Here is a 111840-nt window from a genome sequence, read left to right on the forward strand (position 1 = left end):
ACTTCGGGGAGCCGGCTAGCGGGCTTTGATCCGGAGGTGTCCGAACGGGGAAACCCAATATGGAAAACCCATATTACTCGGCGAAAGCCGGGAGCGTACCTGGGGAAGTGAAACATCTCAGTACCCAGAGGAAGATAAATAGAATAGATTCCGTGAGTAGCGGCGAGCGAAAGCGGAACAGCCTAAACCGGAAGTTTACTTCCGGGGTTCGGGGCCCGATGTGGTAGTTGAACAGTTAGGTGAAGCGAATGGAAAATCGCTCCAAAGAGGGTGAGAGGCCCGTAACCGAAAACTCGACAACGCCTAGGGATTCCCAGAGTAATACGATCCACGTGGCATTTCGTATGAATATGTGCCGACCACGGCATAAGGCTAAATACTCGCTAGTGACCGACAGTGAACAAGTACCGCGAGGGAAAGGTGAAAAGAACCGCCGTGAGCGGAGTGAAATAGTACCTGAAACCACATACCTACAAGGTGTCAGAGCCGGCTTGTCCGGTGATGGCGTGCCTTTTGCAAAATGAGTCTGCGAGTCAGTCTGTGTGGCAAGCCTAAGTCCTTCTGGGACGGAGGCGGAGCGAAAGCGAGTCCGAACAGGGCGATAAGTCGCACGGGCTGAACCCGAAGCGGAGGCGATCTACCCATGGCCAGGTTGAAGCGTTGGTAATACGACGTGGAGGACCGAACTGGTGAACCTTGAGACGTTCTCGGATGAGCTGTGGGTAGGAGTGAAAGGCTAATCAAGCCCCGTAATAGCTGGTTCTCCCCGAAATGTATTTAGGTGCAGCGTCATGCGCTGATCGAGGGGGGTAGAGCACTGAATGAGCTAGGGGGCACACCCGCCTACCAAACTCAATCAAACTCCGAATACCCTCGAATGTAGCATGGCAGTAAGACAGTGGGGGATAAGCTTCATTGTCGAAAGGGAAACAGCCCAGCCCTGCAGCTAAGGTGCCAAAATACCGCTCAGTGGAAAGGAAGTGAGATTTCATTGACAGTGAGGATGTTGGCTTAGAAGCAGCCACCATTTAAACAGTGCGTAATAGCTGACTCATCGAGAGATCTCGCGCCGAAAATGATTGGCGATAAGCGGTATACCGAAGCTCTGGATTGTACCGGCTACGGCCGGTGCAGTGGTAGGGGAGCGTTCTGAACACGTCGAAGCACGAAGGTGACTGACTGTGGAGCGTTCAGAAGTGAGGATGCAGACATAAGTAACGTTAAGGGCGGTGAAATCCCGCCCCGCCGTAAACCCAAGGTTTCCTGGGCAACGATATTCGTCCCAGGGTTAGTCGGGAGCTAAGTCAAGGCCGTATGGCGTCGGCGATGCACATTGGGTTAATATTCCCAAACCGGCTATGGTTAAACCACACGTGCGTGGAAATTGAGAAAGCATGCCGGCTGAAAGTGGCAGAAGGAGGCGGGGCAACCCAAATCCGGTCTTTTGATCCGACCACCGAGAAAAGCGTTGTGGCCCTTTCCATGGCCGCCCGTACCGCAAACCGACACAGGTGGGTGGGTAGAATATACCAAGGCGAAAGAGTGAAACCTCGTTAAGGAACTCTGCAATCTAGTCCCGTAACTTCGGAAGAAGGGATGCCCTCCTCGGAGGGTCGCAGTGAAAGGGGACAACCGACTGTTTATCAAAAACACAGCATTGTGCCAAGACGAAAGTCCAAGTATACGATGTGACACGTGACCAATGCGGAAAGATTAAGGCAAGGGGTTAGCCGCAAGGCGAAGCTCTGAACCTAAGTCCCCGTGAATGTCGGCCGTAACTATAACGGTCCTAAGGTAGCGAAATTCCTTGTCGGGTAAGTTCCGACCTGCACGAATCGTGTAACGAGTTGTCCGCTGTCTCAACGAGGGGCTCAGTGAAATTGTATTAGCAGTGAAGATGCTGCTTACCCGCAGAAGGACGGAAAGACCCTATGCACCTTAACTGTAAGCTGTCACTGGTCGTTTGGTTTCCATGCTTAGCGTAAGTGGAAGACTTTGAAGCGGTACTTTCGGGTATCGCAGAGTCGTCAATGAAACACCACCCTTGGGTATTGAACGATCTAACCGCAGTCCGTGAATCCGGATGTGGGACCATGTCAGCCGGTCAGTTTTACTGGGGCGGTATCCTCCCAAAGAGTAACGGAGGAGCGCGAAGGTTGGCTCAGCGTGGTTGGCAATCACGTGTTGAGTGCATTGGCATAAGCCAGCCTAACTGTGAGACCTACAAGTCGAACAGATGCGAAAGCAGGCCAAAGTGATCCGGTGGTTTAATGTGGAATTGCCATCGCTTAACGGACAAAAGGTACGCTAGGGATAACAGGCTGATTTCATCCAAGAGTTCATATCGACGATGAAGTTTGGCACCTCGATGTCGGCTCGTCGCATCCTGGGGCTGGAGAAGGTCCCAAGGGTCCGGCTGTTCGCCGGTTAAAGCGGCACGCGAGCTGGGTTCAGAACGTCGCGAGACAGTTCGGTCCTCTATCCTCTGTGGGCGCAGGAAAGTTGAGGGGTTCAATTCCTAGTACGAGAGGACCGGAATTGACGCACCTCTGGTGTTCCAGTTGTTCTGTCAAGAGCATCGCTGGGCAGCTATGTGCGGAAGGGATAAGCGCTGAAAGCATCTAAGCGCCAAGCCCATCCCAAGATAAGCTTTCCCTGAAGGATCGTGGAAGACTACCACGTTGATAGGCCACGGGTGCAAGCGCAGTAATGCGTTCAGCTTAGTGGTACTAATCATCCGTTTGTCTTACATTGTTCCATCTCAAACTGAAGCCTGGTTCTAAGGCTCAATTTGAATTCTATTCTTCCTATATGCAGTTGTCAGGGAACGTTTCCTGAAAGTGTCGTCAGACCTCGGTTCACACATCTAATACATGCTCGTGAGCCGCAGTCTGGTGACCATGGCACAGTGGTACCACCCGTTCCCATTCCGAACACGGAAGTGAAACGCTGTTGCGCCGATGATAGTATGGCGAAAGGCTATGCGAAAGTAGGACGTTGCCAGATTAAACATCACCCCGCATCTCGCAAGAGATGCGGGGTTTTTTGTGCTCACGGAAAACAGCACGGTCCTCAAAGTCACCCCAGAATTTTGGCTCAAAGGCTCATCAGAGCGCCATTCAGACGCGAGAAAGTCGCTGTTCGCTTAGTTCCGTTCCAGAGACAGCACAAAAATCAAGCGTCCGCCTTTCCACGCTGGTCCACCAATGAAAAGCGGACTTCCTGCGCGCAGAACCGCGTCACTCTTGACCAGCACTTGCTGCTCACGCCAGACTTGGAGATGAAGATTGACCCCGCCTTTATCAGCGGGGCCTTTGGAGTCGATCTTCAAGAACAAATCACGAGAAGGAACCACCCAGGATTCATACTCGCGAAAAATATCCTGTTGATGCTGGCCCAGTATCTCGAAATGCTTGAATGGAAAGACCTTGCCGAGCCGCTCATTGAGTTTGGGCAGATGTGCGGGGGCCTGCTCTCGTGCGCCTGTGAGCTGCGCAGCATCATTGGTGGCAAAAATCAAAGCGCCCCACACACGGCCATCGGTCGCAGCTTTGACTGCTAGATTTGGTTTGGGCGCGGTTGCTTCCTGCGCATCGGTTACCGCGCATAGGAATAGCAGGGAGAGAACTGGCAATAACGGCTTCATCCGCGTGGCGCTTGAGTCCATATCAGCGGATTCCCAGTGGCATCACGTGCAAGCAGGAGCACACGCGCACCCGATGCATCGTAGAATGTGGTCGAGGCCAGTTCCGGATCGATTTCCGTGCGATGAACACTGATACCCGAGACTTTGCGCTCGGCAGGAATGGCATCAAGTCCATCAAGCATCAGAACCGTGGCGTCTGCCGCATCGTCATGAAACGTGTGGGCGTGAACACTGACGTTGGGGGTGTAGGAACTCAGGATAAAACTCTCAGAATGACTGTCACCGGCAGGCTGAAGCAACAGGAAGCTCAAAACAGCCAGCGCTGCCGCACCTGTGGCGAACAACCATGGTTGACGCAGCCAGTTGAACAAAACAGCCAGGCCCACTTTGCCATTCGGTTCGGCTCTCGTGTTTCCCATCTCCAGTTGTGCAATGCGAACCTGAATCTGTGAATTGAAAAAATCCTCGTGGGGAACTTTTAATTCGGCAGGCAGGTGGGCACGGATGCCCGCGCTCAATTCGCGCAGTCCTTTTGCCTCCTTGGCGAGTACAGGATCTTGTTTGAGCCGCTCCTCAAATGAGGTGCGTTCTGCTTCGCTCATCTCGCCATCCAGCCAGCGGATGAGGTCATGGTCTTCAGAGGGTGGTTTCATAAACGTCTTGGAGTTGTTCCTGAAGTTTCTTGCGTGCGTAAAACAGGCGCGACATCACAGTGCCCAGCGAACAAGGAACCGTTGCGGCGATCTCCTCGTAGGCAAGTCCTTCGACTTCGCGCAGCACAATAACCTGTCGGTGCTCCGGTGAAAGCCTGGAGATTGCCGCCTGGATGCGCTGGCCGAGCTCTGCATTTCGTAAAGCTGCATCTGGAGCGGTGTCTCCCTTGGGGGTTGTCTCAGCCCCGGCTGCAGCACGGTGTTCCGTGCGTTCGTCATCGAATTCGCCATCACCCTGGATTTTCTTCTTTCTCAGCCAGTCGTAACTGACGTTGTGGGCAATGCGGTACAGCCAAGTGTAGAAACCGGCATCCAGTTTGAAATTGGGAAGTGCGCGCCATGCCTTAATAAAGGCCTCCTGTGCGAGGTCCCATGCTTCGGTTTCATTCTGGATGAGATGGTAGGTCATGGCATAGATCCTCCCACGATAGCGGGTGACGAGAACGTCAAAGGCTCGTGTGTCGCCCGCTTGGCTGCGTTTGACCAAGTCGATGTCAGGGACTTCGCCAAGGTCAGTCGCGGCTGAGGCAGGCATGGATGTTAGTGGCGGAGGATGGACGGCCTTAGACCGGGGAAAATTCAAATCGAAGGCCGTTTGGATGCAAAAACGTGCCGGACGTTGAATCAGGGGATTTTCAAGCTCTGCCCAGGACGTATCAGATCGCCACTGAGACTGTTGGCGGCTTTGATTTTCGCCACCGTGCTGCCTTTTTTCCGTGCGATGGCAGAGAGAGTGTCACCTTTTGCGACAGTGTATCTGGACCCGGAGGATTTCTTGGCGGCTGATTTCGATGGGGTCGACTTCTTCTTGGCGGAACTACTGGAGGCCGTGGTCTTTTTGGGCGTGGCGGAAGCATTGGAGGGGGTCGACTTCTTCGATCCGCTGAAAGCATAGGGGTCTGCAGGAGGTTCCGGCTGCACCGGAGCGAGAGGAGCTGGCGGCGTCTGATATTTAGGGGCCGCAGCTGACGCGTAGCCACTTTGGCCTGGGTAGGGGTTGTAGTGTCCGTCGTTGCCGTAGTTGGAAGCATAGGGATCACTGCTTCCACCTTGTTTCGTGTTTTCACAGGAAGCCAAGGCGAGAGAAAGAGTCGTCAGCGCGAATAAACGAAATGCAGTCATGATGATGGGGATGTTCAGGCCTGCGAACCTCCATGGAAAGAGACCAATGCATTAATGAGATCGGGCGCTCCCTTTTCAATGCCAATTTTGTCCGCGTTGCCCTCACTTTGCGATCCAGGTAGCCGGGCGAAATAGATCGCTTGCCATCTTCGTTCACGCCTGCCCGGCAAATCTCCCGACACAGACCTTGCCAATTCGCCTGCTCTTCCCTAGCTTTACGGCCCACCACATGAAAATCGGATTCAATCTTCTGCTCTATACCGGCCACGTCACCGAGGCGAACTACCCAGTCATCGAAAAACTCAAGGCCACCGGCTACGATGGCGTGGAAGTCCCGATTTTTGACGTCAGCACCCCGGCGCACTTCAAAGGCATCGGCCAAGTGCTCAAGGACAATGGCTTGGAATGTACCGCCGTCACCGTGCTGCCAGATGAAACGCACAACGCCATCAGCCCCGTCGCCGCGAACCGCCAGGGAGCCATCGATCACCTCAAGCGCGTCATTGAATGCGCTCACAATGCCGGTGTGCAGACCCTTTGCGGCCCGTATTATCAGGTGCTCGGTCAGTTCACGGGTGCGTTCCCTTCGGAAGCCGAACTCGCAGGAGCCGCTGAAGTCCATCGCGCCATCGCCCCTGTTGCCGAGGCCGCAGGCGTGAAATGCGCCATCGAAGCGCTCAACCGCTTCGAGTCCCACCTGCTCAACACCATGGAGCAGGCCGCCGCTTATGTGAAGCGCGTCGATCACCCGAACTTCGGCACGATGTACGACACCTTCCACGCGAACATCGAAGAAAAGAACCCGCTCAAGGCCATCGATACCGTCTTCGCCACCGGCAAGCTCAACCACGTGCATATCTCCGAGAACGATCGCGGCACGCCCGGTCGCGGCCACATCAACATCGTCGAGCAGATCAAGCATCTCAAAAAGATCGGCTATGACGGCTGGATGACCATCGAGGCATTCGGCAGCGCCCTGCCGGATCTCGCCGCCGCCACCCGCGTCTGGCGCGATTTCTTCCCCAGCACCGAGCAAGTTTACACCGAAGGCTACGCGCTCATCAAAAACGCGCTGGCTTGATTTTAGAGATCATCGAACAACCCATCCATTCCATCCATGAACACACCGACCACCCCCCCCGCAGCGGCCACGTCACGCCGCCAGTTTATCGGCACCACAGCCGCCGCCAGCGCCCTCACTGTCGCCCAATCCGCCTGGGCCGCAGGCAGCGATGAAATCAAAGTCGGCCTCATCGGCTGCGGCGGTCGTGGCACCGGTGCCGCCAGCCAGGCCCTCAGCACCAGTCAGCAGGGTGTCACGCTCCACGCCGTCGCCGATGCCTTCAAAGAAAAGGCCGACGGCGCCCTCAGCAACCTGCGGAACAAAAACCCCGAGAAGGTGAAAGTCGACGACTCCCGCATCTTCGCCGGTCCTGACGCCTACCAGAAAGTCATCGAAAGCTGCGACCTCGTCATCCTCACCACGCCTCCCGGCTTCCGCCCGTATCATTTCGAGGCCGCTGTGAACGCTGGCAAAAACATCTTCATGGAAAAACCCGTCGCCGTCGATGCCCCCGGCGTGCGTAAAGTTCTCGAAATGGCCAAAGTCGCCGACGAGAAGAACCTCAAAGTCGTCGTCGGCCTCCAGCGCCGTTACCAGAATTGCTACAAGGAAGCCCTCACTCAGGTCAAGGAACAGGGCATCATCGGCGATATCACTGGTGGCCAGGTTTACTGGAACGGCGGCGGCATCTGGTTCCGCGACAAGCGCCCCGACCAGTCCGAGCTCATGTACCAAATCAACAACTGGTACTTCTTCACCTGGCTCTGCGGCGACCACATCAACGAGCAGCACATCCACAACATCGACGTCGCCAACTGGTTCATCGGCGGCCATCCCGTCAGCGCCCAGGGCATGGGCGGCCGCATGCAGCGTGTGGAGAAGAAATTCGGTCAAATCTACGACCACCACTACGTCGAGTACACCTATGAAAACGGTGTCCGCATCAACAGCCAGTGCCGCCACCAGTCCGGCGTCTCCAACGCTGTGCGTGAGGAATTCACCGGCACCAAAGGCAAGATCTACCTCGACAACAGCGGGCGCTGCTACGCCAACAACCACAAGGGCGAAACCATCTGGAAATACCGTCCGGGTGGCAAGGACATCGGCGAAGCCAAGGGCAAGGCCGCCAAGCGCCTCGATCCCGATCCATACCAGACCGAGCATGACACTCTCCAGGCCGCGATTCGCGAGAACAAACCGCTCAACAATGCTTACTACGGCGCCGAAAGCACCATGACCGCCGTCATGGGCCGCATGGCCACCTACTCCGGCAAGGAATTGAAGTGGGACGAAGTCCTGAACTCCAAAGTTCAGCACATGCCCAACATCATCACCCTGGAGTCCGAGCCACCCGTCAAGACCGATGCTGACGGCTGGTATCCCATCGCCATCCCCGGCAAGGACATCCCCGGCGCTCCCGTCGTCTAATTAATTCGACAGCCAAACTCATCAGCCCCGGCCGCAGCCATGCGCCGGGGCTTTTTTGTATGGTTGTCCCGGCTTTAGCCGGTTCCGGAAAATCAGACCAGCCGCAACTCCAAACCTCCGCCTTCCGTGTGTTCTGTGTATTCCCTGGTCCAAATCTCTTGCCAATCCCGCGTTCCATTCGCTACAACCGCACCGTCATGAACTCCAACCGCCGCACCTTCCTCACCAGCTTCGCCGTTTCCGCCGCCACCACGACCCTCCTTGCCCGCGATTGGTCCGGCAAAACACCCGAACGCTATCCTGACCCCGACGTCATCGCGCTTGATCCCGCTTTTGAAAAACTGATCCAGGGCAACGCGCCCATTCGCCGTCTCCACACCGGTATGCTCTGGGCCGAAGGTCCCGCCTGGAACGGCAGCGGCAACTACCTTGTCTTCAGCGACATCCCCAATAACGCCCAGATGCGTTACCTCCCCGAAGACGGCCATGTCTCCGTCATGCGCAACAACGCCAACAACAGCAACGGCAACACCTTTGACCTCCAGGGCCGCCAGATCAGCTTCGAGCACGGCACGCGCCGTGTCGTACGCTACGAACTCGACGGCAAGATCACCGTCCTTGCCGAAAAATTTGATGGCAAGCCTCTCAATGCCCCCAACGACGGCGCGGTGCATCCCGACGGCTCCATCTGGTTCACCGATCCCGGCTACGGCAGCATGATGGACTACGAGGGCAACAAAGGTGAGCTTCTTCTCAAAGAAGCCGTCTATCGCATCGACCCCGGCGGCGAGATCACCAAAGTCACCGAGGATTTGACCAAACCCAACGGCCTCTGTTTCTCCCCCGACTACAAGAAGCTCTACATCGTCGATACCGGCGCGCCCAAAAACATCCGCGTCTATGACGTGGACGGGGCCAGCCTGAAAAACGGCAAGGTTTTCGCCACCAACAAAGGCCAGCTCGCGGACCCCAAGGGCAAAGGCAATTCCGACGGCGTCCGCTGCGACATCGAAGGCAACCTCTGGGCCAGCGCCGGCTGGATCGGCGACGGCTACGACGGCGTCCACGTCTTCAACCCCGAAGGCAAGCTCATCGGTTTCATCAAACTCCCCGAAACCGCCAGCAACGTCTGCTTCGGCGGCCAAAAGCGGAACCGCCTCTTCATCACCGCTTCGCAGAGCCTCTACTCGGTGTATGTGAACACGCGTGGTGCGCATCATTGCTGACGCAAAGCTGCCGCGTAGCGGAAAACTTACGTTTTCCGCTGCTCGTCGGCAGGCTCACGCCAGCCGCCACGATCATGCCCTCCACTTGCCCGCATCGCCAGCTCCGCGTATGAAGCGGCATGGATGAATCCTACACCCAGCGCTTCGGCGGCATCGGACGGCTCTATGGAGCCGCAGTGTTGCCACGTCTCGCAGCAGCACACGTCGCCATCATCGGCGTTGGCGGTGTCGGCTCCTGGGTCGTCGAAGCACTCGCCCGCAGCGGCATTGGCGAGCTGACGTTGATCGACATGGACGATGTCTGCATCACGAACACGAATCGACAGCTTCCTGCCCTCGCGCATACTGTCGGACAGTCCAAAGTGGACGTGCTGGCCACCCGTGTGGCCGAAATCAATCCCGCCTGCCGTGTGAATCGCGTCATCGAGTTCCTCACCGAGTCGAACGTGGACCGCCTGCTCGCGCCGGATTTCGATTTCGTCGTCGATGCCGTCGATCGCACCTCCATCAAGGCCCTGATCATCGCCAAATGCCACGCACGCGGCTTGCGCGTGATCACCTCCGGCTCCGCCGGTGGTCGGCGTGATCCCGCCGTTATCAAAATTGCCGATCTCGGCCACGCCGGGGCCGATCCGTTGCTCCGAGGCGTGCGCCAGAGCCTCCGCCGCGACCACGGCTTCGCCAAAAGCGAGCAGCATCGTCCCGTGACGATGAACGTTCCATGCGTCTTCTCCACCGAGAAGCCGGTTTACCCCTGGGCCGACGGTTCCTGCTCCCTTGAACCCGAACAAGGCGCCGAAACCGGCCTCCGCCTCGACTGCGCCGCAGGCTTCGGGGCGGCAACATTCGTCACTGGCACGTTTGGCTTCATGCTCGCGGCGGAAGTGGTGCGGCGTCTGACGAAGGTGAATTGAATCACTTCTCCACCGGCTTGCCCGCGGCTTCCCAGCCAGCGAAGCCTTCATCCAAGTGGATCAGGTGTTCGAAGCCGAGTTTTTCGAAGGTTTTCAAGGCGCGGGTGCTGCGACCACCGGACTGGCAGTGGACGAGGGTGGGCTGGGTTTTGTCGAGTTTGGCGAGCTGGGTCTCGAAGTCGTTGGCCATGATGTCGATGTTTTTGGCGCCTTTGATGTGGCCGTCTTTGAACTCGTCGGCGGTGCGTACGTCGATGATGGCGACTTTGCCTTCGGCGATGATCTTGGCGGCTTCGTCGGCTTTGACGTGCTTGGCTTTATCTTCAGCGAAGACGAACGCGGGAATGAACAGGAGGAGGGTGGTGAGGAGGGTTTTCATGTTTGTGTGAAGGGTTATGAGTTACGGGTGATGGGGTTCATGTGGCGCAATGGACTTCGACGGGCATGCGGCTGAGACGTTGGTAGAGGCGGCGGCGGGCGAGGATGGGCCACCAGCGGTAGAGATAGATGTCGAGCGGCTTCCACATGGCGACCCAGCCGATGATGGTGAGGCCTTCACGGGCGACGGTCTGCCAATTTCCTTCCGGCGGGGTGAGCAATGTGGCGGCGAATTCACAGAGGGCGAGGAAGGCCAGTCCTACGAGGAACGCGGCACGGCCTTCGCGCATGAGACGCTTGAACTCACGCAGAGCCATGTTCGCACGGTAGTCAAAGTAGTGTGCGACGGAGTCGGCGACGAGCTTCTGCGAGTCGGCGGCATCGGCGGGATGTTTCGCCAGATGCACGAGGAGCTTCAAGTCATGCTGCTTGGGATGCTCCTGCGCCCAACTGACGATGAACTCCTCGGCATCGTGATCCAGATCGCGCTCATGGAACGGCGAGGGGTCCATGGAGTTGAACAACTGGTTCAATTCCGTGAGCTTGACCTCGATGAGTCCGGTCATGAGCGCGATTGAATGAGAGGCTTACGCCTTCTTTGCAGCGGCATACTGCTTCGCCACTTCGGCCCAGTTCACCACATTCCACCAAGCGGCGATGTAGTCAGGACGTTTGTTTTGATATTTGAGATAGTAGGCGTGCTCCCAGACATCAAGGCCGAGGATCGGGGTGCCTAGATTTTCGTCTTCGAGGATGCCTTTCATGAGCGGGTTGTCCTGGTTTGGCGTGGAGGTGACTTTGAGCGTGCCGTCCTTGGTGACGATGAGCCAAGCCCAGCCGGAGCCGAAGCGCTTCGTGCCGGCCTCGCTGAAGAGTTTTTTGAAGTCGTCGATGCTGGTGAAGGTGCTCTGGATCGCCTCGCCGAGCTTGCCTTCGGGGCCTTTGGGGCCGCTGCCGGCGGGGGCCATCCATTTCCAGAACCAGGTGTGGTTCACATGGCCGCCACCGTTGTTGCGGATGAGCATGCGCTGGGCCTCGGGGACGGCTTTGAGGTCGGAAATCAGGGCGACAGGGTCGGTTTTGTCCACGCTGGCGGCCTTGAGGGCGTCGCCGAGATTTTTGATATAGGCGGCGTGGTGCTTGCTGAAGTGGATATTCATCGTCATCGCGTCGATGTGCGGCTCCAAGGCCTCAGGCGCGTAGGGCAGGGGAGATTGAGTGAGATCCAGCGCGTGGCTGCTGGCTGGGACGATGAGAGATCCCGCCAGGGCGGCGGTGCTGGTGGTGAGGAAAACGCGGCGGTTCATGATGAGAGTGAGGTTGAGATAGGGCCTGAGGATACGAAGGAGGCCGGGCCGATGTCACGGTTAAAGTGATGCGTGCAAAGCTTTGCCGTCGTGGTAGCATCCGCCCGTCATGGCCGCAGTCACCCATCCCCCCGAGTGGACCACTCCGCAGTCCTCCTTTCGTTCGCGCGACGATTGGAGCCTGAAATGGTGGGTGATGTTCGCGCTGATCCTCTCCGTGGTGTTTCACATGCTGCTGGTGGTCGGTTTCGACTTCCTGGGCGTGTCGGGTTTGCAGCCCGTGCAGCCACGTCAGGTGCCGGAGCGCATCCGCATCAGCGAGCAGTTGCTGAAGGATCAGCAGGCCATTCAGCAAATTCCCGAAACCATCGCGCCGGGCAATGTGCCGGACATGAAGGCCTTTGAGCCGAAACTGGACGATTTCGACAAGCTGCAGGAGTTGCCGGCAAACCAGGAGATCGACCTCACGCCGAATGTGAAGGAGATCACGAACTTCATCCGCGCCAACGATCCTGGCGATGGTGCTCCCGGTTCACCGAAGGCCACGGACATGGCGAAGCTGCTTGCGCCGCAAGCCATGGCCGCGCCCGACATCGCTGCCGAGATGGCCAGCGTGCGCCGCGAAGTGCTGTCGAAGCCGGTTTCCGAAAAACAAATGCTGCTTGATGCCGGAGCGCTCGATCCTGGCCAGGGCGGCAAGATGGACAGCGGATTGCTCGATGCCGTGAAAAGCCAGGGCACGGCGACCGCCGCAGGCGCACGTGTGAAGGGATTCAGCAATCTCGATGATCTCCTCGGTGGTGGCGGCAAGATGGGCGGCAGCACCGCGCCGATTCTGATGCCCACCGACCTGCTCTTTGAGTACGGCAGCGATCAACTCGCCGAAGCTGCCCGCCTCAGCCTCATGAAGCTCGGTTTCCTCATTCAAAAGAACCCGGACTCGCTGTTTATCATCGAAGGCCATACCGACAGCTTCGGTGGCGAGGATTTCAATTTCGAACTCAGCATCCGCCGCGCGAACGCCGTGGTGGCGTGGCTGCGTGAATCGCTCGGCCTTGGCAGTGATCGCATTCAGGCGATGGGCATGGGCAAATCGAAGCCCATCGTCAGTGTCGCCGGCACCGTGGAGCAGCAGGGCCTGAACCGCCGCGTGGAGATCAAGGTGCGGCCGAAAAAATAACCACCTCACGTCAACCTCGCAGCACGCATGCCGGTCAAATCCGTGTTTCTGCATCTCACTAGGCTTTGGCTGAGCGGTGGCCGCTGGGTGGTGATGTTCGCGTGTTTGGTTTTCTTTGCCTGGTGCTACATGCGGGCGTTTCAACGGCAAGGCGAGGCTGGTGCAAGCATCCACGAGCAAGAACGGATGTATCTGAATGCCGCCATCGAAACGCGGCGTGATCTGACACCGGATTTTTCCAAAGGTGTCTCCAAGCCGCTGAACGACTGGCTGCCGCATCACACGGATGGTGTCGTGCGCCCGCTGTGGCCGTGGCTTGCCGCGTGGAGCGTTGCTGCCGATCATGTTCCAGCCTCCTCCTTGAGCGTTGAGGATCAGCGCGTGCTGCGCTCTGGCAAACGCTGGCTCTTTGGTCTGAGCCTTGGATTTCTGCTGATGCTTGGCCTGGCTGCGGCGCGGGTATTTTCGGTGCCTGCGGCCCTGTTGACAATCCTGACGATCGGTTTTGGTGTGCTGCTGCCTTCGGCGGCGATGTTTTCCCCCGACGTGCTTTTTCAGCTCCTGTTTCTGCTCACCTGGGTGTGCTGCATCGCCGCGTTGAAGCGCAATTCGCTCTGGCTCTACGGTGTGATCGGTTTTTTCTCCGCTCTGGCCAATCTCGCGTTGCCTTCGGCGACGTCGCTGGTCCTCGTCTTCATTTTCGTGAGCACCCTGCGCTGGCTGTGGGGCATGATCCTGGCGTATTGGTCGCAGGAAGGCGGCACGACGCTCTGGGTGTGGCGCAATCATTGGCTGGGCATGATCTTGCTCGTCGTCTGTCACCTGATCACCGTGGGACCGATGCTGGCGCACTCAAAGGAGAAGCTGGGAGATGCCGCGCCGTTTTTCTGGCGCTGGTTTGACGATGAAAACGCCATGCGCCAGTGGACGGCCGCGCATCAAACCCGCGAGGCTTTGCAAGCGGTGCCTGTGGGCGAGGTGCCAAGTTATGCAAACTACCTTGAATCCCACGCGCCGGATGCGGTCAGCGCACGGTTGAGCCAAGGAAGCATGAAAATGATCGAATCCGTGCTGCAATGGCCATGGAGCTTCGATTCACTGCCCCAGGAGCGCGGTGTTTTTGTCGCCGTTCTGGCGGCTGTCTTGATCTTGCTCATCCTCATCGTCTGGTTCGTGGCGCCGCGTGCTTCACATGCCGGTCAGGCGCTGCATCCCGAGACTGCGCCGCTGGTTTTTTTCACCGTGCTGGCTTTCGTGGTCTGCATGCTCGACTTCGGCTGGGACATGTCGGTTTTGACGTGGGGGAACCGCCATCTCGCCCTGTATCCACCGCTTGTGCTCAGCCTGCTGTGGGCCAGCGAGTCCCTCGTGCATCGCGCCCGGCGGCGGAAGATGCGCCTGCCAGTTTTTGTGGTCTATGAGATGATTTTGTGGGCGCTCTCCGTTCTGGTCGTCTTGCGCGCGTGATCGTGTTCTTGCAGCCCGCCCCTTTCACGGCATGAATGCGCGCCCTGCTTCATGGCCGCCCCCAAACATCGTTTCATCCTCTGCTTCGACTTCGATGGCACCCTCGTGCATCCAGAGAGCGATCCCGTGTTTCATCCGGGCCTCGGGCAGATGATTCAACTGCTGCGCGGCCAGGGTGCCGCGTGGGTCATCAACACCGGTCGCAGCCTCAGCCAGACCATCGAAGGTCTCGCGCAGCACGGCATTTACTCCGAGCCGGATTTCATCATCGCGCAGGAGTGTGACATCTACAAACCGGGCTTCTTCAGTCAGTGGAAGGACTTTGGCTCATGGAACCGCCTGGCCCGCCGGGCGCAGGAACGATTCGCCAAAGATCACCAGCCCTCGCTACAGGCCATCAAACAGATGGTCGAGACACAGACGCAAGCTTCCTTCATCACCGGTGGTGAAGGCGAGATGGGAATCGTCGCCACGAGTGATGCCGAACTCGATGGCGTCTGCGCCTACATCGACTCGCACGCACGCCAGTTCCCGGACATCGGTTACCATCGCAACGGCATCTACCTGCGCTTTTCCCACAGCGGCTACAGCAAAGGCACCGCGCTGAGCGAGCTGGCGCGTCTGCTCGGCCTCGATTCGTCCGCCTGCTTCGCTGCCGGGGATAACTACAACGACCTCAGCATGCTTGATCCCCGCCACGCCCGCATGATCGCCTGCCCCGGCAATGCGGTTGATCCGGTGAAGCACATCGTGCATTCCCGCGGCGGTTTCATCGCCACCCGCGTTGCCAGCGAGGGCATGATGGAGGCGCTGACGCATTATTTTGGCGGTTCCCCAGCCCCAGCGGCCTGATTTCGCGGTCGAAGGTAGCAGTTTTCTCTTGCCGAACGGGGTGAGGTGTGGAAATCTCCGCGCCCCTCGTCCCAGACGGCGGGAAAACTCTCACTTTTCAGGTTATGGCATACGCAATCATCAAAACAGGCGGCAAGCAGTACAAAGTCTCCGTGGGCGACAAGCTCGACGTGGAGAAGCTCGAATCCGCCGAAGGCGAAACCGCCACCTTCGATCAGGTGCTCGCCGCCGGTGAAGGCAGCACCATCACCGTGGGCGCTCCCACTGTCGCTGGAGCCAGCGTTTCCGCCAAGGTGCTCAAGCAGCACAAGGCCGACAAGGTCACCACCTTCAAGTTCCGCAAGCGCAAGGGCTTCCACAAGACCCGTGGTCACCGTCAGCCGCTGACCCTCGTGCAGATCACTGCCATCAACGCCTAATCCCCTCACCACTCTCCTCTTATGGCCCATAAAAAAGGACAAGGTTCCGTCAAGAACGGTCGCGACAGCCAGAGCAAGCGTCTTGGCGTCAAAAAATTCGGCGGTGAATCCGTCGTCGCAGGCAACATCATCCTCCGCCAGCGCGGAACGAAGTGGATTCCCGGCCTCAATGTCGGTCTCGGCAGAGATCACACCATCTTTGCTCTCGTGGACGGCAATGTCCGCTTCGACAAAGACGGTCGTCGCGTGAACATCCAGCCTGCCGCCCTTCAGGCGTAACTTTCAGGCACAATAACTTTTCGAAGGGCGCGGACAAACTCCGCGCCCTTTTTCATGCCCGAAGTGGCTATTTCCTACTTTACACATCGAGAATAAGGTGAATAATCCGCGCTCCGCATGAATCCCGACCAAATCCAAGCTCTCAACGACGATCTCAAAGGCAAGTCGCCCCAGGAAATCATCCAAGCTGCGCTCGCTCATGCCGACGGCCAGTCCATCGTCACCACAAATTTTCGTCCGTATGAGGCAGTGATCCTGCATCTCGCCACGGAGCAGGAGGCGGGCATCCCCATCCTGTGGGTCGATCACGGCACCAATCTCCCTGAAACTTACCGTTTCGCCGAAAAGAGCCACGCACGCCTCGGCCTCAACTTGAAGCCTTATCTGCCGCTCATGACCGCCGCGCACTGGTTGGCCCTCAACGGTGGCCAGGTGCCGATGCCGGACGAAGTCGAGCGTGTGGAGTCCTTCAGCCGCATCATGAAGCTGGAGCCGTTCGAGCGCGGCATGCGCGAACTGGCCCCGAAAGTCTGGATCACCGCCCTGCGCAAAGAGCAGAACCCCCAGCGTGCGGCCACGCTTCAGCCCTTCATGTGGGACGCGAAATTCAACTGCCTTAAGGTGAACCCCATCCTCGACTGGACGCCCGTCGAGATGGACGCCTACCTGCTCGAACATGATCTGCCCAACGAGCGCACCTACTACGATCCCGCCAAGGGTGATGAAAAACACGAATGCGGCCTGCACGCCAAGCTCGTCACTGACAAAGTGTAAGCGCCCATGGATCTGCCGCCCGACTTCCTGCTCTACATCGCCGCCGGCTTCGTCGCTCAATTGATCGATGGAGCGCTCGGCATGGCCTATGGCGTCAGCGCCTCGTCGCTGCTCATGGCCCTCGGTGTACCGCCTGCGGCCACGAGTGCCACCGTGCATGCGGCGGAGTGCTTCACCACCGGCGCGTCTGCGATTTCGCATCACGCGTTTGGGAATGTGGACCGCTTTCTGTTTCGTCGGCTGCTCATTCCCGCCGTCATCGGTGCCATCATCGGCGCGTACTTGCTCTCCTCAATCGGCGACGTGCTCAAACCCTGGGTTTCCGGCTATCTCATCCTCATGGGTGCCGTGATCATCGCCAAAGCCTTCGTCCGCGTGCCGCCGCGCAATGTGACCACGCATCTGGCCCCACTCGGCTTCTTCGGCGCTCTCGTCGATGCCATGGGCGGCGGCGGCTGGGGCCCGATTGTCGCGTCCAACCTCATCGTGCGTGGCAACAACGTCCGCATCACAGTCGGCAGCGTGAACGCCGTCGAGTTCTTCGTCACGCTGGCCGCCAGCATCACCTTTTTCCTCACCATCGGCCTCACGCATTGGAGCATCATCCTCGGTCTTGCCATCGGCGGCATGATCGCCGCGCCGTTTGGAGCCTGGGCTGCCAAACACATCCCGCACAAGCCCTTCATGATTCTCGTCGGCGTCCTCGTCGTCGTCCTCAGCACGCGCAATCTCCTCAAATTCATGTCCTGGATCTAGTCTGCTCAAGACGCCTCCGCTCTTGCCATTCCTTGAGCATCCGTACCCGGCGTCTTGACACCCCCCTTCCCCTGTTTCCTCTCCAGTCTTCCCTACGGCTCTCGTTTTCTTTTCCCTGACGTCATGTCCGCCATCACCCACCTTCAATTCCTCGAATCCGAGGCCATCTACATCCTGCGCGAAACCGCCGCGCAGTTCCAAAAGCCCGCGCTTCTCTTCTCCGGCGGCAAAGATTCCATCGTCATGGCCTGGCTGGCTCGCAAAGCCTTCTATCCATCGAAACTCCCCTTCCCGCTGCTCCACGTCGATACCGGCCACAACTTCCCCGAGGCCATGGAGTACCGCGATTGGTTCGTGCAGGAAATCGGCGCGACCTTGACCATCGGCCTCGTGCAGAAGTCCATCGACGATGGTCGCGTGCAGGAAGAAAAGGGTCACAACGCCAGCCGCAACAAACTACAGACCGTCACCTTGCTCGACACCATCGAGGAGCACCAATACGACGCCTGCCTCGGCGGTGGTCGTCGTGATGAAGAAAAAGCACGCGCCAAAGAGCGCTTCTTCAGCCACCGCGATGAATTCGGCCAATGGGACCCGAAAAACCAGCGCCCCGAGCTCTGGAACATCTTCAACGGCCGCAAACACTTCGGTGAGCACTTCCGCGTCTTCCCGCTCAGCAACTGGACCGAGATGGACATCTGGCAATACATCCGCCAGGAAAACATCCCGCTGCCGAGCCTCTACTTCAGCCATCAGCGCAAAATCATCGAGCGCCACGGCCAGTTTCTCGACGCCAGCACCGGCATCATCCCGCTGCTCGATGAAGAGAAACCCAAGGTCAAAGAAATGACCATCCGTTTCCGCACCGTCGGCGACGCCACCTGCACCGGCGCCGTCGAATCCACCGCCAGCACCATCGACGAAATCGTCGCCGAAGTCGCCGCCGCTCGCCAGACCGAACGCGGCACCCGCGCCGACGACAAGCGCAGCGAAACCGCCATGGAGGACCGCAAGAAGGAAGGATACTTCTGATCTTAGCGAGAACCGCAGCCCACCCACTTCACTCTCACTTTCCTCAGATCATGGACGTTCTCGTCAACCCCACCGAATCCTCTCTTCTCCGCTTCACGACAGCCGGTTCTGTCGATGATGGCAAAAGCACGCTCATCGGCCGCTTGCTGTATGACTCGAAGTCGATCTTTGAAGACCAGCTTCTTGCCGTCGAAGAATCCTCCAAGCGTCGTGGCGACGCGCATGTGAATCTTGCGCTGCTGACCGATGGCCTGCGCGCTGAACGCGAGCAAGGCATCACGATTGATGTGGCCTACCGCTACTTCGCCACGCCAAAGCGCAAGTTTATCATCGCCGACACACCGGGGCACATTCAGTACACGCGTAATATGGTCACCGGCGCTTCCACGGCCGATTTGGCGATCATTCTCATCGACGCACGTCTCGGCGTGATCGAGCAGACGATGCGTCACACGTATCTCGCGTCGCTGCTGCGCATCGGGCACATCGTGTTGGCCGTGAACAAGATGGATCTCGTGGATTTCGACCAGACGGTCTATGACAAGATCGTCGGCGACTTCCAAGCCTTCGCCAAAGGCCTGGACAATCTCCCCCAAGTCACGCCGATCCCCATGAGCGCCCTGAATGGCGACAACGTGGTCGATAAATCCGAAAGCACGCCGTGGTACACCGGCCCCTCGCTCCTGCAGCATCTCGAAACCGTGCAGGTGCATGCCGAAACCGCCGCCGATGAAGCGCGCTTCGCCGTGCAGTGGGTGATTCGCCCGATCTCTGACCGCAAGGACGCCAAGCTCGGCAATCTGCACGACTATCGCGGCTTCGCTGGCCGCATGGCCAGCGGCACCTTCCGCATGGGCGATGACGTGCTTGTTTATCCTTCGGCGATGAAGTCGAAGATCACCGGCATTCACACCTATGAAGGCCCGCAGCAGGAAACCACCCCGCAGCTCAGCTACAGCATCACCGTCGCCGATGAGATCGACACCAGCCGCGGCGGCATGATCGTCAAGGCGAACGAACCCGCGCAAACCAGCCAGGAGTTCGACGCCATGATCTGCTGGTTCTCCGACAAGAAGATCCTCAAGCCGCGTGGTCGTTTCCATCTGCGCCACACCACGAATGATGTGCGCGCCATCGTCACCGACGTGCTCTACAAGGTGAACATCAGCACGCTCGAAAAAACCGTCGAGAGCAAGGAATTCCATCTCAATGACATCGGTTGCATCCGCATCCGTTGTGCCACGCCGATCTTCTTCGACCCCTATTCCAAGAACCGCACCACCGGCAGCTTCGTGCTCGTCGATGAGCAGACCAACAACACCGTCGCCGCCGGCATGATCCAGCGCAGTGTGGGCGGGGACGACTTCGAAGATCCGGGTTCGGCGATCTAAAGCGCGAGAACCTGCGCAGGGCCGCGTAATGGTTCGCGGCCATGATTTACGACGGCATCCTTCTCGGCTCCGGGCACAACGCGCTGGTGCTCGCCTGCTATGCGGCACGCGCCGGCCTGAAGGTGGCCGTGGTGGAGAAGAATGACGTGGCGGGCGGCGGGCTGGCCACGGTGGAGCATCCGCCGGGCTCCGGCTTTAAGCACAACACGCATTCGTTCTTCCATCGCGCGCTGACCTCGATGCCGTGGTATCGCGATCTGGAATTGGAGCGCTATGGCGTGCGCTACATCGAGCCGGAGCTCAATGTGGCGATGATTCTGCCGGAAGATCGCGTGCTGGAGTGGTGGACGGATTTTGAAAAAACTTTCGCCTCGTTCGCGGCGATCTCACCACGCGATGCGGACCGTCTGCGCGAGTGGACGGAGCGCTTCCGGCCCATCGTGGAGCAGATCCTCATCCCCGAAGCGCAGAACGCGCCGCTGCCGCCGGAACAACGCCTCGCGAAATTGCGGCAAAGCGAACTCGGGCGCACGCTGCTGGAGGTGCAGGCGCTGTCACCCATCGAATTTGTGATGCGCGAGTTCGAGCATCCGGCGGTGCGGGCCGGTTTGCTGTTCTTCAATGGCCTGCGGGAAGTCGATTTGCGACAGCAGGGCTTCGGGCACTCGATTCCCGCGCTGCTGGCCAGTCCGCGCAAAGCGCAGATGTGCCTCGGCGGTTCGCGTCGTCTCGCGGAGGCGCTGTGCGCGGATTTGCGCGAGCATGGCGGTGAGGTTTTCACGAACTGGCAGCCGCGCTCGATTCTGACTCGGAATGGCCGTGCGTGTGGCGTCGAATCAATGACCGGTGACCGCATCGAGGCCTCGCAGTTCGTCGCCAGCGGCTTGAATCCGCAGCAGACCTTCCTCGATTTGATCCCGGCCGATGTCACGTCCGCGCATCTGCGTGAACGAGCCGCTGGCTTCGAGTACAACCTGCTCGCGCCGCTGTTCGCGCTGAATTTGAATCTGCGCGAGCCGCCACGTTATGCGGCGGCGGGGAAACATCCCGAATTGAACCACGCGTTCATGATGATCCTCGGTCTGGATGACGTCGCGCAGTTTCACGACATCGTCGCCGCACACGAACGCGGTGAAATCCCGCGCACGGTGATGTGGGGCGCGTGTCCGACGCAGTTTGATCCCTCGCAGTCTCCTGCGGACCGCCATACGGCCTTCATGTGGGAAAAACTGCCGTATGCGCTGCATGGCGATGCACGGAACTGGGACACACAAAAAGAACTGCATGGCCGCGAGATGCTGTCGCTGTGGCAAACGTATGCGCCGAACCTGCGTGAAGCCGTGCTGGACTCCTTCACCCGCAGCGCCCTCGATACCGAGCGCCTGCTGCCGAACATGCGGCGTGGCGATCTGCTGGTGGGATCGTTCGCGAACGATCAGATCGGCTACCATCGCCCCTTCCCTGGTGCAGGAACTTACCGCACCGAAATCCCCGGCCTCTACCTCTGTGGCGGCTCCACCCACCCCGGCGGCAATGTCACCGGCCTCTGCGGCTTCAATGCGGCGAAGGTGGTGCTGGCGGACGGCGGGCTTTCACGCGGGTAGGGCTTCTCACCGTTGGTCGATGATCTTTTCCTCCTTCGTGTGGTTGATGCAGCGTTGAGCGTCATCTCGGCAAACCAGCGACGCCGGCGCGCACCTGATAGAGGTTTTTGCCGGCGGTGATGTAAAGCGTCTTCATGTCCGCTCCGCCGAAGGCGGTATTGGTGATGGTGTCCTCGACGATGGGGATGAACTGGATGCGCCTTCCCTGCGGCGAGATGACATGCACACCGCATTTCGTGTCCAGCGTCTCGGAAGTGCCGCGCCGTTGGTTGAGGCCGGCGGCGGCCCAGAGATTTCCCTCCGCGTCGATGCTCATGCCATCGGCGCTGCGGCCGGGCGAGAAATCGAAATGCACGCGCATGTTCGTGACGCTGCCATCGGCTTGCAGGTCGTAAGCGCGGATAAGGCGCGCGCCGCCTTGCGCTTGATTGGCCTCCACGAGGTAGAGCGTGCGGTCATCGGGCGAGATCTGGATGCCGTTCGGGTTCTGCACGTCCGGTGCGGCGAGGATGCGGGCGATTTTTCCCGGCGCGTCGATGCGATACACCGCCGCGCCGCCGAGTTCGGTGAAATAGAGACGGCCCTTCGAGTCGATCGTCACGTCGTTCGGTCCGGTGAGCGGCTTGCCTTCGAAACTGTCCGCCAGCACTTCGATCTGGCCGGTTTTCATGTCGGTGCGCGTCACGCGCGGGATGCCGCTGACCTTGACGCCGGGGCGTTGGAAGGTCGCGCCCTCGCAGGCGATGAGGCGGCCCTCGGGATCAAAGAGCAGGCCGTTGGCCACGTTGCTGTTCTCGCGGAAGACGCTCAGCTGGCCATCCGTGCCGAGCTTCATGATACGCTGGTTCACGACCTCGGTGAAGTACACGCTGCCATCCGGTGCCACGGTGGGCCCTTCGGTGAAGGTGAGCGTCGCCGCGAGCTGCGGCTCCTGGGCGGCGGTGATGGAGGCGAGGGCGAGATAGACGAAGGCGCGGATCATGCGTGGAAAGAGCGCGGGAGGAGCGGGATTCTTGCACCGCAGACGCATCGCTCCACGACCGCCGCTGCGTGCGGCTTCTTGTTTTTGTTTTTTGCACCCTGGTTTCGTTTCTCGTCGTTGCTTAACGGACGGCGGATGGCAGCGGAAACTTTATCAAATGATCACATCGGAGACAACGGGCGTGAGGGAAGGCGGCGGGAACATCCTCGACGCTGAAATGGCACGGATGGAGATCATCGCTCCGGCCTTCGTGCGGGAGGCGATTTCCCGCCTCGGCCGCACCGAGGACCTCCGTTTCTCACCGGACAACCGGAAGCTGGCCGTCGCCGGGTTTGTGGCCAACACCTGCATGATCTTCGACATCGAGGTGGACCGCTCCGCCGCGAGGCCGGTGGTGCGGCTCAACGACTTCATCGAGATCCGGTCGGACAGCTTCAAGGGACCGCATGGCCTCGATTTCATCGGCGGGAACCTGCTGCTCGTGGCGAACCGCTGCGGCGGTATCTCACTCTTTGCCATGCCGGAGCGCCCTGCAGAAAGCCGGGTCGTTCACGTCAGGCCCATCCGTGAAGTGCGCCGGATCAGCCTGCTGAGACGCCTGAACTCACCGGGCTCGCTCTGCGTGCTCAGCGCCTCGGACGACCAGGTCGAAATCCTCGTGTGCAACAACTACAGCCACCGGATCACACGTCACGTCATCCCCATTCACGCCGGGCTCTGCCGGCCGCAGAATGACATCTTCCTGAACCAGGGTTTTCAGATCCCGGATGGCATCGCGATCAACCCTGACAAATCGTGGCTGGCTATCAGCAATCACAGCACGCACAGCGTCCTGATGTTCGACCTGAAGGCCGGGCTGGAGCCCTCCTCCGTGGCGGTTGGTCACCTCACCGGCATGGCCTATCCCCATGGCATCCGCTTTTCTGAAGACGGACGCCGGTTCTTCGTCGCCGACGCCGGGGCTCCTTCCGTTCATGTGTATGAGGCAGATGGTGCCGGCTGGCGTGGGGAACGGGGTACGATCCGGTCGTTGGCCGTGCTCAGCGAGGAGACCTATTTGAAAGGCCGCGTGAGTCCTCAGGAAGGCGGCCCGAAAGGGATCGATCTCAACGCGGCGGGAGATGTCCTGGCGGTCACCTGCCATGAGCAGCCGCTCGCCTTCTTCCATCTGCCGGAACTCGTGGGGTGAAAATCCCAGGGTGGAGATCCTCGCAACCTACAGCTCCGTGATGACCTTGCCCGTCTTCGTGCGGCAGGGCACGCGGAGGTGTTCGAGCCAGATGGGGATGAAGTCGTTGAGGAGGAGCTTCCGAGCCTCGGTGAGGTCGTCGAAGACGGCGTGCGCCCACGGGTGCCCACGCTCCTGATAGTAGTACTCCCAGTCCTTGCCTTCGGCGATGAAGTAAGAGCCGTCGCGCAAGCCCGTCTCGGTGCGGATGGGTGGCAGATCCTCGGGCTGGAGGTCTTGGGCGGCGAGGCTGGCCTCGATGTCGGGCCGCGTGAGGGTGAAGAGGCGGTTCACGGCCTCCTGGCAGCGTTCGGTGTTGCCGGGCTCGTTCGTATCGCGCCATTCCGGCGGCAGGCCCAGGTGCTTCAGCGACCAGGTGGCCACGTCCTCACGCGATTGCAGCACCTGCATCTGCTCGGCGATGGAAAGGGAGTCTGGATGCTTCATGGGCGGATTGTTCCTGGAAATGGCGTCGAGGCAAGGGAGTGGTGAAATAATTGGAGTGGTGGAATGATGGAGTGGAGCGCGGGCTTTAGCCCGCAGCAGGTTGAATGCGGATCCTGGGAGCGAAGATCATGAGACGTGTCGCCAAACGGTGATCGTCGGTGTGGCGGGGGCGGGGTGCTGACAATGATGCGCTCGATGGAGCGGTGTGCTGCGGACTAAGGTCCGCGCTCCTCGGAGACGAAGTGATCTCGTTTACTTCACCACCAGCGCGGCGCTGACCTCGCCGTTTTCGCCGGCGGTGAAGGTGCGGCGCTGGTCGTTGATCTCGTGGACGATGATGAGGGCTTTGTTCCAGCCGGGCGTCGGATCGGCGCCGAGCCAGTGCGGGTTGGCTTGGAAGAGGGCACCGGGCTCGTCGAGGAGGGCTTTCACGCGGTCGGTGACATCGGTGAAGGCGGTGCCGGAGCCATAGACGGCGGAGATGAGCTTCACGGGCACACGCTCCGGCGCGGGCGCGGGTTTGCCGTTGGGCAGGAGCTTGATGAAGCTGGCGTTGCCGATGCCGAGGGAGAGCGACGGGGTGTTCCAGAGGTTTTCAAATTTGGCGAGGTCACACACGCCGGTCATCTCGATGAGATCGCCTTCGCGCAGCGTGGCGAGCTTGGGCAGCATGTTCTTGTCCTGCCACTGGCTGGCGAAGACACGGATGGAGTAGCCTTCGTCCGAGGAGAGATGGGACCACACGACAAAGTTGCCCCAGAAGTCCACGCCATGCACCCTGAAGCGCATGCGGGCGGGGCGCTTGGCATCGACGAGCTTCTTTTTGAAGAGGCCGTTGGCCACTTCCTTCTGCGCTTCAGACCAGTTTCGTGCGTTTTCCGGCTCCAGATCCTTCGGAATGACGGCGAGGAAGTCGCGATAGGTGCGCAGCGGTTTCGGCTCCTTGGATTTGGCCGGTACGGGATCGGCCGCGTGCAGGAAACAGACCGGGGCGAGGGCGAGAAGGAGGAGAACAGGTGTCAGTTTCATGCGAGCGAGGGAGTGTCGTGATCAGGATCACGGATTGCAACCGGTGATCCTTGGGGCTTGATGCGACCGGTGTTTGTAAAGGGTACGTCAAGTGATGGCTCGGAGGAGGTCTCCCACGGAATGCACGGAAAGGTGGGGAACATGGCGGCGTGTGTAGTGAAAAGTGAGAGATTGCGTCTAAGGCAGCAGTTCCGTATAATCTGACCATGTCACAGGCCATTCATCTTGATCTGGAACTGCCCGGTGATCTCGCGCGGTTCAAACTGCCGGCGGGAGTGAACGAGCGGCTGTCGGCGTTGCTGGACAAGCAGGACGCCGGGGAGGAACTCACGGTCCAGGAGCGGCGCGAGGCGGAGGGTTTGGTCGATCTGGCAGACACGCTGACGTATCTCGGTCTCAAAGCCAAAGCTGCGGCATGAGCCTCCCGGATGCCTTGCGCTGGCAGGTGATCGAGAGGGCGGGAAACCGCTGCGAGTATTGTGGCTTGTCGCAGGAGGGGCAGGAGGCGGTGTTTCATGTGGATCACATCCACCCGGTGAAACTGGCCGGGCAGACGGAGTTGGAAAATCTGGCGCTGGCCTGTGTGTCCTGCTCGTTGCGCAAAGGTGCGCGTGTGAGCGCGGAAGATCCGGTCGGCGGAGACTTCGTGCCGTTGTTTCATCCGCGCCGGGATCGGTGGAATCTGCACTTTCGCTGGCAGCAGGCGGAGGTGGTGGGCATCACAGCCACCGGAAGGGCCACGGTGACCTCCTTGGCGATGAACCGGCCCATTGCGGTGAGCATCCGGCGGGAGGAAGCGTTGCGCGGGCGGCATCCGGCTCCTGGCCAGCTCTGAGTGAGAGCGGGCCACTCAAGCATCACTGTGGTGCCTGCTTGCCAGCAGAGAACCGCAACGCGGTTCCGTCATGGAGCCCAAGGGTGCCGTGGAGACCGTCCCGTCGCTCGACTCCTTTGTCGATGTGAGCGAAGCGGCTCATCCGGCGGGCGGGGGCTGCTGGGAAACAACCGTAGCCAAGGTAGGCGCTGAAAAGGCCGCTTTTCGGCCCTCCCGAGGCCGGTTCCATGCCGAACGACTCCGCAATCGAGACGAGGGACTCTCCCGACAAGCGGGACGGCTCCGCGATCAGGGCGAGGAGGTTAGGGTTCTGGCCAAGGAGCGGGGCCATCTTGGCCCCGGGGTTGAGGCATGAGGGATCAGGATGATCCCTCTCCTAGTCCAACGCAGCCCATGGGTGCCGAGCCTTGGCGAGCGCTCCCTTGGGAATCGCGTGCCACACCGCCCCCATCACGTTCCCGGACCGCAACGCGGTCCCGTCACGGGCGATTCGATGTCGCAGGGATGTTCGGGTGACGGAACCTCGTAGGTTCCTGATCCGGCGGGGATCGGGGGTGGCGCGATTCCCAGGAGAGCGCTCGCTGGCGCTCGGCACTCCTGGGCTGCATGACGAAAGCCCGTTAGGCTTTGGGCTATAGAGGGACAGACATTATTGATCTCCGCTAACAGTGTAAGTGTCAGGCGTGGGTTGAGGTTTTGTCCAGTTCCTCGTCAATTTCTGCGATCCATTTCCGCGTGGCGGAAACCTGTGAAGACAAGTTTTGCTTTGTTCGTTCTACCCAATCAAGGAATAAAACCAAATCGCGTCTGGCGGAGATCAAGTCGGGCTTTCCTCGGAGGTTGATCAATCCTAGCGCGTAAAAAAGCTGGCCTTTGTCAGGCTCTGTCTCCATGACGAGGTATATGAACTCTTCGCATTGAAGAGGTACATTCTCATTGCCAGTTTTAGTGGCAAATGCCTTCTGGTAGCTCCTGTAGGCACTCTCCAGATCACCAGAATAAGCTTCCAGAAACGCACGGCTCCAGAGCCATGTTCCGTCATCTACGTTCTCGCATTTCTTGAGACTTTCTGCCGCAGCTTGAACGTCTCTCCGAAGTAAGAAGTGACACATCGCACGTGTCAGATGGAGTCCATAATAACTTGGCTCCCACAGGTCTAGTTGCGCCAAGACCTTCTCGGACTCCATCAGGAGTTCAGGAGAACGACTCATGTGGTATTTTGTGCTCAGGTAAGACAGTTTTGTTTTGTACACTTCCGCGATTCGCGAAGGCACTCTGGCTCGGATTTTGGCGATTTGGGGCAAATGAGATGGTGCGGTTTTGTCCAATCGTTGATGAAGAGTAAGAAATAACGATTCGGCATGATCTAGATCGCCAGAGAGATAGGATGCTATGGCGATTACATATTGTGCAACCACATCAATCCATTGAGCCGTGAACTGGAAGGTGAATAGGTCTTTCTCCTTCTCGAGAAGCACACGCCGAGGGAACAAGTCGCGAAATTCTGCTGATAGCGCAGCGCCAGCCTCTCCTGGGATTGGGGCGTGACAAACACTTCCTTCCAACTCCAACACGTGTTTAGGTCCGTCAATGTTACGCTCTTTGGCATCTCCCCAAATCAGGAAATGGCATCTTGTTTGGTTATGAATACTAACTATATGCTTGGCTGGATCTACTAGCAGATCTTCCACTGGGGACGCCCCTAAATCGAGAAACGCAACACTTCCGGTCCTCCAAGTGCCTACTAGCTCTCGGAGCCTTTTGATAAAATCTGCCTTTAGTTTTTTTGCCTGATCCTGATTCTCCGTCCTGATAGCGACACCAAAACCAATCGTGCCCTTAGGGACGCATGGTAACCGCGTCGTTCGCCACCAGATGACAGTCAGAATCAATGGCGTGATCACCAAGGCAACCCAGTGCCAAAAAGAAAGCCTTTCGATCTGTATATTAAGGAACAGAAACACAAGCAAGCCAATCGCAAGCACGATGGATACAATGAGGCCATGGGGGCGCGCCCAGTTGGTTCGGCAGTAATTGAGTGTTTTTATCAAGTCCATTAAAGTTGAAACTGCATGTATTGAAGCCGGCGCAAAGCCTGCCGTTCCGTATCAGAAAAGCGGCGGGCTTTTCGGCCCGCCGCTGAAGAGAGGATTATGCTGAGCTTGTCGAATTATCACTGGCACGCCTCACACGTCCCGCCATTCCGCATGGCCTCAAGGGAGCAGGCGAGGGCTTCGTCGGCGGTGAATTGCTTGGCGGCTGCGGTGGCGACGGCCACGGCGGCGTGGTGGGTGCCGACGATGCCGCGCTTTTCTTTCTCGACTTCGCTGGTGGCTTTTTCGATGTTGGAGGCGCTGCGGGTGCGGAGGTAATAGGTGGTCTTGAGACCTTTCCGCCAGGCGGCGCGGTACATGTGGGACAGGGTCTGCATGGCGCCCTCGCCGCAGAAGAGGTTCACGGATTGCGACTGATCGATCCACTTCTGACGGCGGGCGGCGGCGTCGAGCAGCCAGGCCCAGTCGATGCCGAAGGCGGTGGCGTATTTGCGCTTCAGATCGACGGGGATTTCCTCGATGCTTTCGAGTTCGCCGTCGGTGTACTTGATCTTGTTCTGAATCTCGGAGTTCCAGAGGCCGCGCTTCTTGAGGTCCTTCACGAGGTAAGGATTGAGCACCATGAAGTCGCCGGAGAGGTTGCTCTTGGTGTAGAAGTTGGTGAAGAGGGGCTCGATGCAGGGGCTGGAGCCCATGATGTTCGAGATGGTGGCGGTGGGGGCGATGGCGAGGACGTTGCTGTTGCGCATGCCGCTCTTGGCGATCTTTGCACGCAGGCCGGACCAGTCCATCTTGCCGCCGCGTGGGACTTCGATGTCGAGGCCGCGCTCCTGGGCGAGGAGATCGACGGTGTCCTGCGGGAGGAGGCCGCGATCCCATTTGCTGCCTTTGTAGCTGGAGTAGGTGCCTTTTTCGGCGGCGAGGTCGCTGCTGGCCTCATAGGCATAGTAGGCGACGGCTTCCATGAACTCGTCGTTGAACTCGACGGCTTCCTTCGAAGCGAAGGGCAGGCCTTTGCGATAGAGCGCGTAGCCGAGGCCCATGACGCCGAGACCGATGGGGCGATGACGGCTGTTGGCGGTCTTGGCGGCTTCGGTGGGGTAGTAGTTGATGTCGATGACGTTGTCGAGCATGCGCACGGCGACGCGGATGGACTCGCGGAGCTTGGAGTGGTCGATGCCGCCGTTGTCGTCGAGGTGGTTGTCGATGAGGACGGAGCCGAGATTGCAGACGGCGGTTTCCTCAAAGCTGGTGTTCAGCGTGATCTCGGTGCAGAGATTCGAGCTGTGGATGACGCCGCAGTGGTCCTGCGGGCTGCGGACGTTGCAGGGATCTTTGAAGGTCATCCACGGATGGCCGGTTTCGAAGATGGCCTTGAGCATTTTCTTCCACAGATCGAGCGCTTCCATGGGGCGGCCGAAGATCTCGCCTTTGGCGGCCCGCTCTTCGTACTCGACGTAGCGTTTTTCAAAGGCGCTGCCGTAGAGGTCGTGGAGGTCGGGGGTTTCGTTGGAGCGGAAGAGGGTCCAGTTGCCACGGGCCTCCATGCGCTTCATGAAGAGGTCGGGAATCCAGCAGGCGGTGTTGAGGTCGTGGGTGCGGCGGCGCTCGTCGCCGGTGTTCACGCGGAGCTGGAGGAAGTCCTCGATGTCGTTGTGCCAGATTTCGAGATACGCGCAGCCGGAGCCACGGCGTTTGCCACCCTGATTGACGGCGATGAGCTGGTCGTTGTGCAGCTTGAGGAAAGGAATGACGCCCTGGCTTTCGCCATTGGTGCCTTTGATGTAGCCGCCGGTGCCGCGCACGGCCGTCCAGGAGCCACCGAGACCACCGGCCCACTTGGAGAGGTAGGCGTTGTCGGCGATGCCGCGCTGCATGATGGATTCGATGCTGTCGTCCACCTTGTAGAGATAGCAGGAGGAGAGCTGGCTGTGCATGGTGCCGCTGTTGAAGAGCGTGGGCGTGCTGGAGCAGAAGCGGCGGCCTTTGTAGAGCTTGTACAGCGCGATGATCTTGTCCTCGGGGTTTTCTTTCTCCGCGACGCAGAGGCCCATGGCGACGCGCATCCAGAAGAGCTGCGGAGCTTCGAGGCGCTTCGAGGGCTTGATCTTCTTATCGACGATCAAGTAGCGGTCATAGAGCGTCTGGATGCCGAGGAAGTCGAAATCCATGTCAGCGGCGGGATCCAGCGCGCTGGCGAGCTTGTCGAGGTCGAACTTGAGGAGCTGCGGATGGATGCGCTCGATCTCGATGCCGCGTGCGAGGTTCTTGCGGAACGCACGGCGGTGGAAGTTCGGGAGCTGCTCGATGCCGTGATCGACGATGCTCCAGCCGAGCACTTCTTCATAGATGTAGGTGAGCAGCATGCGGCCGGCGAACTTCGCGAAGTCAGCGTCCTTCTCCATCAAGGTGCGCGCATTGAGGATGATGGTGGTCTTGAGCGCATCGACGGTGATTTCGCTGAAGATGGAGCGACGCAGCTCCATTTCGATCTCGCCACGGTTGATGCAGAGGTCGAGGCCGAGGCTGGCGAAGTCGATGCGGCGCTTCAGATCCTGGCCGTCCCAGAGGAAGGTCTCGGTGGGGGAAACGCGGACGAGGATGAGGGACTGCTGCTGATCGGACTCCTGCTCGTTGATGATGGCGGCGGCCTGCTCGTCGGTGACGCGCATGTTGGAGCGCAGCGCACGGTACTGGATGTAGGAACGGGCGACTTTGAAGAAGCCCTGCTTCATGAGCTCTTCCTCGACGAGATTCTGCACGTCCTCGATGTGCATGAACTGCTTGCCGTCATTGACGACCGAACGACTCACGGCCTCGGCGACCTGCACCGCGCCAGCGGAGTCCATCTCCATGGAGAGGAAGGCCTTGCGCACGGCGATCTCGATCTTGTTGTGGTTCCAAGGGACGAGCTGGCCGTTGCGGCGGATGACTTTGGTGGTGACCATGAGGGGCTGGAGTGAACCCGCGTCGTTCGCGTCCGAATTGGCGAGAGTTTCGACACGCTTGCGGCGCTCGGCGAGGCTGCGGGCGACGTCGTGGGCGTTGTGACGTACCAGAGCCTGCTCAATGACCTGGTAAATCTCTTTGGTGCTCAGCATCGGAGCCTCGCTGCCGTTGGCGGTGGTGCGCTGGGCGACTTCCTCCGCCACCGCGCGGGAAATGACCTGGACGAGCAGGCGGTTGGAGTCGGTGAAGATTTCGCTCTGGCGCTGGCGTGCGAGCAGCAAATCCGTGATCGCATTGCCGACCGTGTCGGCGATCTCACCCACGTCGAAATCACGCTCGCTGCTGCCGATGCGCACCTTTGGTGCCGCCGTCATCGGAATGCCAGCCACGCCTGCCGTCAGCGCGCTCCATTCAAAGTGGGGTTTTTGGTCCTTGGGTGTGTGTGCGACGCGCTTGAGCGCCTTGTCTTCGTGGAGCAGGTCAGTGATCATGGCGGGAGGTCCAGGTTTGAGTTTAACGCGAGCGATTGATTAACGGAAATGAGCTAATTTGGAGGATAAAAAATTCCCGCCGGATCACTCCGGCGAAAATCAATGGGAGAGGAAAACAGTTACAGGTCGTCGTCGGAGCAGGTGGCGAGGTTGGAGGACTTCTGATAGTCGGTGACCTTGCCTTCGAAGAAGTTCTGCTCCTTCTTGATGTCCATCAACTCCGCCAGCCAGGGCAGCGGATTGGTGATGCCTGGGTTCAGCACCGGCAGGCCGCAGCCGTCCAGACGACGGTCGGCGATGTAGTCAGTGTAACGCTCAAATTCCTCGGGGCTCAGGCCGACGGCGTTCGTCGGCAGGCAGTCACGGATGAACTCCTTCTCCAGTGCCACGGCCTCGCGCATGATGTTCACCAGTTCATCGCGGAACTCGGCGGTCCAGATTTCTGGATTCTCCTCGACGAGATCCATGAAGAGATTGCGCAGCAGCTCGATGTGATTGCTCTCGTCGCGCAGCGTGTAGCGGAACATCTGGCCGATGCCGGGGAACTTGTTCTGCCGGTAGAGGCTGAGGATCATGCCGAACAGGCCGTAAAACTGCGTGCCTTCCATGCATTGGCCGAACATGAAGATGTTCTTCGCCAGCAACTGCTTGTTCACCACCTGCGTCAGATCCAGGTCGCGGCGCAGCACATGGGAAATGCGGGTGACGAATTCGTTCTTCTTCACGATCGTCGGGATCTGCTCGAACATCGCCTCGCACTCATGCGGGTTGATGCCCAGGGAGGAAATCATGTACAGCAGCGAATCGGCGTGGATGTTCTCCTCATGCGCATGGCGGCCCAGCACGAGTTTCAATTCCGGCGCAGTGACCAGTTCGCGGATCACATGCTGGATGTTGTCGCCTACGATGCCCTCGGCGGCGCTGAAGTAGCCGATGCCCATCATGATGATCCAGCGCTCGTTCTGCGTGATCTCGTTGGAGCGCCACTGTTCCACGTCCTTCTGCATCTGGATGTCCTCCGGCTCCCAGTGGTTGGCCTTCATGATCCGGTAGAGGTCATAGGCCCACTGATATTTCAGCGGGAGCAGGTTAAAGGTCATGCTCTTGCGGCCATTGATGACCTTTTTGGCGGCGAAGGCCGCCTCAGCTTTGTCTTGATCGAGAATGAACTCGCGGTTGCCGATCTTGAATGTCTTTTCCATGACGATTTCGTTGCAGAGTGACGGTGATTTGGTCGAGTTACGGGGAAACGGGAGGGAAACCCAAATGCACTATAAATACTATATATTGCGGGTACCGAGGTGGATCATGCACAAGATATTGTGGGATGGCGAGATTTTTTTCCCATCCATTGTGCTGAAAAGCGTTTCTCATCGCAATTTCAAGGGTTCCACGCTGATAAAATTTTTCAGGCGTCAAAATCCCGGTCTTGATCGGCGAAAATGAGAAATTTTTCATGACAGTCGGAGAGCACTGAAAACCAATGCGAAACCAAAAAAACTCAATCAAGCCCTGCGACAACCGCCCCTCGTTCGTAACCTTGTCACGCAACCTGCTCTGACCCCCGTCCTATGAATTTTCAGCAAATTGTCTCCTGCGGGCTTGCAGCCTCCCTGCTCGCCTCCTGTGCGGTCATGGTGCCCCAGGGAACCCCGCCCGGCGTCACCGTCGATCTCGTGCCCCGTGGCCGCTACTCCCGCGCCTACCACCGGTCGATGACGCCGCGCTACATCACCATCCACGCCACGGAAAACCGCTCGCGTGGCGGGAATGCCTACGCGCATGCCCAGATGCTCAAAACCGGCGCCCTCAAAGGCCGTCACAATGCCATCGGCTACGTCGCCTGGCATTTCACCGTGGACGACCACTCCATTTACCAGAGCCTGCCCACCAACGAGCGCGGCGAGCACGCCGATTATGACGGCCAGGGCAACCGCAGCTCCATCGGCATCGAAATGTGCGAAAATCGCGGCAACGACCGCGCCCGCACCATCGACAAGACCGCCCGCCTCACCGCCTGGCTCCTCAACAAGCACGGCATCCCCACCTCCCATGTCGTCCCGCACATGCACTGGCGCATGATCCGCCACGACGACCACCGCGATCTCGGCCATAAGCTCTGCCCGCACTTCCTCCTCGACCGTGGCAGGCTGGGGCCGAAATGGCAGGCATTCATCGCCAAAGTGGAGTCCTATCGCCGGGCGATGTAAAACTCGTCCTACTTCTTCATCAGATACGCAAAGAAGTCCTTCAAATCCGCGTCGCTCATGCCGGTTAGCAGGCCTTCGGGCATCAGCGAAATCGGAGAGGCTTCGAGTTTCTCGATGTCGGCTTGCTTCACGGGAGTTTTGTTGCTGGCCATGTCTTTGATGACGATGCCGTTGGCGTCCTGGGCGTCGATGAGGCCGGTGAGGAACTGGCCGCTTTTGGTTTTCACGATGTAGGCGCCGAAGCCTTCGCGGATTTCCATGCTGGGATTGAATAGGTTGTCGAGCCAGAAGTCGGCGTTGGCGCGGTCGTAGCCGGTGAGGTCGGGGCTGAGGGTGCCGCCTTCGCCAAAGAGGCTGTGGCAGACGGCGCAGCGGGCGGTGAATTGCAGTTTGCCTTTGTCGGCATCACCGAGGCCGGTTTTGAGCACGGCCTTGATTCGCTCTGCCTCTTTTTTCTTCGCTTCAGTCGGACCGGTGGCGAGCAGGCCGCGCCAGTGTTTGTCGATGGCAGCGTCGATGTCCGCGTCTTTGTGCAGGCTGAGCTGGCGGACGATGTCGATGGTGAAGTGCTTCACGGGCACCTTCCAGTCGTTGACGAAGCTCACGAGCACCTGTGCCCATTCTTTGCGCCCGGCCATGACGCGGAGCGCATCTTCACGCAGCGCTTTGTCACCGGCGATCTGGCCTTCCCAACCGAGCAGCAGCGCTTCGGGGATGCGTTTGTCGTCAAATTTCGCCGCAGCCTGCAAAATGCCGCGTTTGAGGCTGGGTGGATTCGTGGCCTTTAAAATGGCGACCATCGGCATCACAGCCTCTTGTTTGCCGAGTTCGGCCAAGGTCTTCGCGATGGCGATGCGCGCGGTGTTGGAGGCGTTTTTGTCCGCAAGCAACGCCAGCGCTTTCTTGAGCGCGTCCGCGTTTCCGCTGCGCAAAGCAAGCGTGAGATCGCCGCCGCTTTGCTTCGCCATGTAGTCGTTGAGGGCCTTGGTAAGTGAATCCGGCAGTTTGGGCATCTCCGCGCCTTCAAAGGCTGAGGCGATGCCTGCGATGAACTTGCCGCGCAGCGCTTCGTCGTTCGTGAGGGCGAGCAAGTCGGCGCAGGAGTTCAGGTTTTCCTCGCCACCGGCCAGCGCGTAGCGTTTCGCGAGCTTTGCGGCGAGGTGGTCGCGGAAGATAATGGATTTGGCGAAACCAGTTTCTTTGTACAGCTTCGCTGACAACGTTGAACTTCTGAGGAAGGAAAAGACCACATCCCGCTCTTTTTCAGCCTTCGATTCCAGAGCCCACCATGCGAGAAGCATTAAATGCTCATCCTTCATTGCCTCGGTATGGTCTGCGATCCAGAGAAGTGGCAGGCCGTCCTCCGCAGGCAGTTTTTTCGCCGTGGCTAGGATCTGTGCATGCACTTCAGGATGCGTCTCGCTCTGAACCAGCTTAAAAAGCAGGTTTCGCATTTGCCAGATGCCTGCATCCCCAATCATTTTCACCGCCCAGCGACGCACATAGGGATCTTGGTGGTCTAGACCTCTCGCAATGTACACCAAGCCTGTAGTCCAGGGAAACTTGGATGTGTTCTGTTGGATCAAATCCAAAGTCCACAAGGCTTCGAGCACTTTGGGATCCGAGTTACTCGAAGTCAGGGCCGAAAGTTTCGGTTCCAGCTCCTTCATCCCGCGCCAGCCCATCTCCAGCACTGCCTGCTTCCGAAACCACTCATTCGGATGGCTCAGATACCCGAGCAGCTCTTCCCCGCTCGCTTTGCTCAAATCGAAGGGCTTCAGCTTTGGCGCACCACTCGCTGGCCTCACACGATAGATGCGGCCGCTGGTTTTGTGCCAGTCATCGACGGGGCTGACGTGGCTGAGTCTCGTGTCATACCAATCAGCCATGTAGAAGCCGCCATCGGGACCGACGCCGGCCCAGACGGGACGGAACCAGCGGTCGGTGGTGGTGATGAGCTGCTCTTCGTCCTTGGTGCGGAAGGTGGAGCCGTCGGCGATGCGCTCGCTGACATAGACGAGGTTTTGAAGGGCGTTGGGCGCGATGATTCTGCCCTCGTAGGCGCTGCCGAGCAGGCCGCCTTCATAGACGGTGAAGGCTTGGGGAAAGCGTTTGTTGTCGCCCTCGTGCTTCATGTGCTCGAACCAGCCGAAGGCATACGGATTGGTGAGCGGGCCATGTTTGCCCCAGCCTTTGATGCCGTAGCTGCCCTGCTCGTAGTGCATGCCGCGTGTGGCTCCGTTGGTGCCGGAGAAAACGCGCCCCTTGCTGTCGATGTCGAGGCTGAAGGTGTTGCCGCCGCCTTCGGCGTAGATTTCAAAAGTCTTCTTTTTCGGATGGTAGCGCCAGATGCACTGGCCTTCCCACTTCACGTTCTTGGTGTTGGCGCTGCTGACGTTGCCGGTGGTGGTGCTGCCGTTCGCGCCGTAGAGCCAGCCATCCATGCCCCATTGCAGGTTCGTAGCGACGCTGTGGGTGTCTTCGAGACCGAAGCCGCTGAGCTCGACTTCGGGATCGCCATCCGGCTTGGCATCGAAGTCAGCATCGGGGTAGCTGAGGAGGTAAGGCGGATTCAGCACCCAGATGCGGCCCATGCCGTGCAACGCGGCGCTGGCGATGTTCAGGCCGGTGATGACATCGGTGTGCTTGTCAAAAAAGCCGTCGCCATCGGTGTCTTCGAAGACGGTGATCTTATCCGCACCTTTTTCGCCACGCGGCGGCGGGAGCGGCACTTTGTCGAACTTCGCGCGGAGGTGCTGGTCGTAGCTGACGATTTTCAATCCTGCGGGGAACTGATACTGACGATACTGCGTGACCCACATGCGGCCCTTGGAGTCCCAGCTCGCGTAAAGCGGCTGCTCGACGACGGGCTCGTGCGCCATGAGATCGATGGCGACATCGCTGCGGTGTTTGAAGTTCTTCACCGCGTCCTGCGGCGCGGTGGGTGGGGTGTCGTCGCGCATCACGCCGCGACCAGGGCGTGTCTCCATGATTTTCTTCACGGCTTCGTTGCCGGCGACCGTATCGGCCTTGGGATTGGGGTCGGCGGCAAAGGCTGAGGAGCCAAGCACAAGGAAAAGGAGGCGCGATTTCATGGCGGAGACTAACAAGCGAAGCCGCGGCGGTTTCTTGCCGACTTGTCACTGGTTCCGGTATTTTCGTGCGTGCGTCCTCGCGGCCGACAAAAAGATTCGACTTTGGGAATGCTTTCCGCTTTAAGCTGCCGGGACACCACCCCGTAACACCATGGCTGACTCCTACACCGAAGTAACATCACAAAACTGGTTCAGCCGCATCGGCGAATCGATCAAGGGCATCATCTTCGGGATCATCGTGATTCCCCTGACCATCATCCTGCTCTGGTGGAATGAAGGCCGCGCTGTCACCACCGCGAACAGCCTCAAGGAAGGAGCCGCCGCCGTGGTGGACGTCTCAGCGGACAAGGTGGACCCTGCCAACAACAAAAAGCTCATCCATGTGACCGGCGAGGCCAAAGCCGCCGAACCGGTGAGCGATCCTGAATTTGGCATCAGCGTCCCGGCGTTGCGGCTGGTGCGCAGTGAGGAGATTTACCAGTGGGTGGAGGAGACCAAGACCGAGAAGAAGGAGAAAGTCGGCGGCGGTGAAGAAACCAAGACGACCTACACCTACGAGAAGAAGTGGACGGACAAGCCGGTGAACTCCTCCGAGTTCAAAAAGCCCCAAGGTCACACCAACGAGGGCGACTTGATCGCGGGCAACGCGAACATCAGCGCCGAGAACGTCACTCTGGGCGCTTTCAAGGTGCCGGAAAGTTTTGTGAACCAGATGGGCAGCCCGGCCAAGCACTCGGTTGCCGAGGCGGATCTGGCGAAACTGACGGCAGACCTCAAAGATGCGGCCCATGTCAGCAGCGGAGCCTTTTACTTCGGCGAAAAACCCGACGCTCCGCAGGTGGGCGATGTTCGCGTGTCGTTTGAAGTCGTGAAGCCCGGCACCTTCAGCATCCTGGCCGCTCAACTCGGCGACACGTTTGAGCCTTATCAAACCAAGGCCGGGGACGCGATCAGCTTCATCGAAGATGGCACGGTCAGCGCGGAGACGATGTTCAAGAACGCGGCCAGCGCGAACACCATCATCACCTGGCTGGCGCGGCTCGGTGGCTTCCTGTTCATGGCCTTTGGCTTCATGGCCATCATGCGTCCGCTCAGCGTGCTTGGCAGCGTGGTGCCCTTCATCGGCAACATCATCGGCATGGGCACGGGTTTGATCTCCTTTGTGCTCGCAGGCACGATCTCGCTGGTCGTGATTGCCATCGCCTGGATTGTAGTGCGTCCGTTGCTGGGCATTGTGATCCTGGCACTAGCCATCGGCGGCTTCATCTACGCGCGCAAGCTGGCGGCAGCCAGCAAGCCGGTCGTCGCCGCCTGAGCCAGGCGTCATGCCTGAATGCTAACTAAAGCTTACGGAAGTTGCTCCCCTCGTCGGGTGTGCCACAGTGCATGACTGATGCGACCCACCAGCAGTTCCCAACCCGCCACACCCCTCGTGACACGTTCCGTGCCGCCTTCGGCGGTGGAATTGTCCGCGATGATGCCCTTCGGCCGCTACTCTGTGCAGGCGCAGGTCGGCATCGGCGGCATGGGCACGGTGTATCGCGGCACCCAGCTCAGCCTGGGCCGTCCGGTGGCCATCAAGGTGCTGCGTGTCAGCGATGGCTACGATTTCGCCTTTGAGGACCGCTTTCGCCGTGAGGCGCGGGCCATGGCCACGCTGAACCATCCCAACATCGTTGCCATCTACGACTATGGCCACCTCGGCACCGAGTTCCTGTTCTTCGTCATGGAATTCGTCGATGGCACGGATCTCGGAGAGATCATGACCCAGGGCCGCATGACGCCTCAGCTCGCGCTGCAACTGCTGCCGCAGATTTGTGCCGGACTCGAATACGCGCACGCCAAGGGCATCGTCCATCGTGACATCAAGCCCGCGAACGTCATGCTCACCCGCCAGGGCGAGGTGAAGATCGCCGACTTTGGCCTCGCCAAGGATGTGATGCGCTCCCCGTCCATGGCCACGGAAACGCACATGGTCATGGGCACGCCGGAATATGCCGCGCCGGAGCAGTTCACTGCGCACCGCGAGGTGGATCATCGTGCCGACATCTATGCGCTGGGAGTGCTGATGTATCAGATGCTCACCGGAGCGCTGCCACGCGGCTCCTGGCAGCCGCCCTCCTCCTTGCGGTCCGGTGTGGATCCCCGCCTGGACGGGGTCGTTGTTCGCGCCCTGATGACGGATCGTCAGCATCGCTATCAATCCGTGGGCGACATGCATCGCGCGATCGAGGCGGCACTGGTGCCATCCACCGCGCAGAGCCCGACACCCAGCAGACCGCTGCCTGCCGCGGCGAAACCCAGAGCCGGGCGCATTCTCCTTCTCGAAGACGACCTCATGGTGCGTGACCTCTTGCGCCGCGCTTTGGAAAAAGCCGCGTTCGAAGTCGTCGAGACGGGTGATGGCAAGGACACGCTGCGCCTTTACCAAGAGGCGATGAGTCAGGGCCGTCCCTACGATCTCGCCATCCTCGACCTCACCATTCCTGACGGCATGTGCGGCCGCGAAACCATGCTGAACCTGCGCCGCCTCGACCCGCAGATCCTCGCCATCGTCTCCTCCGGTTATCGCGATGATCCCGTGATGAAGGACTGCGCCGCCTACGGTTTCGCCGCCGCGTTACCGAAGCCGTATCAGGTCGAAGGCCTGTTGCAGATCGTGAATGGCGCGCTCGCCGTGGGCCGCAGACGCGCCGCGTGATTCACATCACCCGCACCGCCGCCTGCGTGTCCATCGCCTGCCACACGGCATGCACCACGCGCATGTAGTTCATGCCTTCGTTGAAGTCAGGCTTGGGACGTGGCGCGGATGGATCTCGCACAGCGGCGATGAAATCGCGCTCCACCGTCCAGCTTCGTTGCATCTCGGTCGGAATCGGCACCGACTCCAGTTTGCCGCCGCGTTTACCGAGTAGGAGTTCATCCGTGTTGAAATCATAGCTCAGCGTGCCTTCGGAGCCGAAGAGCCACAGCTTGTCCGTCGGTGCATGCGCGGCCACGCCGCTGAAAAGCATCGTCGCTTCGAGGCCGCTGCGAAATTTCGCCATCACGTTCACGAAATCGGGAATATCGACCTCCACGCCCGCACGTTCGGGAATCACCACATTCCCACGCGCCTCGACTTCGACGATGTGGCCGAGCCAACGCTGCAACACCTCGGTGTAGATGCCCAGCGTGAGGATTTGGATGCCGCTCAACTCCGACTGCTGCCGCCAGTGCGCGGGCTTCGAGGCATCCAGCCACGCATCGTTGAAACTGTGCAGTAGAGCCTGATGCGGCGTGCCGATGGCGCCTTCCGCGAGCAGTTGCTTCACCAATTCGCCGGCCTTCATGCCTTGCGGAGGCGGACAGATCGCCGTGATGAGTTCAGGATAACGAATCGACGCCTCCCACATCTGATTCGCCTCCGGTAGCGAGGCAGCCATGCGTGCCTGCGTGAAGACATGCTTCCCGTGCTGAAGCGCGTAGCAGGTCATCTCCGCGTGCATGTAGGGATGCGTGCCGATCCAGACGACATCGACCTTGGGTGACGATGCCAGCTCCTCCCAGCGCTCCACCGCCTGCGCTTCCGGCGCAAACTCGCGGCAAAAGGCCTCGGCGCTTGCCAGCGAGCGGTTCGTGACCTGAACGATCTGCACGTTCGGAATCGCCCGCAGACCGGGCATGTGGCGTGATTTGACGATGCCGCCAGCGCCGATGATGCCGATGCGGATGGGTTGCTCTGTGGAGGTCATAGACGTATGAATCGTGACACGTTTGCGCCAACATCCAAGCCCTGCATGCAAATCCTGCACATCTTCATCTCTCCCGAGCACATCTACGTCGGTCATCACGGCCTGCCGCCCGGCACCGCGCCGATGATTGAGGTGCCGGAGGTCGAATGCGTGACCGGCAAGGGCCTGCGGGGCGACCGCTACTGCGGCTGGAAGGAAGATTACAAGGGCCAGGTCACCTTCTTCGAGCACGAGCAGTATGAGCGCCTCTGTGAGCAGTTCAGCATCATGGGCGTGCCGCCTTCGGCTTTCCGTCGCAACATCATCACCAAGGGCATCGACCTCAACACGCTCATCGATGTCGAATTCGAAGTGCAGGGCGTGCGCTTCCTCGGCACGCAGGAGGCCGCGCCCTGCCAGTGGATGAACCAGGCTTTCGCGGAAGGTGCGGAATCAGCCCTCAAAGGCCACGGCGGCCTGCGCGCAAAAATTTTGAGCAACGGCATCCTCCGCAAGTCATGAGCTCGTCCTTCGCAGCCGTCCTGCTCGCCGGTGGTCGTTCCACCCGGATGAAGCAGGACAAGGCCTTGCTTCACTGGCATGGGCAGGAGCTGTGGCAGGCGCAGTTGCACAAACTGCAATCCATCGGAGCCGCACGCGTGCTGCTCTCCTGCCGCCGCGAGCAACCCTTGTTCGTGAGCGACGACGTTGAGATCATCCATGATCCCGCCGATGTCGATGACGGTCCGCTGGGCGCGATCACACGTTGTTTGGAGCGCGTGCAGACGCCGCTGCTTGTCCTCGCCGTCGATATGCCATGGATGACCGTCGCGTTTCTGCGTGAACAGCTCGGCAAGCACGAAAATCCCGATCAAGGCTGGTTTTTTCGCGGTCCGCATGGCGATGAAGCCCTCGCCGGCATGTACGTTCCCGCCATGCTGCCACACATGCGCCAGGCGCTGAGTGAAAAGAATCTCAAGCTCCAGCACGTGATCGAAGCCTGTGTGCATTCCGGATCAGCCGTCACCAACCAGATGAGCGACGATCAGGCCGCCTTCTTCCATAACGTAAACACACCGGCGGATTTGAAATGAGTGAGGAGCGCTTTTGCGTCACGGCTCCTTGAGCCGAGCGGCAAGATAATCACCGCAGGGCAGCTCTTTGCCGTCTTTGAAACGGATCACGTATGACTTGCCGGAAGTTCCCGAAACGGACGCCACGTGTGTGATGAAATCGGCGGCGGTCTTGACCTTATTGCCCTCTTTTTTCCATTTGGCGCGGAGGAACTTGGCCGCAGATGAAGCGTCATAGTTGCTTCCGTTGCGAATGAAGGTGGCTCCTTCGAGTCCCTCAATGTGAGAGATGAGCGCTTCGATTTTGGTCTTTTCGGCTGTTTCGGCAGTTTGAGCCGGCAGCGTGAGAGCGGCGGCGAAAAACAGGAGCATGAGGCAGACGGCGTGGAAAATCTTTGGGTTCATGGCTGAAAACAAACTGGTCGTTGTTCAAACGTACCAACGCGTGAGGGCAGCATCGGGAAGCAGCGAACGTGGCGTGGCTGGCAACAGCGACCTATCAGCGCAACTCGTGACCGAGAATCGCCAAAGTGGCGATGGCGGCGGTTTCGGCGCGAAGGACGAGCGGCCCGAGCGTGACCGGCACAAAACCGGCGGCGAAGGCCTGCGCTTCTTCTTCGGCTGTGAAATCGCCTTCAGGGCCAATGAGAACCGCGACGCTGGCGGGTTTGGTCACAGGCAACACTTGTTTAAGCGTGCGGCCATGCTCGCTGAGCGCGGGGATGAGTTTGAAGTCGGCTTGAAGCTTCAAACTGGCCGCGAAGGCGATGGGAGTCTTCAATTCGGGCAGAAATGGCGAGTGGCACTGCTTGGCGCTCTCAATCATGTGCCTGCGCCACTTGATGAGCTTCTTCTCCGTCTGTACCGCATCGAGATGGACGACGGTGCGCTCGGTGATCACGGGCTGGATGCTGGCGGCACCAAGTTCGACGGCTTTTTCGAGCAGCCACTCGAAGGGTTCGGCTTTGATGAGGGTGGGTAGGAGATGAATCGCGGTCTGAAACGGTTCCATGCGCGTTTCGTCGGTAATTTTGGCCTGCACTTCCGCTTTCGAGACATGAGTGATCTCGCAAACGGCCACGCGGCCTGCGCCGTCGAAAATCTCGATCGTGTCGCCGGGCTGCTTGCGCATCACGCGGCTGCAATGCTGCGCTTCATCGCCGGCGAGCGTGAGATGCGGGCCGTTCCAGGCTTCGGCGGACAGATGGAAGCGTGGCAGCGACATGTCAGCGTTTCATCAGCGACTCGATCTCATCCGCCTCAATGGGAATGTGGGCCATGAGGTCGATGTTTGTGTGTTCGCCGATGACAATGTTGTTTTCGAGGCGGACTCCGAGTTTTTCTTCGCGGATGTAGATGCCGGGTTCGACGGTGAAGACCATGCCGGGCTGAACAGGCTTCCACATGTGGCCGACATCGTGTACGTCGATGCCGAGCGGATGCGAGGTGCCGTGAGGAAAATATTTTTTATACGCAGGCTTGTCGGGATCTTGCTTGGCGATGTCCTCGGGCGTGATGAGTCCGAGGCCAAGGAGTTCTTCCTGCATGAGGAGGCCGACTTGCTCCTGATATTCGCGGATGATGACGCCGGGGCGCAGCATCTGGCAGCACTGTTTGAAGACGCGCAGCACGGCGTCGTAAACCTGGCGCTGGCGTGGCGTGAATTTGCCGTTCACGGGGATCGTGCGCGTGAGGTCGGCGTTGTAGTTGCCGTAGTTGGCGGCCACGTCGAGCAGCAGCAGCTCGCCATCCTGACACTGGCAGTGATTGGTGATGTAGTGCAGCACGCAGGCGTTTGCACCGCTGGCGATGATCGGCGTGTAGGCGAAGCCACGAGCGCGCTGGCGGATGAACTCGTGGGAAAGCTCGGCCTCGATCTCGAATTCATGCACGCCGGGCTTCACAAACTTCAGCAGGCGGTCGAAGCCATCGCTGGTGATGTGGATCGCCTCGCTGAGTGCAGTGATTTCGTGCGGGCTCTTGATGACGCGCAGCTCGTGCATGAGCTGCGCGAGGCGGCGGTAGTCGTGCAGCGGGTATTCGTGTTTGCAGCGGTGCGTGAAGCGTGTCTCGCGGGTCTCCGTGGGAATCGTGGCGCGGGAGTGCTCGTTCGAGTTGAGGAAGACGTGATCGGCCTGGCACATGACGGAGCGGAACTGTGTCTCGAAGTCGGTGAGCCAATGCACGCGCTGGATGCCGCTGCGCTCGGTGGCCTGGGGTTTGGAGAGCTTCTCGCCTTCCCACACCGCAATGGTTTCGTTGGTCTCGCGCACGAAAAGCATCTCGCGCTGCTTCGGGTCGGCGGCATCTGGGAAGAGGATGAGGATCGTTTCCTCCTGATCCACACCGCTCAGGTAAAACAGATCGCTGTTCTGCACGAATCCCATCGTGCCGTCCGCATTCGTCGGCAGCACGTCATTGGCATGGACGATCACGACAGACTGCGGCGGCAGCTTGGCATAAAGACGCTGGCGGTTTTCCGTGAACAGTTCGGCGGGCAGAGGTTGGTAACGCAACATGCCGGACAGGGAGCAAGGGCGGCAGCGCTGGCAATCCTTCTCTTACTCCGCCCGCACCGCCTTGGGCGGATGGCGGTCGGCTTGCATCCACTGCTGGGCCTCGGTCCAGAACGCTTCGACGGGGAGGGCAAAGGTCGTCACGCGATCGACGCGTGCGATGTTGATGCCGACGACTTTGCCTTCGAGCGTGGCGACGGGGCCGCCCATGTCGGTGGGCAGGAGCGGGATGTCGTGCTGGAGGACTTCGGGGAAGTTGTCGGTGCGCAGGGAGATGCCGCCATTGGCAAAATCTTCGCCTTCCCAGTTTTGCAGCACCTTGGTGCGGCTGGCGAGGCGAACGCGGCAGGTTTCCTCCTTGTTTTTGCGCAGGTAACGGATCTCGACGATTTCACCGGGCTGGCGCTTGTTCACGATGTCATGCACCTCACGGTACTGGGCGACGTTTTTGCTGGCGATGGCGAGGAGCACGTCGTTTTCCTGCAAACCGGCGATTTCGGCGGGGCTTTCGCTGGCGATGCCGATGATGCGGACCCCCTTGGCTCCCTCCGGCGATTTTTCATCCATGCGGATGCCGAGCGCGGCCCCGGTGCCGGGAATGCGACGGATCTTGGCGCTGACGATGCCGATGCGCGGCTCCTTGCCCGCATCAGCGACGCTGCAAAGCCAATGGCCCATGGCGAGAGGTCGCGCGGCACCGAAGGAAACTGCTCGCAGGCCGGTGATGCCCACTGCTTGCGCCATGACGAGATCGAGACTTGTCTCGCGGTGTACCTCGCGCAGTTCGGTGGTGCGGCCGTCGCCGAACTTGATGCGTGCTTTGCCGAGATCGGGCACTTCGCTGGCCTTGAACAAGACATAACCGTCTTCGCCGACGATGGTGGCGGCGCAGATCGCACGGCCGAGAGTGCTCTCAATGCGCGCAGCGCAGGCGGTGGTGAGCGGTTTGAGTTTTTCGACGGCGGAGAGGGTTTGTTTGCCGTTGGTGCGCTGTTCGGGTGGCAGCGTGGGACGCGGAGATTCGGCGTGAGCGATTGTCACGAACAGAAACAACCCTGCGGACAAGAGTGTCCGCGCTCCCTTCAAAGAAGTCACTGCCCCTCCTCCTGTGGTTTCTGCGCCAGTTGGACGGAGAGCTCGCGCTCCTTGCCCTCGTTGCGGAGTTTGATTTTGAGCGTGTCTCCGGCGGCCCGGGCGCGCACGGTGGCGGTGAACTGCTGCTGATCCGTCATCGCGTCACCATTGACACTGAGGATGACATCGCCGGCACGCACGCCGGCCTTCTGCGCGGGTGATCCCTCGATCACATCGGCCACCGCAAGCTCCACATCGTCGCTCATCACGGTGGCGACGCCGAGATAGCCGCCAGCGCCGATGCCCCACGTTTTGATGATCTCCGATTTCTGCATCGCATCCCACGAACGGAGGAAGGGAGCCATCGAGACGTGCACGTTTTGATCGCGGTTCTCCCAAATCTGGCTGTGGATGCCGATGACCTCGCCGGTGAAATTGAAGAGCGGGCCGCCGGAATCGCCGCCCATCAGCACGCAGTCGGTGTGCAGGCTGTTGGCGGTCTGCTTGACGATCTTGCCCACGCGGAGCACGGGGCCGCGTGCTTTGTCGAATCCGCCCGGATGGCCGAGCGCGAAACACCATTCACCCGGCTGCGCCTTGGCGACTTCGCGGTTGAGACTCACGAAGGGCCACGGCTTCTCGCGCTTCTTGAGCTGCGCCAGCGCTGCATCTGTCGTCTTGTCCATGCCAAGCGATTTGGCCGTGGTCATGGTGCCGTCTTCCAAAATGACCCGCATGTCCTTGCCTGGAGCGCCGGGGACGTGCGCGGCGGTCAGCAGCAGGCCGTCGGCGGAAATGATCACCCCGCTGGCCGTGCCGCCGCCGGTCTGGATGGCCACCAGCGCCAGGCGCACCTGCGGCAGGAGCTTCTGCACGTCGCTTTGCACTTGCAGGAGCGCGGCGATGTCGGTCATCGGCGTGGCGCTCTTGTCCGAGCCACCGGCTGCGAGGGCGTGCGCGGCGATGATTTGCATCACCACGAGGATCGTGGCGGCTCTGCGCGGAAATGGGGTGCAGAGTGAGAGCATGCGCGTGGTGTAAACTACGTTCTTCCGCTCCTGTGGTCAATCCGGGATGCGAAGGGGGAATCTGCGGTTGAATACGGTCCGGGGCTGCGCTTCTCTCGCCCTTCACTCCCCCAAACACACTCTTTCCATGAACTACGACCTCATTGTCATCGGCGGCGGGCCTGCGGGCTACGTCGGAGCCATCCGCGCAGCGCAACTCGGCAAAAAAGTGGCCTGCGTCGAAAATGACCGCGCCGGGGGCACCTGCCTGAACTGGGGCTGCATTCCCACCAAGGCCCTGCTCAAAAACGCCGAGCTTTACCACACGATCACCCACCGCGCCGAGGAGTTCGGCCTCAAAATCGGCAGCATCGAGTATGACTGGTCCAAAGTGATCGGCCGCAGCCGCAACGTGTCCGACAAGCTGAACAAGGGCATCGAGTTCCTCTTCAAAAAGAACAAGATCGACTACCTCAAAGGCACCGCCAGCATCCCCGCCGCTGGCAAGGTCGAAGTCACCGCCGCCGACGGCAAAAAGGAGACGCATGACGCGGCGAACATCCTCATCACCACCGGCGCGAAAAGCCGCCCCATGCCCGGTTTCCCCTTCAATGGCAAGACCGTCATCGGCAGCAAGGAGGCCATGACCCTCGAAAAGCAGCCGAAGAGCATCATCGTCATCGGCGCGGGCGCCATCGGCATCGAGTTCGCCTATTTCTTCAACGCCTACGGCACCAAGGTCACCGTCGTTGAAATGCTGCCTGACGTGCTGCCCGTCGAGGACACCGAGGTCAGCAAACTGCTAGAGAAGAGCCTCACCAAATCCGGCATCCGCATTCTCACCAACACGAAGGTCACCGGCACCTCCGAGGACGGCAAAGGCGTCAAGATCAACGTCGAAGGCGCGGCCAATGAAACCCTGGAGGCCGAGGTTTGCCTCGTCGCCATCGGCGTCGCCCCCGTGCTGCCCGGCGGCATCGAAATCAAACTGACTGACCGCGGCTGGCTGCATACCGACGACCGTTATCAAACTTCCGTGAAGGGCATCTACGGCGCTGGCGACATCATCGGACCGCCCTGGCTCGCCCACGTTGCCAGCTACGAGGCCGTTCAGTGCGTCGAAGGTCTCTTCACCAAGCACAAGCCCAAGAAAGTCACCGTCTTCCCCGGCTGCACCTACTGCCATCCGCAGGTCGCCAGCATCGGCCTCACCGAGCGTGCCGCGAAGGAAAAGGGCCTCAAGTTCAAGATCGGCAAGTTCCCGTATGTCGCCAGCGGCAAGGCCCTCGCCGCCGCCGAGCCCGAAGGCTTCGTCAAGATCCTCTACGGCGAACCGCACGGCGAAATCCTCGGCGCGCACATCATCGGCAGCGAAAGCACCGAGATGATCGCCGAGATCGGCCTCGCCATGAATCTGGAAGCCACCTGGGACGAAATCGAAGCCACCATCCACGCCCATCCGACGCTTAGCGAGATGGTCAAGGAGGCGACGGAAGTCGCCAAGGGGCATCCGATTCATGTGTGATTGCAGGATAAGCCTTCTCCAACTCACCCTAACCTTCTGGCGTGCCCTCAAAAGGCACGCCAGTTTTTTTGCAGACAACGTTTGCACCGGTTTGGGGATCAAGGCATCCATGGCCATGCCAATCGATGACGCTTCCGGTTTCGGCGAACTCCTCGAGCACTTCATCCGTGGCTGGCGTTATCTCTTCAGTCGCAGCTATAGAATCAAAAAGAACCAGCAGTGGCGGGAAGACAGGCTCACCGCCTTTTTCGAGATCCCCTTCGCCCTATGTGTCGTGGTCATCTCCGCCGGCCTGCTCGGTTGGGCGGCATGGGCACTTTGGTCATCGTTGCGTCATTAAGCATTGCTTCTTATCCTGTCATCTCATGATCTCTGCCTACAACCATTCCCAGATCATTCGCGGCGTGCTTTGCGTGTTTGGTGGCCTTGTCTGCTATGTGCTGGCGTGGCTGTTTTTTCGTTATGCTTCTTCATGGGTGCTCGACAGCTTTCGTTTTTCGACAAGCTGGGCGGTTTGGATCGCCGTTGCAGCCCTGATCGGCATCACAATCAGCGGATACATCACATGGCAGCGTGGGCAGGGCTTTCAAAGCTATGTGGAAACCTCCTTGTTTCACGATCTGGCGGGCAGCGCGGACACTGCGGGTGCTAATGTCGTGGATTACTATGCCCGGCAGGTGACCGGCCCGGCTTATGTGCTGAGCCAGGTCTTCTTGGGTGGGCCGCTGCTGCTTCTGCGTGGCATACGCCATTTCCAGCAATTGATTCCAAACGAGGCCGTTCTGGAGCAGAAATTGCATCACACGCTTGGAATCCTGCGCAAAGCGAACAAATGGCAGTCCATCACCGAGTATCCCGAAGAGCGGCGGGAAATCCTCATGCTAGCGCAGATGAAGCAGATCGATTTCAGCGCCCACAAGGGTACGCCACGCTTCAAAGCCCTGCCGCCTGATGGAGTTTAACTTCGATCTTCGACGCCTGCTGCTCCTGGCCGTGTTGCTGGGTGGTTTTGCCTGCCTAGGCGGTTTCACAGCTCCCAAAGTCGGCCCGGACAGCCCTCATCAATCATCTCGCGTGCAGAAGGCGTGGAGTTACTGCGTCGTCCTCTTTCTATTCGGAGCCGCCTCAGCGACCATTGTCGAGCACACCGTCGGCCACATGGATCCCACGAACCTCCGCCCTGCCTACATCGTCCTTGGTGTGTTGCTCATGACTGCCTCCATCGTCTGGCTCAGATCGCTCAAGCAAACGGTCGAGTCCCCGCCCAAGGCCAACGGCCTTGCGTCAGGCAACCCGTTGGACTTCGGATTCGCCGCAAGGCCCTGAAGCAAAGGCTTTTCCAAAAGCGAAAACCGTTCTTAAATCCGCCCATGCCGCCGACCAGCCTCGAAGAGCTCGAAGAACGTCTCAGCCGACCCACGCCTGCCGTGATCGACCTGATGCGCGCCATGCCGGGCGACATCATCGTTTTGGGCGCGGCGGGCAAGATGGGGCCGTCGCTCGCGCGCATGGCAAAACGTGCCAGCGATGAGGCGGACACGCAGCGGCGCATCATCGCGGTGTCGCGCTTCAGCACGCCGGGTGCGGCGGAGGAGTTTCAGCAGCACGGCATCGAAACCATCGCCGTTGATCTGCTGGCGGCGAACGCCGTGGCCTACCTGCCGCATGCGCCAAACGTGGTCTTCATGGCGGGCATGAAATTCGGCTCCACCGGCCAGGAACCGATGACCTGGGGCATGAACGCGTGGCTGCCCGGCCTCGTGTGCGAGCGCTACCATCGCAGCCGCATCGCCGCGTTCTCCACCGGCAATGTCTATGGCCTCGTGCCGGTGGAACGCGGCGGCAGCAAGGAGGAGGACGCTTTGAATCCCGCCGGCGAATACGCCATGAGCTGCCTGGGCCGCGAGCGCATCTTCCAGCACTTCAGCCAGACACGCGGCACGCCCGTCTCCCTCATCCGCCTGAACTACGCCTGCGACCTGCGCTACGGCGTGCTGGTGGATGTCGCGCAGAAAGTTTGGAACGGCCAGCCGGTGGATGTGCGCATGGGCTACTTCAACACCATCTGGCAGGGCGATGCGAACGCACTCTCGCTCCTCAGCCTCGGCAAAGCCCAAAGCCCCGCCTGGACCGTGAATCTCACCGGCACCGCCACGCTCAGTGTGCGCGAGGTCGCGAAGCGCTTCGGCGAACTCTTCGGCAAACCGATTCAGATCGAAGGCAAGGAGGCTCCCGATGCGCTCCTCAGCAATCCCTACCGCTGTTTCGTCGAGCTCGGCATTCCGTTCATCCGCGATGAGGAGTTGATGGAATGGGTCGCAAGCTGGGTCTCACACGGCGGCGAATCCCTCGGCAAACCGACGCACTTTGAGTCGCGGGATGGGAAATTTTGAAGGCCTGCTCTATCCTTCCTCTGTGCTGCATAATATCTATCGTGTACTCGACAGATGTGTTTCCTCTTCAATAGTTATGCCATATGCAAGATGGGACATCAGCACTGCTGTTTTTCTATGGTCTCTTTTGGGCTGAAATCCTCGCGACTTCTGCTCGGTACCAAGGCTTCCCGACCGTAACCCTCTGGGCTCGATGGAGCTATCGTGACGAACGAACTCGGCGTTTAAAACGCATTTTCGCCTCCGTTGTCCTACTGAACGTCTTTCCCATTGTCTGGCTATTTGTGCTCTATCAATGTGTTGTGCCTAAAGGGGCGGGCTTTGTCCCGGTCAGCATGGCTGCATTAGCGTCGCTATCAATATTTGGCATCACACGACTTTATCACGGGGTTGTCGCCAGCAGCGAAACGATGAACAAGTACTACACTTCGGAAGAACTCACGAAATGGAAAATTCATGGCGTTGATGATCCTCATCCCAGATGGGCGCATCTAGTGCCAAGCATGTTTTACTTGGTTTGCTATCCAAGTGCGGCAATTGCCGTGGGTTGGATCGCCTCACTTTGTTGTAACGCTCACTCGGGCGCTCCTGGTCTGAGCCAGTAGTGCATGCTCATGTGAGCGGCGATGCTGTTTTCGACCTGCTGGTTGATGAGTCGCTTCTCGTCGTTATGCGGGAACTTGCTATCTCAACGTTGTCGCTGACGAGTCTCAAAGCCCAACGGGCTTGTGTAACTCAGCCCAGGGTTCGCAGAACCCTGGGTTAACGATTCACCATCCAACGTTTCTCAAGGACCAACCCCAACGGGGTTGCGTCCATCGCCGCCGCTCCCTGACCCCTCTTCAATCCCACGCATACGCCTCGTCCCATGCCTGCCCGTGGCGGCGCAACAACTCGCGGTATTCGTCCTGAAATGTGATCTTCTGATGGTGCTCCTCCTGTCGTTCGATGTAACGCGTGACGGCCCCCGCTTTCGATTCGGACACGGAGAAACACCCATACCCCGCCTGCCAGTGGAACTGGCGGAACATGCCGCCGCGTTCGTGAATCCAGCCGGTGGAGACGCGTTTGATCTCCTTCACGAACTCCGCGATGGCGAGGGTGCGTGAAAGCGTGGTCAGCAGATGCACATGATCGGCGACACCGCCGATCTGGATCGGCAGACAATCGAGCGCCTTCGCACAACCGCCCAGATACGCATGCACCTCGGAGCGAAACGCGGGGTCGTGGAAGGTGGGCTCACGGCCTTTGGTGGAGAACACGGTGTGGATCAAAACGCGGACGAGGGATTGTGGCATGGCGCGAGTTTTGGATGATTCGGGGATGGACGCAACCCCGTTGGGGTTGCTCGGAATGGAGGAGGTGGGCGATGCGGTGACCCAGGGTTGTGCCAACCCTGGGCTGAGTTACGGAAGGCCGTTGGCCTTCAAGGCTTCGATGACGTGAATATGTTGTTCGCAAGCGATGTGGCCTCACGCGGCGGACTGAGGACAGTCCGCCCTACCCATCAATCATCTCAGTCACTCCACCGCACCCGGCCTCAGCCAGTACAACACGCTCATTCTCACAGCGATGCCGTTTTCGACCTGCTGGTTGATGAGGCACTTCTCGTAGTTCATGCCGGTGTCGGTGATCTCGACGCCGCGGTTCACGGGACCGGGATGCATGAGGTGGAGGCCGCGCTCGCGCAAGATTTCGACGCGCTCGTTGGTGAGGCCGTAGTTTTTGTGATACTCGGCGGCGGTGGGAAAGAAGGGCTCGTCGAGGCGCTCGCTCTGCACGCGGAGGAGGTAGATGACATCGGGCTTCCAGTCGAAGGCGTCGCGCCAGTTGCCGAACTGCGGGATTTCCTGCGGCACCTCGCGCGGCATCATCGAGCCGGGGGCGAGGTAGGCCACGTTCATGCCGAGACGGCGGAACATCAGGCTGGTGCTGCGGGCGACGCGGGAGTGCTGGATGTCGCCGACGATCAACGCGCGGCAGCCACGCAGGTCTTTGTGAATCTCTCTCAGCGTGAAGGCATCCAGCAGCGCCTGGGTGGGATGCGCATGCCAGCCGTCGCCGGCGTTGATGACGCTGGCGCGGGTGTTTCGGGCGATGAGGTTCGGCGTGCCGGACTGCTTGTGCCGCACGACGATGTAATCGACGCGCATGGCCTCCAGGGTCTCGACAGTGTCGAGAACGGATTCGCCTTTGACGACGCTGCTCGATTCGATGTCGAAGTGCGTCACGTCAGCGCTGAGACGGCTGGCGGCGACTTCAAAGCTGGAGCGTGTGCGCGTCGATGGCTCGTAAAACAGCGTGAGCATCGTCCGGCCCTTGAGCGTGGGCACTTTCTTCACGCTGCGTTTGAAGAGGTCTTTGAACGGCACGGCGTTGTCGAGCACGAACGCGATTTCCTCATCCGTGAGCGAGGCGATGTCGAGGAGGTCTTTGCGCGGGGTCATCTCGGTGAGGCTTGGGTTTGCACGGTGCAGGAGTCCTGGCCGTCCACTTCTTCAAAACGCACCGCCACACGCTCGCCAGCGGCCAGGGTGACCTTGAGCGCGGAAAAATCCGGCTGCACGGGAAATTCGCGACCGCAGCGGTCCACCAGCACGGCAAGCTGCACGCGTTGCGGGCGGCCAAAATTGAGCAGTTCCTCCAGCGCGGCGCGCACGCTGCGGCCGGTGAAGATCACTTCGTCACACAGCACGACATTGAGGCCGTCGAGGTCGAAGGCGATGTCGGAGCCTTCGAGCTTGGGCACCATCTGGAAGGTGTTCAGGTCATCGCGATACTGCGTGAGGTCGATGGTGCCGACGAAGACCTTCGTGCAGCCGAGTTTTTCGATCTCGGCGGCGATGCGCGTCGCCAGCGGCACGCCGCGGGTGAAAATGCCGACGAGGGCGAGGCTTTCCGCGCCTTGGTTCGCGTCGCAGATGTTTTTTGCCAAAGCGGCCACTCCTTCAGCCATCTGGGCCTTGGTGAGGAGGGTGCGTACAAATTCTGGCATGGCGATGGGGTGCGCGGAAAGTCCGGCGATTCGTGGTCTTGTCAAATCAGCCGATGGCGGCGCCAGCGGAGAAGTTTCGCGTCCGTTTCCGCCTCCAGGGTTGCAAAGCAGGCACGGCTTTGGTTTGATGAGCGCATGAAACGAATTCCCCGTGCCGTCCTGCTGCTGACCCTTCCGGCACTGCTGGCCAGTTGTGACAACTTTCGTGAGAACAAGCTGCTGATGACCATGCACGTCCAGACGGACGCGATCGAGCATCCCAGCGAGATCATGAAGCTGCCGATCGGTGGTCAGGAAATGACCTTCAGGAAGGTGCCCGAGTTCAGCCAGCGCAGCATCTCGGGCTTTGAGCCCTTCCCGGCCGAGGACGGCCAGAGCTTCGGCGTGTTGCTCCAACTCGACACGAAGGGTAGGAACTCGCTCGAACTCGCCTCCCGCATGAGCCACGGCATGGTGATGCTGACGATGGTCAATGCACTGCCCATCGACTTGGTCGAGCTCGACCAGCCGATCACCGACGGCCGATTCACCGTCTGGCGCGGGCTGTCCAAGGAGACGATCGACAGGATGGACAAGTTTTACCCGCGCATCAAATACATGAAGTCCTCCTCGCGCTGGATGGACATGCTGCCCTCCACACACCGCGAGAAGCTGAACTCACGCCGCGTCGCCAAAGAAGCTGAAGCGGCCGAAAAAGCCGCTCTGCGTGATAAAGAGCGCGGCATCATCCGCAACGCGCCCAAGACGAAGGACATCCCGCTCGAAGGCTATAAACAGCCCGGCACCTGATGAAGCGCCCCGCCTTGTCATTGATTGCGTTCTTTGTGCTCGGCTGCATGGCGCAGGGGCAGAGCCTGCTGCTGCCCACGGACAATCGTGCGCTGTTTGACGAGCCGGCGCAGTTTTTCCAGTTCGTGGATCGTGACTTTGAGGGCGCGAAGAGCACACCGTGGGAGGGCGGGCAGTTTGGATTCGTGCGCGATCCGCGGCGTCTCGGCAGCCGCATCGCCTACGCGCGGTTTCACGAGGGTCTCGACATCAAACCGCTCCAGCGAGACGCGCAGGGCAATCCGCAGGATGAGGTGCGTGCGATTGCCGACGGCATCGTGGCTTACTCGGCAGCGACGGCCAGTCTGAGCAATTACGGCCGCTACATCGTGGTGAGGCATGATTGGGGCGAGGGCTCGCTTTACTCGCTCTACGCGCATCTGCGTGAGTCACGTGTCACGGCAGGTCAGAAAGTGAAGGCAGGCACGACTCTTGGGATTCTCGGTTACACCGGCAGTGGGATCGATCAGCGCCGTGCCCATGTGCATGTGGAGCTGAACCTCTTTCTCTCCAGCCGCTTCGAGGCCTGGCATGCGGCGAACTTTGCCACGCCAAATCACCACGGCGTGTTCAACGGCCTGAATCTCATCGGTCTCGATTTGCAGGCGCTTTACCTCGCACAGCAGAAGAATCCGGCCATCACCGCCGCCGGAGCTGTGCGTGCGACGGAAAGCGGCTACCGTGTGGCGATCCCAGGCGATGCGACGATGGAGATCGTGAAACACTATCCCTGGCTGCTCGATGGGCCGCGTCCTGCGGGCAAATCTGCGAGCTGGGAGGTCACTTTCAGCCGCTGGGGGCTGCCGCTGGCCGTCAAAGCCTCGAACATGACCGTGTCACAGCCGGTGGTGACGTGGGTGAAGGACGCTGGCATTCCACACTACACCCACACCCGTGGCTGCGTGACCGGCAGCGGTGAAACAGGCAAGCTCACGACGGAAGGACTGCGTTTTGTGAAGCTGGTGTGCGGCTGGTTTTAGGATGGACAAATCACAGCAGGCCGCCGCAGAATCAGCGGCATGGACGAGACCTTCAATCCTTACGCCGCTCCGCAGTCGAATGTGATCCCCGCACCCGCTTCAGGCGATGCGCTGCCATCAGCCAGCCGGTGGCATCGCTTTCTAGCCTCGATGCTGGACGCGCTCATCATCATGGCGGTGGTCATGCCCATAGAATGGATGGCGGGCGCATTTGACCGGGCGCAGCCAAGTTACGCCTTCAGAGGAGAAGATGTGTTTTGGAGCGCCATTGGTTTTGGAATCATGGTGCTGATCAACTGGAATCAACTGCTGAACGGCCAGACCATTGGCAAAAGCGTGCTCAAGATCAAGGTTGTGCGTAGAGATGGCAGCCCCTGTGATCGGAAACGCCTCATCCTTTGGCGCATGCTGCCGATTCAAGTCGTCGTGCTGATTCCTGTCATCGGCATGATCGCCGCGCTGGCCGACTGCTTCAGCATCTTCCGCTCCAGCCGCTACACGCTGCATGATGATGTGGCTGACACGAAAGTCGTCGATCTGCGCCCGCAGCTTGCGGGTGGTTGACGAACTTTACGGCTTCACTTCCGGCTCCGGCACGTAGAAGCGGCCCATGTGTGCCAGGATCTTGGCACGGAGTTCGTCACCATCGACCTCGCCGTTGTGGCGGAAGATAACTTCACCGCCGGGGGCGACGACCAGCGTGTGCGGAATCGGGCCTGGCCATTCGGGATCAAGCGCCTGGATCAGCGCATCGCTGCTGGCCTCGTTGAAGATGTAGGCGTTGCCCTTGCGGCCCTCGGCTTTGAGCGAGGGTTTCAATTTGTCAGGTACGATGGCGTTGTGCTTTTCGAGAAAGGCTTTCACCGCAGGCAGCTCCTTTGGGTCATCCATGCTGATGCTGATGAACTCAAACTCACGGAGGCCAAATTTGCGCGAGGTGGCAACGAGTTCGGGGAATTCCTTCACGCACGGCCCGCACCAAGTGGCCCAGACATTGAAGAGCCGAACTTTCTTCGTGTCATTCTTCCGCAGAGCGGCCACGCCCTTCGCGTCAATCAATTCGACCTCCACCTCGCCCTTCTCCCATTTTTCATTGTCGGCAGCGAGCTGACCGCGCTTGTCGATCCACTTGGTGGAGCAGCCATGCGGCTTCGTTTCGGCCACAGGCACCGGTTTGCCTGCCAGCAAAGCTTCAATGGCATTGCGTGCATCGGGCGAAGTCACGGTGGCATCATCGTCATAGCGTGAGTCATCGAGACGGCCCTGGTAGCGGAGTTTGCGCTCCTTGTCGAAGATCATGACATGCGGCGTGGCAAGGCAGCCGTAGGCGAGGGCGATCTTCTGCGTTTCGCCGTCGTAGAGGTAGGGGAAGTTGAAGCCCTGCTCCTTGGCATGGCGCTTCATCTCGGGGAAACTGTCGTTGTACTTCGAGTAGCCGAGTTCATCCGGTCGCAGGGCGGCGGGATCATTCGGATTGATCGCCACGAGTCGCAGTCCTTTGCCCTTGTAGTCTTTTACCAGCTTTTTGATGCGGCCCTCCACCGCCTGAGAGGTCGGGCAGTGGTTGCTGAGGAAGGCGATCATGAGCAGATCGGCGTCCGCGTAATCCTTGAGCGTGTGTTTCTCCTCATCGATGCCGATCAGCTCAAAATCTGGCGCCGCATCGCCGACTTTGAGCTCGTGGAAGCCCTCGGGCATGCCCTGCTTTTTTGCTTTCGGCGTTTCAGCATTCGTGAGGGCCGGAAGCAGGGCCACCAGCAGGGAAACAGCGAGCTTGTTCATGGTCGTGATCATTCGGGTTTGGCGGCCTGGCAGTTCCAGCACAGCTCAAACGAGGCCGGATTGGATTCTTTGCACGCGTGGCAGGGCCATTCCTCAGACGAGGAGGGCTGGGGAGAGTGGTATGAACGGAGCAGGGCGCTTGCCTGGTCATAATCGGCATCGTTCAGCAGACACAGCGTCGGCTGAAGCGGCATGATGAAGATGTTGGCGAGTTGCGCGGTCGTTTCATTGCGAATGAAGCAGGGGATCTCAGCCTCATCGAGGATCGACTTGTAATAGCCAAGCCGGGTGGAATCCAAACTGGTCAACAGGTCGCGCATACACGTAGGTGTTTAGACCTCAAATTCATCCGCCGGATCAAACGGCGGCATGGGCACATTGATGATCTTCAGCTTGCCCACCGCGCGATGCACGCACCCGGGGCGGATCATGACCGTGGTCATCGGTTTGAGCGGAATGATCTGCCCGTCCGCCTCCAGATGACCTTCGCCTTCGAGGACAATGTAGATCTCCGTCATCTTCTGGTGGTAGTGCGCCTTGGAGTCCGCGTGGATGTCCGTCAGATGCACGGTGGCGAGAGTGTTCCAGTCTTCCTTAAAGGCACGCCGCGCCTGACCACAAGGACAGGGCGTTGGCGGAATCTCATCAAGCTGGGCGACGGCGAAGCGGGGAGTGTTCATGGAAATGACGAATGCAGAGTGTCGAATGACAAATTAAAGCGCCGCCAGTGCCGCGGCGGCGACTTCGGCGGTTTGTTCGAGGTCGTCGCGGCTGTGGGCCATGCTGATGAAGCCGGTCTCGAACTGGCTGGGGGCAAAGTACACGCCGTGGTCGAGGCAGTGGTGGAAGAATTTGCGGAAGGCGGCGAGATCGGACGTTTTGGCGTCTTGGAGGTTGTGGACTTCCTTCTCGGTGAAGAAGAGGCAGAACATGCTGCCTTTGCGATACCAGCGATAGTTGAGGCCCTTTTTCTTGAGGACATCGAGCACGGCGGTTTCCATGATCTGACCGAGGTTTTCGAGCAGGGCGTAGCCGTTTTTCTTCTCCAGCTCGCGAAGTTGAGCCAAACCGGCGGCGAGGGCGACGGGATTGCCGCTGAGTGTGCCGGCCTGATATACCGGGCCGAGCGGTGCGAGCTGGTCCATGATGTCGGCACGACCTCCGAAGGCGCCGACGGGCAATCCGCCGCCGATGACCTTGCCGAGGCAGGTCAGATCGGGTGTGATCTTCTCCAGTTCCTGCACGCCGCCTTTGGCGAGACGGAAGCCGGTCATGACTTCGTCGAAAATGAGCAGCGCGCCGTGCTTGGTGGTGATGTCGCGGAGTTTTTGCAGGAAGCCGGGCTTGGGCAGGATGAGACCCGCGTTCGCCGGATACGGTTCGACGATGATGCAGGCAATTTCGTGGCCTTGTTTCTCGAACAGCTCTTCCAAGGCCGCTTCATCGTTGAAGGGCAGCACGCTCGTCAATTCGGCGAAGGCTTTCGGCACACCGGCGCTGTCGGGATTGCCGTGCGTGAGCGCTCCGCTGCCGGCGGCGACGAGGAGGCTGTCGGAATGGCCGTGGTAGCAGCCGTCAAACTTCACGAGGCGATCGCGGCCGGTGAATCCACGTGCGAGGCGAATGGCGGACATCGTGGCTTCCGTGCCGCTGCTGACCATGCGGACTTTTTGAATGCTGGGCACCCATTCGCAGATGGTGCGGGCCATTTCGACTTCGTAGAGGTTCGGGATGCCAAAGCTGACGCCATCCTTGGCAGCGTTATGGATGGCCTCAATCACCGGAATCGGCGCATGACCGAGAATGGCGGGGCCCCAGGTGCCGACGTAGTCGATCATGCAACGGTCATCGACATCGTAGATGCGGCAGCCTTTGGCACGCTTCACAAAGAAGGGATCGCCGCCGACGTTGCGAAAGGCGCGCACGGGCGAGTTCACCCCGCCGGGGATGTACTGCTTGGCGAGCTCGAAGAGCTTGGTGGAAAGGGGTCCGTTGGGCATGGGTGGGGTGGCAAGGGATACGCGGGAGGTTTGAGGCGTCGAACAAAAGGTTGCCGGGGACCGTCTGAGTCGGCTATTCTCATTTCAAAATCAGCCCCATGCCTATGAAAGCGCTCTGTTGGATGCTCCTCACGCTATTGACCGCTCAAGCGGCCCAGGCGCAGTCAGTGACCTCGTCTTCCCGAAACAAATCGTCCTTGCAGAATCTGGAGCCGGGAACGTTTTCCGTGGAAGGCATGACACCGAAGCCGGTGATCCTTAAAGTGCAGATTGAGGCGCCGATGTATCCCACCAGCAAGTTCCAGGGTGCGCTTGGTTCCTTTGCGCCCGGCACGCTGGTTACCCTCATCGCGATGTCGGACACAGCCTACCGTGTGCGTGGCCGGGCCCGTCATGGCGATGTCGCCGGCTGGATTCGCCAGGCCGATGTGCTGTCAGCCGACCCAAATCTGGCCGCAAATCTCAAGAAGCTCTACGAGCGCACCAAGAAGGTCGAGGAACTCATTCAGAATCGTCAGGTCGCTCTTGGCATGACCAGCCAGGAGGTGCAGGCATCGCTGGGCAAGCCCTCCCGCACGAGCGCTAAAATCAACGCCGCAGGCAAAGAGGAGAAGCTTGAGTTCAGCATCTACGAAAGAGTGCCGCAGACCACCACCAGTCGTGATGGCTTTGGCCAGCTCGTGCAGACCGTGATTTATGTGAAAGTCGAGGTCGGCACGCTCGGCGTCAGTTTCAAAGACGGCGTCGTCGCCGAAATCGAGGAGACCAAGGGCAATCCGCTCGGTGGTGGTGGCGTGCAGATTGTGCCTACTCCACCCGTCTTCTGATCAGCGCATCGCCTCTTTCACCCGCTCCGGCGTCCACCCAGCCGCACGCAGGCTGCGCAACGAGCGCGCATCATCACGTTTCGCCAGACGTTTGCCGGTTTCATCCGTGATCAGCCGATGATGATGCCATTCCGGCACCGGCAGGTCGAGCAACTCCTGCAACAGCCGGTGCAAATGCGTCGCTTCGAGCAAATCTTCGCCACGCGTCACCAGCGTGATGCCTTGCAGCGCGTCATCGACCACCACCGCGAGATGATAACTCGCAGGCGTGTCCTTCCGCGCCAGCACGACATCGCCAAACACATCGGGTCGCGTGGTGAAGCTGCCACGATCGCGATCTTTCCAGGTGAGTTGTTTGGAAACGAGCGTCACTGCTTTGGCAACATCCAGACGAAGCGCATAGGCCTCACCAGCCGCGATGCGTTCTGCACGCTCGTTCGCACTCCGATTCCGGCATGTGCCCGGATACAGCGGACCATCGGGGCCTTGGGGTGCATTTCCAGCGCGTGCGATCTCCTCCTGAATCTCCCGCCGCGTGCAAAAACATGGATACAAGACGCCCCGTGCTTCCAGCTTTGCCAAAGCGGTCCGGTAATCGTCAAAGTGGTCGCTTTGACGTCGCACTGGCCTTTCCCACGTCAAACCCAGCCATGCGAGATCCTCAAAGATCGCCTCCTCATACTCCGGCCGTGCCCGCGTGCCATCGATGTCCTCCAGCCGGATCAAGAACCGTCCGCCTACGGCCGCATCATGCGCAAACAATGCCGCATACGCATGCCCCAGATGCAGCCATCCGGTGGGGCTGGGGGCGAATCGGGTGACTTCGAGCATGCGCGGCGGGTTCAGGCGGCACGTACTTTCGCCACGACATCGCCATTGTCGAATTTCCCGCGCATGATCTGGTTGTACACATGGAGGTCCGGGCGGATCATGCCGTGAGTGAGTCCGCATTTGACCTTGGTGACCGCCAAGGCGGGAGACTCGCGCCAGCCGCCGCGTGCCAGGTTGGACGCCGGCGCCTGCAAATACAGCGTGTGATCGAAGGTCTCCTTCGCATGCACCTCGCCATCGTGAATGTGCAGTGTGGGGAAGAACACCGTGCCGGTCAGCGCGGATGGAAACGAAAACGCCATCGGATGCACCTGCGCGTTGCCCGGCTTCAACTTGAACACGGCAAAGCCAAAGTCCGCATAACCCGGAAGCTTTGCCCACACGCCCTCTGGCAGCCTGAAGCGAGCATCCAACCGGCTGAAGTCGGCGATGGTCGGCACGAAGCTCGCATCATAGGCGCCGACGGACACGACTTTGAGCGAATACCCGGTTGCGGCTGGTGCAGCACCAAACGGGTCCGCTTCTCTGCTTTTCGGCATCGGAAACAGCTCCCACAGATCCTCGAAGACGTTTTCATACTTCGAGAAGTCGAAAAACTTCACCGCATCCTCGCCTGTGCCCTCCTTGACCGGAATCGGCAGCACCATCGCCAGATCCTGATCCGCCTTCACCGACATCTGGTAGATGATCACCTGATTCCCATGCTCGCCCAGCCGCGCGAAGATACGCGTGTTTTTGACCTCCTCGACTTTTCCAGTGAAGCAGCACATGATGCCGCATGCTACCGAACCGTCACACCTCCTGTCCAGCATGAATCTCGCCGACCTCGTCTCCCATCTCGACACCGAATTGCGCATCGCGGAGATCGCAGATTACTCGAACGCGCTCAACGGCCTCCAGCTCGAAAATCATCACGGCAAGGCCACGAAGATTGTCGCCGCCGTCGATGCGACGCTGCCGGTGATGCGCAAGGCAGTCGCTGCGGGAGCGGATTTGCTGATCGTGCATCACGGCATGTTCTGGACGGGGCTTCAAACGTGTACCGGACCGGTGTTTCAGAAGATGAAAGTAGCGCTGGATGCCGGGCTGGCGGTTTACAGCTGCCATCTGCCGCTGGATTTCCATCCCACGCTCGGCAACGACGCCGTGCTTGCGCGGTCGCTTGGTTTGGAGCCTTGCGGCACCTTCATGAAGACCAAGGGCACCGAAAATGGTGCTAAGATCGAGACGGAGATCAGTCGTGATGAACTGGTGAAGCGTCTGGAGACCGCGACGGGCTCGAGAGTGCATGTTTGCGCTGCTGGACCGGCTGTTTGCCGCAAAATTGGCATCATGACCGGTGGCGCGGGTTCGGAGGTGGCCACGGTGGCGAAGGCGGGCATCGACACTTTCATCACCGGCGAAGGGCCGCATTGGAGCTACACGCTCGCCGAAGAGCTGGGCATCAACGTCCTGTATGGTGGCCACTATGCCACGGAGACCTTCGGCGTGAAGGCGCTGGCGGCGCACATCGAGGCGAAATTCGGCATCCCGTGGGAGTTTGTGGATCACCCGACGGGTTTGTGAGCCATGAGCTGGTTGAAGCGTGATTTCTTCGAGCGCGACGTTCTCGACGTGGCGCATGATCTGGTCGGCGTCGAACTCGTCTGGAACGGTTGCTCCGGCATCATCATCGAAACCGAAGCCTACGCAGTCAACGACGATCCGGCCTGCCACACGGCCTCACGTCCAAGCGCCCGTGAGTTTGTGCGCTCCAAGCCTCCCGGCACGGCCTATGTTTATTTCAACTACGGCATGTACTGGCTCTTCAACCTGCTCGTCAAAGGTGGTGGGCGCGACGGCCTGATCCTCATCCGTGCTCTGGAACCCAAACGGGGCATCGAGGCAATGCAGCAGCGCCGCAAGCGCGACAAACTACACGAACTCTGCTCCGGCCCCGGCAAACTGTCGGTCGCTCTTGGAATCGAAGGCGCTCATCACGGCACCGTGATGGTCGGACGCGGCAGACCGCCGGGCTGTGGTCTCAGGATGCCGCAGGATTCCACGCATGAAGTGGTTACCGACATCCGCGTCGGCATCAGCCAGGCGGTGGACTTCCCCTGGCGCTTCCTGTCACACCACAGCCCTCATCTCAGCGTGAAACACGGCAAGGTGAAGCTGTCGGCGCTCACGCCACGCCGCCGCCCAAAATGAGGCGCACCAAGGCCACGATGCCGACGGCGATGTTGATGGTGAGGCCGATCTTTCTCTCCGGGAAGACGCCGAAGATGATGCCAATCACGCAGAACACGAGTACCAGCCAGTTCAGTGCTCCCAGCAGCGGAATGAGGCTGGGGACCATGCACAGCGCGGCGAACAAGCCGATCAGGACCGAGAGGATTTGGCAGATGGTTTTCATAGTGGCGGCAAAGATCGTCGGTTGGCCTTGAACACAACTGGAATTCTGGGGTGAAATTGGAAGCCCGCCTTGCATTCCCCTCGCTGGAGGCTAATCTCGCCGCCGCTCGTGATTCCAGGAGAGGTGGCTGAGTGGTTGAAGGCACCTGACTCGAAATCAGACGTTGTCGAAAGGCAACCGAGGGTTCGAATCCCTCCCTCTCCGCCATCTTATCGAGTCACCACCGGGAACGAGTCCGGCGCATCCACGGCGTAAAACTCGCTCGCTTCAGGATCAGGCATGCCATGACTGCGGATGCCTTCCAATCGGCGGCGGCTGCCACGTTCGCTGCTCGGACGATTCGCCGTGCGCTGCACGAGATCCGTGATGACGGGCGCGGCAACTGCGGCGCCGGCCGCGAGCAGCGCCAGAGCGATCACATTGGAGGAACCACGACGCATGCCACGCCCAAACAGGATGCCCAGCGCGCAGCCTGCGGCGGCGGGGGCTATCAGGGAAGCATAGGACTCATAGCTGGGGGCGGTAGCGTTCTCTTGCATGCGGTACCATAGCCGCACACGGAGAATCACCAAAGAGGAATTTGCCCGTTCCCCGTTTCCTGTTAAATCATCCCTTTGCCTCTTTCCCCCCACATGACTCAAGCCGCATCCCCCAAACGTTACGCCCTCATCCTCGCCGGAGGCAGCGGCCAGCGCTTCTGGCCCATCAGTCGAGACGCCCTGCCCAAGCAGTTGCTCAAGCTCTTTGGCGACAAGACACTCTTGGAACTTACCATTGAGCGTCTCACCGGCTTCGTGCCCAAGGAGAACATCCTCATTCTCACCAACAAGCAGCAGGAGGCCTCTGTTCGCGCCCTTGTGAAGGATTTGCCCGCCGAAAACATCGTCGCTGAACCAGAAAAACGGGACACTGCGCCCGCCATAGCTCTTGCGGTTGGTTGGGTCGTTGCTCGCGAACCGACGGCCACCATGATCGTGCTGCCGGCCGATCATCTGATCCAAAACCACGCCGAGTTTCAGCGCGTGCTGCAAAACGCGGCTCTGGCCGCCGAAAACAGCGGCAGCCTTGTGACCGTAGGCATCAAACCGACCTGGCCGTGCCCCAGCTACGGCTACGTCGAGCGTGGTCGTCGTGCCAGCATTGGTGGTCTCGATGATCTGCCTGTCTGGGAGGTCGCCCGCTTTCGTGAGAAGCCGAATCCTGATCTCGCCGAGCACTTCATCAGCCAGGGGAACTTCCTCTGGAATGCCGGCATGTTTATCTGGACCATTCCTGCCATTTTCAGCGAACTGAGCCGTCATTGCCCTGTGCTTGCCGATTTCATTTCCGAGCTGCGCGGTTCCAAGGACTTCATGGCCACAGTTGCCAAACAGTTTGGCAAGCTGCCCAAGCTTTCCATTGACTACGCGCTCATGGAGCGCGCCTCCCGCGTGCTCAACATCGAGGCCACCTTCGACTGGGACGACGTGGGCAACTGGACCAGCGTCGGCCGTTATCTCAAGGCCGATGACGATGGCAATCAGCACAACTGCGCCCTCTCGCAGCAGGACGCGGCCAACAACATTGTCTTCACGCAGACTGGCCAGCATGTTGCCCTGCTCGGCGTGCAGGATCTCATCGTTGTCGCCTCGAAAGACGGCCTTCTCATCGCCAACCGCAGCAAGGCCGAGAGCATCAAAAAACTCGTCGATGGTCTTCCTGCGGAGCTGCGTTGAGACTTTTCCCCTATGCCGCGCATTCTCGCCATCGATCACGGCACTGTGCGCATCGGCCTCGCCTTGAGCGATGAGACCGAGATCGTCGCCAGTCCTTTCAAAACGATCGACGCAAACCACGAGCCCGAGCGCACCATCGCTCGCATCGTCAAGGAGAAGCACATTGACAAAATTGTCATCGGCATGCCCTACCACATGAGCGGCGACAAAGGCGGCGCGGCCGAGCGTGTCGAAAAATTTGCCACCAGCCTCGGCAAGGAGCTGCAGCACATGATTTCAATCGAATTCGTCGATGAACGCCTCTCATCCGTCGAAGCCGAGGCCGCCATGTCCCGTGCTGGCATCACCGGCAAGCGCGAGCGCAACGAGATCGTCGATCAACTTGCCGCAGTGGTCATCCTCCAAGAGTATTTGAACCAGCAGCGCGGCCCCGAGGGCTTCCTGCTGCCTGACGCCGCCTACGAACTCCCATGGACCGATGAGCCGAAGCGACGTCGAAAGTAAAGCTGGCCTGCAGCGCGGCCCTGAGCCGGGCTCCAAGCGCTTGAAGCTCACCATCGCCTACTGCGGCACGCCCTGGCGTGGCTGGCAGAGCCAGGAAGGCGGCGGTGGCGTGCAGGATGAAATCAACGCCGCCATTCGCAAAGCCACCAGCATCGAAACCCGCGCACAAGGCAGCGGACGCACCGATGCCGGTGTGCATGCGCTCGCGCAAACCGCGCACTGCGACGTGCCCGAAACCGTGCGCATGAGCGGTGAATCGTGGGCGAATGCGCTCAATGCCTGCCTGCCGCTCACCATTCGCATTTTGTGCGTCGAAGAGTCCGACCCGAGCTTCCACGCCCGCTTTGACGCCACCGGCAAAACCTATCGCTACCGCATCTGGCGTCCGCGCATGCTCTCGCCCTTCGAGGCAGATCGCGCTTGGCATGTCTATGGCCCGCTCGACATGGAATCGCTGCGCTGGTGCTGCGAAAAGCTCGTCGGCACGCACAACTTCATCCGCCTCTCCGCCAATCGTGGCGACATGCCTGAGACCGAGCGCCGCCTGCTGCCAGACAAAACCACCCGCACCATCCATCGCGTCGATCTCCGCGAAAACGGCGACGTGATTGAGCTCGAATTCGAAGGCGACGGCTTCCTCTACAAAATGGTGCGCCTCATCGTCGGCAGCCTCCTCCACGTCGCACGCGGACGCGAGCCAAAGGAGTGGTTCGCCAGCCTGCTGAACGATCCCACCGGCATGCAGAGCAATCAAACCGCCCCTGCCTGCGGTTTGTATCTGGTGAAGGTGAACTACCCTGCCGAGTGACGGCCGCTTGCATCTCGCCGCCCTTTGCGGCATGACAAGCGCCCCCATGCCACACGAAGCCCAAATCGCCCGCCGTCGCTCCTTCGCGATCATTTCGCACCCGGACGCCGGCAAAACGACGCTCACCGAAAAGCTCCTGCTTTACGGCGGTGCTGTCGCGCTTGCAGGCTCCGTGACGGCTCGCAAAAACCAGCGTGCGACGACCTCCGACTGGATGGAACTGGAAAAACAGCGCGGCATTTCCGTCAGTTCCACCGTGCTTCAATTCGAGTACAAAAACTGCGTGGTGAACCTGCTCGACACTCCCGGTCACAAAGACTTCTCCGAGGACACCTACCGCGTGCTCACCGCCGTCGATGCCGCCATCATGGTCATCGACGCCGGCAAAGGCATCGAGGCGCAAACGCGCAAACTCTTCGAAGTCTGCCGTCGCCGTGGCGTGCCTATCTTCACCTTCATGAACAAGCTCGACCGCCCTGCGCGCGAGCCGATGACGCTGCTCGACGATCTCGAAACCGTCCTTGGCATCGGCGCCTGCGCCATCAACTGGCCGCTCGGACTCGGCCAGCAGTTCCGTGGCGTGTATGATCGTCGCAAAAAAGAAGTCCATCTCTTCGAGCGCACCGTTCACGGTGCTTACCGTGCACCTGAAAAAGTCGGCGGCCTCGACGATGAATTCGTCGCTACGCACACCGTTCCTGAAGCACTGGAGCAGGCCAAGATGGAACTCGAAATGCTCGACGGTGCCGGTCACGACTACGACCGAGCCAAGATTGATCGTGGCGAACTCACGCCCGTCTTTTTCGGCAGCGCCAGCAACAACTTCGGCGTCCAGCTCCTGCTCGACGGCTTCCTTGAACTCGCTCCACCGCCCGAAGCCCGCATGGCCGACGATGGTCGCGTCATCGAGCCTAACAACGAAGGCTTCTCCGGCTTCGTCTTCAAAATCCAGGCCAACATGGATCCGCGTCACCGCGACCGCATGAGCTTCGTGCGCATCGTCAGTGGCAAGTTCGAGCGCGATATGCAGGTCACTCACACCCGCACCGGCAAAATCGTCCGCCTCGCCAACTCCCAAAAACTCTTCGCCCAAGATCGCGAGACCGTGAATGAAGCCTACGCAGGCGATGTCGTCGGTATCGTCGGCAACCACGGCTTCGGCATCGGCGACACCCTCGCCACCGACCCCAAGCTCAAATTCGACGAAATCCCCCGCTTCGCGCCCGAAGTCTTCGCCTACCTGCACAATCCCAGCACCGCACATTACAAACGCTTCCGTGACGGCCTCGAGCAGCTCCTCAGCGAAGGCGTCGTGCAGCAGTTCACCCAGCCGCACGCCGGCCAACGTGTCCCATTGCTCGGAGCCGTCGGCCCCTTGCAGTTTGAAGTCGTGCAATTTCGCCTGGAGAGCGAATACAACGCCCAAAGCCGCATCGAAAACGCCCCCTACACCGTCCTGCGCTGGGTCCGCACCAAAGACGGCGGCTCCATCGAAGACTTCGACATCCCCAGCGGCGTCGCCACCGCGCAAGATGCCGAAGAACGCTGGGTCGTCTTCTTCAGCGACCAATGGGCCATCAACTACTTCGAGCGCCGCAATCCGAACGCCGAACTGTCTGAGATTCCGTGGGATGAGGTCGAAAAAACAGCAGCCAAATGAAAACCGTCGTCATCACCGGCTGCACGCGTGGACTCGGCCGCGCGATGATTCCGCGATTCATCGATGCGGCATGGCAGATCGCCGGTTGTGGACGCGATGAAGCCCAAATTGCCGAGTTGGGTCGCCAGTTCACCAAATCGCACCTTTTCCAAGTCTGCGATGTCTCATGTGAAAAGGACGTTGCAACGTTTTGCGCCGCGATTCTCAAACAATTCGGCCCACCGGACCTCGTGTTGAACAACGCGGCCATCATCAATCCAAACGCGCCGCTGTGGGAGACGAGCGCGGAGGATTTCAGCCGCATCCTCGACATCAACATCAAGGGTCCCGCCGCCATGATGCGTCATCTGTTGCCTGCGATGCTGAAGCGCGGTTCCGGCGTGATCGTGAACTTCTCCTCCGGCTGGGGTCGCTGCACAGCGGCGGATGTGGCTCCCTATTGCGCCACGAAATACGCCATCGAAGGCCTTTCCATGGCCACGGCACAGGACACGGGCGGCAAAGTGGCCGTGATCCCGATGAATCCCGGCATCATCGACACCGACATGCTCCGCAGCACCTTCGGCGGCGAAGCGGGCGGTTTTCCTGATGCTGACGACTGGGCGAAACGCGCCGTGCCTTTCTTCATCAAACTCGGTCCCAAGGACAACGGCAAGCCGCTCACCGTTCCCGGCGGCTGACAACTCCTTGACCGTTGACCTCCGACTCTGGACGTTCGGTGATGCGCCTCCTCATCACCGCCGGCCCGACGCGGGAGCCGATTGATCCGGTGCGGTTCCTTTCGAACCGCTCCTCGGGTCGCATGGGTTATGCGCTGGCCGAGGCCGCATGCGAGGCAGGACACGATGTGGTGCTCATTTCCGGCCCCGTGGCGATCTCAGCACCGGAAGGTGTGATGTTAGTTCATGCGGAAACAGCGCGCGAGATGTTCGACGCAGTGCAAATCTACCTCAGTGGCTGCGACGCGGCCATTTTCAGCGCGGCGGTGGCGGATTACCGGCCGGTGCATGTCGTGGCGCAGAAATTGAAAAAGACCGCCGACAAGCTCACGCTCGAACTCGAACGCACCGAGGACATCCTCGGCTCCGCTCGGTCAAAACTCGGCTTTCAGGGCTTCCTCGTCGGCTTTGCGGCGGAAACCGAGAACCTGATTGCTCAGGCGCAGGAGAAGCTGGAGCGCAAAGGCTGCGACATGATCGTCGCCAACGACGTGTCACAGGCGGGCATCGGGTTTGACAGTGCGGAAAACGAAGTCACCCTCTGCCTCCCCGGCGGCCGGACGATTCATCTCCCCAGACAATCGAAAGCAGCCATCGCGCGTGAATTGATCGCGCACATCACCCAGCTCTCAGCCCCCAACGACCCGAAGTGAACGAACTCCTCACCACCGCCACCGAAGCCGCGCACGCCGCGGGCAAAATGATCAAAGACAACTTCGGCTCCGAGCTCACGGTGAACGAAATGCAGCGCCACGACATCAAGCTCGAACTCGATGTGCTCAGCCAGAAACTCATCACCGAGATGATCCTCGCACGCTTCCCCGATCACGCGATCTTGGGCGAAGAAGGCGGCGAAATCGGCGGCAACGGTGAAGTCGAGTGGATCGTCGATCCCATCGACGGCACGGTGAATTACTTCTTCGGCATCCCGCATTTCTGCGTCTCCATCGCCGCGCGGAAGCGTGAGTCGAAAGAACTGCTTGTGGGCGTGATCTTTGATCCGACTCAGAACGAAACCTGGACCGTCGTCCGTGGTGAAAAGCCGATGCTCAATGGCAAAACGGTTAGCGTCAGCAATCGCGGAGAGATGGCCGAGGCCGTCGTCACCGTCGGCTTTTCCAAGAGCAAGGAGGCGCTCGATCTGGGCTTCGCCCGCTACAAGCGCATCGCCTACGAAGTGCGCAAGACACGCATGCTGGGTAGCGCCGCGCTCGCCATGGCTTACATCGCCTGTGGTCGTCTCGATGCGTATGTCGAGGAACAGATCAGCCTTTGGGACATCGCCGCCGGACAGCTCATGGTCGAAGAGGGCGGCGGCAAAGTGATGCTCAAACCGAGCACCACGAAGCCCGGCACCATGTTTATCTGCGCCTGGAACGGCAAGCTGCCCATCGAAGCGTCTCTCTAAATCGCATGTCCGCCCCCGACACCCGCGAAGTCATCCTCGAAGCCCGCGAACTCACGCGTGAGTTCGATGGCGTGAAGGCGCTCGACCGCTTCAGCTTCAAGCTGCATCGCGGCGAGGTGTTGGGCCTGCTCGGTGCGAACGGCGCGGGCAAAACCACCGCGATGAACTGCCTTCTCGGCCTCACGCTGCCGACAACTGGCGATATTTATGCCTTCGGCCTGCCCCTTCAGGCGAATCGCATCAAAATCCTGCAGCGCTCCAATTTTTCCTCCGCCTACACCGCCCTGCCGGGCAATCTGCTCGTGTGGCAGAACCTGCTCGTGTTTGCGCGCATCTACGGCGTGCCGAACCCGAAGAAGAAGATCGCCGAGCTGCTCGAACTCCTCGAAATCCCGCACCTCTACAAGCGCGTCACTGGCCAGCTCTCCGCCGGTGAGTCCACTCGCGTGAACTTGTGTAAAGCCTTCCTCAACGACCCCGAGTTGCTCATGCTCGACGAACCGACCGCGTCACTCGACCCTGACATCGCCGACAAGGTACGCAAGGTTGTGCGCAAAGTGCAGCGCGAGCGCAGCATCGGCATCCTCTACACCTCCCACAACATGCGCGACATCGAAGAGGTCTGCGATCGTGTGATCTTCCTGCACAAAGGCAAGATCGTCTGTGAAGGCACGCCCTCAGACATCGTCGAACAATCCAGCAGCAGCACGCTGGAGGATGTCTTCATCAAGATCGCCCGTGACGGCGAAGTCGTGGACGAATCAAAGAAAACCGCAATCGTATGAGCCTCCGCATCATCAGCGCCCTCATCATGCGCTACCTGTTCCTCTATGCACGGACGCCCATGCGCCTCGTGGAGCTCGTCTTCTGGCCGCTCGTTGATCTCGTGATCTGGGGCAACGTCACCGTCTTCATCCAACGGCATAGCGACGAGAAATTCGGCAGCTTCATTCTGTTCTTCCTTGGAGCGATGATCCTTTGGGACATCCTGTTCCGCGCGCAGCAAGGCGTGGCCATTTCATTCCTGGAAGATGTGTGGACGCGCAATCTGCTCAACATCTTCGTGGCGCCCGTGCGCACCGTGGAATACCTCAGCGCCACCTTCGCGGTCGGCTTTCTGCGCATTTTCGTCACCTGCCTCGTGATGAGCGTCATTGCCTGGGTTGGCTATTCCTTCAACATCTTCCAGCTTCACTGGTGGCTGGTACCGTTCTTTCTCAACCTCATGGTCTTTGGCTGGTCGCTCGGCATGATCTCCACCGCGCTCATCCTGCGCTGGGGGCAGGCCGCTGAATCGCTCGCCTGGGCCGTGCCGTTCTTCATTCAGCCGGTCGTGGCCGTGTTTTACCGTGTCGAGGACATGCCCGCGTGGTCGCAGCCCTTCGCCTGGCTCTTCCCTGCCACGCCCATTTTTGAAGGCATGCGTGAGGTGATGAAAACCGGCACCATGAACTGGAACCACCTCTGGCTTGCCGCAGGTTTGAACGTGATCTACCTCACGCTGGCCGGCTGGCTGTTCGTCTGGGTGCTCAACATGACCCGCAAGCGCGGCCTGCTGACGAAGTTCGCCACGCAATAGTAGCCTTGTTGCTGTGCAACAAGGATGCCTGTTCCACAGGAACAGGTCAACTTAGCGCTGCCCGACCTACTTCCAAACGCCCGCCGCACGCAGCACCGTCTCATGCACGGCGATGTCGTGTGCGGCATCCCAGGCGTGTTTTTTCTCACCACGCACGATCTTCGCCAGATCGACAAACTCCGCCGCATAGCGATCCTTTGGCACGTCGAGTTGAAACGACTGCGCGCCCTTCTTGTAGCTGCCACGCGCCTTGGTAATCGACAGATTCACCTTCCCGGACTCCAGCGGCACGATCTCGAAGGTTCCTTCGGTTCCAGTGACGTTGAACCTCCGCCGTGGGCCGCCAAACGGGTCCGTGTGATTGCAGCGGATAACCGCCGTGGCCTTCGCATACTTCAAAACGGCCATCTGGTTGTCCTGCACACCATCATCGCGTGTTGGCGTTGAAAAGCCCGTCACCGACTGCGGCTTGCCCAGAATAGTGACCACCGCGTCCATGACATGGCAGGCCAGCTCAAACATCCCGCCGCCTTCGAGCTTACGAATCGCTCCACGCGTGCTCCCGTTGGCCAGTTTGCCCATCGCCGCGTCGATCTCCGTGATCTCGCCGAGCCAGCCTTCGCGCACGGCTTGGAACAGCAGCTCAAACGCCGGATTGTAGCGCAGCATGTAGCCCATCTGCACCGTCAGGCCGCGTTTCTCCGCCTCCAGCCGCATGGATTTGAATTCGTCATGCTTCAGCGCCCCTGGCTTGTCCAGATGCACATGCTTGCCTGCCTCAATGCCGCGCCGCGCCGTCGCGCAGGAGGCTTCGACGCGAGTTTCCACTGCCACCGCCTTCAAATCCGGCACGGCGAGCAGTTCCTCCTCGGTCATCGACTTCACACCTTCATAACCTTCCGGCCCCGTCACGCCCACGACCTCCCAAAGCTCCGTCAAAGACCGCATCGCCACCATCTTCCCCGCCGCATGCGCATGCTCCGTGCCGATCTGGCCGATACGGAGTGTGGAACTGCCGCTGGCGGCAAAGGCGGTCGAACCGCAGGCAAGGAGGAAAGAGCGTCGTTTCATAAGGTGAGTTGAAACGAGCCTGTAGGCGATTCCTCACTCGGAAATCTTCATCGCCACAATCACCGGGAGCTGAACCGGCAGGGTGACGAGATCGAAGGCTCCGGCGGCGACTCGTTCACCTGGGGTGACACGGCCTGAAAATGAGTTGCGGAATTCCAGCCCGGCACTGGCACAACTGGACAGGCTCAGGCTGGCTAGGGCGAGAGGAAGGAGGAGTTTCGTTTTCATGATGGGCGTGCTGGTTGAGCACGACGAATCATGCGCCAGCCCCCGCCAAAGGCCTCATTGATGCTCTGAATGATCCAATCGGGCCGGTGAATGCCGCTACCGCTTCTTGCCACCGCGCTTCGGCTTGCCGTAAACGACGTTCTTGCGCTGCGGCAAGGTGCCGGTGTCGTCGGTGTTCAAGCCGGCGCGTTTCTTGAGTTCGCGGATCTGATCCCGCAGCAGGGCTGCGCGCTCGTATTCGAGCTTGCTGGCGGCTTCGGCCATTTCTTGTTCGAGTTCGCGGATGGTCTCGGTGATGGCGAAATCGCCGCCGCCTTCGCGGACGACGTTTTCTTCGATCTCACGGGCCTTGCCGAGCACTTGCAGGCTTTCTTGAACGGCGCGCTGCACGGTTTGCGGGGTGATGCCGTGCTTCTCGTTGTGATCGGTCTGCACCTGGCGGCGGTAGCCGCTGATGCTGAGCAGGGAGCGGATGCTTTTGGTCTCGATGTCGGCAAAGAGCACGACTTCGCCGTTGATGTGACGCGCGGCGCGACCGGAGGTCTGGATCAGCGAAGATTCGCTGCGCAGGAAGCCTTCTTTGTCGGCATCGAGAATGCACACGAGGCTGACCTCGGGCAGATCGAGGCCTTCGCGAAGAAGATTGATGCCGACGAGCACATCGCAGTCGCCCGAGCGCAGGCTGCGCAGGATTTCGACACGCTCGATGGCGTCGATGTCGCTGTGCAGGTAGCGGACTTTGAAGTCGAGATTGCGCAGGTAGTCGGTCAAATCCTCCGCCGTGCGCTTTGTCAACGTCGTGACGAGCACGCGCTCGCCTTTTTCGATGCGCTGGCGGCAGAGCTCGATGGTTTCGTCGATCTGGCCTTTCAGCGGCTTGATGGTGATGACGGGATCGAGCAGGCCCGTGGGGCGGATGATCTGCTCGACGACCAAAGAGCGGCCTTTGGCCGTGACATCGAATTTATCGACGGCTTCGGCGCTGCCGCTGACACGCACGGTTTTGGAGAACGGCAGCGGATCGGCGATCTTCGCGATGTAGCCGGTGTTGCCGACGACGCTGTTCTCGATCTCAAAGCGTGCGGGTGTGGCGCTGACATAGACGAGTTGTCCGACCTTGCCCATGAATTCCTCGAAACGCAGCGGGCGATTGTCGAGCGCGCTGGGAAGGCGGAAGCCATGCTCCACGAGCACCGTTTTGCGCGATTTGTCGCCCTCATACATGCCGCCGATCTGCGGGATGGTGACGTGGCTTTCGTCGATGAACATGAGCGGCGGCTCCTTGAAGAAATCCAGCAGCGTGCCGGGCGTGGCGCCGGGTTCACGGCCGGTGAGGTGGCGGCTGTAGTTTTCGATGCCCTGGCAGAAACCCATCTCCTGCATCATCTCGATGTCATACTGCGTGCGCATCTTGATGCGCTGCGCTTCGAGCAGTTTTCCTTCCTTCTCGAACCACGCGACGCGCTCCTCGGCCTCCTCACGGATTTTCACGATGGCTTTGCGCAGTTTGTCGCCGGGTGTGACGAACTGCTTGGCCGGAAAGATCGTGTAGCTCGGCATTTTGAGCGTCACCGTGCCGGTGAGCACGTCCACGGCGCTGATGCGGTCGATCTCGTCGCCAAAGAACTCGATGCGGATCGCTTCGTTCTCCAAATAGGCCGGCACCACCTCAATCACATCGCCCCGAGCACGGAATTTGCCGCGCGTGAGCTGGATGTCGTTCCGCTCGTAGAGCATGTCCACCAGCTTGGTCAGCAGCGTCTCGCGCGACATCTGCTGGCCCACGCTGAGCGGCAGCATCATGCCCTCGTAATCCTCAGGCGATCCCAAGCCGTAAATGCAGCTCACACTCGCCACGATGATCGTATCCTGCCGCGTGATCAGTGCCCCCATGCTGGAGAGGCGCAGGCGCTCGATCTCGTCGTTGATGGCGGAATCCTTCTCGATGTAGGTGTCCGTGCGGGCGATGTAGGCCTCCGGCTGGTAGTAGTCGAAGTAACTGACGAAGTACTCCACCGCGTTGTGCGGGAAGAAGTTTTTAAACTCCGAGTAAAGCTGCGCGGCGAGCGTCTTGTTGTGCGAGAAGACCAGTGCAGGCCGACCTATTTGCTCGATGACATTCGCCATCGTGAAGGTCTTGCCCGATCCCGTGACACCCATGAGCGTCTGATGCCGGTTCCCGGCACTAACAGACTTCACCAACTTCGCGATGGCCTGCTCCTGATCGCCCTGCGGGCGGTACTCGGTGTTGAGCCGAAAAGCGGACATGGCAGGAGCCGCGACGACTTAGGACATGCCCGAACCGGCTTGATCCGGCACTGGCAGATCCGCAGGGTCCATCGCTTCGGTCTTGGCGGGAGCCGGTTGAGCGTAGCGCTGACGGTATTCCTTCCAGGAGATGAGCTTGCGGTCGGATTCATCCCAGAGGCGCAGATTGATGCACTTCAGGCTCGACCAGAACGTCAGCGGCTTGATCGAATGAAACATCGGATGGGAGTTGTGGCAGCTCTCCAGGTAGTAGTTCGGGATGCGGGAACTGAGATGGTGAACGTGATGGAAACCGATGTTGCCGGTGAACCACTGGAGGATTTTCGGCAGCTTGTAGAAGGAGCTGCCTTCCAGCGCGGCGGTGGTGTAGTCCCAGTCTTCCCGGTGCTCCCAGTACACGTCTTCATACTGGTGCTGCACATAAAACATCCAGATGCCCGCCATGCCGGCGAACATCGTCACGGGAAGCTGCATCAGGATGTAATTTTTGAAGCCGAACAGCCAGCTCAGTCCGATGACCATCAACAGCATCGCAACGTTCATCGTCATGACAGAAGCGCGATCTTTGCCCTTCGCACGCGGCGAAGGGAAACGCTGATGGATGAGAAAGAGAACCAGAGGTCCGACGACAAAGATCATGACCGGGTTGCGAAACAGACGGTAGAAGAAGCGCATCTTTGGGGTGGCCTCCTGGTATTCCTTCACCGTCATCGTCCAGATGTCCCCATCGCCACGGCGGCTCAGGTCACCCGAGGTCTGGTGATGCACCGAGTGCTGCCAAGTCCAGTGCAGGTAGGGCGTGAATGTGAGCATGCCGCTGATGAAGCCGAGGATGTTGCTGGCCGCTTTCGATTTGAAAAAGGAGCCGTGACCGCAGTCATGAAACATGATGAACACACGCACCAGCAGGAGACCCGCGATCGCGGAGATGCCGAGCGTGAGCCAGTACGAAACCTCCAGGCTGCGATACATCGCATACCACAGCAGCGCGTAGGGGATGAAGGTGTTGACGATCTGCCAGGTGGAACGGGGAATGGAAGGAACCTGGAAGGGGGCTACAATTTTTTTCCATTCGGAAATCGTGGCCTGGGGCATGGCTGATGTCATCTCAGGGGCGCTGGTCGTGGTCATGGTTGATGGAGCGCGGTATGTAGCAGGTTTTCTGGATTAGTCCCGTGCTCAATTTGTCATTTATCTCTCATTTTTGGTACTTTCGCACAAGCCGGGCGGTTCAGGTGGTCCTCACTCAACACTCACATCCTCAATAATCTCTGAATGGCCCCCTCGGCTCGCTCGCGTCCATTTCCGTTCGCCATTGAGCGAGCCGCTCCCGCATCATCTTCGCGATTTCAGGCTTCTCGGCGCTCAAATCGTGCTTTTCACTGAGGTCGGTGCTCAAGTCATAAAGGCCGTTGCCCTTCACGGACTCCAGCCACTTCCAGTTCTCGAAGCGTGCCGCCTTGTCGCCCCGGCGCTGCCAGAACATCTCCTTGCGTGGGGATTTCGCCTCGCCGCGCAGGATGGGCAGCATGTCGAAGCCGTCCATTTTGACGCCTTCCGGTGTTTGGCTCCCGGTGGCGGCCAGCAGGGTCGGCACCAGTTCCAGAGCGGTCAGAAACTCGTCTGTCACCTTCCCGGCGGGCAGTTTTCCCGGCCAGCGCATGATGAAAGGCACACGCAGACCGCCCTCCCACATCGTGCCCTTGCTTCCCTTCAGCGGCGCGTTGCCACCGTTGCCGCTGCCGCCGTTGTCGGACATGAACAGGAAAATCGTGTTGTCCTTCTGTCCGGCTTTTTCGACCGCCTCCATCACTGCGCCAATGGCCTCGTCCATGCACGTCACCGCGCCGCAGTAACGGGCCAGTTTCTCGTTCTCCACCTTGCCGCGATACATCGCCACATACTTCTCCGGTGCTTGAACACCTTCGGCCACTTTCTTCTCACCCTCCGTCGTGCCTTCGCCGAACGCCGACGCCCCATGCGGCGCATTGAAGGCCAGGTAGAGGAAGAACGGCTTCTTCCCCGCCTGATCGCCGACGAATCGTAGCGACTCGCGGCGGAACACGTCCGTCACATAGGTTCCCTTGTCCTCCTGAGTGCGCTCATTGCCGCGAAACAGCGACGGCACGCCGTAGCGCTCGTGCGTGTAGTAGTCGATGCCGTTGTTGCCGTGGCCGTAGAAGAAGTCGAAGCCGCGCTGCAGCGGCAGGAAGCGTTTTGCCTGCCCCATGTCCCATTTGCCGATGCAACCCGTCGCGTAACCCGCTTTGCGCAGCATGTCGCCGATCGTCACCTCGCGCACATCCAGCCCCAGCGTCATCTCCGGGGACACCGCATACTCCTCGGGCGTGAAGCGGTGCCCGAAGTTCACCATGTCATTGCGCACCATGTCATAAAGCCCGTTGCGTTGCGGGTAGCGCCCCGTGAGTACGCTGCCACGCGATGGCGTGCAGGCCGGCCACGTCACATAAAAGCTCGTCCCGCGCACGCCCTCGGCGGCCAGCTTGTCCAGATTCGGCGTGATCAGCGGCTTGCTGCCGATGCAGCCGAGGTCCGGCCAGCCCTGGTCATCGCTGATGATGAAAACGACATTTGGCTGGGCGGCGAAGCACGCAGCCGAAAGGATCAGGAAAAGGAAAGCTCGCATGACCGTCTCAACGACGGCAGACGGCGCATTACTTCACTTTGAAAAGCGCCACGTCGAAAATCAGCGCCTCATTCGGACCGATGTTGCGGAAGGTGTTTCGTTCCTGCTGCTCGAAGTCGATAAGCTTCACCACGGGGTCAGCCTCTCCGGGTTCATCAGTCCACTTTGTGCATAAAGTCAGATCCCCGAGGGGGCTTCGCTTCTCTGGGTTTTCTCTTTCTCATACAGAGCCGCTGTCTCATCAATAGCAGGCTGCCACCACGGGGGGATGGTGAGTTTCACGCCAAGTTTATCCAGGGCGGCGGGAAGCTCTTTCAAACGATAAGCATACTTCCCGGCAAACGGAGCCACGGTCGCAGCGTCCCAAGTGGCGGCCATGATCTCGGAGTCTCCAGCCAGTTCCTGAAGCCTTGCCTGGTCATGGTGCTGCGGCTTCCTCAGCATCTGGTCGATCCAAACCAGGAAAGCATGGGCATTCTCCCTCATGGCCATGTTCGAGTTGGCTTTTTTGAACGTGGCCAAAACCTTCGGACGGAAAGTTGTCCATAGAGCGCTTTTGGCATCAAGCATTAGCTCCCTAAACTCGTGGTCGCCGTTGAACCGGTCGCTGACACGGTCCACGAAGCCTGCTTCATCAAACCGCCCGGCAGCCGCCTCGCAAAGCCGTTCGTTAAACAACACATTCAACTCTATGGCGACTTCGCGCTCTTGGCCTTCCAGCCTTCCACTGTGATTCGGGTGGATAGACCGAACGGCGGGTCCCAGAGTCTTCAGATCGTCCTGCCACTTCTTCACCAAACTAAACTGCAGGGTTTTTGTTCGTGGCCAGAGTTCACGATGAACGGCGCTGACTGCATTCGCCAACGACACCATATCTTTCATAAGGTCACTTACTGGCAGCCACTCCCGCGACTTGAGAGCAGGCAAGGCATCCCCCATTTTCAGCACCAGGACCTCCAGTGCTCTCAGCAGAAACTTGGCCTTCCTTTTGTGAGAACCCTGCTGTCTTGGGACGAAGACGTTGTCAGCCTGATGAAGTTCGGAACGATAGCGCTCAAGGGCGGCACGAGTGAGTTCGCTGGCCACGCGTGCTTCTCCGCAATGTTGATCTTTGGCGTGATTCACAATCCATTCCTTCAATTGCTCGGCCAATACTCCCGTTTTGCAGAGCTCCAGACAGTCCTCGAACTCTTTCCAGGTCACCGCTTGTGGAGCTTCCGTGATCGACATCTGGCCGCGAATCAGTTCAACGCCGTCGCCAGACCACAGGCTTAGCTTTTCAACAATCCGGGTGAGCCCTTGTGACACTTGGTCCCGCTCGGCCGACGAAAGGGCGACGGAATGATCTTTTTCACATTTGGCGATGTGCTTGGTGACTTCCTCGGGGACCTTTTCACTTTCATTCGAATGTGATGCTACCATCTCGGTGACCGCAATTTCCTGCCAGAACTTTGGATCATTTAGAAGCGGGTCGGCCAGCTTGGGGTGACGCACCTTGATGACCGTCGCTGCCAGGATCACAGGCCACCTCAACTCATATTCATGATGTCTCTCGATCTGATGCTTGAGCAACGACAAGTGACGAATGAACTGGCGAATGGCACGGGGATTCTGAGGCAGAAGCGGAATCACTTGGCGGACATCATCCGTGGGAACGAAAGAGCAATGCTTGGCGGCATCAGCCAAGGCAATCTTCATCAAACCCTCGGCGGTCGCTGGTGGCAGCCAAATGGGGTAGTCGATGATCTTCTCCAGAAACTTCTGCCCGTCACCGAATCCCCGATGACTCGCGCGAAACACCTTGCCAACTACGACAGGATCAAACCCACAAACGAAAGAGAATCCGGGGATGTCCATGACCTCCTTCAGGGCAAAAAGAATCTCGGGCACCAACTCGGCGGCGGTTCGGTCGAGATCATCAATTAAAACAACGACACGTTTGCCTTTCAAGTCGGCATGAAGCTTCTTCAAATCATCACGCCCAAATGAAAAGGCTCCTGTAAGCAGGTCCAATCCACCTGTGATGGCGGACCCCGTGTCACCAGGAATTTTCTTTGTCACAGTTGCAAGCAGGTCGCGGCCCTTCTTGAGGTATGACTTTCTGCGCACCTCTCCTGCCGCAGTGATGCCTCCCAGCTTGCCCTCTATCGTATCGCAACACTTCATCACAAACGCGTGCCAGAGGTCTGGTTTCGACGAATAGCCCCACGGATCAAACCACACTACGATGTGCCCCTCTTCCTCTGCCAAGGCCGACACAAACTTGAGCACCGAGGTCTTGCCGGTCCCCCATTCGCCATAGACACCGATGCGAGCCGACCAGCCTGCCGGACCGTTGGTGGCCACGTTGTAAATCTGGCGGGCCAGTGGCCACCGATTCAAGTGGTCATCTTTGGGGCCGAAGACCGGCGAATCAAAACCGGTTCCTTGATGGTCGGTCACGGGCCATGAGGGAGTGGGAGTGAGCTTGGAGGACATCAGGGGAGGAGGGAGGCAATCAAAGCATGTAAATAAAAGGGCAGAACAAGGAATCCTTGTTTCTGCCCTCTTCTTTTCTGTCAGTGGCGTGGGATCACTTCACCTTGATCAGCTCCACGTCGAAGATCAGCGCCTCATTCGGGCCGATGTCGCGACCGGCACCACGGGAACCGTAGGCGAGCTTCGAGGGGATGTAGAAGCGGAACTTCGCGCCTTCCTGCATGAGCTGCACGCCTTCGGTCCAGCCGGCAATGACACCATTCAGCGGGAACTCGATGGATTCCTTGCGGCGATACGAGCTGTCGAAGACGTTGCCATTGATCAGCGTGCCTTCGTAATGCACCTCCACCGTGTCCGTGGCCTTCGGACTCTTGCCGGTGCCTGGGGTGATGACTTTGTATTGCAGGCCGCTGGCGGTCACGGTCACGCCTTCTTTCGTGGCGTTGTCTGCGAGAAATTTTTCACCTTTGGCGAGAGCGATGTCGGACATGGGATGGGGAGTGTTGGAGTTGTGGATGGTTGGGACGCGGAGGCTAGCAAATGGGGGATAAAATGTCGAATGACGATTCGCGGACAAGGAGCGGCGCTTTTCAAGCGCCGTGGGCGGTTGCAAACCGCCCCTCCTTGGGTGAACTGCTCGCATGAATCGCGAACGCCTTTTTTCGCAGCTTGTCTCGCACAGCGGCCCGTTTGACATCGCCATCATCGGCGGCGGAGCCACGGGACTTGGCGCGGCGGTGGATGCAGCCTCGCGGGGACATTCGGTGGTGCTCATCGAGCAGTCGGACTTCGCCAAAGGCACCTCCAGCCGCAGCACGAAGCTGGTGCATGGCGGCGTGCGCTATTTGAAGCAGGGGAACATTTCTCTCGTGCTGGAGGCGCTGCGTGAGCGCGGCCTTCTGTGCAAAAACGCGCCGCATCTCGTCCACAGCCTGCCGTTCGTCATTCCGAGCTACCACTGGTGGGAGGGGCCGTTCTACGGCATCGGATTGAAGGTCTATGACACGCTGGCGGGCCAGCTTGGCCTCGAACCCTCGCGCTATCTCTCGCGGGAGGAGATGATGGAGCTGCTGCCCACCTTGGAAACCGAGGGTCTCGACGGCGGCGTGGTCTATCACGACGGGCAGTTCGATGACGCACGTCTCGCTATTCATCTCGCGCGCACGGCGGTGAATAATGGTGCCATCACGCTCAATCACACGCGTTGCACCGGTTTGATGAAGGAAAAGGGCCACGTCATCGGCGTGAAGGCCGAATGCGTCGAAACCGGCCGCCAGCACGAGATCCGCGCCCGCTGCGTCATCAATGCCACGGGTGTCTTCGTCGATGATGTGCGGCGCATGGACGATGCGAAGACAGAAAACATCGTCGCACCGAGTCAGGGCGTGCATCTGGTGCTGCCGCGCGAGTTTTTGCCCGGTGAGTCGGCCATCATGATCCCGAAGACGGATGATGGCCGCGTGCTGTTCGCCGTGCCGTGGCATGGGCGCGTCATCATCGGCACCACGGATACACCAGTGGAGCATGCCAGCATCGAGCCACGCGCCCTGCCGGATGAAATCGAGTTCCTCATGACGCACGCGGCGCGCTACCTCACGCGTGATCCACGTCCGTGTGATGTGCTGAGCGTGTTCGCCGGTCTGCGCCCGCTGGTGGCCGCGAAGAATGCCGAGTCCACCGCCGCGCTCTCGCGTGATCACACCATCCTCGTCTCCGACTCTGGCCTCATCACCATCACCGGCGGCAAATGGACGACGTATCGCCGCATGGCCGAGGATGTCATCGATCATGCTGAGATGATCGGCGGCATCGGTGTCAAACATTGCGTCACGCACGATCTCAAGATCCACGGCTCTGCCACCGTGCTGCCGAAAGACGATCCGCTGGCCGTCTATGGCAGCGACGCGACAGAGATTCGTGAGCTGACTGCCAAAGAGCCGGAATGGGCCAGGAAAGTGCATCCCAAGCTCGATCTGACCTGTGCCGAGGTCGTCTTCCACACCCGTCACGAAATGGCCCGCACCGTGGGCGATGTCCTCGCCCGCCGCAGCCGTTCTTTGCTCTTTGATGCGCAAGCCAGCATGAACGCAGCACCCCGCGTGGCTGCCATCATGGCGCGGGAACTCAACTGGGATGCCGAAACCATCGATCATCAGGTCAATCGCTTCCAAAAGCTGGCTTCGGGTTACATTTTGGAAGGCTGATCCAAGTGGTCCGCACAGTCTCTGTGCGGCGCTCCGCAACGATCAAGACACTTGCCGCCTGAAATGTTCCAGACTCCGTGCGCTTTCCACCATAAGGCCGCCATCCGCCTTCGCCACGCCGCACAGAGGACTGTGCGGACCACTTTGCGCCGCGAAATTCGTCATTGTCCATCCCTGCCCACCACTCCAATACTCCGCCACTCCATTCCTCCTTCATGACACCCCTCCACCAGCTCCGCGCAGGCATCATCGGCACCGGCTTCATCGGCCCCGTTCATATCGAAGCACTCAAACGGCTCGGCGTCACGGTGAACGGCATCTGCGGCTCCACCAAGAGCGCCCGCCATGTCGGCAACCTGTGGGGCATCCCCGAGATCTACGGCGACTACGATCACGAGGCCATGTACGCCTCGCCGAACATTGATGTCGTCCACATCACCTCGCCCAACCGGGTTCACGTCGAGCAGTGCCTGAGCGCACTCGAAATGGGCAAGCACGTCATCTGCGAGAAGCCGCTCGGCATGACCGCGAAGGACACCGCGCTCGTCGTCGATGCGGTGAAGAAGGGCGGCAAAAAAGGCCCGGTGTTCGCGGTGAACTACATGTGCCGCTTCTTCCCCGCCATCCTGCAGATGCGCGCAATGGTGGCGCGGGGCGATCTCGGCAAGATCATGCACGTCCAGGGTCATTTCTTCCAGGACTGGCTGATGTATGAGACCGACTACAACTGGCGCATCCTCGCCAGCGAAGGCGGCAAACTCCGTGCGGTGGGGGATGTCGGCACCCATTGGATCGATGCCGTGAGCTTCGTGCTCGGATCAAAGCCCAACAGCGTCTTTGCGCACATCGAGACCTTCCACAAGACCCGCAAACGTCCGAAAGGCGAGGTGCAGACTTTTGCGAAGGTCGATCCGAAGAAGATGATCGACTACAAGGTCGATACCGAGGACTTCGGCAGCGTGTTGCTGAAGTTCGGCAAGGCCAAGCACGGCTTCGCCGACGGCGTGCATGCGAATGCGGCGATCTCCCAGGTCGCCGCCGGTTGGAAATGCAGCCTCAGCTTCGGCATCTACGGCACGAAGGGCAGCGTGCGCTGGGATTTGCAGCAGCCCAATGAAATTCAGGTCGGTCATCGCGATGAACCGAATCAAATCCTCCAGCGCGGCACGCCCGGCTTCCTCGAAGACGTCGCCAACTTCACCGACTACCCGCCCGGTCACGCCGAAGGCTTCAGCGACGGTCACAAAATGCACTACCGCGCCATTTACGAGCACATCGCCAGCGGCAAGAAGACGCCCGCCCTCTTCGCCACCGCCGAAGACGGCCACCACGAAGTGAAGCTCTGCGAAGCCATCTTGCAGAGCAGCAGGGCCAAAAGCTGGGTGAAAGTGTGATCTTGAGAAACGACGTCGATGGCCGTACTTTGAAATCATGAAAACCAAGACCAAAGCCGTCAGCGCCAAGAAGCAGGCCCGCAGGTTGATCGACAAGCTGCCAGCCACAGCCTCTTGGGACGATGTGATGCAGCAGCTTTATGTGCGCCAGAAGATTGAGGCCGGATTGGCAGATTTGAACGCCGGACGGCGGCATTCGCATGCCAGCATCAAACGTGAGTTCGGCGTGGCGTGAACATTTTCTGGTCCAGTCAGGCGCGGAAGGATTTGCGGGCGATCCGAGCCTACATCGCCAAAGATTCGGCGTTTTATGCGGACCGCATGGTGGCCAGAATCATCGAACGTACGGACATTCTCACACTTCATCCGCATATCGGTCATCCAGTGCATGAGGCACCCGATTTGGACGTGCGGGAGATTCATGAGGCGTCCTACCGGATCATCTATCGCGTGCTGCTCGATGAGTTGGAAATCGTGACGCTGGTGCATTTTGCCCAGCGCTTGAACACGAAGCGGCTGCGTTAGTCGATCCCAATCCCCAGCACCTTCCGAATCGCGAGCGCGTCTTTGAGCGCTTCGTCGATCGTGTCGCCGAGGACGGTGAAGTGGCCCATTTTGCGGCGGGGGCGGGCTTCGCGTTTGCCGTAGAGGTGGAGCTTGGCGCGGGGGTGATTGAGCACGGGCGACCAGTCGGGATGGGTGAGCGGGGCGGGCCAGATGTCGCCGAGGAGGTTGATCATGACGGCGGGTGTGTGCTGCGAGGCGTCGCCAAGAGGGAGGCCGCAGACGGCACGCTGCTGCTGCTGGAACTGGTTCGTGCGGCAGGCGTCGATGGTGTAGTGGCCGCTGTTGTGTGGACGCGGGGCGATTTCGTTGACGATGACTTTGCCGTCTGCGGTGACGAACATCTCGACGGCCATGGTGCCGACGTAATCGAGGCCTTCGGCGACGGCTTGCCACAATTCGACGGCCTGCGTGATGATCTGCGGCTCCACGCGGGCGGGAGCGATAGTGACGTCGAGGATGTGATGCGTGTGCTGGTTCTCGACGCAACCGTGCGTGGCCATGCTGCCGTCGATGCCGCGTGCGCCGACGACGGAAACCTCGCAAACGAAGCTGACCCATTGCTCGACGACGGCGCGATGGCCAATGAAGCCGCTCCAGGCTTCGGCGAGATTCGTTTCGGCGGTGACTTTGCACTGGCCTTTGCCGTCGTAGCCGAAGGCGGCGGTTTTGATGACGCAGGGGCGGCCGAGTTCGGCCACGGCGGCTTCGAGGCCGCTCAAATCATCGACGACGCGAAACGGGGCGCAGGCGATGCCTTGGTCGCGGAGGAAATTTTTCTCACGCTCGCGGTGCTGCGTGGTGAAGATGGCCTTCGAGCCGGGACGCAGTGGTTTGACGGCCTCGACGGCTTGCAGGCACGCTGCGGGGATGTTTTCGAACTCGGCGGTAACGACATCGACCTGCTGCAAAAAGCGGTTCAGAGCTGCGGTGTCGTCATAGGCCGCGTTGATCTCGATGTCGGCGAACTGACCGGCGGGGCAGCCTTGGGGTTCATCGGTGAAGATGGCGATGCGATGACCGGCGCGGCGTGCTTCGAGGGCGAGCATGCGCCCGAGCTGACCGCCGCCGAGGACTCCGATCGTCGAAGGAGGCGAGAACATCATGCTTTCGCTTCGATTTCGAGGTCGTTCTGGCTTTCGAGTACTTTTTGCGTCTGCCGTTCGCGGAAGGTCTTCAGTTTGGCGGCGAGATCGGGATTATCGTTCGCCAGCATGGAGACGGCGAAGAGTCCGGCGTTCAGAGCGCCCGCGTTGCCGATGGCGAAGGTGGCGACGGGGATGCCACCGGGCATTTGCACGATGGAGTAAAGGCTGTCCATGCCGCTGAGCGCACGGCTTTGCACCGGAACGCCGAGGACGGGGAGGGTCGTCATGCTGGCGGTCATGCCGGGCAGATGTGCGGCTCCGCCGGCACCGGCGATGATGCACTTGAGGCCACGCTTCGAAGCGGTGGTGGCGTAATCGTAAAGAAGCTGCGGCGTGCGGTGCGCGCTGACGACTTTCTTTTCAAAAGGCACGCCAAAGTCTTTCAGGACCTGGGCGGCATTTTGCATGGTGGGCCAGTCGGAACTGGAGCCCATGATGATGCCCACGAGGGGCTTGATGGCGGTGTCGTTGCTCATCGGGAAGGCTGGCAGGATGGCGGGGGGCGGGGCAGCGTCAAATCTTCGATTTGGCGGGAGCGAAAAGCCGTGCCATGTGGGCAGCGCATGACTTTTCTCGACAAGCTGAATCAACGCATCGCCCAAACCGGCTCGAATCTCTGCGTGGGGCTCGATGTGCGGGCCGAAAACGCGGAAGAATCGACCAAGCGGTGGATTCTGGATGTGATCGCGCAGACCGCGCCGTTTGCGGCGGCGTTCAAGCCGAACTCGGCCTACTTCGAAGCGCTGGGCTGGCGCGGCGTGAAAATGCTGGAGGAGATTTTGCAAGAGATCCCGAAAGAGATCCCGGTGGTGCTGGATGTGAAGCGCGGGGACATCGGCGAGACGCAGGGGTATTACGCGAAGGCATGCTTTGATGTGATGAATGTGGATGCGGTGACGCTGAACGCCTACATGGGCCGCGACACGCTGGAGCCGTTTCTCAAATACACGGACAAAGGGCTGTACCTGCTGGGCGTGACCTCGAATCCGGGCGCGAAGGACATTGAGCTGCAAAAGACTGGAGACCGGCAGGTCTATGAACTCGTGGCCGAAATGACGAAAGGGCATCCGCAGGTGGGTTTGGTCGTTGGCTTGACCAATGCCGCTCCGGATGTGCTGGACCACATCCCTGACGTGCCGCTGCTGATTCCTGGACTCGGGGCGCAGGGTGGGGATCTGGCGGCGCTGAAGGGCAGCGGGCGGAAAGCGCCGCTGCTGGTGAATGTCTCGCGGGGCGTTCTGTATCAGAACGATGACTATACTTTCGCCACACGGGCAGAACGGTGGATGCGACAGATTCAGCAGGCGCTGGGCTGAGGTTTCATTTTTAAGAATGACGAAATCGAAGCGTGGAAGCTGCTTGATTGAAGCGCAATCGTGAGGATGGATGCCGCCGGTCATCACGCCCAAACCATTTGACCGCTCTCATGCTCTTCGATCCCAGCGAGCACCTCAAAACCCCCTTTCAGCGCCGGATTTACCGTTTGCTCGGCCCCGCCGTGGAGCGCGCGCTGGGTTTGCGTGGTTTTGATGAGTGCTATCGCGAATCAGCGCGGCTTTTCCGCACTCATCCCCAGCATCCGAAGGTGTTCGCCTGGTTTGATTCGGTGGCGCATGCGTTCAAACTACAAGAGGACGTGGATCTGCCGCCGGAGTTTGAATTTCCGAAGCAGGGGCCGCTGATCATTGTGGCGAACCACCCGTTTGGCATCATTGATCCCATCATGCTCGCACGCTGGTCGGCCCAGTTCCGGCCGGATTTGAAGGTGATGACGAACTCGCTGATGCTGGCGATGAAGGAGCTGAAGGATCATGTGATCCCGGTCGATCCTTTTGGCGGTGACGGGGCGGCGAAACGCAATCTGGCTCCAATGAAGGAGGCCATTCGTCTGCTGCGTGGTGGCGGGGCGCTGGTCATCTTCCCGGCAGGTGAAGTGGCGTCTTACAAGCCGGGCAGGGGTGTCGATGAGCCGGCGTGGAGCAATCATGTGGGTTCGCTGGTGCGACGCACGCAGGCGACGGTGCTACCGGTTTACTTCCCCGGTTCGAACAGCGCCTTGTTTCATGCCGCCGGGCTGATCCATCCGCGCCTGCGCACCAGTCTGCTGCTGCGCGAGTTCTGCAACCGGGCCAATACCCCGGTGCCGATGCGGGTGGGGAACCCCATCCCGTATTCGCGGCTGAAGAAGTTCGAGGATGATGAATCCCTCACACGCTACCTGCGCATCCATACCTTTGTGCTGCACCAACGCGGGAAGGAAGATGGCGCCAAGCTGACCGTCGAGGGCGAGAACATCACCAGCGCTCCTCCTTCGGAAATCCTGCACGAGAGGATGGTGGAGGAGATTGACCGTATTCGCGCGCGCGGCGGGCGGCTCGTCGGGCAGGGGAATTTGTCCGTTTATCAGGCGCATTCCCACGAAATCCCCACGCTGCTGCCGGAGATCGGGCGTTTGCGGGAGATCACCTTCCGCGAGGTGGGCGAGGGCACAGGCAACGACATCGACCTCGATAAATACGACCGCTACTACGAGCACCTGATCCTATGGGATGAGGACAATGAGCAGGTGGCCGGGGCTTACCGGCTGGGCCGTGCGGATGTGATCCTGCGTGAGTACGGACCGAAGGGCCTCTACACGAACACACTGTTCAAGTATGAAAAACCGTTCCTCGCCAACCTGGAGCATGCCGTGGAGATGGGCCGCAGCTTCATCATCAAGGCCTATCAGCGGCAACTGGCAACGCTGCCTTTGCTGTGGAAGGGGATCGCGCACTGGATCGCGCGCAATCCGCGCTACAAGAAGCTCTTCGGGCCGGTGAGCATCAGCAAGGACTACAGCAGCCTCTCGCGGAAGATGATCGTGGAGTTTCTGCAGGACAACCGCATGCATCCGAACCTTTCAAGCTTCGTGAAGCCGCGCAATCCCTTCCGCTACATGCGCACCCGCCGCATGATGCGCGAGTTCATCAGCGCCGACCTGCAAAACGTGGACGACTGCTCCGCGCTGATCTCCAGTTTGGAGACGGACGGCAAGGGCATCCCCACGCTGTTGAAACATTACCTGAAGCTCAATGCGACGCTGCTCAGCTTCAATGTGGACAAGGATTTCTCTTCCGTTGTGGACGGCCTGATCATGGTTGATTTCACCGAAACGGATTTCCGCCTGCTGGCGAAGTACATGGGCGAGGGAAACTGCCGCGAGTATCTGGCGCTGCACAAAAAAGAAGCGGCCTGAGTCCAGGCCGCTTCGTGATTCAAGCTGTCTTCAAGGCGTTTATTTCGCCGCGCCGTTCGCGGCAGTGACGAGTTCCGGCTCGATGAGGCCGTAGTCGCCGTCCTTGCGGCGGAACAAAATGGCAAGACGATGGGTCTGCTGGTTGTGGAAGAGGACGAAGGGGCGGTCGCTGATTTCGAGATCCATGATGGCTTCGTCGGCAAACAGCGGGCGGATCTTGTACTTCTCCTTGTGAACGTAGGCCGGCTCGATGTGCTCCTCCTCGGTGTGCATCACCTCCTGGTGGAAGACATGCTCCTCGATGTGACGGATGGAGACCTCCTTGCGCGGGCGGTGGTTCCGCAGCAGGCGTGTCTTGTACTTGCGCATGCGGCGGGCGATCTTGGCGGCGCTTTCATCGATCGAGGCATAGATGTCCTCGGTGATGGACTTCACTTCGATGACGATGTGATCGGCGCAAAAGAGAATGATTTCCGCGATGTGGCGGTGATGGTTCTGCACGTCGAGAATGACCTTGGCCTCAATGATGCGGGGGTAGTCGAGGTGGAGGCTTTCGATCTTTTTGTGGGCGTAATCGCGGATCGCCTCGGTGACGTCCATATGACGCGCGGTGACGATGATGGGAAGGTTGACGTTGTGTTTTTGCATGGTGGTTCTCCTTTGGGTTGGAATGAAAGTTACATGGTGAAGCCCTCGCCCAGGTAGAGGCGGCGGGCCTCGTCATCGTTGACGAGAAAGTCTTTGGTGCCGTGGCGGCGCACCCGGCCCTCAAAAATGAGGTAGGCACGATCCACGATGTTGAGGGTTTCGCGCACGTTGTGATCGGTGATGAGAATGGCCAGTCCGGCCTGCCGGAGCATGCGAATGATGTCCTGGATCTCGCTGACGGCGATGGGATCGACGCCGCTGAAGGGCTCGTCGAGCATGAGCAATTTCGGCGAGGTGACGAGCGAGCGGGCGATGGTGAGACGGCGTTTCTCACCCCCGCTGAGCGTGATGGCGAGATTGTCCGCCACATGGTCGATGCCGAACTTTTCCATCAAGGACTGGGTCTGCTCCTCGCGCTCCTGGCGCGTGTAGGGCTGCGTTTCCATCACGGCGAGGATGTTTTCACGCACGGTGAGGCGGCGGAAGATCGACTCCTCCTGCGGCAGATAGCCCATGCCAAGCCTGGCGCGCATGAACATTGGCTCATGGGTCGCGTCCTTGCCGTCGAACATGACCTTGCCCCCGTTCGGCTGTACCAATCCCACGATCATGTAGAAGGTGGTCGTTTTGCCGGCGCCGTTTGGGCCGAGGAGGCCGACAATTTCACCGCTTTTGACCTCGATATCGACGCCATTCACCACGGCCCGCCCGTCATAGATTTTTTTGAGGCCCTCAGTGTGCAGCAGGACGCTCCCGGCCTCTGCTTCAGCCGGGGCTGCAATGGTCTGTGCGGCCACGGAACTTTCCCAGGAGAGTGTGGGTTCCTGGCCGCCGCCGTTCTTCATTTTTTTCTTTCGCACGGCCATGGTCACTGCGGTGAGGGTGCTGGCGCGGTGGTGGCGGGAGCCATGCCGCTGCGGCTCCTGGGGGTGGCTTCTTCTCCCTGGAGAATGATGGTTCGATGGCCACCGGTGGTGGTGAGTTTGCCCCCTTTGTCAATGATCATCACGCAGCCGGGTTCGGTGGATTGGTGGAGCTTGTTGCCCGCCTGCACCTGCGGCCAGTCACGCAGCGTGGTGACGTCGTTTTTGCCGTCATAATAAAGGTCTTTGCAATGGCCGATCTGTAGTTCGCCGGTTTCGGAAACTTTCTCGATCGTCACCATCGGGCCGCGGGCGTAGGCCTTTTCGATGGGTGTGCCGGTGTTTTCGGCCTTGTTGGGCGGTGCCAGGATGTCCAGGTCTTTTGCCGCAGGGCCGGGAGTTGTTGGTTTGGGTGTTCCGAGGACGCCGCCATCCTGTTTTGCCATGTAGAGTTCAAGCTCCTCGCACTCAATGTACATCCGCGGGTGGCGTACCTTCACGTCGCCGGTGTAGATGCCGTAACCAAGATTGGCGTCAAAGAAGGCGCTTTTTTGTGCGGTGATGAGGATCTGGCCTTTGGTGGCTTTAGGAGCCTCATCCAGATTCAAAGGCTGCAGCGGTTTAGGCTGCGGTCCGACCGGCGGCGGTGTTTCTGCCACAGCGACAGCGGGAGCTGTGGTCGCAGTTGTTGGGGCGGTGGCATTTTGCATCAGCGCCTGCGCGGCCTGGAGCGCCTTTTGGCGCATCTCGGCGGCCTCCGGCGAGATCAGCAACTCCTTGGCTTTATCCTTCACCTCATCGGGCACCTGCTTGGCGGCGCTCTTGGCCGCATCAATGGCCTTGGTTTTCGTCTCTTCGTCCACCTTTTTTTTGCGGAAATCAAACAGCGGGCGGGTGCTGCCGGGGCCTTGTGCCCACGTGCCAGCGCTGCTGAGTAGCAGGGCGATCCAGAGAATGGATGACGTTTTCATGTCACTTGGCGGGTTGGGGGTCGGAGGGGGGGCTTCCCTCGCCGCTGAGAGCGCTGGTGTCAAAGATCACCATGCGGATGCTTCCAGTCATGCGGCCCTGGTTTTTCGCGGTGTCAAAGATGAGGCTGTCGCCTTCGATTTGAAAATCAGCTCGACTCACGCGGCTGCGCTCGGTGCTGCGCAAAATGCCGCCGTCGGCCATGTGGTAAAAGGCGGTCTTCAAGTCGATGCGCACATCGTTCTTGGGGTCGGCATTGAACATCTGCACGGTCAGTTTTTCCGCATACAGACGTTCGTCATCAATCCGGCGCACCACGGCGGCGGTGATGAGCGAGGTGCGGCGGCCGCTTTCATCGAAGGAGGGGATCACCGCGCCCTTGCTCACGGCACCCAGCGGAATCATGCGCAGGAAGGCACCGTAGCCGGAATCTTCTGTCACAGGCTGCTGCGCCTTGGCGAACATGCCGATTCCCGCCATCACGCCGAGCACGATGGAGAACGCAAGTCTGCGGCGCTGCAGCAGTTCAAGTGATGTCGCGAACAAGGCCATGTATCTTCCTCAAGGTTTCCACCACTTCAGCGATCTGCGAAAGCGGGATTTGATTGGGACCGTCTGAAAAGGCTTTCGCCGGATCAGGATGCGTCTCCATGAACACCCCGTCACAACCCGTCGCCACCGCGGCGCGGGCGAGCACGGGAGCCAGTTTGCCATCGCCGCCCGTCGCGGTGCCAAGACCGCCGGGCCGCTGCACGCTGTGCGTGGCATCCATCACGACGCGGTAGCCAAGTTCGCGCATCCAGTACAGAGAGCGCATGTCAGCCACGAGATTGTTGTAGCCAAAGGTCGTGCCACGCTCGGTGAACATAAAATTCTGGCAGCCGACGCTCACGAGCTTGTCGGCGATGTTCCGCACATCCCACGGGGCGAGAAACTGGCCTTTCTTCACATTAACAGTACGTCCCGTCTCACCTGCGGCGACGATCAAATCGGTCTGGCGGCAAAGAAAAGCGGGGATTTGCAGCAGGTCGATGTGTTCAGACGCCTGCTTCGCTTCCTCGACTGAGTGGATGTCTGTGGTCACCGGGACACCAAGCTTGGTGCCAATTTGCGCCAGCAGCTTGCAGCCCGCTTCGCAACCGAGGCCACGATACGACGAAATGGCGCTGCGGTTCGCCTTGTCATACGAGGCTTTGAAAATCCAGCGCCAGCCATGCTGTGTGGCCATTGCGCCGAGCTTTTCGGCGACATCCCAGATGAATTCCTCACTCTCGATCACACACGGCCCGAGTATCAACACTGGCTCCGTGCCATCCATCGACACCGACCCTATTTTCATCACCGGAAGAGAGAACGTCCCCATAAAACTCAAATTTAATCCTGTGAGCCTGGCTCAAGGATCGGTGTTCATGTCTCCAACCCCCGTGCGCGGCCCGCTGGTCTAAAGTGTAGCGGGAGGGACGGGGAAGACAACGGGAGATTCTGGCGAAAGTCTCACCCATCCATGCGCCGCACTTCGAGTTCAACCTGAAGCGCCGAGGTCGCTCCGGGCGGGCCGTCGAAATGGCCCATCACGGGGGCGGCATCGTGGTAATCGCGGCCAGTGGCGATCTTGATGTGGCGTTCGTCGGCGAGGGTGTCGTTGGTAGGGTCGAGGCCGAACCAGCCTTTGCCGGGAAGGTAGATTTCACACCAGGCGTGCGAGGCCTGGGCTCCACGCAGATGGGAATCGGGGCCGTTGTAGAGATAACCGCTCACATAACGCGTCGGGATGCCGAGCGAGCGGCAGATGCCGGTCATGAGATGCGCAAAGTCCTGGCAGACACCGCGCTTCGTGGCCATGACCTCGTTCATGTGCGTGGAGGCGTTGGTAAAGTTCGGTGAATAGATCCACTCGCGGAAAATGTGGTGCATCACGGCCTCGGCGACTTCGAAGACGTCGTTGCGGTCATCGCGAATGTCGATGCCGAGCCGCCAGACCTCGGGGTTGACGTCCACATACCTGCTGCTGCCGAGAAACGGCTGCAATGTGTCATCGAGATCCTGTTTGAGCGCGGGGAAGGTGACACCCAGTGGTTTGCCGACCTCGTAGGGGCTGGTGGTGTTGATGGTCGATTGCGCCTCGATGGTCAGGTTGGAATGCGGCTCCGGCAGGTCGAAAAAGTGGACGTAATTAAACCAGTTGTCGCGGAAGTGCTGCAGCCGCACCGGCGGGTGGGTTTTCAGCAGAAAAAACTCGAGGCGTGACTTATCATCCGTGGCAGGTCGCAGGCGCAGTTCGTTGTAACTGTCACGCACTGGCGCGCGGTAAAGGTATCGCGTGCGGTGGAAGACTCGGAAGCGCATGGAGTTCAGCGGTGGTCGCCGGGATCACTGCTGCTGTTGCTGCTGAATTTGCATGTTGGCATCCACCATGGCGTGCCAGGCACCAGGAGGAAGCGCGGGCGCGTGGAGGGCATCCCCGACTTCAAGCGTACTGTCGCCATAGAGTACGAAGGTCTGTAAAATGGAGGCGCCGATGTCGTTGAGCTTGGTCTGGAGGCGGTCGATGAATTCGTGCAGGCCTTCTTTGAGCACTTCGTCCATCGTGATGTAGGCGATGTCGGCACGCAGCCTGCCAAGAAGACGCACGGGCGCTTTCATCTCTTCGAGGCGACCGGTGCCACAGAGGGCGATGAGAGCGGTGTGCATGGCCTCGATGCACCAGGCGAAGGAGCGGGGGAACGTGTCGTTAAGCAGGAGGTACTCGACGATGTTGACGGGATCGAGCTTGTTGCTGCTATAGGCTTGGAAGGCATGCCAGGCGGAACTGGAACGCAGCAGCGCAGCCCAGCGCAATGGACGGGCCAGCGGGTTCGGCGGCATGTCGAGGGAAATGGCGGAACAGGTGTCGATCAGACGCGTCGTTTTATCCGCACGTTCGAGACAGAGACCCAGGCGCAGGAAATGCCAGCTCTCATCACGCGGCGTGGTGGAGGCGGTGATGCCCTGGAATTGGTATGAGGCGACGAGCACCTTTTCATAGAACGAAGCGCGCTGGTTTTGGTGCAACGCGGCCGCTTCGGGGGACTCTAGAAAGAGACGCAAGCCATTGATGCATTCCCACAACTCATCGGAGATCTGGTCACGCACGGTGCGGGCGTTTTCACGGGCGGCGCGGACGCAGTTGAGGATGGAATTGGGATTGTCGGCCCGCAGCGCCAGGAAATCGGCCACGAGTTCGCCTTCGATGGTGCTGTGGCTTTTGTCGTAGCGCTCCTCATCGCCGGTGGTCATCAAAATGGGGCCCCAGAACTGCGATTCGTCGGCGGCCTCTTCTCCGGCATCCAGCAGCAGATCCTGCGTGGAAAGCAGCAGACGTGAGAGGTTTTCAGCGCGCTCCATGTAGCGTGCCATCCAATAGATGCTGTCGGCGACGCGGCTTAGCATGACGTTAAGTGGGAGGAAGGCTTCATGGGAAATGCATCATTGGTCATCCCACAGCACCCAGGTGTCCTTGCTGCCGCCGCCTTGGCTGGAATTGACGACGAGCGAGCCTTTTTTGAGCGCCACGCGGGTCAATCCACCAGGGACGACGTGGATGCGGTCGCCGTAGAGCACATACGGCCGCAAATCGATGTGACGGCCCTCAAAGTGATCGCCCTGGAAGACGGGATGACGTGAGAGGTTCAGCACCGGCTGGGCGATGTAGTTGCGCGGGTTGGCGCGGATGCGCTCGGCAAACTTTTCCTGCTCATCCTTCGTGGAATGCGGTCCCATCAGCATGCCGTAGCCGCCGGATTCATTCACGGCTTTGACCACGAGATTGGGCAGGTTCGCGAGGATGTACTCACACTCCTTCGGATCGACGCCGAGATAGGTGGTCACGTTCGGCAGGATGGGGTCTTGATCGAGGTAGTATTTGATCATTTTCGGCACCAGGGCGTACACCGCCTTGTCATCCGCGACGCCGGTGCCGATGGAGTTCGCCAATGCCACATGGCCGTTTTGATAGGCCTTCACGAGGCCTGGAACGCCGAGCAGCGAGTCTTTGCGGAACACCAGCGGATCAAGGAAGTCGTCGTCAATGCGGCGGTAGATGACGTGCACCTGCTGAAGGCCCTTGGTGGTGCGCATGAAGATGCGATCATTCTTCAAGATCAAATCGCGACCTTCAACGATGGGCACGCCCATTTGTTTGGCCAGATAGCAGTGCTCGAAGTAGGCGCTGTTGAACACACCGGGGGTCAGCACGACGATGTTCGGATCAATGACACTCGGCGGGGCCAGATGGGCCAAAGTTTCGCGCAGCATCGAGCCGTAGGCATCGACGGGCCGCACCGGCAGCGATTGCAGCAGGCCGGGGAACGTACGCTTCATTGCATTGCGATTCTCCAGCATGTAGGAGGCACCGGAGGGGCAGCGGCCATTGTCTTCGAGCACGTAATACTCGCCTTTGCCATCGCGCACGAGATCAGTGCCGCAGATGTGGATGTAGATGCCGTGCGGGACTTTGACGCCCATGAATTCCGGCCGGAAATGCGAGGCGGACTCGACGAGTTCGCGCGGCACGATGCCGTCGTTGATGATTTTCTGGCCGTGATAAACGTCGTTCAGAAACAGATTCAGCGCCGTGATGCGCTGGATCAGGCCGGACTCGACACGCTCCCACTCCTGGTGCGGAATAATGCGCGGCATCAGGTCGAATGGAAAAATGCGCTCCGTGCCCTGATCATCGCCATAGACGGTGAAGGTGACTCCCTGGCGGAGGAAAACCGAGTCGGCAGTGCGCTGACGGGTGGCGTATTCGGCGGGTGTCAGGGTGCCGATGCTGCCCATGATTCCAGCGTAATGCGACCGGGCGGCCTTTGGCTCGGAAAACATTTCATCAAAAAAGCTACCTGGTTGGTAGTCGTGAAACAGGGACGACATTAGATTTATATAAATAGCAGGGGCTGTGCCAGAGTTCACGCGGCCTTTTTTAACGGTGGGGCGGATTACGTTCCACCCACCGGCTCCACATCCACGCCGACCTCCACCTTGTGCTTGCCGCCGCCGGTGATGATGCCGCGCACGGGGCTGACATCGGAAAAATCACGGCCGATGGCGACGGTGATGTGGTCGAGCGAGGTGAAGCAGTCGTTGGTGGGATCAAAATCGACCCAGCCGAAGCCGGGTACAAAACACGACACCCAGGCATGCGAGGCATCGACGCCGGCCAGCCGTGGTTTGCCTGCGGGCGGATGCGTGCGCAGGTAGCCGCTCACATAGCGGGCGGGCAGGCCCATCGCCCGCAGGCTGGCGATGGCGAGGTGCGCAAAGTCCTGGCAGACGCCGCGTTTCTTTTCCAGCACCTCCGCCAGCGGCGTGCTGATCGTGGTGGCCTTCGGATCAAACACAAACTCATGATGAATGCGGGCGCAAAGATCCGCAGCGGCGGCGAGCACGGGCCGGCCTGGCTTGAAACTGGGCAGCGCGAACTCACGCAGTGGTATTTCATGCACCAGCAGCGGGCTGCGGAACACGAACTGGCACGGATCGAGCAGATCAAACGGCACTGGATCACGAAACAACGCGGCAACGTCCTCCCACGGCGGTGTTTGCGCCGGATCAGGCTGCAACACCGGCGCGAGCTTCACAAAACTGCGCGAGACGACTTCAAAACGCGCATGCAGCTTTTGAATCGAGAAGCAGGAAACCTGGTTGCCGAAGGAGTCGGTGTGCTCGGTGAGCAGATCGGGTTCGGGATCAAAGCTGAGGCTGAATTCCTGGCAATGCTGCGTGTTGGTGTCGCGCGGCCGCAGACGCGCGGCGTGGTGCGAAACGGCCACCCGCGAACTGTAGGCATACGTGGTGCGGTGCGTGATGCGGTAGTTCATCGCGTGGGCGTCGGTTCGGCGGCAGGCTCGGATTCGCTGCTGCTGATGGTGGAATGGGCGAAGTAACCGGCGGTGAGCGCATCGTTGAGGGCCGGCATGGCTTCGATGAGCTGAGTGAGCAGTTTCGCGACCTGCGTTTGCGCCCAGGTGCCCGGTTCAACGCGTGCCAGCTCGGTGGGGTCACAGAGTTGCAGATTGGTGCTGTTTTCCAGGAGCACCCGCATCGCTGGCGTAAGTATTGCGGAGTTTTGCTCGCGCGGCAGCAGCTCGAAATGCTGCTCGATGCGCTCAAACTGGAAGCGCAGGCCGCGTGGATTGAGTTCGTCGAGCATGAGCAGGTCATACACGGCGGCGAGCTGCGGCAGCAGGCTGTAGCGGTTGCGGTAGGTGATCGTGCTGTCGCCGACTTCAAGGATGGCTTCGAGCAGGCTCGGATTTTCCGCATCTGCAGAGCACAGTCCGGCACGCAGCAGCTCACAGATGTAGGTGGTGCGCTCGATGCGGTGCCCGGTGTCGAGGAACATCCAGCCCTGGGCACGCGTCATGTTCTCCTTGGCCAGTCCATGGAAGGAGGCGAGTTCGAGGATGACGCGCGTGAGCACGTTCAGCGTGTCGGACATCGGCGAGATGCTCGGCGGGTGATCGAAGGCGTCCAAAGCATCGCTGAGCTGGCTGATGACGCGCCAGGTATCAACGGAGATACGGTCACGCAGCAGGATGCCGATGCGCTGGATGTGGGTGACGCTGGAGCGGATGGAGGAAGGATGCTCAGGATCGAACACCGCCTGCAGCAGCCGGGCTTCAAGCTGTTCCTGCTGGGCGGCCAGCACGGCGGTGTCAGCCACATCATCCAGCACACGCAGACTGCGCAGGGCCTCCAGCAGAGGCAGCAGCAGCGGTGTTTCACTCATGCCGCTTTCAGGGGAACAACGGATCAGCGTGGAGCGCAGCAGGCGGGCGCTGGATTCCGCCCGTTCCGCATAACGCCCGAGCCAGTACAGATGATTCGCGACGCGACTGCCGAGATTGTGACCGATGCGGCGGAGTTCCACCGGTGTGCGTGTGGTGGTGAGCAGGGTGACGTTTTCCACCGGACCATCACTGAGCACCCAGGTGTCCTTGCTGCTGCCGCCCTTCTGCATCGAGACCAGCGGCGAATCCATGGTCGCGGCGACGCGCGTCAACGCACCCGGCATGACCATGTAGCCGTCTGCCGTCGCGACGAGATAAACACGGACGCTGATCGGCTTGTGAACGAGGTGCCCATCCTCCCATGTCGGCGCGGTGGAGAAGGTCATCTTCTCCTGCGCAGCCCAGCGATCCGGCGCAAAACGCATGCGCTCAATGAAAGCGGTGCGTTCGGCGGTCGAAAGGCCCTCGCCAAAGTGAACTTCGCGTCCGCGCGCACGGAAGGCGCTTTTGATGACCAGATGGTCGAGATTTTTCTCCATTTCGCCGCGGGGACGCTCCTGGCCGCACCACCACGTTGCCACGGAGGGCATGAGCAGGTTTTCGCCGAGCAGTTTGCGGCACAAACCGGGCAGAAAGGCCATCATCGCCGGTGCTTCGGCCAGACCGGAGCCAAGGGCGTTCGCGAGTGAGACGTTGCCCGCACGCACGGCCCGCACGAGGCCGGGAACGCCGAGCATGGAGTCATTGCGCAGCTCCAGCGGATCACAAAAATCGTCATCCACACGACGCAGGATCACATCCACCGGCTCCAGGCCGCTGAGTGTCTTCAAATAGACGCGGTCATCGCGTACGGTGAGATCTTCACCTTCAACAAGCGTGTAACCGAGATAGCGGGCGAGGTAGGCCTGCTCGAAGTACGTTTCGTTGTAAGGTCCAGGCGTCAGCAGCACGACGCGTGGTTCACCGGCAGGCCGTGGAGCCAGTGCGGCGAGGGATTGCTGCATCTGACGGAAAAATCCGGCCAGGCGGCGCACCCGTGCATCGCGAAACACATCCGGCAGCAGGCGCGAGGTGATCAAGCGGTTCTCCAGCGCGTAACCGGCACCCGTGGGTATCTGCGTGCGGTCGGAAATGACCCACCAACGGCCGTCCGGTGCTCGGGCAATGTCGGCACCATAGACCTGCAGCGGCTTCGCATTCGGCACTTTGATGCCGTGGCAGGGCCGCAGATAGCCCGGTTGTGCGAGCACCATCGCCGCCGGCATGTCGCCCCGGCGGATCAACTGCTGCGACCCGTAGCTGTCGGTAAGAATCGTATTGAGCAACGTGGCACGTTGAATCATCGCCTTTTCGATGCCCTCCCATTCGCGCGACGAAATGACAAACGGCACCGGGTCCATTGTCCATGGCGTGTCCATGCCCTTGTCATCATACACGTTGAAGGTCACCCCACGTTCCGCCAGCAGACGGCGGGCGGTGTCGGACAGACGCTTCACCCCGGCGGCATCACGACGTTGCAGGTCCGTGATGACTTGGTCGTAATGCGCCCTCACCCTGCCCGCATCGTCGCGCAGCTCGTCGTAATGCCTTGCGGCGTCAGGAGCGTCCACACGCGGAGCCACAACCCGTGGTGTTGCGGGAGAAGCGGTGGTGGAGCTTTGAGATTGGAAGATCAATGCGTGAACAGGTGTGACAACGGAGACACTGCTGCCGATAGTAGGAAACGTTCACGCCCGCGCATCCCGTTTCTTCTTTTTTACCCATGCCGTAAATCCAGCGTGAACGGGAACTCGGGATTCGGCACCGCCGGGGCGACTATCATCTTCCCAGGGGTGTGACCGTGGCGGAAGAAGCGGGCGAGGCGGCGGCTTTCGGCTTCATAGCCGTTCACGGGGAAAGTGTCGTAGCTGCGGCCGCCGGGATGCACGACATGGTAGGTGCAGCCACCGAGGGAGCGCTCATTCCAGAGATCGACGAGATCGAGCGTGAGCGGCGCATGCACGCCGATGGTGGGCTGCAAACAGCTTCCGGGCTGCCACGCACGATAGCGCACGCCGGCGATGAACTCGCCGTTCGTGCCGGTGGGATGCAGCGGCACGGTGCGGCCGTTGCAGGTGATGGCGTAACGGCCCTCCGTGAGGCCCATGGCCTTGATTTGAATGCGTTCGAGCGAGGAATCAACGAAACGCACCGCACCACCGGCGCCGCCTTCTTCACCGAGCACATGCCAGGGCTCCAATGCCTGACGAATTTCGACGTTCACATTGCGCGAGGAGAAGTCGCCGCTGAGCGGGAAGCGGAACTCGTGATGCGGGGCGAACCACTCGGGCTTGAGTTCGTAACCGGCGCGACGCGTTTCATCGCACACGTCCTCGAAATCGCTCCAGGTGAAGTGCGGCAGCATCCAGCGGTCGTGGATGTCGGTGCCCCAGCGGATGAGCGGTTTTTCATACGGTTCTTTCCAAAAACGGGCGATGAGCGTGCGCAGCATCAGTGCTTGAGCCAAACTCATGCGCGCATGCGGCGGCATTTCAAAGGCGCGCATTTCCAGCAGACCCAGGCGGCCGGTGGAACTGTCGGGCGAGAACAGTTTGTCGATGCAGAACTCGGCGCGGTGCGTGCTGCCGGTCGAGTCGATGAGCAGGTTGCGGTACAAGCGATCCACCAGCCAGGGCGAGATGTTGTTGCCAGCGTCACGTGCGGCTTTGAAGGCGACTTCGAGTTCGTAGAGCGAATCGTTGCGCGCTTCGTCGATGCGCGGGCTTTGGCTCGTGGGGCCGACAAACAGGCCACTGAACATGAACGAGAGCGACGGATGATTCTGCCAGTAGCTCACAAGGCTGCGTAGCAAATCGGGACGGCGCAGGAACGGGCTGTCCTTCGGCGCTTCCGCACCCATGACGATGTGGTTGCCGCCACCGGTGCCGGTGTGACGACCATCGACCATGAATTTCTCCGTGCCGAGGCGGGTGAGACGCGCTTCGTCGTAGAGCGTCTCGGTGATGTTCACCATCTCGTCCCAGCTTTTTGACGGCTGCACGTTCACCTCGATCACGCCGGGGTCGGGCGTGACCTTGAGCGCATGCATGCGCGGATCAAACGGCGGCGCATACCCTTCGATGACAATCGGCTGGTCGAGCGCGAGCGCGACATCCTCGATGGCTCCGAGGCAGCTCAGATATTCCTCCAGCGTCTTCGTCGGCGGCATGAAGACGAACAGCTTGCCATTGCGCGGCTCCACGCAGAGCGCGGTGCGGATGACCTTGTCGGCAGACTGGCCGAAGACGGGCGGCTGTGCCGCAGGATCGATCAAATCTTGCGGTTCATTCTCCGGCAGGTCATCCGGGCCGAGACGACCTCGTTGCTGCGCGAGTTTTTTCCAAAACGAGGGCGGCACGCCGCCAATGCCGCGCACAAAGTGCTGCCGTGAAGGCAGCGGATCGCGGTCTTCCATCGGATCTTGTTCGTGCAGATACGGATAGCTGGTCTCCTTCACCCACGGCTGCGAATCGAGCGGCAGACGCAGGCCGATGGGCGAATCGCCCGGCACGAGATAGCAGCGCTCGCCACGCAGGAACCACGGCCCGGTGCTCCAGGAGGTGCCACCATCGTCAAAGTCGCTTTTCAGCGGCAGCACATGGCCGACGATCTTGTCGAGGCCCTGCTCAAACACCTGGGCCAGCCGCTGGCGCTCCTCCTTGTCTTTGAGGTTGGATTTGAGCGGATCAACGTTCACCGGCAGCTTCCGCTCACGCCACAGGTAGTAATACACATCTTCATAGGTGGGCATCACCCACTTGCCGCCGCAGCCGAGACGCTCGGCCAATGCGTGAACGAAACGCGCGGAGCTGTTTTCATTCGCGCCGTAGTCCGCCTGCATGTCGGCAAACAGATGCGGATGCGCCCACAGGGGCTGGCCGTCTTTGCGCCAGTAGCAGCCGTAGGACCAGCGTGGCAGCGACTCACCCGGATACCATTTGCCCTGGCCGTAATGCAGGAACGCACCGGGAGCGAAGCGGTTCTTGAGCCGCTTGATCAGTTCATCGGACAGGCGTGCCTTCATCGGCCCCACCGCCGTCGTGTTCCATTCAGGACCGTCCATGTCGTCGATGGAAACAAAGGTCGGCTCACCGCCCATCGTGAGGCGCACATCGCCCGCTTCGAGTTCTTTGTCCAAGGCATGACCGAGCGCTTCAATCTCGGCCCACTGCTCCTCGGTGTAGGGCTTCGTGACGCGGGGCGTCTCGAAGATGCGCTCGATCTTCATGTCGAACTCAAACTTGGTTTCGCACGGCTCCACCATGCCGCTGATCGGTGCCGCACTCTGTGGGTCAGGCGTGGCGGCGAGAGGAATGTGGCCTTCACCGGCAAACAGGCCGGAAGTCGGATCAAGGCCGATCCAGCCCGCACCGGGCAGATACACCTCGCACCAGGCATGCAAATCCGTGAAATCGACCTCGGAACCGCTCGGGCCGTCGAGAGACTTCACGTCCGCTTTGAGCTGGATCAGGTAGCCACTGACAAAACGGGACGCGATGCCGAGGCGGCGCATGAGCTGCACCATCAGCCACGCGGAGTCACGGCAGGAGCCGCTGCGCAAGGTGAGCGTCTCCTCCGGCGTCTGCACGCCCGGCTCCATGCGAATGCTGTATATGATGTCCTTCCACAGCCGCTGATTGATGGCCACCAGCACGTCGTTCGTGCGCGGCGGCCAGGGCTTCATGGCGAGCAGCTCCTTTTCGACTTCGGTGTAGTATTCCGTGAGTTTCGGCGTCAGGTCGAGCCGCTTCAAAAACGGGGCCAGCTCCTGGTCCAGCGCCGCATCGTAATCGAACGGAAAATGCTCCGCTTCGGGTTCAAGGAAGTAGTCGAAGGGGTTGAACACCGCCATTTCGGCCACCAGATCGACCTCGACCGTGAATTCCGTCGTTTTCTGCTCGAACACGAGCCGCGCGAGGTAGTTCGACTGCGGGTCCTGCTGCCAGTTCAGGAAATGCTTCTCCGGCGTGACCTTCAGCGAGTAGCTCAGGATGCGCGTGCGCGAATACGGCGCTGGCCGCAGCCGCACCACCTGTGGACCGAGGGCGATGGGGCGTTCATAGCGGTAGCTGGTGCGGTGGTGGAGGGCGACGTGGATGGACATGAGGGCTGGGGATGCAGGAGTGGCCGCCTGACGTTGTTGAGCAGGTACGCTGCCAATCTTGTTTTAGGCATGGGAAAACTGCTCTCCTATCTTGCCTCCCCTCGATTTCGCGAGACTATGCGCCCGCATTTCCCAACCCTCCCATGTCCAAGAAACCCGCTGTCCCCTCCACGATCCGCCCCATCCAGAAATTGATGGTCGCGAACCGCTCCGAAATCGCCATCCGCGTCATGCGCGCGGCCACGGAGCTCGGTCTGAAAACGGTGGGCATCTACGCCCAGGAAGACCGCTTCTGCCCGCATCGCTTCAAGGCGGACGAGGCTTATGAATTGAACAAGGCCAAGGGGCCACTTGGCGCTTACCTCGACATCGAGGGCATCGTCACGCTGGCAAAGGAGAAGGGTGTGGATGCGATTCACCCGGGCTACGGCTTCTTGAGCGAGAATCCGGCTTTCGCGCAGGCCTGTGCGGACGCGGGGATCATCTTCATCGGCCCCGAGGCGAAGATCCTCGACATGATGGGCGACAAAACCGCCGCACGTAGCATCGCGCGCAAGCTGCGGGTGCCGATTCTCGAAGGCACCGACGAGCCGGTGAGTGATCGCAAGGAAGCCCTCGCGGCGGCGAAGAAGATCGGCTTTCCGCTGATCATCAAGGCGGCCTTCGGCGGTGGTGGTCGTGGGATGCGTGTGGTGCGCGAGGCCAAAGATCTCGAAAAGCTGCTCGATGAGGCGCAGACGGAAGCGGAGCGCGCTTTCGGCAATGGGGCGGTCTTCCTCGAAAAATTCGTCGGCAAGGCGAAGCACATCGAAGTGCAGATCCTCGCGGACAAGCACGGCAACGTGCTGCATTTGCATGAGCGCGATTGCTCCGTGCAGCGCCGTCACCAGAAGGTGATCGAGCAGGCGCCGAGCTATGGCGTGAAGCAGAGCGTCATCGACGGTCTGTGCGATGCGGCGGTGAAGCTGGCGCGGGAAGTGAACTACACGCACGCCGGCACGGTCGAGTTTCTCGTCGATCACGAAACCGGCGAGTGGTACTTCATCGAGATGAATCCGCGCATCCAGGTGGAGCACACCGTGACGGAGGAGATCACCGGCATCGACATCGTGCGCAGCCAGATCCTCATCGCTCAGGGCTATCAGATTCATGAGGAGCCGCTGGCGTTGCCTGTGCAGGAGAAGATCGAGAAAAGTGGCTACGCCATCCAGTGCCGCATCACCACGGAAGACCCGGAGAACGGTTTCACGCCCGATTTCGGCAAGATCCTCAACTACCGCAGCCCCGGCGGCTTCGGCGTTCGGCTCGACGGGGCGATGGGCGCGACCAACTCGGTCATCACGCCTTATTATGACTCCATGCTGGTGAAGATGACCGTCTTTGCCCGCACCTATCAGCAGGCGCTCGACCGCATGGACCGCGGCCTGCGCGAGTTCCGCATCCGCGGCGTGAAGACGAACATCCCGTTCCTCATGAACGTGGTGCATCACGAGGAGTTCAAGACCGGTCAGGCCACCACGCGCTTCATCGACAACAATCCCGATCTGCTCAAGTTCATCGCGCGCAAAGACCGTGCGTCGAAGCTGTTGAACTACCTCGCCGACACCATCGTGAACGGCAATCCACACGCGAAGGGCCACAAGATCGCCAAGGCCTTCACCGCACCGCCGATTCCGCAGTGGGATCACCGCGTCGCCCCCGCGAAGGGCACGAAGCAGCTCCTCACCGAGATGGGACCTGATAAGTTCTGCAAAGACTGGATCGCCAAGCAGAAGCGCCTGCTCATCACCGACACCACCATGCGTGATGCGCATCAGTCGCTGCTCGCCACACGCATGCGCACCTTTGACATGCTCGCCGTGGCCGGCTCCGTGGCACGCCGCACGCCGAATTTGTTCAGTCTCGAAATGTGGGGTGGCGCGACCTTTGACGTGACCATGCGCTTCTTGCGCGAAGATCCGTGGGAGCGTCTGCGCGCCATCCGCGAGAAAGTGCCCAATATTTTGCTGCAGATGCTCTTCCGCGGCTCGAACGCCGTCGGTTACACGAATTACCCGGACAACGTGGTGAAGGGCTTCATCAAACATGCCGCCGACAACGGCATGGACATCTTCCGCATCTTCGACAGCCTCAATTACCTCCCCAACCTCACCGCCGCGATGGATGCGGTGCGTGAAGACACGACTTCGATTTGCGAAGGCACGCTCTGCTACACCGGCGACATCCTTGATCCGAAGCGCGACAAGTACGATCTCAAGTACTACGTTCGCCTCGCCAAGGAACTCGAAAAGATGGGCGCGCACATGCTCTGCATCAAAGACATGGCCGGCCTCGTGCGTCCGTATGCCGCGAAGAAGCTCGTCAAGGCGCTCAAGGATGAAGTCGGCATCCCGATTCACTTCCACACGCATGACACCAGCGGCCTGAACGCCGCCAGCATCATCGAAGCCGCCAGTGCGGGTGTCGATGTGGCCGACGCCGCCATCGCATCCATGTCCGGCGGCACTTCGCAGCCGAACTTGAACTCCATCGTCGCCGCCATGCAAAACACGCCGCGCGACACCGGCCTCGACACCGAGGCACTGCAGGAGTTCACCGACTACTGGGCCGCCGTTCGCAGCTTCTACAAACCCTTCGACACCTCCGAGCCCTACGGCACCGCCGAAGTCTATCTCCACGAGATGCCCGGCGGCCAGTACACCAATCTCAAAGAACAGGCCACCGGCATGGGTATGGCCCATCGCTGGCCTGAGATCGCTCATGCGTATGCGGAGGTGAACCAGCTCTGCGGCGACATCGTCAAAGTCACGCCATCGAGCAAAGTCGTCGGCGATCTCGCCATCGAATGCGTCGCCCGCGGCGTGAAGCCCGCCGACATCATCAACCTGCAAGGCACCAAGTGGAGCAAGGACGTCACCAGCATGTTTGAAGGCTGGCTCGGCGAACCCTTCTACGGCATGGAGGCCGACAAGGCCGCCGACAGCCGCAAGAAGTGGAACAAGCTCGCGGATGCCATCGTTGGCAAAGGCGGCAAGCGCATCAAAGGCCGCCCCGGCACCCACGCCGCCAAGATCAAGCTCGACGACGTGCGGACCGAGCTGGAAACCAAGATGAAGAAGAAGCCCACTGAAGACGACGTGTGGAGCTACCTCATGTATCCCGATGTGTTCCTGAAGTTCGCCGACTTCCGCAAAACCTACGGCGACGTCGCCGCCCTGCCCACGCCCGCGTATTACTACGGCTTGCAGCAGAAAGAGGAGATCAACATCGAGCTGGAGGCCGGCAAGACCCTCTTCGTCCGCCTGCTTAACCTCACCGAGTCCGACCACAACGGCCAGCAGACCGCCATCTTCGAACTCAACGGCTACCCCCGCCACACCACCGTCACCAACAAAGCCCTCGCCGTAAACACCGTCACCAAAGCCAAAGCCGACCCCGCCGATTCCACCCAGGTCGGCGCCCCCATGCCCGGCATGGTCGCCAGCATCGCCGTCAGCGTCGGTCAGAAGGTCAAGGAAGGCGACACCATCGCCACCCTCGAAGCCATGAAGATGTTCGCCGCCGTCGCCTCACCCGGTGCCGGCACCGTCAGCGAAATCTGCGTCAAGATCGGCGAGAGCGTCGAGAGCAAGGATTTGCTGGTGAGGCTGGTGAAGTGAGGGCTTTGTTCTCTCTATGAAATTCGAACCAACGATGTACACCGAAAGGTGCCCGGTCTGCCAGCTTCCATCAGTGAATGCATTCAAGGGCGCTCACTTTGAGGTTGATTGCGTATCCTGTGGCCCCTTCACTATAACAAAAGAAGCTCAGATAGTCCTTGGTCAGGGCAAGCTTTCTCCTGAGCAAAAAGCGAACGCCTCTTGGTTTCTCAGGCTGAATCCTGAACACTCTCTGGATACGCAGAACTTGGCCATGCTCAACCGGGCACGCGGCCTTGATGTAAATGAAAAGGGCACGGCGCTTCTTTTGGCTTTGTCGAAAAGATACCCTCGAGCCGGTGATCTTATCCTGTATAACTCATTGGTCGTTCTGCCAAAGTTGTTTAAATTTCGGGACGCTCAAGAAGGCGGCTATCCACAAAACCTGCTGACGAAAGACTCATTGTCTCCATTTGAGTTCTTGGCGATTTGCGCATGTCGAGACGCTCTTGAATTGAATTGGGTTCTTCAAAACTGGTTGCTGAAATGCGGCTACCTTGAACCCGGTCCTGCGGATGCCTTTCTTCAGATAAGTTTAGAAGGGTGGCGGTTGATAGCAGAGATGCAAAAAGTCGGGGTGGAGAGTCGTTCGGCCTTCATTGCAATGCCGTTTGCGCCACGTTTTACGCCACTATTTGAACTGGCATTGTATCCTGGAATCGAACGAGCTGGTTACACCCCTGTGAGGATTGACAGGGCGGAACACAATAACCGGATTGATGATGAGATAATCGCAGCCATTCGAAGGAGTAGGTTTGTTGTCGCAGACCTCTCGTTGCATCGAGGGGGCATTTACTTTGAGGCAGGCTATGCCCTTGGCTTGGGCTTGCCAGTTGTTTGGACTGTTGAGCAGAGTGCTCTGGACAATAACGAGGTTCATTTCGACAACCGTCAATACAACTTCTTGGTCTGGAAGGAAGGTGGGTATGATGATCTGGCCAAGCGCCTTTCCAATCGAATTGAGGCAACGATCGGCAGACCGCGGTGACTATGTTTCAAGCCCAACGGGCTTTCGTCATGCAGCCCAGGAGTGCCGATCGCGCGAAGCGGGAGAGTGCTCTCCTGGGAACCGCACCACCCACGATCCGCGCCGGATCACGAACCTCAACGAGGTTCCGTCACCCGAACGTCCCTGCGGCACCGCGTCGCCCGTGACGGGACCGCGTTGCGGTCCGGGAACGTGATGGGGGGACGGTGGGGTGCGCGAATCCCAAGGGAGCGCTCGCCAAGGCTCGGCACCCTTGGGCTGCATGGCGGAACCGCGTTTCGGTTCAATGCGACGGGGAATCGTGGTCCAAGGCGTCATTCAATCGGCTCATTTTGACCATTCTTGACCAACTTGACCGTTGACGCCGTTCTGCGCTTTCCCCTACGCTCCGCGCCATGCCTCAATCGCTCGCCAACGTCCTGATCCATGCGGTGTGGTCCACGAAGGAACGATTTTCATTCCTCACGGACAAACCGCTGCGCGAGGAACTCCATCGCTACCTCGGCGGCATCTCGGCGCGGCTGGATTGTCCGACGCTGATCGTCGGCGGCGTGGAGGATCACGTTCACATCCTGATGCGACTGGCCCGCACAATCACGCTGGCGGATTGGGTGAAGGAGATGAAACGCGCCTCCACCGTCTGGCTCATTGAGCAGTCGCAGCGCGATCCGATGCTCGCCAAATTCCACTGGCAGTCCGGTTACGGCGTCTTTTCCGTCAGCGAATCAAAGACGGCCGAGGTGCGTGCTTACATCGCGAAGCAGGAGGAGCATCATGCCAAGATCACCTTCCAAGACGAATACCGCCGCTTCCTCAAGGCGCATGGCATCGAGTGGGATGAGAAGCATGTGTGGGATTGAGAATCAGGGACGGTGAGAGGTGACGGAACCTCGTTGAGGTTCGAATATCGTATGTGTGCGTTGGCCGTGGACCCAAGGGAGCGCTCGCTATCGCTCGGCACCCTTGGGCTGTAAGACGGAAGCCCGTTGGGCTTCGTGGCCGTGCGAGGATGGTTTGATCAAATGACTGCAACCACCTTCGCCAGCGTACCGGGCCGCAGAGCAATCGCATCGCCCTCACGACGCCCAATGAGCCTCTGTCCCAAGGACGACGCGGGCGTGATGACAACGACTTCATTCCCCTCATGCACCATTTCCGTGCCACCGGCAAGCGGGCCGAGGAAGTAATGACTGCGGCCCTCGGGAGCCGCCAAACTCACCAGCGCACCCAGCGTGATCGCCGCGCCTGACTCCAACGCTTTCCCTGACAAGGCTCCAAACGCCCGCACCGCCTCCTGCAACTCCGCCACACGCTGCGCCTGCCCGCGCGCGACATACGAGGCCTCCAGCGTGCGCGTGTCATACTTGTTCTCCGCCTTGCTGTCCGGGTCCGTGGCCGCCGCAAACGCACCCTGTGCCGCCCGTGTCAGCGACGCGAGTTCGGCATTCAGCACGGTGAGGAGGTGATCAAGGACGGCTGGTTTGTTCATGGGGAGGTGGGGTCCTGCCCGGTGCTCCGCTGCGGGATCGAGATCAAGGGAAAAAGGGGAGCGCGGGCATTCGCTTCGCGGCGGTGCAGCCTGTCCACTTCATCGACCCTGCCGCCGCAACAAAGGCTCCAGGCAGCACAAGATCAGGAGAGCAGGCGGACAGACGCTTGTTGTAGAATTTCCCATCTATTCCGCACACAACGCCTGCGAGGAGATGGCCCCTTCGAAACATTGAGGCGCTTCCAACCCAGTGAATTAGCAGCAACAGCCCATGAGCATCCTTGATGAGATGGTGAAGTACGCCCATGACACCGGAGGAACGCTTTCGGAAAAGAAGGAGATTCACACGCTGGAAATCCTTGTAGCCGAACGAAAGGCCTTCCTCTCGAAGAAAAAACTGACTTACATCGCCAAGTTCCGCGTGGACGATTCGAGCAAGGAATTGCGGTTCACAGAAATGCTCAAGGAAAGCGGCTTCGGCCTTTCCAGCGGCGATTCGGGCATGTCGCCCGGGTTCGGATTCAAAACGGAATCCTACAGCACGGGATTCGGGGAACCGAGGGAAGGCTCGATCAAGGAGCAGTCCAGTCTGTTCGGCAAGCAGTACAGCTACACGTTTGATTTTGGCAGGACACGAGGAGCGTTTGAAGCCATTGCCGGTGCCAACGGCTATGCATTCAAATACCAGGTCACGTCCATGGGATTGTAGCGGTGCCGTCGTGCTAAACCTGCACGGCAAGGAGCCATGCCGTATCTTTCAAAGCCGGGTATTGAACCCCGATGCCGGTTCCGGTAAACTCCCAGCATGAAAACGCACTGGCAGCCTGCTTCGCGAGCGTTCACCCTGATCGAACTCCTCGTTGTGATCACCATCATCGCGATCCTGGTCAGCCTGGCGGGAGCGCAGATCATCAAAGTTCTCGACGACGCCAACCGTGTGAAGGTGCTGGCCGTGGTGACGGAGTTGAAGAGCGGGATCGACGCCTACCAGCTCGACTACACCCGCTTCCCTATCGACTCGAACACGGGAGCCGGAAATGGCGAGGATGCAGCCGAACTGCTTACCGACGGCAGCAATTCCCTCGTGGACGCCCTCATGGGCATTCCTCCCGCCGCAAATGCGAGCGGAGGCCGCGACCTCAATCCCAAGCGCACGCCGTTCTCTCAATTTTCCACGGCCAAAAACGATCGTCACGGCCTCGTCGGCGCCACACGGCCCTCGAAGCTTCACGACATGTGGGGCCAGCCTTACCGCATCCTGCTCGACACGAATGGCGACAACCAGGTGAAGAACCCCGATGCCACCAACGCCGACCCGAAGATCTCGCAGAATCAGGCCGCGTTCCTCGTGGTGAAGTCCGCCGTTTACAGCAGCGGTAAAGACAAAATACCGCAAACGTCAGATGACATCACCTCGTGGCGGGCGAAATGATCCGGAGCGCCTTGATGTTTGCTACTTGCCTGCGGATTTGAACACCTCGGGGTGATCCAGCAGCACCTTCTTCAACCGCTCCACCTGGGCAAAAGGGCATTCGCCGATCCAGGCTGATTTTTCGATGACTTCCCGTCCGCCGATGGTGCCGGCGATGATGAGTCCTGTCAGCATCGACCCCATCATGTCTGGATGCGTGCCGTCCTCTTCGTACAACGACATGGCGGGATAAACGTCCTGCACCAGCCGCCAAAAATCCCCCACCGGGCTGACGACAAGGTTCGCCCCCGGATTTTTAGCCAGCGCCACCTGCACCGCGTTCACATTTGCACGACGGATGCGTGCGTGGGCATCATCTGCGTTGGTGCCGGTGGAAAGCGCGTCGGCAGCTTTCTTTTTCCACAGACGCTCATGCCGCGCCCACACCTGGAAATCGACGATGAGCATCCGCGGATTCACTTCACGGGCGAGCGCCACCAGCTTTGACAGGCCGCCGTTCATGTACTGCTGCGCTTCCCCATTCACCGCCGCCAGGGATGACAGCACACTCTGCTCCTGCACGACGACAACATCCCAGGGCTTGCCGTCGTCCGCGCCCTGCTTCAGCAGAGCGAGCGCCTTGGAGTCCGTCGCATGCTGTTCGAGCTTGAAGCCACCCTGCAAATAGCTGCCAATGTGCGGTGCCAGCACCTTGGACGAAAGCAGCAGCTCGCCCACGATGGCCGGCAGGCCGTTGTGCGCGGTGTAGCTGTTGCCCAGAAACAGGATGCGCACATGCGGCGCGTCTTCGGCCTTGGCAGAGACATGGCAGCCGCAGGCGGCGAGTCCGGCCAGCAGCAGTTTGCGTCGGTACCAGAGGATCGGCGAAACGGAGTTCATCGGTTTCAAATGTTCACAGTTCCTTTCAACTCACGGTTTGCACAGCTTGTCCGCCAGCGCTTCTGCCTTCTCGTTGCCTTCCTTGGCGGACAGATGACCGACGACGCGTGACTTCTCCTTGTCGAGCTTGATGATGATCAGCGTCTCCAGGCGGGTCTGCTTCTCGTCGTCTTTGCTCGACATCATGCGATAGATGATCGCGTAAGGCATGAATGCACCGCCCTGGCGGAAGCCACGCCACTGCACGACGTTATTGGCCTTCGCCGGAAACTGACCAGGGCAGGCGGTGAGCGTGTCATTCATGAGATCGGTCTTGCTGCCCTTGAACTTCAAATTGATCCAGCTCCGCAGATCACCGCCCTCGTGAATGACCTGATAGCCACCGAGACCGGGACAGAGGTGCTCGAAGCTGTCGATCTCGGGATTTTTCTCCAAGGCGGTGTCGTGGATGATCTTCACCTTTTTCGGGTCGGTGGTGGTGAACTCGGATTCAGGCTTCAGATCGGCGGCGGCGATGA

Annotated in this window: 108 protein-coding genes, 1 tRNA gene and 2 rRNA genes (1 of these 111 only partly in view); 56 read left to right on the forward strand and 55 right to left on the reverse strand. The window is 59.9% G+C overall.

Features of this window, described 5'->3' with window-relative positions; genetic code table 11:
* Together U1A53_RS00925 and rrf are read left to right on the forward strand one after the other, a co-directional pair.
* A 23S ribosomal RNA gene (locus U1A53_RS00925) occupies positions 1–2754 on the forward strand; the annotation flags it as partial.
* 136 nt (positions 2755–2890) lie between these two features.
* Positions 2891–3006: ribosomal RNA gene (gene rrf, locus U1A53_RS00930) — 5S ribosomal RNA — on the forward strand.
* A 139-nt stretch (positions 3007–3145) separates the two neighbouring features.
* Here rrf and U1A53_RS00935 read toward each other — a convergent pair.
* From U1A53_RS00935 to U1A53_RS00950, 4 genes are all read right to left on the reverse strand, one after another.
* On the reverse strand, positions 3146–3646 hold the full coding sequence (locus tag U1A53_RS00935; RefSeq protein WP_322278352.1) for a hypothetical protein: 501 nt from the start codon (positions 3644–3646) through the stop codon (positions 3146–3148).
* Entirely contained in the window at positions 3643–4299 is a 657-nt protein-coding gene (locus tag U1A53_RS00940) for a hypothetical protein (protein WP_322278356.1), read from the reverse strand. The genes U1A53_RS00935 and U1A53_RS00940 overlap by 4 nt, the downstream gene beginning before the upstream one ends.
* Positions 4283–4894 (reverse strand): sigma-70 family RNA polymerase sigma factor, encoded by a 612-nt coding sequence (locus tag U1A53_RS00945; RefSeq protein WP_322278361.1) that lies wholly within the window; start codon positions 4892–4894, stop codon positions 4283–4285. Before U1A53_RS00945 ends, U1A53_RS00940 begins: the two co-directional genes overlap by 17 nt.
* A gap of 89 nt (positions 4895–4983) precedes the next feature.
* Positions 4984–5481 (reverse strand): LysM peptidoglycan-binding domain-containing protein, encoded by a 498-nt coding sequence (locus tag U1A53_RS00950; RefSeq protein ID WP_322278363.1) that lies wholly within the window; start codon positions 5479–5481, stop codon positions 4984–4986.
* Between the two features lie 229 nt (positions 5482–5710).
* Between U1A53_RS00950 and U1A53_RS00955 the strand changes: the two genes are divergently transcribed.
* From U1A53_RS00955 to U1A53_RS00970, 4 genes are all read left to right on the forward strand, one after another.
* Entirely contained in the window at positions 5711–6562 is an 852-nt protein-coding gene (locus U1A53_RS00955) for a sugar phosphate isomerase/epimerase family protein (protein WP_322278365.1), read from the forward strand.
* A gap of 36 nt (positions 6563–6598) precedes the next feature.
* On the forward strand, positions 6599–7972 hold the full coding sequence (locus U1A53_RS00960; protein WP_322278369.1) for a Gfo/Idh/MocA family oxidoreductase: 1374 nt from the start codon (positions 6599–6601) through the stop codon (positions 7970–7972).
* A 197-nt stretch (positions 7973–8169) separates the two neighbouring features.
* A complete protein-coding gene (locus U1A53_RS00965; RefSeq protein ID WP_322278372.1) occupies positions 8170–9198 on the forward strand; it encodes an SMP-30/gluconolactonase/LRE family protein in 1029 nt (342 codons plus the stop codon).
* 119 nt (positions 9199–9317) lie between these two features.
* Entirely contained in the window at positions 9318–10112 is a 795-nt protein-coding gene (locus U1A53_RS00970) for a tRNA threonylcarbamoyladenosine dehydratase (protein ID WP_322278375.1), read from the forward strand.
* A gap of 1 nt (position 10113) precedes the next feature.
* Here U1A53_RS00970 and U1A53_RS00975 read toward each other — a convergent pair whose 3' ends face one another.
* From U1A53_RS00975 to U1A53_RS00985, 3 genes are read right to left on the reverse strand one after another with little or no spacing between them, the layout of a single operon-like run.
* Positions 10114–10491 (reverse strand): rhodanese-like domain-containing protein, encoded by a 378-nt coding sequence (locus U1A53_RS00975; protein ID WP_322278378.1) that lies wholly within the window; start codon positions 10489–10491, stop codon positions 10114–10116.
* A 37-nt stretch (positions 10492–10528) separates the two neighbouring features.
* A complete protein-coding gene (locus tag U1A53_RS00980; RefSeq protein ID WP_322278381.1) occupies positions 10529–11056 on the reverse strand; it encodes a hypothetical protein in 528 nt (175 codons plus the stop codon).
* A 21-nt stretch (positions 11057–11077) separates the two neighbouring features.
* Positions 11078–11797, reverse strand: a complete 720-nt coding sequence (locus U1A53_RS00985; protein ID WP_322278387.1) for a superoxide dismutase — start codon at positions 11795–11797, stop codon at positions 11078–11080.
* Positions 11798–11906: 109 nt separating this feature from the next.
* Between U1A53_RS00985 and U1A53_RS00990 the strand changes: the two genes are divergently transcribed.
* From U1A53_RS00990 to U1A53_RS01035, 10 genes are all read left to right on the forward strand, one after another.
* Positions 11907–12977: an OmpA family protein gene (locus U1A53_RS00990; protein ID WP_322278390.1), complete on the forward strand. Its 1071-nt coding sequence runs from the start codon at positions 11907–11909 to the stop codon at positions 12975–12977.
* A 27-nt stretch (positions 12978–13004) separates the two neighbouring features.
* Positions 13005–14444, forward strand: coding sequence for a hypothetical protein (locus tag U1A53_RS00995; RefSeq protein WP_322278394.1), 1440 nt, complete (start codon positions 13005–13007; stop codon positions 14442–14444).
* A 51-nt stretch (positions 14445–14495) separates the two neighbouring features.
* Positions 14496–15296 (forward strand): HAD-IIB family hydrolase, encoded by an 801-nt coding sequence (locus U1A53_RS01000; protein ID WP_322278398.1) that lies wholly within the window; start codon positions 14496–14498, stop codon positions 15294–15296.
* A gap of 104 nt (positions 15297–15400) precedes the next feature.
* Complete coding sequence (gene rplU, locus U1A53_RS01005) at positions 15401–15715, forward strand: 50S ribosomal protein L21 (protein WP_322278401.1); 315 nt, start codon at positions 15401–15403, stop codon at positions 15713–15715.
* Positions 15716–15736: 21 nt separating this feature from the next.
* Positions 15737–15994, forward strand: coding sequence for a 50S ribosomal protein L27 (rpmA, locus tag U1A53_RS01010; RefSeq protein WP_322278410.1), 258 nt, complete (start codon positions 15737–15739; stop codon positions 15992–15994).
* A gap of 117 nt (positions 15995–16111) precedes the next feature.
* Entirely contained in the window at positions 16112–16768 is a 657-nt protein-coding gene (locus tag U1A53_RS01015) for a phosphoadenosine phosphosulfate reductase family protein (RefSeq protein WP_322278411.1), read from the forward strand.
* A 6-nt stretch (positions 16769–16774) separates the two neighbouring features.
* The gene (locus U1A53_RS01020; protein WP_322278413.1) at positions 16775–17524 is read left to right on the forward strand and encodes a sulfite exporter TauE/SafE family protein; all 750 of its coding nucleotides are present in this window, start codon (positions 16775–16777) and stop codon (positions 17522–17524) included.
* A gap of 123 nt (positions 17525–17647) precedes the next feature.
* A complete protein-coding gene (gene cysD / locus U1A53_RS01025; protein WP_322278415.1) occupies positions 17648–18556 on the forward strand; it encodes a sulfate adenylyltransferase subunit CysD in 909 nt (302 codons plus the stop codon).
* 50 nt (positions 18557–18606) lie between these two features.
* The gene (locus U1A53_RS01030; RefSeq protein WP_322278417.1) at positions 18607–19947 is read left to right on the forward strand and encodes a GTP-binding protein; all 1341 of its coding nucleotides are present in this window, start codon (positions 18607–18609) and stop codon (positions 19945–19947) included.
* Positions 19948–19988: 41 nt separating this feature from the next.
* Positions 19989–21551 (forward strand): NAD(P)/FAD-dependent oxidoreductase, encoded by a 1563-nt coding sequence (locus tag U1A53_RS01035; protein ID WP_322278421.1) that lies wholly within the window; start codon positions 19989–19991, stop codon positions 21549–21551.
* Between the two features lie 61 nt (positions 21552–21612).
* Here U1A53_RS01035 and U1A53_RS01040 read toward each other — a convergent pair whose 3' ends face one another.
* Positions 21613–22533, reverse strand: coding sequence for an SMP-30/gluconolactonase/LRE family protein (locus U1A53_RS01040; protein ID WP_322278425.1), 921 nt, complete (start codon positions 22531–22533; stop codon positions 21613–21615).
* A gap of 157 nt (positions 22534–22690) precedes the next feature.
* Here U1A53_RS01040 and U1A53_RS01045 point away from each other — a divergent pair, with 157 nt between their 5' ends.
* Positions 22691–23722: a hypothetical protein gene (locus tag U1A53_RS01045; protein ID WP_322278429.1), complete on the forward strand. Its 1032-nt coding sequence runs from the start codon at positions 22691–22693 to the stop codon at positions 23720–23722.
* 27 nt (positions 23723–23749) lie between these two features.
* On the opposite strand, the gene U1A53_RS01050 is transcribed toward U1A53_RS01045, so the two are convergent.
* Positions 23750–24208 carry a hypothetical protein gene (locus tag U1A53_RS01050; RefSeq protein ID WP_322278436.1) on the reverse strand — a complete coding sequence of 153 codons (459 nt, stop codon included), beginning with the start codon at positions 24206–24208 and terminating at the stop codon, positions 23750–23752.
* A 252-nt stretch (positions 24209–24460) separates the two neighbouring features.
* Positions 24461–25237, reverse strand: a complete 777-nt coding sequence (locus U1A53_RS01055; protein WP_322278443.1) for a hypothetical protein — start codon at positions 25235–25237, stop codon at positions 24461–24463.
* Positions 25238–25443: 206 nt separating this feature from the next.
* Here U1A53_RS01055 and U1A53_RS01060 point away from each other — a divergent pair, with 206 nt between their 5' ends.
* Complete coding sequence (locus U1A53_RS01060) at positions 25444–25656, forward strand: hypothetical protein (protein WP_322278448.1); 213 nt, start codon at positions 25444–25446, stop codon at positions 25654–25656.
* Complete coding sequence (locus tag U1A53_RS01065) at positions 25653–26072, forward strand: HNH endonuclease signature motif containing protein (protein WP_322278457.1); 420 nt, start codon at positions 25653–25655, stop codon at positions 26070–26072. Before U1A53_RS01060 ends, U1A53_RS01065 begins: the two co-directional genes overlap by 4 nt.
* Before the next feature lie 22 nt (positions 26073–26094).
* Here the strand turns inward: U1A53_RS01065 and U1A53_RS01070 are convergent, their stop codons facing one another.
* The 4 genes from U1A53_RS01070 to U1A53_RS01085 form a co-directional block, all read right to left on the reverse strand.
* Complete coding sequence (locus U1A53_RS01070) at positions 26095–26403, reverse strand: hypothetical protein (protein ID WP_322278465.1); 309 nt, start codon at positions 26401–26403, stop codon at positions 26095–26097.
* A 346-nt stretch (positions 26404–26749) separates the two neighbouring features.
* A complete protein-coding gene (locus tag U1A53_RS01075) occupies positions 26750–28129 on the reverse strand; it encodes a hypothetical protein (protein WP_322278467.1) in 1380 nt (459 codons plus the stop codon).
* A gap of 116 nt (positions 28130–28245) precedes the next feature.
* Positions 28246–31566: a ribonucleoside-diphosphate reductase subunit alpha gene (locus tag U1A53_RS01080; RefSeq protein ID WP_322278475.1), complete on the reverse strand. Its 3321-nt coding sequence runs from the start codon at positions 31564–31566 to the stop codon at positions 28246–28248.
* A gap of 119 nt (positions 31567–31685) precedes the next feature.
* Positions 31686–32768 carry a ribonucleotide-diphosphate reductase subunit beta gene (locus U1A53_RS01085; RefSeq protein ID WP_322278479.1) on the reverse strand — a complete coding sequence of 361 codons (1083 nt, stop codon included), beginning with the start codon at positions 32766–32768 and terminating at the stop codon, positions 31686–31688.
* Positions 32769–33137: 369 nt separating this feature from the next.
* Between U1A53_RS01085 and U1A53_RS01090 the strand changes: the two genes are divergently transcribed.
* Complete coding sequence (locus U1A53_RS01090) at positions 33138–33776, forward strand: N-acetylmuramoyl-L-alanine amidase (RefSeq protein ID WP_322278497.1); 639 nt, start codon at positions 33138–33140, stop codon at positions 33774–33776.
* Between the two features lie 8 nt (positions 33777–33784).
* On the opposite strand, the gene U1A53_RS01095 is transcribed toward U1A53_RS01090, so the two are convergent.
* Positions 33785–36871, reverse strand: a complete 3087-nt coding sequence (locus U1A53_RS01095; protein ID WP_322278503.1) for a c-type cytochrome — start codon at positions 36869–36871, stop codon at positions 33785–33787.
* Positions 36872–37022: 151 nt separating this feature from the next.
* Between U1A53_RS01095 and U1A53_RS01100 the strand changes: the two genes are divergently transcribed.
* Entirely contained in the window at positions 37023–38186 is a 1164-nt protein-coding gene (locus tag U1A53_RS01100; RefSeq protein WP_322278504.1) for a TMEM43 family protein, read from the forward strand.
* 117 nt (positions 38187–38303) lie between these two features.
* Entirely contained in the window at positions 38304–39572 is a 1269-nt protein-coding gene (locus U1A53_RS01105) for a protein kinase (protein WP_322278505.1), read from the forward strand.
* Between the two features lies 1 nt (position 39573).
* On the opposite strand, the gene U1A53_RS01110 is transcribed toward U1A53_RS01105, so the two are convergent.
* Positions 39574–40605 (reverse strand): Gfo/Idh/MocA family oxidoreductase, encoded by a 1032-nt coding sequence (locus tag U1A53_RS01110; RefSeq protein ID WP_322278506.1) that lies wholly within the window; start codon positions 40603–40605, stop codon positions 39574–39576.
* A gap of 45 nt (positions 40606–40650) precedes the next feature.
* Here U1A53_RS01110 and U1A53_RS01115 point away from each other — a divergent pair, with 45 nt between their 5' ends.
* Positions 40651–41106, forward strand: a complete 456-nt coding sequence (locus U1A53_RS01115) for an MOSC domain-containing protein (RefSeq protein WP_322278507.1) — start codon at positions 40651–40653, stop codon at positions 41104–41106.
* Complete coding sequence (locus U1A53_RS01120; RefSeq protein ID WP_322278508.1) at positions 41103–41678, forward strand: molybdenum cofactor guanylyltransferase; 576 nt, start codon at positions 41103–41105, stop codon at positions 41676–41678. The genes U1A53_RS01115 and U1A53_RS01120 overlap by 4 nt, the downstream gene beginning before the upstream one ends.
* Positions 41679–41696: 18 nt before the next feature.
* Here U1A53_RS01120 and U1A53_RS01125 read toward each other — a convergent pair whose 3' ends face one another.
* From U1A53_RS01125 to U1A53_RS01145, 5 genes are all read right to left on the reverse strand, one after another.
* Complete coding sequence (locus U1A53_RS01125; RefSeq protein WP_322278509.1) at positions 41697–42062, reverse strand: DUF5329 family protein; 366 nt, start codon at positions 42060–42062, stop codon at positions 41697–41699.
* Between the two features lie 94 nt (positions 42063–42156).
* Complete coding sequence (locus U1A53_RS01130) at positions 42157–42882, reverse strand: 16S rRNA (uracil(1498)-N(3))-methyltransferase (protein ID WP_322278510.1); 726 nt, start codon at positions 42880–42882, stop codon at positions 42157–42159.
* 1 nt (position 42883) lies between these two features.
* On the reverse strand, positions 42884–44173 hold the full coding sequence (locus U1A53_RS01135; RefSeq protein WP_345786478.1) for an aminopeptidase P N-terminal domain-containing protein: 1290 nt from the start codon (positions 44171–44173) through the stop codon (positions 42884–42886).
* A 45-nt stretch (positions 44174–44218) separates the two neighbouring features.
* On the reverse strand, positions 44219–45214 hold the full coding sequence (locus tag U1A53_RS01140; protein WP_322278512.1) for a PDZ domain-containing protein: 996 nt from the start codon (positions 45212–45214) through the stop codon (positions 44219–44221).
* A gap of 50 nt (positions 45215–45264) precedes the next feature.
* A complete protein-coding gene (locus tag U1A53_RS01145) occupies positions 45265–46275 on the reverse strand; it encodes a trypsin-like peptidase domain-containing protein (protein ID WP_322278513.1) in 1011 nt (336 codons plus the stop codon).
* Positions 46276–46402: 127 nt separating this feature from the next.
* On the opposite strand from U1A53_RS01145, the gene lpdA reads away from it, so the two are divergent.
* The 5 genes from lpdA (at position 46403) to U1A53_RS01170 (ending at position 50172) form a co-directional block, all read left to right on the forward strand.
* Entirely contained in the window at positions 46403–47779 is a 1377-nt protein-coding gene (gene lpdA, locus U1A53_RS01150; protein WP_322278514.1) for a dihydrolipoyl dehydrogenase, read from the forward strand.
* Positions 47780–47894: 115 nt separating this feature from the next.
* Positions 47895–48119: a hypothetical protein gene (locus U1A53_RS01155; protein ID WP_322278515.1), complete on the forward strand. Its 225-nt coding sequence runs from the start codon at positions 47895–47897 to the stop codon at positions 48117–48119.
* 25 nt (positions 48120–48144) lie between these two features.
* Positions 48145–48741 carry a hypothetical protein gene (locus tag U1A53_RS01160; RefSeq protein ID WP_322278516.1) on the forward strand — a complete coding sequence of 199 codons (597 nt, stop codon included), beginning with the start codon at positions 48145–48147 and terminating at the stop codon, positions 48739–48741.
* Complete coding sequence (locus U1A53_RS01165) at positions 48731–49105, forward strand: hypothetical protein (RefSeq protein ID WP_322278517.1); 375 nt, start codon at positions 48731–48733, stop codon at positions 49103–49105. Before U1A53_RS01160 ends, U1A53_RS01165 begins: the two co-directional genes overlap by 11 nt.
* Positions 49106–49149: 44 nt before the next feature.
* Positions 49150–50172, forward strand: a complete 1023-nt coding sequence (locus U1A53_RS01170; protein WP_322278518.1) for an NAD-dependent epimerase/dehydratase family protein — start codon at positions 49150–49152, stop codon at positions 50170–50172.
* Positions 50173–51014: 842 nt separating this feature from the next.
* Here the strand turns inward: U1A53_RS01170 and U1A53_RS01175 are convergent.
* From U1A53_RS01175 to pyrR, 3 genes are all read right to left on the reverse strand, one after another.
* Entirely contained in the window at positions 51015–51470 is a 456-nt protein-coding gene (locus U1A53_RS01175; protein ID WP_322278519.1) for a transposase, read from the reverse strand.
* Between the two features lie 222 nt (positions 51471–51692).
* Entirely contained in the window at positions 51693–52619 is a 927-nt protein-coding gene (locus tag U1A53_RS01180) for an aspartate carbamoyltransferase catalytic subunit (RefSeq protein WP_322278520.1), read from the reverse strand.
* On the reverse strand, positions 52616–53167 hold the full coding sequence (gene pyrR, locus U1A53_RS01185) for a bifunctional pyr operon transcriptional regulator/uracil phosphoribosyltransferase PyrR (RefSeq protein ID WP_322278521.1): 552 nt from the start codon (positions 53165–53167) through the stop codon (positions 52616–52618). The genes U1A53_RS01180 and pyrR overlap by 4 nt, the downstream gene beginning before the upstream one ends.
* 135 nt (positions 53168–53302) lie before the next feature.
* Between pyrR and U1A53_RS01190 the strand changes: the two genes are divergently transcribed.
* Genes U1A53_RS01190 through U1A53_RS01200 form a run of 3 tightly spaced genes read left to right on the forward strand, consistent with a single transcriptional unit; the run spans position 53303 to position 55539 of the window.
* Entirely contained in the window at positions 53303–53956 is a 654-nt protein-coding gene (locus U1A53_RS01190) for a hypothetical protein (protein WP_322278522.1), read from the forward strand.
* Positions 53956–54975, forward strand: a complete 1020-nt coding sequence (locus U1A53_RS01195) for a M23 family metallopeptidase (RefSeq protein ID WP_322278523.1) — start codon at positions 53956–53958, stop codon at positions 54973–54975. Before U1A53_RS01190 ends, U1A53_RS01195 begins: the two co-directional genes overlap by 1 nt.
* A gap of 39 nt (positions 54976–55014) precedes the next feature.
* Positions 55015–55539, forward strand: coding sequence for an RDD family protein (locus U1A53_RS01200; RefSeq protein WP_322278524.1), 525 nt, complete (start codon positions 55015–55017; stop codon positions 55537–55539).
* Positions 55540–55545: 6 nt separating this feature from the next.
* Here the strand turns inward: U1A53_RS01200 and U1A53_RS01205 are convergent, their stop codons facing one another.
* Genes U1A53_RS01205 through hemL form a run of 4 tightly spaced genes read right to left on the reverse strand, consistent with a single transcriptional unit; the run spans position 55546 to position 58757 of the window.
* Positions 55546–56757 (reverse strand): redoxin family protein, encoded by a 1212-nt coding sequence (locus U1A53_RS01205; protein ID WP_322278525.1) that lies wholly within the window; start codon positions 56755–56757, stop codon positions 55546–55548.
* Between the two features lie 8 nt (positions 56758–56765).
* Positions 56766–57077 (reverse strand): DUF2007 domain-containing protein, encoded by a 312-nt coding sequence (locus U1A53_RS01210; RefSeq protein ID WP_322278526.1) that lies wholly within the window; start codon positions 57075–57077, stop codon positions 56766–56768.
* A 12-nt stretch (positions 57078–57089) separates the two neighbouring features.
* Complete coding sequence (locus U1A53_RS01215) at positions 57090–57437, reverse strand: cupin domain-containing protein (RefSeq protein ID WP_322278527.1); 348 nt, start codon at positions 57435–57437, stop codon at positions 57090–57092.
* A gap of 33 nt (positions 57438–57470) precedes the next feature.
* A complete protein-coding gene (gene hemL / locus U1A53_RS01220; RefSeq protein WP_322278528.1) occupies positions 57471–58757 on the reverse strand; it encodes a glutamate-1-semialdehyde 2,1-aminomutase in 1287 nt (428 codons plus the stop codon).
* A 104-nt stretch (positions 58758–58861) separates the two neighbouring features.
* Here hemL and U1A53_RS01225 point away from each other — a divergent pair, with 104 nt between their 5' ends.
* On the forward strand, positions 58862–59584 hold the full coding sequence (locus U1A53_RS01225; protein ID WP_322278529.1) for a hypothetical protein: 723 nt from the start codon (positions 58862–58864) through the stop codon (positions 59582–59584).
* Here U1A53_RS01225 and gluQRS read toward each other — a convergent pair whose 3' ends face one another.
* Both gluQRS and U1A53_RS01235 read right to left on the reverse strand, forming a co-directional pair.
* Complete coding sequence (gene gluQRS, locus U1A53_RS01230) at positions 59585–60415, reverse strand: tRNA glutamyl-Q(34) synthetase GluQRS (protein WP_322278530.1); 831 nt, start codon at positions 60413–60415, stop codon at positions 59585–59587.
* 11 nt (positions 60416–60426) lie between these two features.
* Complete coding sequence (locus tag U1A53_RS01235) at positions 60427–61185, reverse strand: hypothetical protein (protein WP_322278531.1); 759 nt, start codon at positions 61183–61185, stop codon at positions 60427–60429.
* Positions 61186–61225: 40 nt separating this feature from the next.
* On the opposite strand from U1A53_RS01235, the gene U1A53_RS01240 reads away from it, so the two are divergent.
* Both U1A53_RS01240 and U1A53_RS01245 read left to right on the forward strand, forming a co-directional pair.
* A complete protein-coding gene (locus U1A53_RS01240) occupies positions 61226–61981 on the forward strand; it encodes a Nif3-like dinuclear metal center hexameric protein (protein ID WP_322278532.1) in 756 nt (251 codons plus the stop codon).
* A gap of 3 nt (positions 61982–61984) precedes the next feature.
* Positions 61985–62608, forward strand: coding sequence for a DNA-3-methyladenine glycosylase (locus tag U1A53_RS01245; protein ID WP_322278533.1), 624 nt, complete (start codon positions 61985–61987; stop codon positions 62606–62608).
* Here the strand turns inward: U1A53_RS01245 and U1A53_RS01250 are convergent.
* Positions 62583–62813 (reverse strand): hypothetical protein, encoded by a 231-nt coding sequence (locus U1A53_RS01250; RefSeq protein ID WP_322278534.1) that lies wholly within the window; start codon positions 62811–62813, stop codon positions 62583–62585. The two genes, U1A53_RS01245 and U1A53_RS01250, sit on opposite strands and share 26 nt — an antisense overlap.
* Positions 62814–62930: 117 nt before the next feature.
* On the opposite strand from U1A53_RS01250, the gene U1A53_RS01255 reads away from it, so the two are divergent.
* Positions 62931–63020 (forward strand) — tRNA-Ser (locus U1A53_RS01255).
* A gap of 2 nt (positions 63021–63022) precedes the next feature.
* On the opposite strand, the gene U1A53_RS01260 is transcribed toward U1A53_RS01255, so the two are convergent.
* Complete coding sequence (locus U1A53_RS01260) at positions 63023–63352, reverse strand: hypothetical protein (protein WP_322278535.1); 330 nt, start codon at positions 63350–63352, stop codon at positions 63023–63025.
* Positions 63353–63445: 93 nt separating this feature from the next.
* Here U1A53_RS01260 and U1A53_RS01265 point away from each other — a divergent pair, with 93 nt between their 5' ends.
* Genes U1A53_RS01265 through U1A53_RS01305 form a run of 9 tightly spaced genes read left to right on the forward strand, consistent with a single transcriptional unit; the run spans position 63446 to position 71206 of the window.
* A complete protein-coding gene (locus U1A53_RS01265) occupies positions 63446–64528 on the forward strand; it encodes a sugar phosphate nucleotidyltransferase (protein WP_322278536.1) in 1083 nt (360 codons plus the stop codon).
* A gap of 12 nt (positions 64529–64540) precedes the next feature.
* Complete coding sequence (gene ruvX, locus U1A53_RS01270) at positions 64541–65032, forward strand: Holliday junction resolvase RuvX (protein WP_322278537.1); 492 nt, start codon at positions 64541–64543, stop codon at positions 65030–65032.
* Complete coding sequence (gene truA / locus U1A53_RS01275; protein ID WP_322278538.1) at positions 65007–65840, forward strand: tRNA pseudouridine(38-40) synthase TruA; 834 nt, start codon at positions 65007–65009, stop codon at positions 65838–65840. Before ruvX ends, truA begins: the two co-directional genes overlap by 26 nt.
* 46 nt (positions 65841–65886) lie before the next feature.
* On the forward strand, positions 65887–67500 hold the full coding sequence (locus tag U1A53_RS01280; protein ID WP_322278539.1) for a peptide chain release factor 3: 1614 nt from the start codon (positions 65887–65889) through the stop codon (positions 67498–67500).
* Complete coding sequence (locus tag U1A53_RS01285; protein WP_322278540.1) at positions 67497–68180, forward strand: SDR family oxidoreductase; 684 nt, start codon at positions 67497–67499, stop codon at positions 68178–68180. Before U1A53_RS01280 ends, U1A53_RS01285 begins: the two co-directional genes overlap by 4 nt.
* Positions 68181–68194: 14 nt before the next feature.
* Entirely contained in the window at positions 68195–68872 is a 678-nt protein-coding gene (locus U1A53_RS01290; protein WP_322278541.1) for a phosphopantothenoylcysteine decarboxylase, read from the forward strand.
* Positions 68869–69627: an inositol monophosphatase family protein gene (locus tag U1A53_RS01295; protein WP_322278542.1), complete on the forward strand. Its 759-nt coding sequence runs from the start codon at positions 68869–68871 to the stop codon at positions 69625–69627. Before U1A53_RS01290 ends, U1A53_RS01295 begins: the two co-directional genes overlap by 4 nt.
* A 5-nt stretch (positions 69628–69632) precedes the next feature.
* Positions 69633–70412: an ABC transporter ATP-binding protein gene (locus U1A53_RS01300; protein WP_322278543.1), complete on the forward strand. Its 780-nt coding sequence runs from the start codon at positions 69633–69635 to the stop codon at positions 70410–70412.
* Positions 70409–71206: an ABC transporter permease gene (locus tag U1A53_RS01305; protein ID WP_322278544.1), complete on the forward strand. Its 798-nt coding sequence runs from the start codon at positions 70409–70411 to the stop codon at positions 71204–71206. Before U1A53_RS01300 ends, U1A53_RS01305 begins: the two co-directional genes overlap by 4 nt.
* 66 nt (positions 71207–71272) lie before the next feature.
* Here U1A53_RS01305 and U1A53_RS01310 read toward each other — a convergent pair whose 3' ends face one another.
* From U1A53_RS01310 to U1A53_RS01340, 7 genes are all read right to left on the reverse strand, one after another.
* Complete coding sequence (locus tag U1A53_RS01310) at positions 71273–72277, reverse strand: Gfo/Idh/MocA family oxidoreductase (protein ID WP_322278545.1); 1005 nt, start codon at positions 72275–72277, stop codon at positions 71273–71275.
* Positions 72278–72310: 33 nt separating this feature from the next.
* Positions 72311–72505: a hypothetical protein gene (locus U1A53_RS01315; protein WP_322278546.1), complete on the reverse strand. Its 195-nt coding sequence runs from the start codon at positions 72503–72505 to the stop codon at positions 72311–72313.
* A 96-nt stretch (positions 72506–72601) separates the two neighbouring features.
* The gene (gene uvrB, locus U1A53_RS01320; protein WP_322278547.1) at positions 72602–74773 is read right to left on the reverse strand and encodes an excinuclease ABC subunit UvrB; all 2172 of its coding nucleotides are present in this window, start codon (positions 74771–74773) and stop codon (positions 72602–72604) included.
* Between the two features lie 18 nt (positions 74774–74791).
* A complete protein-coding gene (locus tag U1A53_RS01325) occupies positions 74792–75904 on the reverse strand; it encodes a fatty acid desaturase (RefSeq protein WP_322278548.1) in 1113 nt (370 codons plus the stop codon).
* Positions 75905–76034: 130 nt separating this feature from the next.
* Positions 76035–77420, reverse strand: coding sequence for a sulfatase-like hydrolase/transferase (locus U1A53_RS01330; RefSeq protein WP_322278549.1), 1386 nt, complete (start codon positions 77418–77420; stop codon positions 76035–76037).
* Positions 77421–77597: 177 nt separating this feature from the next.
* On the reverse strand, positions 77598–79898 hold the full coding sequence (locus tag U1A53_RS01335; protein WP_322278550.1) for a P-loop NTPase fold protein: 2301 nt from the start codon (positions 79896–79898) through the stop codon (positions 77598–77600).
* 94 nt (positions 79899–79992) lie between these two features.
* A complete protein-coding gene (locus U1A53_RS01340; RefSeq protein ID WP_322278551.1) occupies positions 79993–80388 on the reverse strand; it encodes an FKBP-type peptidyl-prolyl cis-trans isomerase in 396 nt (131 codons plus the stop codon).
* A 151-nt stretch (positions 80389–80539) separates the two neighbouring features.
* Between U1A53_RS01340 and U1A53_RS01345 the strand changes: the two genes are divergently transcribed.
* The 4 genes from U1A53_RS01345 to U1A53_RS01360 all read left to right on the forward strand — a co-directional run bounded on the left by U1A53_RS01345 (position 80540) and on the right by U1A53_RS01360 (position 84021).
* On the forward strand, positions 80540–82102 hold the full coding sequence (locus U1A53_RS01345) for a glycerol-3-phosphate dehydrogenase/oxidase (RefSeq protein ID WP_322278552.1): 1563 nt from the start codon (positions 80540–80542) through the stop codon (positions 82100–82102).
* 215 nt (positions 82103–82317) lie between these two features.
* Positions 82318–83496, forward strand: a complete 1179-nt coding sequence (locus U1A53_RS01350) for a Gfo/Idh/MocA family oxidoreductase (protein WP_322278553.1) — start codon at positions 82318–82320, stop codon at positions 83494–83496.
* Between the two features lie 37 nt (positions 83497–83533).
* Positions 83534–83731: a hypothetical protein gene (locus U1A53_RS01355; protein WP_322278554.1), complete on the forward strand. Its 198-nt coding sequence runs from the start codon at positions 83534–83536 to the stop codon at positions 83729–83731.
* On the forward strand, positions 83728–84021 hold the full coding sequence (locus U1A53_RS01360; protein ID WP_322278555.1) for a type II toxin-antitoxin system RelE/ParE family toxin: 294 nt from the start codon (positions 83728–83730) through the stop codon (positions 84019–84021). Before U1A53_RS01355 ends, U1A53_RS01360 begins: the two co-directional genes overlap by 4 nt.
* Here U1A53_RS01360 and U1A53_RS01365 read toward each other — a convergent pair.
* Both U1A53_RS01365 and purE read right to left on the reverse strand, forming a co-directional pair.
* Entirely contained in the window at positions 84018–85166 is a 1149-nt protein-coding gene (locus tag U1A53_RS01365) for a 5-(carboxyamino)imidazole ribonucleotide synthase (protein ID WP_322278556.1), read from the reverse strand. The two genes, U1A53_RS01360 and U1A53_RS01365, sit on opposite strands and share 4 nt — an antisense overlap.
* A complete protein-coding gene (purE, locus tag U1A53_RS01370) occupies positions 85163–85684 on the reverse strand; it encodes a 5-(carboxyamino)imidazole ribonucleotide mutase (protein WP_322278557.1) in 522 nt (173 codons plus the stop codon). Before purE ends, U1A53_RS01365 begins: the two co-directional genes overlap by 4 nt.
* Before the next feature lie 87 nt (positions 85685–85771).
* Between purE and pyrF the strand changes: the two genes are divergently transcribed.
* Together pyrF and U1A53_RS01380 are read left to right on the forward strand one after the other, a co-directional pair.
* Positions 85772–86524 carry an orotidine-5'-phosphate decarboxylase gene (gene pyrF, locus U1A53_RS01375; protein ID WP_322278558.1) on the forward strand — a complete coding sequence of 251 codons (753 nt, stop codon included), beginning with the start codon at positions 85772–85774 and terminating at the stop codon, positions 86522–86524.
* 110 nt (positions 86525–86634) lie between these two features.
* Positions 86635–88443, forward strand: a complete 1809-nt coding sequence (locus U1A53_RS01380; RefSeq protein WP_322278559.1) for a lysophospholipid acyltransferase family protein — start codon at positions 86635–86637, stop codon at positions 88441–88443.
* Positions 88444–88482: 39 nt separating this feature from the next.
* Here the strand turns inward: U1A53_RS01380 and raiA are convergent, their stop codons facing one another.
* The 11 genes from raiA to U1A53_RS01435 form a co-directional block, all read right to left on the reverse strand.
* Positions 88483–89091, reverse strand: a complete 609-nt coding sequence (gene raiA / locus U1A53_RS01385) for a ribosome-associated translation inhibitor RaiA (protein WP_322278560.1) — start codon at positions 89089–89091, stop codon at positions 88483–88485.
* Between the two features lie 29 nt (positions 89092–89120).
* Positions 89121–89957, reverse strand: a complete 837-nt coding sequence (gene lptB, locus U1A53_RS01390; RefSeq protein ID WP_322278561.1) for an LPS export ABC transporter ATP-binding protein — start codon at positions 89955–89957, stop codon at positions 89121–89123.
* Positions 89958–89959: 2 nt separating this feature from the next.
* Positions 89960–90925: a hypothetical protein gene (locus U1A53_RS01395; protein ID WP_322278562.1), complete on the reverse strand. Its 966-nt coding sequence runs from the start codon at positions 90923–90925 to the stop codon at positions 89960–89962.
* Position 90926: 1 nt separating this feature from the next.
* Positions 90927–91475 carry a hypothetical protein gene (locus U1A53_RS01400; protein WP_322278563.1) on the reverse strand — a complete coding sequence of 183 codons (549 nt, stop codon included), beginning with the start codon at positions 91473–91475 and terminating at the stop codon, positions 90927–90929.
* On the reverse strand, positions 91450–92262 hold the full coding sequence (gene kdsA / locus U1A53_RS01405; RefSeq protein WP_322278564.1) for a 3-deoxy-8-phosphooctulonate synthase: 813 nt from the start codon (positions 92260–92262) through the stop codon (positions 91450–91452). Before kdsA ends, U1A53_RS01400 begins: the two co-directional genes overlap by 26 nt.
* Positions 92263–92417: 155 nt before the next feature.
* Positions 92418–93269 carry a transglutaminase family protein gene (locus U1A53_RS01410; protein ID WP_322278565.1) on the reverse strand — a complete coding sequence of 284 codons (852 nt, stop codon included), beginning with the start codon at positions 93267–93269 and terminating at the stop codon, positions 92418–92420.
* 24 nt (positions 93270–93293) lie between these two features.
* Positions 93294–94352, reverse strand: a complete 1059-nt coding sequence (locus tag U1A53_RS01415) for an alpha-E domain-containing protein (protein WP_322278566.1) — start codon at positions 94350–94352, stop codon at positions 93294–93296.
* A gap of 36 nt (positions 94353–94388) precedes the next feature.
* Entirely contained in the window at positions 94389–95786 is a 1398-nt protein-coding gene (locus tag U1A53_RS01420) for a circularly permuted type 2 ATP-grasp protein (protein WP_322278567.1), read from the reverse strand.
* A 113-nt stretch (positions 95787–95899) separates the two neighbouring features.
* A complete protein-coding gene (locus tag U1A53_RS01425; protein ID WP_322278568.1) occupies positions 95900–96781 on the reverse strand; it encodes a transglutaminase family protein in 882 nt (293 codons plus the stop codon).
* Positions 96778–99369 carry a circularly permuted type 2 ATP-grasp protein gene (locus U1A53_RS01430; RefSeq protein ID WP_322278569.1) on the reverse strand — a complete coding sequence of 864 codons (2592 nt, stop codon included), beginning with the start codon at positions 99367–99369 and terminating at the stop codon, positions 96778–96780. The genes U1A53_RS01425 and U1A53_RS01430 overlap by 4 nt, the downstream gene beginning before the upstream one ends.
* A gap of 80 nt (positions 99370–99449) precedes the next feature.
* Positions 99450–102836 (reverse strand): transglutaminase family protein, encoded by a 3387-nt coding sequence (locus U1A53_RS01435; protein ID WP_322278570.1) that lies wholly within the window; start codon positions 102834–102836, stop codon positions 99450–99452.
* Positions 102837–102979: 143 nt separating this feature from the next.
* On the opposite strand from U1A53_RS01435, the gene U1A53_RS01440 reads away from it, so the two are divergent.
* From U1A53_RS01440 to tnpA, 3 genes are all read left to right on the forward strand, one after another.
* Complete coding sequence (locus tag U1A53_RS01440; protein ID WP_322278571.1) at positions 102980–106495, forward strand: pyruvate carboxylase; 3516 nt, start codon at positions 102980–102982, stop codon at positions 106493–106495.
* A 16-nt stretch (positions 106496–106511) separates the two neighbouring features.
* A complete protein-coding gene (locus tag U1A53_RS01445) occupies positions 106512–107522 on the forward strand; it encodes a hypothetical protein (RefSeq protein ID WP_322278572.1) in 1011 nt (336 codons plus the stop codon).
* Positions 107523–107917: 395 nt separating this feature from the next.
* Positions 107918–108382 carry an IS200/IS605 family transposase gene (gene tnpA / locus U1A53_RS01450; protein WP_322278573.1) on the forward strand — a complete coding sequence of 155 codons (465 nt, stop codon included), beginning with the start codon at positions 107918–107920 and terminating at the stop codon, positions 108380–108382.
* Positions 108383–108540: 158 nt separating this feature from the next.
* On the opposite strand, the gene U1A53_RS01455 is transcribed toward tnpA, so the two are convergent.
* Positions 108541–109011, reverse strand: coding sequence for a hypothetical protein (locus tag U1A53_RS01455; RefSeq protein ID WP_322278574.1), 471 nt, complete (start codon positions 109009–109011; stop codon positions 108541–108543).
* 271 nt (positions 109012–109282) lie between these two features.
* Here U1A53_RS01455 and U1A53_RS01460 point away from each other — a divergent pair, with 271 nt between their 5' ends.
* Together U1A53_RS01460 and U1A53_RS01465 are read left to right on the forward strand one after the other, a co-directional pair.
* Positions 109283–109720: a hypothetical protein gene (locus tag U1A53_RS01460; RefSeq protein ID WP_322278575.1), complete on the forward strand. Its 438-nt coding sequence runs from the start codon at positions 109283–109285 to the stop codon at positions 109718–109720.
* Between the two features lie 96 nt (positions 109721–109816).
* Positions 109817–110443 (forward strand): prepilin-type N-terminal cleavage/methylation domain-containing protein, encoded by a 627-nt coding sequence (locus tag U1A53_RS01465; RefSeq protein ID WP_322278576.1) that lies wholly within the window; start codon positions 109817–109819, stop codon positions 110441–110443.
* Between the two features lie 21 nt (positions 110444–110464).
* Here the strand turns inward: U1A53_RS01465 and U1A53_RS01470 are convergent, their stop codons facing one another.
* Both U1A53_RS01470 and U1A53_RS01475 read right to left on the reverse strand, forming a co-directional pair.
* Positions 110465–111322 carry a hypothetical protein gene (locus U1A53_RS01470; protein WP_322278577.1) on the reverse strand — a complete coding sequence of 286 codons (858 nt, stop codon included), beginning with the start codon at positions 111320–111322 and terminating at the stop codon, positions 110465–110467.
* Positions 111323–111352: 30 nt separating this feature from the next.
* Positions 111353–111840: the 3' portion of a hypothetical protein gene (locus U1A53_RS01475; RefSeq protein ID WP_322278578.1), read on the reverse strand. 46 nt of this gene lie beyond the right edge of the window; 488 of the gene's 534 nt are visible here — the last part of the coding sequence; its start codon lies off the right edge, out of view; it ends in the stop codon at positions 111353–111355.

The organism is Prosthecobacter sp. (genome assembly GCF_034366625.1).
GTDB lineage: Bacteria > Verrucomicrobiota > Verrucomicrobiia > Verrucomicrobiales > Verrucomicrobiaceae > Prosthecobacter.

Bases quoted from the DNA above. Each gene is read 5' to 3' on its own strand.
- U1A53_RS01400 (WP_322278563.1), bottom strand. From the start codon at position 91,475: ATGGCCTTGTTCGCGACATCACTTGAACTGCTGCAGCGCCGCAGACTT.
- U1A53_RS01355 (WP_322278554.1), top strand. From the start codon at position 83,534: ATGAAAACCAAGACCAAAGCCGTCAGCGCCAAGAAGCAGGCCCGCAGG.
- U1A53_RS01245 (WP_322278533.1), top strand. From the start codon at position 61,985: ATGAGCTGGTTGAAGCGTGATTTCTTCGAGCGCGACGTTCTCGACGTG.
- U1A53_RS01280 (WP_322278539.1), top strand. From the start codon at position 65,887: ATGCCACACGAAGCCCAAATCGCCCGCCGTCGCTCCTTCGCGATCATT.
- U1A53_RS01165 (WP_322278517.1), top strand. From the start codon at position 48,731: ATGGAGTTTAACTTCGATCTTCGACGCCTGCTGCTCCTGGCCGTGTTG.
- U1A53_RS01470 (WP_322278577.1), bottom strand. From the start codon at position 111,322: ATGAACTCCGTTTCGCCGATCCTCTGGTACCGACGCAAACTGCTGCTG.
- U1A53_RS01235 (WP_322278531.1), bottom strand. From the start codon at position 61,185: ATGTGCTGCTTCACTGGAAAAGTCGAGGAGGTCAAAAACACGCGTATC.
- pyrR (WP_322278521.1), bottom strand. From the start codon at position 53,167: ATGCCAGAATTTGTACGCACCCTCCTCACCAAGGCCCAGATGGCTGAA.
- U1A53_RS01195 (WP_322278523.1), top strand. From the start codon at position 53,956: ATGAAGCGCCCCGCCTTGTCATTGATTGCGTTCTTTGTGCTCGGCTGC.
- U1A53_RS00940 (WP_322278356.1), bottom strand. From the start codon at position 4,299: ATGAAACCACCCTCTGAAGACCATGACCTCATCCGCTGGCTGGATGGC.
- lptB (WP_322278561.1), bottom strand. From the start codon at position 89,957: ATGGCCGTGCGAAAGAAAAAAATGAAGAACGGCGGCGGCCAGGAACCC.
- lpdA (WP_322278514.1), top strand. From the start codon at position 46,403: ATGAACTACGACCTCATTGTCATCGGCGGCGGGCCTGCGGGCTACGTC.
- U1A53_RS01095 (WP_322278503.1), bottom strand. From the start codon at position 36,871: ATGAAATCGCGCCTCCTTTTCCTTGTGCTTGGCTCCTCAGCCTTTGCC.
- pyrF (WP_322278558.1), top strand. From the start codon at position 85,772: ATGACTTTTCTCGACAAGCTGAATCAACGCATCGCCCAAACCGGCTCG.
- U1A53_RS01460 (WP_322278575.1), top strand. From the start codon at position 109,283: ATGAGCATCCTTGATGAGATGGTGAAGTACGCCCATGACACCGGAGGA.
- truA (WP_322278538.1), top strand. From the start codon at position 65,007: ATGAGCCGAAGCGACGTCGAAAGTAAAGCTGGCCTGCAGCGCGGCCCT.
- U1A53_RS01445 (WP_322278572.1), top strand. From the start codon at position 106,512: ATGAAATTCGAACCAACGATGTACACCGAAAGGTGCCCGGTCTGCCAG.
- U1A53_RS01395 (WP_322278562.1), bottom strand. From the start codon at position 90,925: ATGAAAACGTCATCCATTCTCTGGATCGCCCTGCTACTCAGCAGCGCT.
- U1A53_RS01155 (WP_322278515.1), top strand. From the start codon at position 47,895: ATGCCAATCGATGACGCTTCCGGTTTCGGCGAACTCCTCGAGCACTTC.
- U1A53_RS01420 (WP_322278567.1), bottom strand. From the start codon at position 95,786: ATGTTTTCCGAGCCAAAGGCCGCCCGGTCGCATTACGCTGGAATCATG.
- rpmA (WP_322278410.1), top strand. From the start codon at position 15,737: ATGGCCCATAAAAAAGGACAAGGTTCCGTCAAGAACGGTCGCGACAGC.
- U1A53_RS01045 (WP_322278429.1), top strand. From the start codon at position 22,691: ATGATCACATCGGAGACAACGGGCGTGAGGGAAGGCGGCGGGAACATC.
- U1A53_RS01175 (WP_322278519.1), bottom strand. From the start codon at position 51,470: ATGCCACAATCCCTCGTCCGCGTTTTGATCCACACCGTGTTCTCCACC.
- U1A53_RS01285 (WP_322278540.1), top strand. From the start codon at position 67,497: ATGAAAACCGTCGTCATCACCGGCTGCACGCGTGGACTCGGCCGCGCG.
- U1A53_RS00965 (WP_322278372.1), top strand. From the start codon at position 8,170: ATGAACTCCAACCGCCGCACCTTCCTCACCAGCTTCGCCGTTTCCGCC.
- U1A53_RS01120 (WP_322278508.1), top strand. From the start codon at position 41,103: ATGAGCTCGTCCTTCGCAGCCGTCCTGCTCGCCGGTGGTCGTTCCACC.
- U1A53_RS01110 (WP_322278506.1), bottom strand. From the start codon at position 40,605: ATGACCTCCACAGAGCAACCCATCCGCATCGGCATCATCGGCGCTGGC.
- U1A53_RS01345 (WP_322278552.1), top strand. From the start codon at position 80,540: ATGAATCGCGAACGCCTTTTTTCGCAGCTTGTCTCGCACAGCGGCCCG.
- U1A53_RS01200 (WP_322278524.1), top strand. From the start codon at position 55,015: ATGGACGAGACCTTCAATCCTTACGCCGCTCCGCAGTCGAATGTGATC.
- U1A53_RS01225 (WP_322278529.1), top strand. From the start codon at position 58,862: ATGAAAGCGCTCTGTTGGATGCTCCTCACGCTATTGACCGCTCAAGCG.
- U1A53_RS01380 (WP_322278559.1), top strand. From the start codon at position 86,635: ATGCTCTTCGATCCCAGCGAGCACCTCAAAACCCCCTTTCAGCGCCGG.
- U1A53_RS01180 (WP_322278520.1), bottom strand. From the start codon at position 52,619: ATGACCCCGCGCAAAGACCTCCTCGACATCGCCTCGCTCACGGATGAG.
- U1A53_RS01205 (WP_322278525.1), bottom strand. From the start codon at position 56,757: ATGAACAAGCTCGCTGTTTCCCTGCTGGTGGCCCTGCTTCCGGCCCTC.
- U1A53_RS01330 (WP_322278549.1), bottom strand. From the start codon at position 77,420: ATGCGAGCTTTCCTTTTCCTGATCCTTTCGGCTGCGTGCTTCGCCGCC.
- U1A53_RS01065 (WP_322278457.1), top strand. From the start codon at position 25,653: ATGAGCCTCCCGGATGCCTTGCGCTGGCAGGTGATCGAGAGGGCGGGA.
- U1A53_RS01115 (WP_322278507.1), top strand. From the start codon at position 40,651: ATGCAAATCCTGCACATCTTCATCTCTCCCGAGCACATCTACGTCGGT.
- U1A53_RS01350 (WP_322278553.1), top strand. From the start codon at position 82,318: ATGACACCCCTCCACCAGCTCCGCGCAGGCATCATCGGCACCGGCTTC.
- U1A53_RS00955 (WP_322278365.1), top strand. From the start codon at position 5,711: ATGAAAATCGGATTCAATCTTCTGCTCTATACCGGCCACGTCACCGAG.
- U1A53_RS01240 (WP_322278532.1), top strand. From the start codon at position 61,226: ATGAATCTCGCCGACCTCGTCTCCCATCTCGACACCGAATTGCGCATC.
- U1A53_RS01100 (WP_322278504.1), top strand. From the start codon at position 37,023: ATGGCTGACTCCTACACCGAAGTAACATCACAAAACTGGTTCAGCCGC.
- U1A53_RS01415 (WP_322278566.1), bottom strand. From the start codon at position 94,352: ATGCTAAGCCGCGTCGCCGACAGCATCTATTGGATGGCACGCTACATG.
- U1A53_RS01210 (WP_322278526.1), bottom strand. From the start codon at position 57,077: ATGCGCGACCTGTTGACCAGTTTGGATTCCACCCGGCTTGGCTATTAC.
- U1A53_RS00975 (WP_322278378.1), bottom strand. From the start codon at position 10,491: ATGAAAACCCTCCTCACCACCCTCCTCCTGTTCATTCCCGCGTTCGTC.
- U1A53_RS01080 (WP_322278475.1), bottom strand. From the start codon at position 31,566: ATGATCACTGACCTGCTCCACGAAGACAAGGCGCTCAAGCGCGTCGCA.
- U1A53_RS01305 (WP_322278544.1), top strand. From the start codon at position 70,409: ATGAGCCTCCGCATCATCAGCGCCCTCATCATGCGCTACCTGTTCCTC.
- rplU (WP_322278401.1), top strand. From the start codon at position 15,401: ATGGCATACGCAATCATCAAAACAGGCGGCAAGCAGTACAAAGTCTCC.
- cysD (WP_322278415.1), top strand. From the start codon at position 17,648: ATGTCCGCCATCACCCACCTTCAATTCCTCGAATCCGAGGCCATCTAC.
- U1A53_RS01310 (WP_322278545.1), bottom strand. From the start codon at position 72,277: ATGAAACGACGCTCTTTCCTCCTTGCCTGCGGTTCGACCGCCTTTGCC.
- U1A53_RS01440 (WP_322278571.1), top strand. From the start codon at position 102,980: ATGTCCAAGAAACCCGCTGTCCCCTCCACGATCCGCCCCATCCAGAAA.
- U1A53_RS00990 (WP_322278390.1), top strand. From the start codon at position 11,907: ATGGCCGCAGTCACCCATCCCCCCGAGTGGACCACTCCGCAGTCCTCC.
- U1A53_RS00935 (WP_322278352.1), bottom strand. From the start codon at position 3,646: ATGAAGCCGTTATTGCCAGTTCTCTCCCTGCTATTCCTATGCGCGGTA.
- raiA (WP_322278560.1), bottom strand. From the start codon at position 89,091: ATGCAAAAACACAACGTCAACCTTCCCATCATCGTCACCGCGCGTCAT.
- U1A53_RS00980 (WP_322278381.1), bottom strand. From the start codon at position 11,056: ATGACCGGACTCATCGAGGTCAAGCTCACGGAATTGAACCAGTTGTTC.
- U1A53_RS01435 (WP_322278570.1), bottom strand. From the start codon at position 102,836: ATGTCCATCCACGTCGCCCTCCACCACCGCACCAGCTACCGCTATGAA.
- uvrB (WP_322278547.1), bottom strand. From the start codon at position 74,773: ATGTCCGCTTTTCGGCTCAACACCGAGTACCGCCCGCAGGGCGATCAG.
- U1A53_RS01170 (WP_322278518.1), top strand. From the start codon at position 49,150: ATGCCGCCGACCAGCCTCGAAGAGCTCGAAGAACGTCTCAGCCGACCC.
- U1A53_RS01145 (WP_322278513.1), bottom strand. From the start codon at position 46,275: ATGCTCTCACTCTGCACCCCATTTCCGCGCAGAGCCGCCACGATCCTC.
- U1A53_RS01015 (WP_322278411.1), top strand. From the start codon at position 16,112: ATGAATCCCGACCAAATCCAAGCTCTCAACGACGATCTCAAAGGCAAG.
- U1A53_RS00995 (WP_322278394.1), top strand. From the start codon at position 13,005: ATGCCGGTCAAATCCGTGTTTCTGCATCTCACTAGGCTTTGGCTGAGC.
- tnpA (WP_322278573.1), top strand. From the start codon at position 107,918: ATGCCTCAATCGCTCGCCAACGTCCTGATCCATGCGGTGTGGTCCACG.
- U1A53_RS01325 (WP_322278548.1), bottom strand. From the start codon at position 75,904: ATGACCACGACCAGCGCCCCTGAGATGACATCAGCCATGCCCCAGGCC.
- purE (WP_322278557.1), bottom strand. From the start codon at position 85,684: ATGAGCAACGACACCGCCATCAAGCCCCTCGTGGGCATCATCATGGGC.
- U1A53_RS01055 (WP_322278443.1), bottom strand. From the start codon at position 25,237: ATGAAACTGACACCTGTTCTCCTCCTTCTCGCCCTCGCCCCGGTCTGT.
- hemL (WP_322278528.1), bottom strand. From the start codon at position 58,757: ATGCCCAACGGACCCCTTTCCACCAAGCTCTTCGAGCTCGCCAAGCAG.
- U1A53_RS00985 (WP_322278387.1), bottom strand. From the start codon at position 11,797: ATGAACCGCCGCGTTTTCCTCACCACCAGCACCGCCGCCCTGGCGGGA.
- U1A53_RS00950 (WP_322278363.1), bottom strand. From the start codon at position 5,481: ATGACTGCATTTCGTTTATTCGCGCTGACGACTCTTTCTCTCGCCTTG.
- U1A53_RS01060 (WP_322278448.1), top strand. From the start codon at position 25,444: ATGTCACAGGCCATTCATCTTGATCTGGAACTGCCCGGTGATCTCGCG.
- U1A53_RS01260 (WP_322278535.1), bottom strand. From the start codon at position 63,352: ATGCAAGAGAACGCTACCGCCCCCAGCTATGAGTCCTATGCTTCCCTG.
- U1A53_RS01050 (WP_322278436.1), bottom strand. From the start codon at position 24,208: ATGAAGCATCCAGACTCCCTTTCCATCGCCGAGCAGATGCAGGTGCTG.
- U1A53_RS01130 (WP_322278510.1), bottom strand. From the start codon at position 42,882: ATGTCGCTGCCACGCTTCCATCTGTCCGCCGAAGCCTGGAACGGCCCG.
- U1A53_RS01040 (WP_322278425.1), bottom strand. From the start codon at position 22,533: ATGATCCGCGCCTTCGTCTATCTCGCCCTCGCCTCCATCACCGCCGCC.
- kdsA (WP_322278564.1), bottom strand. From the start codon at position 92,262: ATGAAAATAGGGTCGGTGTCGATGGATGGCACGGAGCCAGTGTTGATA.
- U1A53_RS01410 (WP_322278565.1), bottom strand. From the start codon at position 93,269: ATGCGCTTCCGAGTCTTCCACCGCACGCGATACCTTTACCGCGCGCCA.
- U1A53_RS01315 (WP_322278546.1), bottom strand. From the start codon at position 72,505: ATGAAAACGAAACTCCTCCTTCCTCTCGCCCTAGCCAGCCTGAGCCTG.
- U1A53_RS01455 (WP_322278574.1), bottom strand. From the start codon at position 109,011: ATGAACAAACCAGCCGTCCTTGATCACCTCCTCACCGTGCTGAATGCC.
- U1A53_RS01160 (WP_322278516.1), top strand. From the start codon at position 48,145: ATGATCTCTGCCTACAACCATTCCCAGATCATTCGCGGCGTGCTTTGC.
- U1A53_RS01425 (WP_322278568.1), bottom strand. From the start codon at position 96,781: ATGAACTACCGCATCACGCACCGCACCACGTATGCCTACAGTTCGCGG.
- U1A53_RS01020 (WP_322278413.1), top strand. From the start codon at position 16,775: ATGGATCTGCCGCCCGACTTCCTGCTCTACATCGCCGCCGGCTTCGTC.
- ruvX (WP_322278537.1), top strand. From the start codon at position 64,541: ATGCCGCGCATTCTCGCCATCGATCACGGCACTGTGCGCATCGGCCTC.
- U1A53_RS01035 (WP_322278421.1), top strand. From the start codon at position 19,989: ATGATTTACGACGGCATCCTTCTCGGCTCCGGGCACAACGCGCTGGTG.
- U1A53_RS01125 (WP_322278509.1), bottom strand. From the start codon at position 42,062: ATGAACCCAAAGATTTTCCACGCCGTCTGCCTCATGCTCCTGTTTTTC.
- U1A53_RS01465 (WP_322278576.1), top strand. From the start codon at position 109,817: ATGAAAACGCACTGGCAGCCTGCTTCGCGAGCGTTCACCCTGATCGAA.
- U1A53_RS01090 (WP_322278497.1), top strand. From the start codon at position 33,138: ATGAATTTTCAGCAAATTGTCTCCTGCGGGCTTGCAGCCTCCCTGCTC.
- U1A53_RS00970 (WP_322278375.1), top strand. From the start codon at position 9,318: ATGGATGAATCCTACACCCAGCGCTTCGGCGGCATCGGACGGCTCTAT.
- U1A53_RS01000 (WP_322278398.1), top strand. From the start codon at position 14,496: ATGGCCGCCCCCAAACATCGTTTCATCCTCTGCTTCGACTTCGATGGC.
- U1A53_RS01340 (WP_322278551.1), bottom strand. From the start codon at position 80,388: ATGTCCGACATCGCTCTCGCCAAAGGTGAAAAATTTCTCGCAGACAAC.
- U1A53_RS01030 (WP_322278417.1), top strand. From the start codon at position 18,607: ATGGACGTTCTCGTCAACCCCACCGAATCCTCTCTTCTCCGCTTCACG.
- U1A53_RS01335 (WP_322278550.1), bottom strand. From the start codon at position 79,898: ATGTCCTCCAAGCTCACTCCCACTCCCTCATGGCCCGTGACCGACCAT.
- U1A53_RS01215 (WP_322278527.1), bottom strand. From the start codon at position 57,437: ATGAACACTCCCCGCTTCGCCGTCGCCCAGCTTGATGAGATTCCGCCA.
- U1A53_RS01075 (WP_322278467.1), bottom strand. From the start codon at position 28,129: ATGGACTTGATAAAAACACTCAATTACTGCCGAACCAACTGGGCGCGC.
- U1A53_RS01365 (WP_322278556.1), bottom strand. From the start codon at position 85,166: ATGATGTTCTCGCCTCCTTCGACGATCGGAGTCCTCGGCGGCGGTCAG.
- U1A53_RS01300 (WP_322278543.1), top strand. From the start codon at position 69,633: ATGTCCGCCCCCGACACCCGCGAAGTCATCCTCGAAGCCCGCGAACTC.
- U1A53_RS01265 (WP_322278536.1), top strand. From the start codon at position 63,446: ATGACTCAAGCCGCATCCCCCAAACGTTACGCCCTCATCCTCGCCGGA.
- gluQRS (WP_322278530.1), bottom strand. From the start codon at position 60,415: ATGCTCGAAGTCACCCGATTCGCCCCCAGCCCCACCGGATGGCTGCAT.
- U1A53_RS00945 (WP_322278361.1), bottom strand. From the start codon at position 4,894: ATGCCTGCCTCAGCCGCGACTGACCTTGGCGAAGTCCCTGACATCGAC.
- U1A53_RS01190 (WP_322278522.1), top strand. From the start codon at position 53,303: ATGAAACGAATTCCCCGTGCCGTCCTGCTGCTGACCCTTCCGGCACTG.
- U1A53_RS01070 (WP_322278465.1), bottom strand. From the start codon at position 26,403: ATGGCCCCGCTCCTTGGCCAGAACCCTAACCTCCTCGCCCTGATCGCG.
- U1A53_RS00960 (WP_322278369.1), top strand. From the start codon at position 6,599: ATGAACACACCGACCACCCCCCCCGCAGCGGCCACGTCACGCCGCCAG.
- U1A53_RS01250 (WP_322278534.1), bottom strand. From the start codon at position 62,813: ATGAAAACCATCTGCCAAATCCTCTCGGTCCTGATCGGCTTGTTCGCC.
- U1A53_RS01085 (WP_322278479.1), bottom strand. From the start codon at position 32,768: ATGGAAAAGACATTCAAGATCGGCAACCGCGAGTTCATTCTCGATCAA.